Source organism: Aquamicrobium sp. LC103, from assembly GCF_001014615.2.
GTDB lineage: Bacteria > Pseudomonadota > Alphaproteobacteria > Rhizobiales > Rhizobiaceae > LBCQ02.
In genome coordinates this window covers 113,623-194,948 of the sequence record NZ_LBCQ02000015.1, presented here as the reverse complement: position 1 = coordinate 194,948, position 81,326 = coordinate 113,623, and the positions used below count along the sequence as shown (strand labels likewise).

Here is an 81,326-nt window from a genome sequence, read left to right as displayed (position 1 = left end):
TCGTATAGGTGAAGCCGCGCACCAGCGTCGCGCTACCACCCGGCGTCGTCACCACCGCGTCCACCGCGCCGGCTGTACCGGGAGGCGTTGTGGCCGTGATCTGCGTATCGCTGTCGACCGTATAGCTCGTCGCAGGCGTGCCGCCGAAGGTGGCGGACGTAGCGCCAGTCAGGTCCGTACCGGTGATGATGACGGTCGTGCCGCCCGCTTCCGGACCCTGATCCGGCACTACGCTGGTGATCGTCGGTTCGGGAACCGGGGGCGCCACGCCGTCGCAGCGGATGCTGAAATCGAGCGAACTGGGCGGATTCTGCCCAGTATTATCGACGGAGCCATACACGGTCAAAATGACCCCGTCGACGGAATCGTTCAGTTGAAAGGAGCCAGATTCGTTGAACTCCGTTCCGCCGGCATTATCAAAGTAGACCAGTGTGTTGGCATTGGACCCTAGGGTGAAGTAGATGTTTTCGTTTCCCGAATTGCTCGAGCTTGCCGACCAGGTGATCGTTTCGCCTACTTCGAAGTCCTCGGCGTCGCCATATGCCGCTCCGTATCCTTCGTCGCGGGAATCCGCGCTTCCGATGGGCGGGGAGATCGTGATCGTGGCTCCGTTGCCGAAATCGCTGTTGAGCGCCGTACACGCGGCCGATTCGGCCAGCGCCTGCTGAGGAAACGCGAAGACGAGCAGGAGAACGGCTAAAAAGCAGACGAGGACTTGCCCCAGTCGTCCTGCAATATCGGAAGCGATGCTACGAGTGGTTGCAGCGGGGCAGCTTCGCATATGGGCGAGGGGAAGTGCGCGCATCGAGTGTGTTCCCTGCGTGGCCTATGGGCAGGGAATGCCCTCATCCTCGAAGCATTGCGAATGCACCCCCTGAGCGTCCATATCAAAAAAATGGCGACATTGTCGCCTTTTTATGTCTTCTCTGAGCCTTTTAAGGTGCCGTGTTGTTTTTCTACCTCACATCGTGATCTTGATGATTATGATCTTGGTTGTCGCCGCACCTTTCCGCGACCTTCTCTTTTGATCGCCTTTTTGCCGGAACGGGATTCTGTTGTTTTAAATATATATCAAATACGACAGTGACGATTTATCTGTGTATTCCGGGGTTTACTTCATGCAACGAGGAACTATGATTTCCGGCGCGGGAGGGCGGTTAGTTTCAACCCTGAGTTCGACTGTGCCGCTCCGCGGACAGATATCTGGTCAACGGACCGGAGGCAGCCCTGCCTTGCGGCGCTTGTGCGGCGTGGCTGCTTCGACAACCACGAGGAGAGTTTGCGATGAGTGAACCGTTTTTAGGCACGGTGATGATTTGGGCGCCGAACTTCGCGCCACGCGGCTGGGCTTATTGCCAGGGTCAGTTGATGGCGATCAGCACGAATTCGGCATTGTTCTCGCTGCTTGGCGTCACCTATGGCGGCAACGGACAGACGACGTTCGGGCTGCCCAACCTGCAGGGCCGTGTCCCGGTGGGGCAGGGTCAATCGCCCGGCACCACCAACTACGCGCTGGGGCAGGTCAGCGGCACGGAAAACGTCACGCTGACGTCTGCACAGATGCCCTCCCACGTCCACCCGGCCACCTTCACGTCGACGGGGCTTCCCAGCGTGAGCATGTCGCTGAATGCCACGACGGCCGTTGCCAGCAACGATGCGCCGCAGGCCGGCCAGCAGCTGGGCGATGTTTCTCCGAATTCCACGAAAATCTACGCGCCGGCTGGCGGCACCCAGGTTGCTTTGGGCGGTGTCTCCGGCGAATTGAGCGGCCAGGTGCAGGGCACCGTCGCGATCGGTCCGAGCGGCAACTCCCTGCCGTTCAGCGTCGTCCAGCCTTTTCAGGTGCTGAACTACGTCATCGCTCTTGAAGGCGTTTTCCCGTCACGCAATTGACGGTCCGTTGCCGCGTTCAGTTGATGACGACCTGGTACTGTTGGCCCGTCGATGACGGGTCATGCGTCAGAATCGGGATGACATAAAGCTGAAAGGTCGGGCCGCCGGGCAGGTGCAGCACGCGCAGCCCCTCCAGCAGGATCCGTTCCGGCGGGCCGGAGAAGATCATCAGGAACGGCTTCGGGAGATCCCGAGGCCAGGGACGGCCTTTCGTGGAGTCCTCGATTTCCACCAGCTTGAGCTCCACCGCCACGTCGGTGTTCTGGACATTGAAGGTGCGGCCCAGATACGGCTCGAATTCTTCCATGGTCACAGGCAGGACGTTTTCATACACCATCGAACAAAACCCCCGCTCGGATGATTGCTACATTCGTGTTTCGACGTCTCTAGCAGCGGGCGAGCAGGATAGGCAATGATCGGATCGTCCACCTTCTCCCTGCGTCCCGCCGAAGCCCCGGACGCACCGTTCCTCCGCGAAATGTTCGTGGGAGCGCGCGAGCGCGAGCTTGGCGGCCTGTCTCCGGAGATACGCGACGGGATGGCCGAGCAGCAGTACCGCATTCATCAAAAGGGTCTGGGGGCGGCATATCCCGATGCGCGGCATCTCATAGTGCTTGCTGCTTCCGGTGCGTCGGGAGAGCTCGAAAAACCCGTCGGGGTGATTACCTTGGCGAATCGGCCCGGTGAGCTCTGGATCGTCGACATGGCGCTCCATCCGGCACACCGCAACGCGGGGTTGGGTACCGCCTTGCTTGAATCCCTGATGGAGGACTGCCGGCGGGACTGCATGACGATGCGCGGTTCGGTCACCCCTTACAATCCGGCGCGGAGGCTCTACGCGCGCCTCGGTATCAGGGAGATCGGCACGGAAAGCCGCGGCTACATCGCGCTCGAATGGCGGCCGCAATGAGCTTCATCGTCTACCGCGCATCCAGATCCGCATCGCGCCGCCGGTAATGATCGAGCAGGCACGGACAGAGCGTGGCGAGATGATCCTCGAGCCCGTCGGAACGTGTCTTGTCCCGAAATCGTTGGGAAACCTCACCAGACTGGACGTTGCCATAGGAGAATTCGAAGCGTTCGAAAAGCCCCGGATCGGCGTTCCAGAGCGCAGACGCCAGTTCGACATGTGTGCGATGAAACGTGTGGTAAGTTTCCTCCACCGGCCAGCCGAAGCCGGCGATCGTTCCGAGGACGTCGGCTTTTCTTCCGACAAAATCCTCATACTCTATCACCGCGTCGAACCGCTCCCGCTCGGCGAAAACCGCATCCAGCAGCATGAACTTTTCGTCGATCAGGCCAGAATGATTGCGATATGGCTTCCGCTTCAGGCTTTCGTAATTGTCGCGCGGGTCGCGCAGGAACAGGATCGTTCTTTCAGGCCGGAAGCGCTCCTGATGAACCTGCAGGGGATAGGCGGTGGTGACCACGACCTTGGCGACGACATCCCTATCCGTATCGAGCGCCGGCGCGGCATAGTTGTTGAGGATATCCACCAAGCCTAGGCAATCCGGCCGTTGGGCCAGGAACAGGGCGAAAGCCGTCGCGCCGCTTGACTGCATGCCGTAGATGAGCAGTCTCATCAGACCGGCTCCGGCATGTCTTCGGCGCGGCGATCCGCCGTCAGCCAGTCATCCTCGAATTCCGAGGTGATGAACACGTAGCGGCGGATGTGCGGCGTTGTGTGGCGGATACCGACCCCATGCAGCGCATGGATGCTTTGCGGGAATATGACGAGCTGGTTTGCTCTGTACGGAATGGCGGTGACGCGTTCGACCGAATCGGGGGGGAGCTCGTTGACGTCGAGAATTTCGGTAGGCCTGGACTTCCAGCGGAAGAGTTCAAGCTCGCCACCCGTCGAATCATCTCCTTCCTCCCGCAGATAGAACAGCCCGCTATAGAGCCTGTTTGGCGTATCGAGATGCGCACCGCGCGCCGAAGACGCATCGGCGGAGACCGGCGCGTTGATCTCGATCCGGGCGTCGGCGAGTATCCTGCCGCCAGCGTTTGCGTCCCGGTAAAGTAAACCGACGGTCCCGTCTTCGCTGGCAATCTTCAGCCGGCTTGCCACGCGTTCGTCCCAGTGTCCCGCGAACAGTGCGACCACGGTGCGGACGAAATCCGGCGCGGTGTGCCGTTCCAGAAACGTCTTCCATGGCGCGGCGACGTCCTCGCGCAACATCAGCGGCCAGGCCGACATCGAATACCGGCGGTTGCTCGCCAGCTTTGCTGCGGCCTGCCGCCCGGCGATGATTTTGGGAGGCGGGAACGACGCGGACAGCTCCGCATAAAGGTTCGGAGGCAGCGCGTCCTGAATGACCAGATGGGGAAACGGGTTCAGCTGCAGATCCAGGCGAGATGCGCGCGAAAGAACGTCCATCATCGATAATCGGCCCTCCACCACGGTTTATGCTTCTAGAACGTTTCCGGACGAGATGGAATCGCCTTGCCAAGGAGGTACACGCGTCTCGCGCCGAATATTTCGCAGCGTATGGTGGAAGGATTTGCCGAGATTCTGCCCGGCGCCTGACTGACGCTGGGGAGGTGAAGCGCTCGCGCGTGTTCCCGTACCAGCTGCGTAGCGGCAGAATCCAAGCCGATTATGCGTAAGACCAAGAACCGGACCTTCTCAAGGGCCTGTCATCTCTTTGTCGGCGAAGGTAGCCTTGGCAGCCTCCCGCGTCCGACTGATCATTTCCCTGCCGAGCATCTCGGCTCCGGTTATGTCGCCGGCCTTGCACGCATTATACAGGCGCTGCCAGTAGTCGAGGGAATGACGACGCATCTCCGGGGTGGCAAGGCCAAGCCTCCTGTAGCGGCCCACCTGGAAATCCAGCTGGTGGAACATACGCATCATGCGCCGGTTGCTGCAGTTGTCGATGATCATGCTGCTGAGCCCGGCCGAGCGGCGGTTGTACGCCGCCCCCTCATCGTCGATGTCCACGAGCGTTGCCAATTCGCTCAGGAATCCCCCGAACTCCGCAAGCCGCTCGTCGGTCACCTTGGCCGCATACTGACCCGTCGCGGCGCCGAAGAGAATCGCCCGCACCTCAAAGGCGTCGAGCAGATCGTCGTAGCTGAGCTCCGTAACCCGGGCACCGTGCCGGGGTATGATCTGAAGCACGCCGTCGCGCTCCAGGATGCGGAAGGCTTCCCGGACCGGCGCCCGACTGACCTGGAAAAGGTCGGAGACAATCTTCTCGGTGATGCTGTCTCCTGGCTGATATTCGCCGGCGATGATCGCCTCGCCGAGCTGTCGGCTGATCTGTTCTGAAAGGGAGAGTGTTTCCGGGATTTTAGAAAGGCGCATCGAGCGTTCCGTCGCTAGGTGTTGCACTGGAAGCGGGCAGAGTCCTGCAGGAATCGGAAAAGTCAATATTAAAGGGGTAAATTGTCGATAGGATAATTGTCGACAATGATAATGTCGATTTTTATTGACTCCACTGGGCCGCTATGATCCCTTTCGGAAAGACATGGGAGAAGTATCGATGGAAAACCGGCTCGGGATCGACATTGGAGGAACGTTCACGGACTTCGTGATGATTGACTCCTCGACGGGCGACGTCACCGTGGAGAAGTGCCTGACGACGCCCGCCGCGCCCGAGCAGGCGATCTTTACGGGAATCGAGCAGATCGAAACCCGAGGTGGCTCGCCGCTTCGGGCGGAAGTGGTGCACGCGACAACGCTGATCACCAATGCGATCCTCGAGCACAAGGGCGCACAGACGGGGCTAATCACGACACGCGGGTTTCGCGACATTCTCGAAATGGGGAATGAGACCCGCTACTACGTGTATGATCTTTTCCAGAGCTTCCCGAAACCGATCGTGCCGCGGGCGTTGCGGCGCGGCGTTGCCGAAAGGACGCTGACGAACGGAAGCATTGTCGAGTCCATCGACGAGGAAGAGGTCGCGCAGGTGGTGCGCGAACTGGTGGCGGCGGGCGTCGATTCGATCGCGGTTCTCTTCCTGCACTCCTACAACAATCCGACGAACGAGCGCGCCGCAAGGAAGATCATCAACAAGGTCGCGCCGCAGGTCTCTGTTTCGCTTTCACACGAAGTGGTTTCGCGACCCCGCGAATTCGAACGCCTGTCCACCACTGTAGTCGATGCCTACGTCCAGCCGATCGCGGCCGGCTACATGAAGAAGCTGGCAGGCCGGTTGCGCGAATCCGGACGCAGCGATTCCGTCTCGATCATGCTGTCCAACGGCGGCATTGCGCCGATAGAAACCGCCTCGAAGAATCCTGTCCAACTGGTCGAGTCGGGTCCAGCCGCCGGCGTGGAAGCCGCGCAGTATTACGGCCGTCTGCTCGGCATTGACCGTGTCCTCGCCTTCGACATGGGCGGCACCACGGCAAAGCTTTGCCTGATACGGGAGGGAAAGGTTTCCCGAACCCAGGACTTCGAGGTCGGACGGGTGAACCGTTTTCGCAAGGGTAGTGGCTATCGCCTCGCCGTCTCGGTCTACAATCTGCTTGAGATCGGCGCGGGCGGCGGCAGCATCGCGCGCATCAACGCCATGGGATTGCTTGCGGTAGGCCCCGACAGCGCAGGCTCCGAACCAGGGCCGGCATGCTATGGACGCGGCGGTGAACTGCCTACGGTGACAGATGCCGATCTCGTGCTGGGCTTCATCGATCCGGCGTCGTTTCTCGGGGGGGACTTTCCGCTGGATCCCGGGGCGGCGGAGCGGTCCATATTGGCGGCCCTTGCCGAGACCATGTCGCTCAGCGTGCCAGCCGCCGCGTGGGGCATCTTCGACATCGTGACGGAGACCATGGCGTCCGCGGCGCGGCTGCACCTTTCGGAACAGGGCGACGATCCCACCCGCTGCACGCTGATCGCATCCGGCGGTGCAGGGCCAGTGCACGCGGTCGCACTAGCGCGGAGGATGGGCTGCCCTCACGTGGTCATCCCCCCGCTGCCGGGCGTCATGTCAGCGTTTGGACTGCTTGCGGCCCGTCCGGCATTCGAACGCATCCGCGCGGTGCGGTTCTCGCTGGATGACGCCGACGCCCCCGAGGTGGAGCGCGCGTTCAAGAGGCTCGAGGCCGAGACCTTCGCCGAGAGCGGCATCCGCAGCGGCTATATTGTGGAACGTCATGTTGAGATCTGCCATCGCGGGCAGGATTCGGCGGTGGAGGTGGACGGCAGCGGCGACTGGACGATCGCGGCCACCCGCGCCCGCGCCCGTGCCGACTTCGCCGACGAATATCGACGCATGTTCGGACGCGCGGGTGACGGCAAGCCGCTGCAGATAGCAGCCATGCGCGTCGTCGTCGCGAGAGCCAATCCCGACCTGAGACCCCCGCAAACAGCTTCGGACGCTGCGTCCGTGGCCGCTGGAATGAGAAAGGTCTACTTCTCGCCGGCCATGGAAATCGACACGCCCGTCTTTCTGCGCCATTCACTGCGCGCGGGCGCGTCCTTCCACGGCCCGGCGATCATCGAGGAACGCGAATCGACGACGGTCATCTGGCCCGGCGACCGTGTCCGCGTCGATGCCAGCGGCGCAATCATCATCGACGTCGGCGTCGCGACGGCCGAGCATTGAGAGAGCCTGCAATGACCACTGAAAGCATCACGCTCAGCGCCATCTGGAATCGTCTCATCGCCACCGTGGATGAAGCCGCAAACGGGCTTGTCCGGTCTTGCTACTCGCAAGTTGTGCGAGACTATCACGACTACTGCACGGGTATCTTCGACACCAAGGGCTATATGCTCGCCCACTCAACGCGCACGACCTGCGGGTTCATTGGCGTGATCGGCGAGGTGATGAAGCATCTGGTCCGGATCTTCGGCGACAACGTCGAGGAAGGCGACGTCTTAATCACCAACGACCCCTGGCTGTCGAGCGGCCATCTTCTCGACATCACCGTCGCCAAGCCGATCTTCCACAACGGGAACCTCGTCGGCTACGCACTGTGTATCGTCCACCATTCCGATATTGGGGGCCGGCGCGCCGACATCGATTCTCGCGACATCTACGAAGAGGGAATTCAGATACCGCCCCTCAAGCTCTTCAAAGCGGGCGAGGAGGATCCCTCGATCGCTGCGATGATCCGCGCCAACGTGCGTACGCCCGACGAGGTCGACGGTGATTTGCGCGGGCAGTTATCGGCTCTGCACATCTGCGAAAAAGGCGTCCAGCGCCTTCTAGGAGACTATCCCGACTACACGATGGAGCACATTGCCGACCGCATCATCGCTCTGTCGGATTCCAGCATGCGCGCGGCGATCAGGTCGCTGCCGCGCGGCACCTACGTCAACACCGTGACCCTTCCACCGCATGGCAGCCTCACCGAATCCATCCCGATGAAGCTGACGATGCATATCCGTAACGACGCCATCGATCTCGACATGACGGGCACCTCGTCCGAGGTTAAGGCCGCGATCAACAGCCCACTTTACTACTCCAAGGGCTATGCCTTCTACGCGCTCAAGCTGCTGCTCGACCCGCATGTCCCCAACAATGAAGGCTGCATCCGGGCCTTCTCCTTCCTCTGTCCGGAAGGGGCGATCCTGAATTGCCGCCGGCCAGCCCCAACGTGGGGACGCGCCGTGATTTCGCACAGTTTGCCGGAGCTGATATTCGGCGCACTTCGCGACGTCATGCCCGAACGCCTCATCGCCGATTGTGGATCGACGCCGATCAGTGGAATCTACTCGCGGGGAACGCGCTACGACGGATCGCCCTTCCTGGCCCTCCAGTCCGATCGGGGCGGCTACGGCGCCTCCAGGGGAGCGGACGGCAAATCCTGTCTCAGCTTCCCCTACAACACGGCGGCAATCCCCATTGAGGTTACTGAAAACGAAACCGCGCTGGTGTTCCTGCGCAAGGAACTCGCGACGGACACCGGAGGCCCCGGCACCTGGCGGGGCGGCCTGGGACAAACCGTCGAGTTCAAAATTGCCGACGGCCCGATCGAGCCTCCGTCGGAAATCCTGTTGTCAGCCCGCGGCGCGATGCGCCATGAGGACTCCGTCTATCCGGTGCTGGGCTTGTCGGGAGGCGGCAAGGGCCGTGGTGACGCTCTGACTTTGAACGGAGCACCGTGCAAGCAGGGCGCCACCATGCGCCTCAAACCGCAGGACACGATCTGCCTGACGCTTCCCGGCGGCGGCGGATACGGCGATCCGATGCGGAGAGATCCCGAAAGCGTGCGCTTTGATGTCGAGGAGGGACTGGTCTCGCTCAAGAGCGCAAGCGCCGAATACGGGGTCGTTCTGGACGCGACCGCATTGACCATCGACCACGAGGCCACACGTGAGATTCGGTCCGGGGTCTCTACGGCCTGCAGAATAGAAGGAGATCAAGATGGACGACTATATCGGCAGTGCATCCCACAAGGGGCTGTGCATCGCGCTTGATGAAGTTCCCGACGCGGTGCTAGTTCCCGCCAGCCGGGTGACGGGCGGTTCCGTAACGGCAAAGGTCGTCCACGGCAACGACGCCAGCCTGATGATCGCCCGTCGCGAACCCGGCTATCACTCCAAGCCGCACCGTCACGACTGCGAGCAGCTGAACTACGTTCTGGAGGGCGAAATCTGGCTCTACGTGGACGATGGCGGTTTTCTCGCTAGGACGGGCGACGCGTTTCGAATACCGCGCAGAGCCATTCACTGGTCGCGGGTCGGCGATGGAGGCTGCACACTTCTTGAGGTGCACGCGCCCTCGCTGATAGGCGATGAGACCGTGAAGATCGCTGCCAAGGGGCTCTTCACCGCGGCCGAAGGCTCCGGCAAAGCGATCGCCGTCGCTTCCGAATGGCCTGAAACCGGGCGGGAGGACGTCGAGCGCCGAATGCGCGACGAAATCGGCGCGAGATAACGCCGGCTAGATAATAAGAACGACCAGAGCGGAACAGAGGTTTCAACCATGATGATGCTCAGAACATTGCTTTTGCTCGGCCTTCTGACCACGGGTCTGGCAGCTCCGAAGACCGCTGAAGCGGAGGAACTGAAAATAGGCATCGGCGGGGCGTTCACGTCTCTCGACCCTCACTTCTTTGTCGCCACGGCCAACATCATGGTCTCGCGCTACATCTTCGACGCGTTGGTATCGACGGATGAACTGCAGCGCCCGATCCCGGGCCTCGCGACGAGCTGGGAAGCGATCGACGACACGCATTGGGAATTCCGGCTGCGCGATAGCGTCACCTTCTCCAACGGCGACCCGTTCACCGCAGAGGACGTGGCCGCTTCTCTCGCGCGGGCCCCCGATGTCGAGGGCAGCCCGTCGAGCTTCGCGCTCTATACGCGCTCCATCAAGGAAGTGGTCGTCAAGGATCCGCTCACCGTCGTGATCGAAACGGCCTATCCCAATCCGACGCTACCGGTGGAGCTCAGCTACATCTCGATCATCTCGTCCGCCAACGCTGACGCCGCGACGACAGACTACAACAGTCTTGCCGCTGCCGTGGGAACAGGTCCGTTCATCCCGCAGCGCTACGTCCCGAACGAGATGATCGAGCTGACGCGCAATCCCGATTATTGGGGCGAACAGCCGAGTTGGGAGAAGGTGACGGTGCGCCTGATCGCCAACAACGGCGCCCGCTCGGCGGCGCTGTTGGCTGGCGACGTGGACGTCATCGACTCGGTGCCTCCCACGGATATCGAGCGCATCCGGAGCGGAGGATTCAAGATCGTCAGTGCTGCGTCGAATCGCGTCATCTTCATCGGCCTCGACCAAGACCGCGACGAGAGCCCGTTCGCCACAAGCCCCGGCGGCAAGAACCCGCTGAAGGATTTACGCGTGCGCAAGGCGCTGTCCATGGCCATCGACCGCGAAGCGATCGCCGCGCGCATCATGGCCGGACAGGTCATGCCGGCGGGACAGTTCCTGCCCGATGGGTTCTTTGGTGTTTCCGACAGGCTGGGCATTCCTGAATACAACCCCGAGGCTGCCCGCGAGCTGCTTGCCGAAGCGGGGCTATCCGAGGGCATCAGTCTCACGATCACTGGTCCGAGCGACCGTTATCTAAATGCCAGCCAGGTGCTGCAGGCGGTGGCGCAAATGTTCGGCCGCATCGGCGTGGAGACCGAGGTCGAGATGCTGCCGTGGAACAACTACGTGGCAAGGCTGGGCGAACGGCAGATCAGCGCGTTCTTCGGTGGCTGGGGCTCGGTTACCGGGGAAACGGGTGTCAGCATGCTCGTGACGATCGGCACCTTCGATCCCGAGAAGGGAGCCGGTGGTGGCAACCGTGGCCGGTACTCCAATCCCGAGCTCGACGATATCCTGGAAAAGGCGATGCGGACGATGAACGACGAGGAACGCGACGCCATCCTGGCGCAGGCGAGCGAACTGGCGATCGACGACGTCGCGTTGCTACCCCTCTACTTCGAGATTACCAACTGGGCGGTTCGCCCGGGGATCGGGATGACAGGCCGTTCCGATCAGGCAACCCTTGCGACAGACATTAGGGCGGAATGACCGGCAGCCGGTACGCGGCTGACGCTGCGGGCCGGCCCGTCTGCCAGGACATCGGGATTTTGGCTCAGGCGCCGGATTTGACCATGCCATCGGTCGCGCTGTCGCTCATAGTATCGCTCGGCACCGACGCCGCATACGAAGCCGCCTTGCCGCAAAAGGAGTCCGTCGCCAATGCACGCTTATGTCATTCGCCGCCTCGGCCAGTCGGTCTTCGTGCTCATTGCCATAGCGCTGCTGGTGTTCGTAGCAATCTATGCGATCGGCGATCCCGTCTCGACGCTCGCGCCGCAAGATGCCACCACGGCAGAGTTGGAAGGCGTCAGGCAGCGGCTCGGGCTTGACCGCCCGATCTATGTCCAGTTCTTCCTCTTCCTCTCCAATGCCGCGCAAGGCGATCTCGGTCGGTCCTTCGTGTATGGAGAACCGGCTCTCAAGCTTGTGCTCGAGCGTTTTCCTGCGACCCTCGAACTGGCGCTTTTGGCAGCTTTCCTCGCCGTGACGATCGGGGTTCCGTTGGGCGTATATGCCGGCCTCCGGCCGGACTCGCTGGGCGGTCGCGGCATCATGGTCGGCTCCATCTTCGGGTTCAGCCTTCCCAGTTTCTGGCAGGGGCTAATGCTCATCCTGATCTTCGCGATCGTCCTGCGCTGGGTTCCCGCCGGCGGGCGTGGTGATCCCGGCATGTTGCTGGGGCTGCAATCCGCCCTGTTCAGCCTCGACGGGTTGCGGCATCTCCTGCTGCCTGCCGTCAACCTGTCGCTGTTCAAGGTGGCGCTGCTGATCCGGGTGGCGCGGGCGGCAACGCGCGAAGTGGCACTGCAAGACTACATAGTCTTTGCCCGTGCCAAGGGGTTGAGCCGCACCAGGATCGTCTGGGTGCACATCCTCAAGAATATCATGATCCCGGTCATTACGGTGCTCGGCCTAGAGCTCGGCTCGCTGATCGCCTTCGCGATCGTCACCGAAACCGTGTTCGCCTATCCGGGCATGGGCAAGCTGCTGATCGATTCCATCAGCCAGCTGGACCGCCCGGTGATCGTCGCCTACCTGATGGTCACGGTCGTGGTGTTCGTGCTCATCAATCTTCTGGCCGACCTCGCCTACGCGGCGATCGATCCACGGGTCCGCTTGGCAGGAGGGGGGAAGTCGGCATGAGCACCGTCGACCAACTTCCCACGGAGACCGCCGGTGTCGAGGAAGGAGAAAGCATGCTCCGGCGGCAAGTGCGCGAGTATTTCCGCAGCCCGCTGGCCACCGCCGCGACGATCACCGTTGCTACGCTCATCCTGATGGCCTTCTTCGCCCCCCTGTTCGTTCCCCAGAACCCCTATGACCTCTCGCAGCTTGATATAATGGACGGCCTGCTGCCGCCGGGGGAAAGCACATATAGCGGTCGCGTGCTCTGGCTCGGCTCGGACGAGCAGGGTCGCGACATCTACTCCGCAATCCTCTTCGGATTACGCACCTCGCTGACGGTCGGGTTCTTGGCGACGGCGATCGCCTGCATGCTCGGCACGATCATCGGCGTCATCTCGGCCTATGTCGGAGGATGGGTCGACAGTTTCGTCATGCGCGTCGTCGACCTGCAGCTCTCGCTGCCATCGATTCTGGTGGCGCTCGTGCTACTTGCCGCGTTCGGCCGCGGCATCGATAAGGTGATCGCCGCACTCGTCATCGTACAGTGGGCCTACTACGCTCGCACGGTGCGCGCCGCCGCGCTTGTCGAGCGCGGTGCGGAATATGTGGAGGCTGCCCGGTGCCTGATGCTGTCGAACACGCAGATCGTGTTCCGGCACGTCCTGCCCAACTGCATGCCGCCAATCATCGTTGTGGCGACAGCGCAAATCGCGCATGCCATAGCGCTCGAGGCGACGCTTTCGTTCCTGGGAGCAGGCGTGCCCGTCACCCAGCCATCGCTGGGCATGCTGATCGCCTCCGGCTACAATTATCTTCTGTCGGGACAGTATTGGATATCGACCTATCCGGGTGTCGTCCTTGTCATCACCGTGGGGGCCATCAACCTGATGGGCGACCGGCTGCGCGACGTTCTCAATCCACGGCTGGCGAACTGATGACGACTTCCGCTCCCAGCGTTGCTCGCGTCCTGCCCTCCCAGGAAACATCCAGCCATCACACGGCGCCACTCCGAAACGCGGTTCTTAAGGTGCGAGACCTCTCGGTCGCCTTCGCCTCCCGCGGGGGTGCGCTTACAGCGGTGGATGGGGTGAGCTTCAACCTTGCTGCCGGCGAGGTAATGGGGATCGTCGGCGAATCGGGTTCGGGCAAGTCGGTGACCGGCCTTGCGCTTATGGGGTTGATCGGCTGGCCGGGCCGCCTGACTGGAGGGTCCGTCATGCTCGAGGGAGAAGAGCTGATCGGGATGCCGGAGAGCGAGCTGCGCCGCATCAGGGGCCGCCGCATGGCGATGATCCTTCAGGACCCGACAAGCACGCTCAATCCTGTCCTGCGGATCGATACCCAGATGATCGAGGCGATCAGGGCGCACGATACGGTATCCGAGCGTGCGGCCCGCGAGCGTGTATGCGAGATGCTCTCCAGGGTCGGAATCCCATCGCCGCGAGAGCGCATGCTGAATTATCCGCACCAGTTCTCCGGAGGCATGCGTCAGCGCATCGCGATCGCGATCGCCTTGCTGCACCGGCCGGCCGTGCTGATCGCCGACGAGGCGACGACTGCGCTCGACGTTTCCATTCAGGCTCAGATTCTGGCGGAAGTGCAGTCCCTCGCGGAGGAGGCGGGCACTGCCATGATCTGGATCACGCACGACCTGTCTGTCGTTGCCGGCCTCGCGGATCGTATTGCAGTCATGTATGCGGGTCGTCTGGTCGAGACCGGCAGGGTGGATCAGTTGCTGGAGGCGCCCGCGCATCCCTACACGGCAGGGTTGATCGCTTGTGTCCCCAGTCACAACATCCCCGGAACCGAAGTTGCGCAGATACCTGGTTCGACGCCTTCGCTGGCGCGTCTCAAGGCGGGATGCGCCTTCGCGCCGCGCTGCCGGCGATCGACGGCGGTCTGCGGGCAGGTGCCTCCGTTGGTCTCTTGGGGCGAGGCAAGTGAGCGGTCGATCCGGTGCTTCCATCCGGTGATCGATATTGGGGCGAGATCATGAGCGAGCCGGCCGTCGAAGTTCGCAACCTGTCGAAGCGTTTCGTACGCAGCCTCGATTTTGTGGAGCGCGTCGCCAATCTGGTCGGCGCGAACTATCGGGAGGAAGTCGTCAGTGCTGTGGACCGGGTCAGCCTCCGTGTCGACAGGGCCGAGGTCGTGGGACTGGTGGGGGAATCGGGCTGCGGAAAGTCGACGCTTGGCCGGATGCTGGCCGGGATTCTCGAACCCGATGACGGCGAGATACTGATGGGTGGCGAACATCTGAACCGCCTGGACGATCGTCGCCGAAAGGCGGCCCTGCTTTCGACGCAGATGGTCTTTCAGAACCCAATGGCGTCGCTCAATCCGCGCATGCGGGTCGTTGACACGATCGGCCAGGCGCCGGTGAAGCACAGCATCGTTCCGGCGCGCGAAATCGTGCCCTATGTCGATGGCATCATGCGGCAAGTCGGGCTCGATCCGGCAACGCGCAACCACTATCCGCACCAGTTTTCCGGCGGGCAGAGGGCGCGCATCGGCATCGCACGCGCACTCGCGGTGAAGCCGTCGGTGCTGGTATGTGACGAGGCGACCGCGGCGCTCGACGTATCGATCCAGGCACAGGTGCTTAATCTGTTCATGCGGCTGCGCGCCCAGCTCGGCCTCACCTACCTGTTCGTCAGCCACGATCTGGGTGTCGTACGACTGCTTGCCGACCGGGTCGGCGTCATGTATCTCGGCCGCATTGTCGAGATCGCTCCTGCGGGCCGGCTCTTCGCCGATCCGCAACATCCCTACACGCGCGCCCTTCTGGCGGACATGCCGCAGCTGGTGGCCAAAAAGCGGAGATTTGTGGCAATCAAGGGACAGCTTCCGTCCCCGCTCAATCCCCCGATGGGATGCCATTTCCATCCTCGCTGCCCTATGGCGGTCGCTCGCTGTAGAGGGGAGGCGCCGGCCCTTAGGGAGATAGCCGGCAACCACTCCGCGGCATGCCATCTGGTATAGGCCCGTACGGCATCGCTTCGGAGTGCAGAGCGATGATCCTGTTCATACTTCATTCGACCTTGGCGTGCGTTTTTTTAGCAACTCTTGAACTGACTGCACCCGCGCTGATGCTTTTTTAGCAGACGGTTTTCCAGAGTCAGGTTGGCGGTTGGGAAATGGGGCTGGTGATGGCTGCGGATACCTAGCTTTTCCTCGACGAAGACGAGGCCAGCCTCTATCCGTGTGTATCAGGGATCACATTCCGCATCCGATGACGCGCACCGTCAGCATATCGCTTCCGCTAAAGCGGCTATCGGCGACCATACGGGCCGTCATTTTCGAAGTCTTGGAAAAAAAGCACCTGATCAGGGTTTTGGCGATATTCTTCGGAGGGCGGGATCATCAGCGCCGGATGCTGGTAAGGATGCTGACAATCAGCGAGGTTTATGACATCGCTCCGCTTGCCTGTTGAAAGGGAATGGGCGCATTCGAGCCCCGCGTCAGGAAGCCGCCGGATTCATTCATTGCAGCGCGAGCGCGAAGATTTGCCACCCACATCCCGCGCGTCCCAAGGATTAGTTTTGAGTCCCTTGCCCGGTTGAACAACAGGTGCGACCTAGGCGTTTCCAGCCAATCAGATGTTGTTTCAACAGGAAGGATGCGATGGCGGCCATCCATGATGGCAGGCAATGCCAGCGCCTCAAGTGCTTCGTCCGGATGGTGAGACTACGAGGTAGGGCGTCACCACTCCGCCTTTCGCGCGGTCAAGAAAGTCTCGTTGCATTGCCGCCGGACGCTAGGCGCTTAAGCGCGTCTTGCAGATAGGCTTTGCACGATTCTTACTGCTCCCGGCGCAGCAGAACGTTGCGATAGGCGAAGCGGCCCATCGGATAACGGCTGAAAGCGATCTCGAAGATTCTCGCCCGAATACCAGCGGCGGATCACTAGGGCCGGCGTTTCAGGAGTAACCGCGAGTGCCGCCGCTTGGTCGACTGTCAGCAATTCGACGGCGATTTCCTGTTCGATGCGGGCGATCGCGATGCCGTAAAGCTTCTCTATGGTCTCTGCTACCGACACCTTCATCGTGCGGACGTGGTCGCGTATTCCGCTATAGGTCGTGTCGACATAAACCTCGACATGGCCGACGGGGACATCTGCGTCCTCCCTGTCGTAGCGCGCCGGTAATGCGGACGTAGCCCTGCCCCTCGCGTGCGCAAAGCTTCTCCGCGAGCGTGGCATCCGCGACCACGTCCTCCACCATGCCGACGCGGATCGGCGTGCCCTTAGCGAAGCGGGTCAACTCCTCCACGGAAGAATAGGTTTCAGTGTATATTGCGCGGGACAGGACTTTGCGCGGGACAGGACTTTGCGGCGGCAGAGCGTGACCTTGCCCGTAGCTTCGAGCGCGGTCCGGGGTTCGGTCAGGCGGGCGCGGGAGAAGGAATTCGCTGCGCTGACAGACGACGAAATCGCAAAGGTCGAGGCGCTCTACGCTGACCAACGGCACAGTTGAGGCCGCCATCTTACAACGGCGGGCCATCAATCGTGGAATGTCAGCATTCTCCTTGCAGGCACCCTGAAGCTTCCGGCCCGCAAGCTGTCCCTTGCAAGAAACTCGCCTGATAGCTTGTCGCCGAGGGGCGGAGGCTTATGCCCGGTACTCGACCGAGGGATGCGCGAGCGCCGTCAGGATGCCGCGCAGTTCGGCGAGCCCCTTCAGCCGGCCAATCGTGGGATAGCCTGGCTGGCCCCTGCGGCCGATATCGTCGATGATGTCCTGGCCATGGTCAGCGCGCATCGGAATCTGGTCGTCGGCGCGGCCCTCGGCCCTGCGGCGCGCTTCTTCCGTTAGGATTTCGCCGATAAGCGCGACCATGTCCGTGCCACCGCCCAGGTGCTCCGCCTCGTGGAATGAGGCGGGGATGCCGGGTGTCTCCAGCGTTACGTTGCGCAGGTGCAGGAAATGCACGCGCGGGGCGAATTCGCGCATGATCGCCGGCAGGTCGTTGTCGGGGCGTGCGCCGAGCGAGCCGGAGCAGAGCGTCATGCCGCTGGCGGCGCTGTCCACCGCGCGGAGGATGCGGCGGTAATGATCAGCCGTGGACATGATTCGCGGCAGGCCGAGCAGCGGGAAGGGCGGATCGTCCGGATGGCAGCAGAGCCGCATGCCGAGTTTTTCTGCGACCGGCGTCACCTCTTCGAGGAAGGCGATGAAATTGGCGCGCAGCCGCTCCGCGTCGATGGCGTCATATTCGGCGAGATGGCGGCGCACGTCCGCGACCGACATGCTTTCCGTCGAGCCTGGCAGGCCTGCGGTCACATTGGCGGCGAGCTTCTTTTTGCGCTCCTCGCTCATGCCGGCGAATCGCTCCGCGGCGGCCTCGGCTACTTCCTCGCCAAAATCGGCGGCGGCGCCCTCGCGTTCGAGGATGTGGATGTCGAAGGCCGCGAAATCGATCAGGTCGAAGCGCATGCAGGTGCCGCCATGGGATACGCGCCAGGCGAGATCGGTGCGGGTCCAGTCGAGCACGGGCATGAAATTGTAGCAAACCGTCTCGAGCCCGCGCGTCCGCAGGTTTTCAAGGCTCTGCTTGTAATTGGCGATGTGCTCGCACCATGCGCCCTTCTGCTTCTTGATATCCTCGGAGACGGGCAGGCTCTCGACCACTTCCCATTTCAGTTCGGAGGGTGAGCCGTCCTTCATGCGGCGGATCTCTTCCTGGCGCTTCGCGATCTCCGCCTCGCTCCAGACGGCTCCGGTCGGAACGTGGTGCAAGGCGCTTACCACTCCCTCCACTCCAGCCTGCCTCATATCGTCGACGGAAGTGAGATCGTGGGGACCAAACCAGCGCCAAGTCTGCCGCATATTCCTGCCTCTTTTCTCGATGGGCGTGCGTCTGGCGACGCACTACGACCCGTGTTCATCAGCTGCGTCATACACTGGCGTTGACTAGTATGGAAGTATGGAGGATAGTTCGGCCAAGGAGGAGACGCCGTGGCCGACGCTGCAAGCGCAAACAATTTTGATGGCATCGACGCTCGGACCGCGATCGCGCCCCAGCTCTATCGGCTTTTGCGCAGCCGCATCGTCCGCACCGAGCTTTTGCCAGGCGAGATCATCTCGGAGACCGAGATCGCGCGCGGCTATGATGTCTCCCGCCAACCCGTGCGCGAAGCCTTCATCAAGCTTGCTGAAGCCGGCCTTGTGGAGGTCCGTCCGCAGCGCGGGACCATGATCGCGCGTATCTCCACCGAGGCGGTCATGGATGCTCGCTTCGTGCGCGAGGCGATCGAGGCCGATGTGGTGAAGATCGTGGCCGAACGTGCCGACAAGGCGATCGCCGATGAGCTCACCGACCAGATCGCGCGCCAAAAGCGCGTCGCCGACGACGACAATGACGGCTTCGTCAAGCTCGACGAGCTTTTCCACCGCACGCTCGCCGAGATGGCGGGCAAGGCCTATGCCTGGCGCGTGGTCGAGGACGTGAAGGCGCAAATGGACCGCGTCCGCTATCTCAGCGTCGAGAAGCTGCATATCCGCCGCCTGATCGGTCAGCACGAGGACGTGGTGGAGGCTATCGTGAAAAACGACGTCGTGGGAGCCGAGGCCGCCATGCGCGCCCACCTGCGTGAAATTCTCAAATCGCTTCCGGAACTGGCGAAGGCCCGTCCGGAGCTTTTCAACGCCGCTCGATAGCGGGGCAATTCTCAAACAACATCAGGCCAGGGAGGCATGACATGACTTCGAGATTTGATTTCAAGACGCTGCTGGCGGGCATTGCGCTCGCCGCAACCCTTTCCGCGGGAATTTCCACGGCCGCGAGGGCGCAGGAGGTGACGCTCAAGCTCGGCCACCTCGCCAACGAGCAGAACTCGTGGCACAAGGCCTCGCTGAAGTTCGGCGAGGAGCTTTCCGCGCTCACCGACGGGCGGATCGTCGTGCAGGTCTACCCGAACGATTCGCTCGGCCGCGAGATCGACCTCATCAACGGCATGCAGCTCGGCTCCGTCGAGATGACCATCACCGGCGAGAGCCTCCAGAACTGGGCGCCGATGGCCGCGCTTCTGGCGCTGCCCTATGCCTACACCACGCTGGAGCAAATGGACGCCATTGCCAGCGGCGACATCGGCAAGCAGATCGAGGAGCAGGTCATCGAGCGCGCCCAGGTCCGCCCGATCGCCTATTTCGCGCGCGGCCCGCGCAACCTGACCGCCGACCGCGCGATCACCACGCCTGCCGAGCTCAACCGCATGCGCATGCGCGTGCCGAACGTGCCGCTTTTCGTCGACGCCTGGACCGCGCTCGGCGCGCAGCCCACGCCGATGGCCTTCTCCGAGGTCTTCACCTCGCTCCAGAACGGCACCATCGCCGGTCAGGAGAATCCGCTGGCGCTGATCCAGTCGGCCTCTTTCAACGAGGTGCAAAGCCATGTGAACCTGACGGAGCATGTCCGTTCATGGATTTACCTGACCATCGCAGAGCAGGTCTGGGACAGGCTGTCCGAGGAGGACCAGGGCCACGTGATGGAGGCTGCCCGCCGCGCGCAGGAATTCGAGCGCGAGCAGTTCCTCAAGGATGAGGAGGCCATCCGCGCCGATCTCGAGGCCAAGGGCATGACCTTCGTCGAGGTCGATCAGGAAGCCTTCGCCGCGGCTGCCCGCGAGCCGGTCATCAACAGCGTCGACGCGGAAATCCGCCCGGTCGTCGAGCAACTGTTCAATCGCTGATCGCAATTCGGACACGGAAATGACGGCGCGGCCTTCGGCCGCGTCGTCGTCTTAGCGGGAGAAGTTTTATGCATTCATTGGCTTTGTTGACCAGGCTGCTTACCGCCGTAAGCCGGGTGGCGGTGGGCCTCTCGTTCTTCCTTCTGATCGTGGTTGTGACCATCCAGATCGTCACGCGGACCTTCGACCTCTACTCGCCGGTCTGGACCGAGGAGGCTTCCCGCTACCTGCTGCTCTACATGACCGCCTTCGGCGTGGGATTGTCGCTGGTCACCGGGGAACTCGTGAACGTCGATCTTCTTCAGGAAGCGGTGTCGGAGCGTATCGCCTGGTGGATGCGGCTGTTGTCCGCGGCATTGACCGCCGTTATCGGCGCGGCGATGATCTTCCCTGCCTGGAAGTTCACGCAGATCGGCGCTTTCCAGCGTGCGCCCAGCCTCCGCTGGTCGATGGACTATATCCATGCCAGCGTGCTCTTCCTTTCCATTCTTCTCTTTGTATTCGCTCTTGTCCGCGTGATCGGAATGCTCGCCGGCACGGATGACGGACGTCCTCAGCGTCCCGAGGAAATCTAGCACCATGGAACTTTTCCTGCTTCTCGCCACGTTCTTCGGAACGCTCGCCCTTGGCGTGCCGGTCGCTGTCTGCCTTGGCCTCGCCTCGCTTGCCTACATCGTCGCGGCGGGCCTCCCGGTCGTCATCATCCCGCAGCGCATGTATGCGGGTATGGACGTCTTCGTCCTTCTATGCATTCCGGGCTTCATCCTTGCCGGCAATCTCATGAACTATGGCGGTGTCACCGAGCGCATCATCCGCCTCGCCAATGCATTGGTGGGCTGGATGCGTGGCGGCCTCGCCATGGCCAATGTCGCCGATTCCATGATGTTCGGCGGCGTTTCCGGCACGGCCGTCGCGGACGTCGCGGCGACCGGCGGCGTGATGATTCCCGGCATGAAGAAGTCGGGCTATCCGGCAGATTTCTCCGCCGCCATCACCGCCGCGTCATCGACTGTGGGGCCGATGCTTCCGCCGAGCGTTCCGATGATCATCGTCGGCGCGCTTTCCGGCATTTCCGTGGGGCAGCTCTTCCTCGCCGGTGCGGTTCCGGGCATTCTCATGGGCATTGCGATGGGCATCACCTGCTACATCATTGCCGTGCGCCGCAACTACCCTCGCATGGAATGGAAGGGCTTCGGCGAGCTTTTCTCCGCCTTCTTCTCGGCCTTCTGGGCGCTGGCCATGATCGGCCTCATCATCGGCGGCCTGCTGACCGGCATCGCCACGCCGACCGAAACCGCCATCGTCGCGAGCATCTATGCCTTCGTCATCGGCGTCTTCGTCTATCGCGAGCTGCCTGTCTCCCGCATCCCGAAGATCATCATCGACAGCGCGGTCTCGTCGGCTGGTATCCTGGCGCTGGTCGGCTTCGCGAATGTGTTCGGCTCGATCCTCGCATCCGAGCGCATTCCGCAAATGGTCGTCGGCGCCGTGCTCTCGATCACGGACAACAAGATCCTCGTCATTCTCCTCATCAACTGCCTGCTGCTGATCGTCGGCATGTTCATGGAGACGATCGCGGCGCTGATCATCCTGTTCGTGCCGCTGCTCGCGCTGGCGACCAGCGTCGGCATCGATCCGCTGCACTTCGCGACCTTCGCCGTGCTGAACCTGATGATCGGCCTGACGACGCCGCCGGTGGGCGTGTGCCTCTTCGTTGCCTGCAACATCGCACGCATTCCGCTGCTGCCGGTCATCAAGGCGATCATCCCGTTCCTGATCTCCAACATTATCGTGCTGCTGCTGGTGTCCTACTATCCGCCTTTCGCGACCTGGCTGCCGAACACGCTGATGGGTAATTAGGAGACGGATCGATGAAGACGCGCGTCTTGAGACTGCACGGCATGGGCGACATCCGCGTCGAGGAACTCGACGTGGTCGAGCCGGGGCCGGGCGAGGTGCTGGTGGCCATGGGAGCGGGCGGCATATGTGGCTCAGACCTCCATTACTACCAGGATGGCGGCTTCGGTCCCATCCGGGTTTGCGAGCCGATCATCCTCGGGCACGAGGTTGCGGGCACCGTGAAGACGGTGGGCGAGGGGGTCGATGCCCTCTCGCCGGGCGACCGCGTCGCGGTCAATCCGAGCCGGCCATGCAACCACTGCCGCTACTGCCTCGAAGGTTTGCAACAGCATTGCCTGACCATGCGCTTTTTCGGCTCCGCCCTGCGCTTCCCGCACGAGCAGGGTGGCTTCCGCGACCTGATGGTGGTGGACGCCTATCAATGCGTGCCCGTGACGAATGAAGAAGTGAGCCTCGCCGAGGCGGCCTGTGCGGAGCCGCTCGCCGTCTGCCTCCATGCGCTGAACCGTGCAGGCGCCACGGCCGGCAACCTGGCGGGCAAGTCGGTCCTGGTGACGGGCGCGGGGCCGATCGGTGCACTCACCGTCGCTGCCCTACGTAACGCGGGGGCGCGGCGCATCGTCGTCACCGACCTTCAGGATGCGCCGCTCGCCGTCGCTCGCCGGATGGGCGCAGACGAGACGGTGAACGTGCTCTCCGAGCCGGACAGGCTCAAGGCCTACGCGGCCGACAAGGGCACGTTCGATGTCGCCTTTGAATGTTCGGCGGCCGCGCCCGCGATCAGTTCCGCCATCGCCGCAACGCGGCCGCAGGGGACGATCGTGGCGGTCGGCGTCGCCGGCGAGGTGTCCGTGCCGCTCAATTTGGTCGTCGGCAAGGAGGTAACGTTTGCAGGCACCCATCGCTTCGTGAGCGAATATGCGCAAGCCGTCGGGCTCATCGACGCACGGCGCATCGATGTGCGGCCGATCATCTCTGCCACACGTGATCTGAATGACGCGATTGCCGCCTTCGAGCTCGCTGCGGATCGTACGGAGGCCGTCAAGGTGCAGCTTTCCTTCGCTGCCTGACGAGCCCGACCCGCGCCGGCCGCCGCGTAGGTCAGCGCGGGCAGTAGGATTCGCGCCTGCCGGTCGGCAATTGTTCACGCCTTAATTCCTGGTAGGCGAACATATGGGCGCATAAGCGTTCTTATGGCCGTACGTATCTCCACGCGCGTCATGTCGCCTGCAGCAAAGCGGTTCCGTTCATGTGATTGGCCGGGCCTGGAATTCCCAGGTGGCGCCCCATGGTGAACCTGGCCCATAGCGCATCCTTTGATTCGAGTGATGAGGATGCACCATCAAAGACTGGGATCGAATATCTAGCAGTCGGAGGCTCAACCGAAATCGATTCTGAAAACCGAGCCCCTCTCTTTTCCCGGGCGGTAGCCGCTTTCGGCACCCATCGCGGTCGCGAGGCTACGGACGATGTAAAGGCCGAGGCCGGAGCCGCGAGGCCCGTTGAGTGGGCGGGATGCACCGCGGCGGAACTTGCCGAAGAGTTGGTCCCTCTCGTCCAGCGGAACGCCGATCCCTTCGTCGGCGATCTCGATGAATGCGCCATCCGCGATGCCGGTCCTCAGGCGAACCGTGGAACCGGCCGGCGAGAATCGGATCGCGTTGGAAATCAGATTGTCGAGAATCTGATCGAGGGCGTCCGGATCAACCATCGTCTGGACCAATGGCGACTGGCCCTCGACGATCAAGGTGACGCGTCCGCGCTCTGCCGCGGCACGCGCTCGACGAGCGGCGGTCTCGAGCATTTTTTCAAGGTCTCGGCATTGCAGCGTGCGCGGCGATCGGCTTTCGATCTCATGGGCTTCCAGCATTCTTCCGATGAGTCCCAGCATGCCGGCGATGCTGTTGCTCGCCTCCCGCAGCAAGTCCCGTAGGCTTGCGAGGGAGGAAGGGGGGCGGGCCGCGGCGAGGTCCAGCAGGTTTCCCAAGCCGAACAGAGGGCTTCGCAGGTCATGGGCTGCGATGGCCATCAGGCTGTTGAGCTCGGCATTGTGGGTGGCGAGGCGCTGATTGGCCTCGACCAGCGCCTCGTTCTGGGCGGCAATCTGGGCCCTTTGCTGGCGGTCGACCTCCTGCATGCGGTCGAGGCCTCGTCTGCCGAAAATACCCGCGACGACAGCCAGAGCCGTGTTGAAGGCGGCGACCACCTTTTCGAACAGCGAGACATCAAGTGTGGAAACCCAGAGAACGAAAAGGGCGAAGGTGGCGATGCCGATCACCGTGAAGCGGCGTGGCGGGATCAGGAAGAAGACCGCGCAAGCCAGATAGACCATGGCATAGCCACTTGGGATCCGGCCGCTCTGTGCGATGAAGTAGCCCGCGCCCTGCGAGCAGACCAGCGCGTAAATGACGAAGATTTCCGGCAGGTGCGAGACGGCATGGCTGGTTTCCCTTTGACCGCGACGCGACGCGACGATGAAGCCGATCGCGCCGATGCTGGCGACGACGGCAAGCAGGCCGAGGCCGGGGCTATCGCGAAAGAAACTGAATGTGCCTTCAACCGCCGCATTGAAAATCATGGCGATGGAGGCCAGTTCCACCCGTCGCAGATTGAGCCGAAACTTGCGGTCCGGCTCGTCGGCCCTGTCGCCGCCCAGGGGATCGAGCAGCCGCCGGATGCTCCAGGAAGTGACGCTCATCGTGGGTGGCGCCCCAGAACATGATCGCGCGCCAGTTCCTCTAGGTCGCGCAAGCTTTCGAGCTGCAGCTTGACCTTGATACGCTCGCAATATGTACCGACCGTCTTGATCGACAGCTTCAGCGCGTTTGCGATATCGCGGCTCGAGCTTCCTTCGCCGATCATCCTGAGCACCTGCAGCTCGCGATTGGAGAGTTGATCGATGCTTGTCTGCCGCGGATCCACGACGTTCGTCTCGAAAGCATCCACCAGCCGCTGGCGAACCGCTTCGCTGATGAAGGTCTCGCCGGCGGCGATCACATCGAGAGCCCGGCCGACAACCGCAAGGCCCTCGGATTTGGCGACGTAGCCCTTGGCTCCGGCCTGGATGGTGCGTCTTGCGAAGCGCCATTCGTTCTGGCTGGAATAGACGAGGATGCGCGCCGACGGGACGATCGCCGTCAGGTCCTGCAGAAGCTCGATGCCATCGCGGCCGCCAAGCACGAGATCGAGGATCACGAAGTCAGGCTGCAGCATCTCCGCCTGCTCTCGGGCGGATAGGCTGTCGGCGGCCTCGCCACAGATGATGTAGCGTGCATCCTGTTCGAACAGAAAGCGCAACCCGTAGAGCACGACGGGGTGGTCGTCGACGATGAGAACGCGGCCGGGCAGGTCAGTCAACGAAGTAATCCCAGGAAGACGAAGGCTCCTAACGATAGTACGCGAGATGCCGCGTCAGCCTAGCCTTTTCCGTCGCAGAAACAAAAATTTAGCGTTGTAGGTTCGCGCCCGACATACGTGTTTCCGGCACTCTTTTATATGAGGCGTGGGCGAATATTGGGCGGGGGGCCGCCGGTTTGCGTTCGAGATCTCGCGAGCTTCATCTTGCGATGCTCGTCCATCGCAAATGAGGCTGAAGCGCTGCTCAAATGCTGTCGCCGATGGTTAATCCGGAGCGCTTTCTCGTTTCAAGCGCCCGGCATGAGGGGCGCTCGATGCGGCATGGCCGGTTCCTGACGATCAACATGTTCCGGGTTCAGTCCCGAGCATGCACCGATACCGTGTTGCGGGCGGTCAAGGCCGGGCGCCGGTTTCTGCTCGGCCTCTTCTTCTTTGCAATTGCCGGCCTCGGATTCACGCAGGCCACCTGGGCGGCTTCAGCTGGCTGTACGGCCTTCAACAACCACTACGCCACAGGAACAATAATTTGGCTACACGGAGGGACAGAATACGTCGAGTTTCCAGGGTTTGATCCCGGCGACACCGTGTCCTGGCGCATAAGCATGCCCGTAGACGGCTACTTTGGGATAGGCGATCTGGAAGGTTATTACGGCCCCGTCAGTAATTCGAGCGGAAGCCACACGTTTTCGGCGAGTGACGCCGCTGCTGGCCTGACCTTGGAGTTGCAGGGCGTTGGCACAGGCGGCCAATCCGTCTTCATCCACAACTTCAGCTGCAGTCCCGTTGGCGGTTGGCCCCTCCTCACGTTGGCACCGGCGCCCGGCACGGCGCTCACCGCCGGCACGGTCAACCTTGCCTACAGCGACAACGCGATCTCCGCCACTGGCGGGTCCTCGGCGATTACCTATTCCGCCAGCGGTCTGCCGACCGGTCTCTCGATTAATGCTACGACCGGCGTCATCTCCGGCACCCCGACCCTGGCCGGTGACTACACGGTTACGGTGATGGCGACCGCCGGCGCGGACTCGGTTTCGCAAACCTATCCGCTTCACATCGGCGCGCAGCCCGTACTGTCGGTCGTCAGCGTGTCTGTCATGGAGGGCGATTCGGGCAGGACGTCCGCCGTCCTTGGAATAACGCTGACCGAGCCCGCTCCGGCAGGCGGCGTGAGCTTCCATATCGCCACCGCGGACGACACAGCCATCGCCGGTGAGGACTATGAGGCCACCAGTCGCACCGGCGCCATCGGTCCAGGATCGCGCGGCGTGTGGTTCTCCGTCGATATATTCGGGGATACCGTCGTTGAGCCAGACGAGAGGTTCTTCGTCAACGTCACCAACATCACCGGCGCAATCCCAGGCGACACCGTCGGCATTGTCACAATCCTGAACGACGATGTTGCACCCATGCCAAGGATGGGCAGCGTGACGCCGTACAGAGGCCACACCGCGGGCGGCACGACGGTGACCATCACCGGCACAGACTTGACGGACGCAACATCGGTCACCTTCGGTGGCGTAGCTGCCATAAGCTACACCGTCGACAGTTCCACTCGGATCACGGCGATTGCCCCAGCGCACGTTGCCGGCTTCGTCGATGTTTCGGTCATCACGCCGGGCGGGTCGGCAACGCTGGGGAGTGGCTTCGAGTATATCGGCCCACCGGCCATCACCTCGTTCAGCCCGAACACAGGCCCGACTACAGGTGGAACGCGGGTCATCGTCGAGGGCACCAACCTTGTCTATCCGAGCGTGACAGTCGGCGGCGTATCCACGCCACCACTTGCATGGACTTCCAACTCCATCCAGTTCGAAACGCCACCCCATTCCGCGGGAACTTTCGACATAGTCATTACCACGGAAGGCGGCAGCGTCACCGCCGGGGGTGGCTTCACCTATACCGACCCAGTGCCAATCACCCACCCGGTCAGTGCCTCGATGGCCTACGGCAGCGTCGAGAACCCGATCATGCTGCACATCACCGGCGGCACGCCGGACAGCGTGTCGATCGCGACCGCGGCGTCGCATGGTGCAGCGGTCGTCTCAGGGACGAACATCATTAGGTACACGCCCGGACCTGGCTATGCCGGGCCTGACAGCTTCACCTACACCGCCACCAACGGTGCTGGAACATCCGCGCCGGCGATGGTGACCATTAGGGTGAACCCACCCAGATTGAGCATGACCCCACCAACGGGCACCCTGACGCTCGACTACGGCCAGGAGTACAGCGAGACGTTCAGCGCCAGCGGTGGCGCAGAGCCATACAGCTATGCTTTGACAGGCACCCTGCCGGCCGGGCTTGGCTTCGATACAGGGACCGGCACGCTCTCGGGTACGCCGACCCAGATCGGCACCTTTCCATCGGTGACGGTGACCGCAACCGACAGTTCGACCGGCAGCGGCGCGCCGTTTTCAGTGGCCACCAGCTATACGGTGCACGTCAATCCGCCGACCATCACGCTCACCCCGGCCAGCCTGCCCAGCGGCACTGCGGGCACGGTCTACAGTGCAAACCTGACCGCAAGCGGAGGCATCGGGCCCTATACATATTCGGTGGACACGGGAGACCTGCCGCCTGGGCTGAATCTTGCCGATGACGGGACCTTGTCGGGTACGCCAACCGCCGCCGGCACGTTCGTTTTCAGGCTGCAGGCACGGGATGCCCACGGTCGGGTCGGAAGCCGCGCCTACACGATCGGCATCGCCCCGGTGCCGCCGCTCCCTGTCTTCGTCGCGCACCCCACCAACAGCACTATTCTCGTCGAGGGTAGCACGATGTTCTCCGCCACGGCCGTAAACGCGACCGGCTATCGGTGGCAGGTCATGACCGGGGGCGCCTTCACCGACATTTCGGACGGCGGCGTCTATTCGGGCACGACGCTCGGGACGCTGAGCATCACCGGGGCCGACGCCTCGATGAGTGGTTACATATATCGCGTCGTCGCCACCGGACCGGGCGGCAGCACTGCGTCCAACAGCGCCACACTGACGGTTGCCCCGCCGCTTGCCCTGGAGCCTCCCGTTGGCACAATTCTGGACGCAGGACAGGTCGGAACGGCTTATAGCGAAACCGCGATCAGCGCTTCCGGCGGCCTCGGCGCCATCACCTACGACGCCTTCGGGCTTCCGGACGGTCTCTCCATCGATTCCAGCACGGGGGCGATCACCGGCACACCGACGTCGGCCGGCACCCGCACGATTACCGTCACCGCGACCGCCACGACCCTGGGCGGAAGGGTCGGGGCCATCTACATTATCACCATCGCACCCGCGCCGCCTGTGGTTCTGACGCCGCCTGCGGGCACAACCCTAGCACCGGGCGCCGTCAATAGCCCATACAGCAACACATCGATCAGTGCGTCCGGCGGCGACGGCTCCATCACCTACGTCGCTTTCGGGTTTCCGGACGGCCTTGACATCGATGCGGCGTCCGGCGTGATCTCCGGCATCCCGACGGAGCACGGAACCTTCCCCATCACCGTCACCGCAATCGCGGCAGTCAGGGGTTCGGCGTCGGCAGGCTACACGCTGACGATCATCGACATGCCGGTGACCACCAACCCGGTAAGCGCCACCGTAGCCTACGGCAGCACAGCGAATCCGATCTCCTTGGACATCGCCGGCGGCACGCCCACATCGGTCGCCATCGCCGATGAACCCAGCCACGGGACGGCTACAGCCGTCGGCACCTCGATTACCTACATGCCGGAACCGGGCTATGCCGGGACGGACAGCTTCACCTACACCGCCGCCAACGACGCCGGCGCATCCGCGCCGGCAACGGTGACGATCACGGTGAGCCCCCCTGCATTGACCATATCGCCGGCTGCGGGCACGCTGGTGCTGGACTATGGCGTCGCCTATGGCGAGACCTTCAGTGCCGAGGGTGGCGCAGCGCCCTATGGCTATGCTTTGACTGGTGCTCTGCCGGCCGGGCTAAGCCTCAATACCACGACCGGCGTCTTGTCAGGCACGCCGACCCAGGTCGGCGATTTTCCAGTGACGGTCACGGCGACCGACAGTTCGACCGGGAGCGGCGCGCCGTTTTCGGTGGCCATCAGCTATACGGTGCACGTCAATCCGCCGACCATCACGCTCACCCCGGCCAGTCTGCCCGCCGGCACCGCAGGCACAGCCTACAATGAGACCCTGTCCGCCGACGGCGGCATCGGCCCCTACACATTCTCTGTGGAAAGCGGGGATCCGCCGCCCGGGCTGGACCTCGACGATAACGGGACCTTGTCGGGTACGCCGACCGCAAACGGCGCGTTCGTCTTCAGGCTGCAGGCGCAGGACGCCCACGGTCGAAGCGGAAGCCGCGCCTACACTCTGATCGTGAGCGGCGGGACGCTGACACTGGCGCCCTCGACGGTGCCCGACGGCACTGTCGGATCAACCTACCAAGAGAGCTTCAGTACCACCGGCGGGGTCTCGCCCTACAGCTACGCAATAACCGCCGGCGCCTTGCCGCCTGGGCTGGATCTCGACGACGACGGGACGTTGTCGGGCACGCCGACTGCCCCCGGCACGTTCAATTTCGACGTGACTGCCAGCGACGACAACGGCGGCACGCCGTCGATCACGACGGTAAGGTACGCGCTGTTCATTGTCTCGATCGACGCCACTCTGTCGGCTCTGGTGCTGAGTGAGGGGGCGCTGGACCCCGCTTTCGCGCCCGGCAACCCGACCTATACGGCGACGGTTCCCAACGCGACGGGGTCGATCACGGTCACCCCGACGGCGGCCGACGCCAATGCCACCATCATCGTCGACGGCTCGCCCGTCGCTTCGGGCGGGCAGTCCGGCGCGATCTCCCTCAATGTCGGGGCCAACACCATCACCACAATCGTCACCGCGCAGGACGGCACGACGACACGGACCTACACGGTGACGGTCACCCGCGCCGCCTCCGCGGACGCCACCCTGGCAGGTCTCGCTCCGAGTGTGGGGACATTCGATCCCGCTTTCGATCCGGCAACGACCAGCTATGTCGTGGCCGTCAACAATGCGACCAAAGAGATCGCGCTGACGCCGACCGCCGCCGAGCCGAATGCGACCATCACCGTTGCCGGGCAAGCGGTCGCCTCCGGCAGCGCCAGCCAGGCGATCGCGTTCGCCGTCGGCGCGACGGCGATCCCCGTCGTCGTCACCGCGCAGGACGGCACGACGATACGGACCTACACGGTGACGGTCGTCCGTGCCGCTTCCGCGGACGCCACCCTGGCAGGTCTTGCTCCGAGCGTCGGCATCCTCGATCCCACCTTCAATGCAGCAACGACCAGCTATGCGGTGGCCGTCGACAATGCGACCAAGGAGATCGCGCTGACGCCGACCGCCGCCGAGCCGAATGCGACCATCACCGTCGCCGGGCAAGCGGTTACCTCCGGCAGTGCCGGCCAGGCGATCGCGCTTACGGTCGGTGCAACGACGATCCCCATCGTCGTCACCGCCGAGGACGCCACGACGAGCCAGACCTACTTGGTGACAGTCACTCGCACGGCCTCCGCGAATGCCACCCTCGCGAGCTTGCTGCCGAGCGTCGGCGCGCTCGATCCGGCGTTCGATCCGGCAGGAACCGACTATGCCGTCGAGATCGACAACGCGATCGAGAGCGTTGCATTGACGCCGACGGCCGCCGAGCCGAATGCCACGATCACCGTCGCCGGGCAAGCAGTCGCTTCCGGCAGCGCCAGCCAAGCGGTCACGCTCGCCATCGGCGAAACGGCGATCCCCATCGTCGTCACGGCCGAGGACGGCAAGACGATGCGGACCTATACGGTGACAGTGATGCGCGCCGCCCTCGTGCGGCCGGATCCGTCTCTTGATCCGGAAGTCATCGGCCTCATCAACGCACAGACGAACACGGCGACACGCTTTGCCCAGAACCAGATACGCAACTTCCACAGCCGCCTCGAGCAGCTCCACGATGAGGGCGCGCGGCGCGCCTCGAGCATGAACATCCGGATCGGCATCACGCAGCACGATCCAGGTTCTGCCGAGCAGGCAATCGACCAACTGGTCGCCGACAGCCATTCCGCCGTTGCCGCGCCGCATGGGGCAGCGACGCCGGGGATGCTTGCCTATGGTCCGGAAGCCGGACGGATGCCCGACGGAGTAGGGGAGACGGGTCGTACCTCATCCTTCGTCGGTCCCGACCTTGGACCCTTCGCGGTCTGGTCCGGCGGCTTCGTCAACTTCGGTGAGCGCGACACTGGTGGCCTAGATCTCGACCACACCATGGTCGGCGTCTCGGGCGGCGTCGACTATCGCTTCTCCGAGCAATTCGTCGGTGGCGTCGGCATCGGCTATGGCCGGGATCGCACCGATATCGGCGAGAACGGCACGGAAAGCCGCGCCAATGCCTTCAGCGCGGCGCTCTATGGAAGCTATAAGCCCATCGACAACCTGTTCATCGATGGCCTGCTGGGCGGAAGTTGGCTGGACTTCGATTCCACCCGCTACGTCACCTCCAATGGCGCGTTCGCCACCGGCAACAGGAGCGGCAGACAGATCTTCGGCTCGCTTACCGCGGCCTATGAATTCCGCGACGAAACATGGTTGATCTCGCCCTATGGAACGGTCGCGTTCTCGCGCTCCTGGCTCGACGGGTTCACGGAGACCGGCGGGAATATCTACGGGCTCACCTATGGCGGGCAGACGGTCGACACGCTCTCCGGCGTCCTCGGCATCCGCGCCAATTATGCCTTCCGGATGGATTGGGGCCTGCTGACGCCAGGTGTCCGGGCCGAATACACGCGCGATTTCGCGGGGTCGTCACGAGCCAGCCTCGGCTACACCGACCTTGGCGGGCTGCCTCATGCGATCGACGTCGATCCGCAGATGCGAGATTTCGTGACGCTCGGTCTTTCGCTCGACATGCAGATCGAAAACGACTGGAGCCTGGGCTTCGATTATCGCACCAGCTTTGGTGGTTCGGGAAATCAGGACCACACCCTCGGTGCAAGGCTCGGCGCACGCTTCTGATGCTGGAATGGGGTCAAGCGCGGCCGCTCGCTGGCATGATCCGGATCAGGATCACTGCGCTGGCTCACGGCGACACCCGACAAGAGCCGAATGACGGCAGAGCGACGTATGCTTAAATCTTTGACGTTCTTCAATTGGCGGCGGGGCTTGCGCAAGCCGACATGTGGAAGACCGGCTGGGCTGGAATGCGTTTTTCGTTCGTCGCCTATTTGGTTCCCTTCATCTGGATCTATGATCCCGCCCTTCTGATGATCGGCAGCGTGACAGCCATCGTTATCGTAGCCGCATCAACCACAGCGGCGATCATGCTGGTGACCCGCTCCATGTCGATACGCCTCGATGGGGCGCTGAACTGGATCCGCTATCTCAGCTATTGGCTCGCGGCGATCGGGGTGGCATTGTCGCCAATCTTCTTCGGGGCAGAATCATTGATAGCCGGTTGCCTGGCGATTGCAGCGATGGCCTGGTGGGCGACGTGCTCATTTCTCTCGGTGCGGACAGAGCGTGAGTGCTAGCGGAAGGTTTAGGCGATGGCAGGAACTGAACTCGAACGGTCCCGGGTGGTGCCGGGTTCGAAACAGACCGGAGCTCTCTTACCTCGCCCCGGCCGCGCCAGGACACGACAGCCCGCCCAGTACCGACAGCGTCTTAAAGGATCTGCCATTCAACTTACGGAGAAGAATGCGACGGCCACACCAGACGCAGGAAAGGGAGAAACATGCCCTATATATTCAGCCGGCTCGCTGAAACCCGTTGCACGGTTGGAGAGTGCCCCGTCTGGGATGGAGGGCAAAACCGCCTGCTATGGACGGACATTCCTCATGGCCGCATATACGTTCACGACTTCAACAAAGACGAACTCTCTCATTGGGATTTCCCCGAGCGGGTCTGCTCGTTCGGACTGACGGATGATGATCGTCTGGTTGTTGCGCTGACATCGGGTGTCTACCTGTTCGATGTCCATAGTCACGCCCTGACACTTCTGGTGGACCCGGAACCCGAGCAGGGGGAGAAACGCCCTGCAAACCGCCTCAACGATGGGAAGGTCGGTCCGGATGGCGCCTTCTGGGTCGGCAGCATGCATGCTGGCGCCCCAACCGCAGCGCTCCATCGGGTCACGCCCGACGGGCGGTGCGAGCGCAAGGTGGAGGGACTTCATACGTCCAACGGCCTCGCATTTTCGCATGACGGGAGAGTGATGATTCACACGGATTCCCGTGGGGGATGGATCGACCGCTACGCTCTCGATCCTGCCACGGGCGAACTGAGCGGGCGTGCGCGCATCGCGACGCCTGGCGAGGCGGAGGGTCGCCCCGACGGAGGTGCCTTCGACCTCGAGGATTGCTATTGGAGCGCGGGCGTGTCGGCCGGGTGCATCAACCGCTACGACATGAGTGGACGGCTTTTGGAACGCATTCATGTACCGGTCAGGGCGCCTACCATGCCTTGTTTCGGCGGCCCCGATATGAAGACGCTGTTCTTCACGAGCCTGCGCCGCCCCGACGAAGCGGGAGATGAATGCGGGAACGTTTTCATGATGGAGGTCGATGTCGCCGGCGTACCCGTTGGCCGCTTCAAAGCCGGCGCATCGGCATAGCGGCCGACTTACCGCCGTCGAAACTCGGAACCAAGCACGAAAAAATCACACAGCAGCGCCGGCAAGGCGGGTCAACCAGGGCCGCTTGTTTGCAAGATGTCGGCACCAGTCATTCGCCCGCCAATCGTCGGCCAGGGCCCCAAGGCGGAGACATCGACGCCGGCCTTGGCCAGCACCTCCGCAAAGGCCTCGGCATTTTCGCGCGGCCGGTAGCCGATCTCGGTGGCGGCCGGGTCGTCCTTCACCAGCCGCGCATTCGCGGAGACGCCCCATACCATGCGGTATCCGCCGAAAGGCGCTCTGAGGCAGCGATCGAAAAGATGCGCCGCGTCGGCGTGGCTGAACCAAGTCTTCAACTCCCGGGCGTTGCGGGGCTCCTCGCAATAGGTGCAGATGCGAACCGATATGCCGCTCATCTCACCGCCGAGAGTATGGACATAGAGCAGCGCCTCTCCCGCGATCTTCGTCGCGCCATAGATGCCGCTCGGCGCAGGCGGCAGGGACGGGGTGAACCGTATATCGACCGGCATCGCACCTATCGTATGTATGGAACTGGCAAAGACGAAGCGCTTCACGCCCGCTGAAAGAGCGGCCTGCAACATTGATCGGTGCCCGTCGATGTTCAATCGTCGGAGGGTCTCCCAGCCGGGATCCCCGTTGGGGATGCCTGCCAGGTGAATGACGGCATCCATGTCCTGGCAAAGCTCGGCCATTCTTTCCGTATTGAGGCAATCGGCCTTGATGAGGCCGGGCACATCGACGATGTCGCAACCCGTCACGTCATGCCCGAGCAAGCGCAGATCACGGGAAAGCTGCCGACCCACTCGCCCGGCGGCGCCGGTCATCAAAACACGCAAACCCTGTTTGCCCGATGCCCTGGCTTCCCGGTTCATCGCGGCCGACCGTTTTCTGAAGCGCGCCAGCTTTCGGCGAATTCAATCGCCAGTCCTGCCTGGCGAAATGTTTCGCGGAGAGTTTTGGCCAGGGCCGCCGAGGCGCCGATCACGCCCTTCCTGAGCGCCTCCTCACGCCGGCGGCGTGCCCGATCTCCAGGAGCAGTCACGATACAATCTTCGTTTCTGGGAGCGGCCGAGCGAATTTCCCTCATAAAGGCATCGGCCGCGGCTTGGAAGCCGGGCCGCGTGTCGTCAGCGGCGATGTAAATCGAGAACATGCTGTTAGTGTTCAAGGTCGCCACTCCGTGGCGCGGCAAGAGCGACCCGAGGAGTTCGGCGAAGACGGCGATGCCGTAACCCTTGTAGCCGCCAAAGGCGGCGATGGCGCCGTCACCGCGGACAAAGTCGGCAGGATCGTTGCTGCTGCTCCCGTCGCGGCGAATGAGACTTGCGTGCTCCAGACGCCGGCCCTCCTCAAAGGCAAGCCGGACCGAATTCCCGGACAGTTCCGCGACGGAAAAATCCAGGATGACATGTTCCCCGCCGGCGACCGGCGCGCCCATGGCCACCGGACAGGACCGCAAACGGGCCTCGCGCGCGCCATAGGGCACCACATTGGGTTCGCCACCAACGCCATGGGCGAAGTGGATCGAGATCGCGCCGGCATCGGCCGCGATTTCCGGCCATCGTCCATTCCGTCCAAGATGACCGGAATTGGAAAGCGCCACGGCGCAAATTCCGTTCTTGCCCGCGCGTTCCGCGCCGAGACGGGCGCAGAAATCGCCCGCGACCTGTCCGAAAGCGCGGTTGCCCTCGACGAAGACGATACTTCCGCTGTCCTGGATGATCGTGGGGCTGGCAGTGCCCGAGACCTCGCCATTGGCCAGACGCCGCAGATACATGGGAAGAAGGCGAAGGCCGTGAGAGGAATGGCCGGTCATCTCCGCCTCCACGAGATGTTCGGCAACGATCGACGCATGCGCCGGCGAGGTCCCCGCGGCGGTTAGAATGGAGGATGCGAGGTGCCGGGCTTCCTCAAGCGGAATAAGCCATTCCGGCGCGAGCCGATCGTCCGCCATCACGTTGTTCCTCCCTGCGCTATTGTGGCGTCGGCCGCACAGGCGACGATGTGGTAGAGCACGCGCGAAGGCACGCTCCGCGCAAGCGGTTTCCCGTTGCGATCGATCTGATTGTGCCAGAGTGGTCCGCCGCTCATCACGAACGAGCTGAGGATGGTTTCTGCAAGGCGGTTTGCGCGGGCTTCCGCCTCGCGGTCGCCGAGACGGGCCCGTCTGGCATAGTAGCGCACGGCTTCGGTCTGCGGCCACAGCAGCTTGCTTGGCGTGATGAGCTTACCATCGGGCGCGACCTCCTCGAAAAGCGCATGAGGATGCGCCGGGTCGCGTTCTATTCCATTCCGCCAGGCGAAGGATGCCAGACGGTTGGCGAGCGCCGAGCTGCCGCCTTTACCTCTGGCGTAATTGTCGAGCAACCAGGCCCATTCGAACTGATGGCCGGGCTGACGCGTGTCCTTGTCAGGAGGGGGCGTGCTCCAATCCTCCGAGAAATATTCGCCGATCGCGCCGTCCCGTTCGGCAAGCGCTGAAAAGAGATCGACGATATGCGTTGCGCGCTCCCGAGCGTTTCCGGTCCAGCCGGCCTCTTCCAAAGCCAGGAAAGCTTCGAGCAGATGCATATGGGGGTTCTGCCGCCGCAGCAGGTGCCTGGAGGGTTCGCGCGGAGCTTCCTCGAAATATCCGCCATGCCTTGCATCGACAAGCCTGCGGTCGAGCGCCTCCAACGATCTTTCGATCCAGATATCCGCATCCGTCATGCCGAGGCGCCGCAGATGGGCCAGCGCCAAAAGCGGGAATGCCTGATCATAGGCATCGCACCGAACGTCCAGCACGTCGCCGTGGGCTGACGCTGCGTGAATCCAGCCTCCTTCCCGGCGGTTCCAGAGAGTTCGGGCCGTCTTCTCGAAGCCGGAGTGGGCGATCTCGGCGTAGCGCGGCTCGTTGAGCATGTTTGCCGCGTGGGCGAACACATAGACCATTCTTGCCTGGACGCGGGTGTGGATGGCTGCGGCCGGCAGCGGTCGCTGTGTCAGATCGAACTCTTCCACGAAGGCTCCGCTTTCCGCCACCCCCTTCTCCGTGAAGAAGGGGAGGAGTATGCCGAAACTCCAGCGGCGGAGGCGCCGGATGAAGGCGCTAGCGTCCTCCAATGACGGGATGCCAGTCGGGGCGGCGCGGGTCGGTGCGGAACCTTGCATAGTAGTCGCCCTTCTCCTCGAAGTAGCGCTCGTACTTGTCCATTTTCTCGGGATCGAGCTCCACCCCCAGACCGGGGCCGGTGGGCACGGCGATCGCCCCGTCCACATAGCGCAACGGGCCGCCGGCTATGATATCGTCGGTGAGGTAGTGATAGTGCGCGTCGCCGGCATAGATCATCTCGGGAATGGTGGCGGCGGTGTGCAGCATCGCGGCAAGCTCGATGCCGAATTCCGATCCGCTGTGCATGGCAACCCCGATGCCGAAGCTACGGCAGACGGCGCAGAGGTCCTTTACCCCGCGAGGCCCTTCCCAATAATGGAGGTCGGTGAGGATGACGTCGCAGGCGCCCAGCCGAATGCCGGGGCCGAGATCGTCGAAGCGCGCCGGATACATGTTGGTGGCGATGGGCACACGCACCTGCCTGCGGACCGCGGCATTGCCTTCGATACCCCAGGATGGGTCCTCGAAATATTCGATGTCCAGCTCTTCAAGCCTTTTGCCGATGCGCACGGCTGTGCCGATCGACCAGGTGCCGTTGGGATCGATGCGCAGCCCGAACTCGGGCCCCAGGCGGTCGCGGCACAATTCGAGCACGCGCGCCTCCTCGCGCGGTTCCATCACACCGGCCTTGAGCTTCATCGAACGAACGCCGAGCTTTTCGGCAAGCTCCTCGCAATGTTCGGCGACATGCTCCGCCGTGTCGTCGTCACCGCCGCCGGGCTTGTCGTAGCGCCAGAAGAGATACCCGATGAAGGCAACACGGTCGCGGATCCTGCCCCCGAGCAGGTCGTGCATCGGCCGTCCCAGCGCCTTGCCCTGTATGTCGAGGCAGGCGATCTCGATCGCCGCGTAGATGCGCGCGTTGGACTGGAAATAGGTGTTGCGCAGGATCTTCGCCTTGATCAGTTCCGTATTGAAGGGATCGAGACCGAGGAGCCGGCTCTTCAGCTTGGCCAGCGCGCCGCGCTGGTCGCCGCCGCCAACTTCGCCGAGTCCGACCAGCCCCTCGTCGGTGACGAGCTCGATGATGGTGCGCATGAAATAGCCGGGATGGACACCCGTATTGCTGCGCAGCTGCGAATTGAGCGGTATGGCGACACAACGTGACTTCAAGTCGATGATTTTCATGCTCGCAGCATCTCCTTTGCGTTCGCCTTGCGCCCGCCGCGGACCCATTCGGCATGGCGCTCCAGCAGAAGTGGCGTCGGCGGATAGATGTCGTTGATGGATTCACCGGCGCGGACACACAGCGCGATGAACTCCTCGACGTCTTCCTTTTCCACGGCTTCATCCGCGATCTCGGCGGCAAGCGCGCGCGGGATGACGACGACGCCCTCCTGGTCGCCTACGACGATGTCGCCGGGAAAGACCGTCAGTCCGCCACAGGCAATCACGCCTCCTACCTCGATGGGATGATGCCTGACCATGATGGGCGGGGCGGCCGGCGCCTGATGGAATGTGGGAATATCGAGGGCCCCGATGCTCGGGCTGTCGCGAAAGCCGCCATCGGTCACCACGCCTTCCACTCCGCGCACCATCATGCGCAGCATCAGGATCTCGCCGCACGAGGCGGCACCCGCATCGCCGCGCGAGTCGATCACGAGAACATGACCAGGAGGCATGGTTTCCACCGTGACGCGCTGAAGATCGCTCCTGTTGTCGCGGCTGAAGATGTTCCCCAGATCCTCGCGGTAGGGGACGAGCCTGAGCGTGGAGGCTTCGCCGACCATCTGGCGTTTGCCGGGAGCCACCGGGCGCACCCCTTTCATGAAGGTGTTGGTGAGACCGCGCCGCAGAAGCAGCGTCGTCAAGGTCGCGACGCTGACCCGTCTGAGTTTTTCTCGAACCTCTTCGGAAAGCGGGCTTTCTGCTTTTGATGTGATGCTCATTGCAACTCTCTGGGTGGGAGAAGGATGTCTTCGCGAATACAGGCCTTCTGTCGTCCCGCCTCGGCAGTGCGGAGAGGGGGGGCCGTCTCGGCGCAGGCAGGCAGCGCGTAGGGGCATCGGGTACGAAACACGCAACCCGTGGGGGGCTTGATCGGGGACGGGATGTCGCCCTTGAGCAGGATACGGTCCTTGCGCACGCCACGGGGATCGGGAACCGCCGCAAGCAATGCATGCGTATAGGGGTGAAGCGGCCGCTCGAACACGTCCCTCGCAGGCCCGATCTCCATGAGCCGGCCCAGATAAAGAACCGCCACCCGATCCGCGATGTGTCGCACAACGGCGAGGTCGTGCGAGATGAACATGATGGTCAGCCCAAGCTCGTCCTTGAGGTCTTGCAGGAGGTTGACCACCTGGGCCTGAATCGACACATCCAGGGCGGAGACCGGCTCGTCCGCCACGATGAATTCCGGTTCGACGGCGAGTGCCCGCGCGATGCCGATGCGCTGGCGCTGCCCGCCCGAGAATTCATGCGGAAACCGATCCGCGGCTCCGGGCCTCAGGCCGACCTGCTCGAGCAGCGCCCCTACACGAGCACGCCGTTCGGCCGCGTTGGCGCCGATGCGCTGGACGGTCAGGATTTCGAGCAGCGCATCGCCGATACGCATATGCGGGTTCAGCGAGGAGAAAGGATCCTGAAAGACGATCTGCATGCGCCGGCGCATGGCACGCAGCTCGGCCGCACCAAGATGTGTGAGGTCCACGTCTCCAAGCCGGATTTCACCGCTGGTCGCCTCCATCAACCGCAGGATGAGGCGTCCGAGGGTGGATTTTCCCGAGCCGCTCTCGCCCACCACGGCAAGCACTTCGCCGCGTTGTATCGACAAGGAGACATCGTTGACGGCCTTCACATGGGCGGTCACCCGACCGAGAACGCCTCGACGGATGGGAAACCATTTGCGCAGGTTGCGCGCCTCGATCAGCACGTCGGATGTTTCCGACGGCATGGCTGGTGTCTCAGGCGACAACATCGACGGCCTCCTCAATCTCGCGCCAGCGGACGCAGCGCACGGATCGTCCCTGACCGGCATTCTCCAGCGCTGGCTCGCGTGCGTCGCATATGGAGGGTTGGGCATAGCGGCAGCGCGGCGCGAAACGGCAGCCTGGGGGCAGCATGGCAAGATCGGGCACCATTCCGGGAATGGCCTCCAACCTTCGCGCAGCACTTTTCATCGCCGGCACGGACCTGAGCAGGCCGCGTGTATAGGGGTGGGTTGGCCGGGAAAGCACTTCCTCGACACGGCCTGACTCTACGATGCGACCGGCATAGATCACCACCATACGGTCGGCGATTTCCGCCACCACGCCGAGATCATGGGTGATGAAGAGCATGGACATGCCCAATTCCGTCTGCAAGCGGCGCAGAAGATCGAGGATCTGGGCCTGAATGGTGACGTCGAGCGCCGTCGTCGGCTCGTCGGCGATGAGCAGGGCCGGCCGGCCGGCCAGCGCCATGGCTATCATCACCCTCTGTCGCTGGCCGCCCGACATTTCATGTGGCCAGCGGTCGAGCTGGCGGGCCGGCTCGGGCAGCCCCACCAGCTCCAGGATGGATTCGGCCAGCTCCCGTGCCTGTGCACGGGAGACGGAGCGGTGAAGCCGGATGGCCTCGATGATCTGGCGCCCCACGGAATGAAGCGGGTTGAGCGAGGTCATCGGCTCCTGGAAGATCATGGCGATGTCGTTGCCGCGGATGCGCCGCATCGCCCGCTGGGGAAGACCCGCGAGGTCGTGCGCCTTCCCATTGTTGCGCCAGAGAATCTGGCCGCCCACCTGCGCTTGGGGCGGCAGCAACCCCATGATCGCGAGGCTCGTCACCGACTTTCCCGAACCGGATTCTCCGACCATCGCGACGGTTTCGCCCGGTCCGATGCTGAAACTCACCTCATCCACCGGCCGGACGTGGCCGTTTTGCACGGGGAACGTGACAGTCAGGTTCCGCACGTCGATCAGCGGGTTTTCGGGATCGGAACGCGACACGTCAGTCCGTCTCATCGAGCCAGGTGCGCGTGAATATCCACTGCCCGCTGAAGTCGCGCTCCACACCTTTCACCCCGGTGCGGATGATGTCCATGTTGTTCCTGAAGAAGAAGTAGGTCTGATAGTAGTTGTCCAGCAGCATGCCTTGGATATCGCCGTAGATCTTGGCTCGCTCGGCCTGATCGTTGGTCGAGCGTGCGCGGTCGACAGCATCGAAGATCGCTTCGTCGCGGACGCCGGGATAGTTGGATCCCGCGTTGCGGCTGTAGTAGGTGCTGAAGCTCATGTCGGGATCTACACGCGGGGTGTTCGCGCGCTGCAGGGCCATGTCGTAATTGTAGCTCAGCACCTTATCGAGCCAGGCCTGCCGTTCCAGCGTCTCGATCTTCATCGTGATGCCGACCTCGGCCAGCTGGGACTGGATGATCTGGGCAATCCGCGTGTCGGGGTCGCGCTGGATTACGCTGAGTGTCAGCGGGCCACTGTGGCCAGAGGCCTCATAGTGCTTGCGCGCCAGATCGGGGTCGTAGGCGTGCGGCTTCAGGTTGGGGTCGCTGGCCCAGGAGGAGGGCGGTTCGAAGGTTGCGGTCACGATGCCGGTTCCGCCCGTGATGACCCGGGATATCACCTCGCGATTGATGCCGTACGCAACCGCCTTACGCAGGTCGATGTTGTCGAAGGGCGGTCGGGTGAGATTGAACGAGCTGAACTGCGCCGTGCCGACATGGTTCGGGAACGTGTCGACGTTCGGATCGGCCTCGATCTGCGCATAGTCCTTGTCGAGAATCGTGTCGCCGAGATGCACGTTTCCCGAACGGACTTCGACGATCTTCACGGCGGAATTGGAGATGAACCGCGTGACCACTCCGTCGAGATAGGGGAGAGGCTCGCCATCGGGCGCCTTGCCCCAGTAATCCGGAAAGCGTTCCACGGTGATGCGGTCTCCGCCCCTCCAGCTTGCGAAGCGGAACGGCCCGGTGCCTACCGGATTGCGCGCGAAGCCCTCCGGATCCGCCTTCAGCGCCGTCGGCGAGACGATCATCCCCGCCTCATTCGCAAGGCCTGCGAGGACGGCGCCGGAAGGTGCGCTGAAGTTGACGCGCACCGTGTACTCGTCGACGACCTCGCTCGAGCCAAGATCGGCAACGAACTGGCGCGCCCGCGCCTTCACACCGGGGTCGACGATCCGGTCGAAATTGAACTTCACCGCCTCGGCGTTGAAGGGCGTTCCGTCATGGAAAACCACGCCCCGTCGCAACTTGAAGGTGACGGACCGGCCATCTTGCGCGATCTCCCAGCTTTCCGCCAGTTGCGGCGTCAGCGTTCCTTCATGGTTCTGGTAGAAGAGATTTTCGAAGATCTGATTGTAGACCGATCGGTCCTTGCCCGGTGCATTGCCGAACGCGGGGTCGAGCGTCGCCGGCTCGAGATCCATCGCCGCCGATAAAACGCCGCCCCGAACCGGCGCGTCCTGCGCGAGCGCCGCGTCTGCTGCACAAGAGAGCACGGCGGCGACGCCGAGTGCCCTGCCCAGTTTTCCCAGCATCATTTGGTTCTCCTCCCTAGCCAGGTTTCTCCGTTTTGCATAAATAGCGGAAACAGATTTGTCAACTTGACAGTAGATATCTACTGATCGAATATGTTGAAGAGAGGTGCCGAATGTTCGATGTGAAAGTGGAAAATATCGCCCGTCCCAGGCTATCCGACACGGTTGTCCAGCACATGGCGGAATGGATATGCAGCGGCAGCTTGAAGCCGGGCGACGAATTGCCCGCCGAAAGCGAGCTCGCCCGGCGCTTCGCCGTGAGCAAGGCTGTGGTACGGGAGGCTTTGCAGCGTCTGGGAGAAATGGGCGTGGTGGAGATCCGCCACGGAAAGTCGACCACGATTCGTGAGCAGGGTTCGGAGCCGCTCGCGCAGTACTTCCAGATCGCCGTGCGCATGTCAGCGAACGGCTTGCGCGAGGTGGTCGATCTGCGACGTGCGCTCGAGACGCACACGGTATCGCTCGCCGCTCGGCACATCACCGAGCCGGAGTTGGATGCGTTGCGTCGGCAGGTGGAGGTGCTCGGTCAAAACCGCACCAATTCGGAGGTCTGGATCCCCGCCAACGCCGCCTTTCACATGATCCTGGTGAAGGCGAGCCGCAACGTGTTGATGACCAGGCTTTTTGAGGCGCTGAGCGTTCCTATTGAGGAGAGCATGCGCCGCCTCCATGCCCAGCGGCACGTCCGCGACCCCGACGAAACTTTCCGCCGACACGTCGACATCCTGGCGACGGTGGAGGCGCACGATCCCGAGGCGGCCTTCGCCGCCATGCAACGGCATTTCGATGCCACGGAACCGGCAATCGTCGCCGTGCTCTCCAGCGAAACCGACAAGCAGTCATGACGCCGGCTGAAGGATCTTCATCGTGATTGCGTTTCTGGTGCGCCGTCTTCTCCAGCTTGTTCCCGTGCTCCTGGTTATGAGCCTCGTGGTCTTCTCGACCTCCCTTATGCTGCCAGGCGATCCCACCACGACGATACTGGGCGAGGATGCGAACGCGGCCGACCGTGCCGCGCTGCGCGAGGAGCTGGGTCTCGATCAGCCGATAATGGTCCAGTATGGTCGCTGGCTCACGCGTGCCCTGTCCGGCGATCTCGGCCGTTCCCTGCGTACGCGCGAGCCGGTCGCGGAGATGCTGACGGCGCGGATTCCGGTCACCTTCGAGCTCGCGATCCTCGCGGTTATTCTATCGCTGGTAATAGGCGTGCCGCTGGGCATCATCGCGGCCTTGAAGCGCAACAGCTGGATCGACAGCCTGGTCAGCGCGCTTTCGCTTTCCAGCATGGCAATTCCCTATTTTTGGGTCGGCATCCTTCTCATCATGTTGCTGTCGATCCGCCTCAACTGGCTGCCGCCATCAGGCTATGTGCCTTTTCACACCGACCCGCTGACCAACCTCAAGCTGATGATCATGCCGGTCATCACGATTGGAACGGCGCAGGCAGCGCTCGTCATGCGCCAGACCCGTACCGCGATGCTTCAGGTGATGTCGCAGGATTACATCCGCACCGCCCGCGCGAAGGGAGCGGGCGAGGCCCGCGTCATCGTCCTCCACGCCCTCCGTAACGCGCTTATTCCCGTCATCACGGTGGTCGGCCTGCAAATGGGCGCGCTCATCGGCGGAGCCGTCGTCACGGAGACGGTCTTTTCTCTACCCGGCCTCGGCCGCATGATCGTCGACGGCATCTTCGAGCGCGATTTTCCGGTGGTGCAAGGCGCGATCCTGGTCGTGGTGCTGGGAGTGCTGGTCGTCAATCTCCTGACTGACCTCAGCTACACCCTCGTGGACCGTCGCGTGAGGTTGTGAGGCGAACATGACCGTAGAAGCCAATCCCACTATCGCCGCATCCGGTCTTCCGGCCGGGGGCAGCCCCATCTTCGCCATCCTCCGCAAGGTCTGGCGCCATTCCCTTGGACGGATCGGCATCATAGTTCTCGGTGTCTTCGTCGTCGCGGCCCTAACCGCACCGTGGATCAGCCCCCATGGCCCTGCCACCATCGATTACGAGGCCATCCTGCTGCCGCCGAGCGCCCAATACTGGCTGGGAACGGACGAACTCGGCCGCGACATTCTCTCGCGTATCATTTACGGCGCGACGGCTTCGCTCAAGGTGATGGGTATCTCCATCGCCATAGCGCTGGTTTTCGGCGTCGCCATCGGCCTGATCACCGGCTATTACGGCGGCTGGCTCGATGACCTCGTCATGCGCATCATGGACGGGCTGCTCGCCTTTCCGATGTTGGTCCTCGCGCTCGCCATCGTGGCCACGCTCGGGCCGGATCTGATCAACGCAATCATCGCCATCGCCATCGTCAACATTCCCGGCTTCGCGCGCCTTGTGCGCGGCCAGGTACTCTCGCTGCGCGACGTGGAGTTCGTCCAGGCCGCGCGCGCGGCGGGCTTTTCAAACGCGCGCATCATCTGGCGGCACATCTGGCCGAGCGTACGTGGCAACGTGATCGTCTATGCCTCGCTCAAGGCATCCACGGCGCTGATCACCGAAAGCGCTCTCTCCTTCCTCGGCCTGGGGGTTCAGCCGCCCACGCCCACCTGGGGTTCGATGCTGTCGGTCTCCATGCAATATTGGGATGCGTGGTGGATGGGCGTCTTCCCGGGCGCTGCAATATTCCTGACCGTGCTGGCCTTGAACTTCCTGGGCGACGCCCTTCGCGACTCTCTCGACAGCCGGCTGAAGGGATAGTGCGTGAAGATCACCTCCGTTGAAACCGTTCAGGTCCCGCCATTCTACAATCTGTGCTGGGTGCGCCTCCACACCGATGAGGGCCTGACCGGTCTCGGCGAGACTTTCCGTAACGCCGCCGCCGTGGCTGCCTATACTCACGACGTCCTGGCGCCGCTGCTGCTCGGCCGCGATCCGATGGCCATCAACGGGCTGGTCTCGGACATGCGTAACCGGCTCGACAATCGCTTCCAGGGTTTTCCGACGCGTTCGATCGAACTGCAGTCGGTGTCTGCTGTCGACATCGCCCTTTGGGACCTTTTGGGAAAAGCGCTGGGCCAACCACTCTACCAGCTTCTGGGAGGTGCCTGCCGGGATCGAATTCCGGTCTACAACACCTGCGTTCGACCCGGCCGCGACAGCGTGGCACGCCGCCTGATGCATTATGCACCGGGTGCGGAAGGGACGACCAATGTCCAGGGCGGTCGCGGCGGGATAGCAGGCGACAATCTCGAAGAGCCCGGTGAGCTTGCCGAGGAACTGTTGGCGGAGGGGTTTACAGCGATGAAATACTCGCCTTTCGACGCCTATGCCGACAAGACCCGCGGCTACGACATCTCGCTGTCTGACCTCAAGGACGGCATCAAATCGGTCGAAAAGATCCGGAAGGCGGTTGGCGCGCGCATCGACATCTACGTCGATTATCACACGCGTTGGCAGTTGCCGGGAGCGCTCAAGATCGCCGCCGCGCTCAATGACTTTGACGTGGCCTGGCATGAAGATGCCGTCCAGATGCACAATATGGGCGACCTTCAAACCTTCCGAGAGCATGTGCGAGGCCATGTGGTCGGAGCGGAAGCCTACGCGACCGTGGACTGGCTTCGCGAAATGCTGCCGCGCCGGGCGCTTGACATTGTCATGTTCGATACCGGCTGGATCGGCGGCGTCAGCGAAACACGCGACATTGCGGCCCTCTGCCGAAGCTTCGGGCGCCCGTTCTCGCCACATGATGCGACTGGACCGATCGTCCTCCTGGCCGGTATCCATCAGGCAATCGCGTCACCGGCCGCCTTGAAACAGGAGGTGGTTCGCACGTTTCTCAAGGGATACTATCGCGACCTTGTGACTGAATTGCCTCGAATGGAAAACGGCCATATCCAGCCGCCGGAATCAGCAGGACTCGGCACCGAGCTCCAACCGGCTCTCTTCGAGAGACAAGGCGTGCAATGCCGCGTCTCTGCCGTCAATGCCTAGTTGGTGTTCTTTCCCACAGCGCGAGCGCGAAGATTTGTCACCCACATCCCGCGCTTCGTCCAATACCCACGAATTCACGATTGCCGCCAGCTATCATGAGCATCTGGTATGGCGTCGGTTCACTGGATTACAAGCCACTCGCTGCCGAGCCTGTGGGCTTTCAGCGAATCCTGTAACCGGCTTCGTGGATGATGCGGTCGGACGATTCCATCAGGCGTGCGCGCACCGATCGCACCTTGTCCTCGCCATACAGCAGCTTACCGTCACGCTTGCGGAATTCGCCGTCGACCATCACCGCGTCGACATTGCCGGCATGGGCGAATTCGACGACCGAAAAGAGCGCATTGCGTATCGGGAACAGGTTGAGGTCGTTGGCGCGCAAGAGCACGATGTCTGCCTGCTTGCCCGGCGTCAGCGTGCCGATACGGTGGCCGAGACCGAGCGCTTCGGCGCCACCGATCGTCGCCCATTTCAACGCGTCGCGGGCGAAGATCGGCTTGTTCTCCACCGGCTTCTCCGGCTTGACGATATCCTCGCGCACGCGCTCGTTGAGCGCGTAGGCCAGCGCCAGCTGCATCTCGCGGAACATGTCGCCGGGGATCTTCGGCTCGACGTCGACGCCGAGCGAGGGCAGGCCACCGAAATTCACCACGCGGCTCACCGCCGGCGGACGGCCATAGCCGCGGATCTCGGTCTGCACGGTCGAGGTGACAGTGATGCCGGCATCGACCATCAGCTTCAGCTCGTCGTCGGGCAGATAGTTGCCGTGCACGATGTTGTGGTCGGGGCCCAGCAGGCCTTCCCTGGTCAGGCTGGCATAGCCGTCCGGCATCAGCTCCTGGCTCTTGCGCTTCGTCGCATGCGAAGAGGTGCGCAGTCCCAGCTCGCGGGCCAGTGCGAGGTTGGCGCGGATCGACGGCTCCTCGGCCCAGTGCGGACCGGGGATCGCCAGCGACATGGTGACGAGACGCTCTTCATTGGAGAGCCGCTTGCGGATCTGCTCGACGCGGTCGCGCGGATGGATGCGCTGCAGCTCCGCGTCGGTCGGCTTCTGGTCGGGGCGGTAGACGCCGGTGCCAAGGCAGAAGACGGCGCGGATGCCCGCTTCCTCCAATGCGTCCACCGACCGCTCCGCCTGCTCGGTCGAGCGCACGTTGTGGCAGTAGTCGAGCAGGGTGGTCACGCCCGCGTCGAGCCGGCTCAGCGCGCCGGCCAGCGTGGCGATGTGGTTGTCGTCCGGCTCGAACCAGGTGCTCATGCCGGCGAAGACGTCGCGCAGATACTCGCCCTGGCGCCAGTCGCAGCCGATCGCCTTCAGGCCCGTCTCCCATGTGTGCAGATGCGCGTCGACCATGCCGGGAATGGCGATCATGTCACGCGCATCGACGACCTCGTCGGCCTCGCCGAGATTGGTGCCGACGCCAAGGATCTTGTCGTCTCCGATCAGGATGTCCTGCCCGACGACGTCGCCGATCGTGTCGTCCAGCGAAACGATCCAGCCGCAGCGGATGAGTGTCTTCTTCATCGTGGTTCCTCCCGGTCCGCTCAGGCGGCGTTGAGCTTGAAATTGGCTTCGTCCATCGCCCGCAGGGCGGACGCGCGCATCTCGTCCATGCGCGTGGCGAGCAGCGCCTCGTCGAAGAGCAGCTTGCCGGCGCGCTTGCGCACCACGCCGTCGACGATGACGGTATCGACGTTCTTGGCGCCGGCCTGCTCGACGATCGTGTAGATCGGGTCGTGGACGGGGAAGATGTTGAGGTCGCGGGCGCGCAGCATGGTGATGTCGGCCTTCATGCCCGGCGACAGCCTGCCGACCTTCCTGTCGATGCCCATCGCCTGCGCGTTGCCGATCGTCGCCCATTCCAGTGCCTCGCGCGAGCGCACCGGCATGACGGAGAGCGACGGCTTGCCCTCGGCGGCGTTGTCGCGGTGGGCCGACCAGCGGGCGTGCGAGAGTGCGGCCTGCATCTCGCGGAACATGTCGCCGGTAACGATCGGCTCGACGTCGATGCCGATGGAGGGCATCGAGCCTAGCGCGCGCATGCGCATCACCAGCGGGTCGGGCGCGTGGCCGTGCAGCTCGACCAGCACGGTCGCCGTCACCGTCGCGCCGCAACCTGCGATCGCCTTCAGCTCCTCGTCGTCGATATAGTTGCCATGTACGATATTGTGGTCGGGACCCAGAAGCCCGGCCTTGGCGAGCGCCAGATAGCCGCGCGGCGAGATGCACTTGTCGTTCGGCTTGGTGGCATGGGTGGTGGAGAACAGGCCGAACTCGCGGGCGAGCCGCACGTCGGTCTCGAACACTTCCTGCGTGCCGTAATGCGGCCCGAGGATTGCCATGGCCAGCGTGACGCGCTGGTCGTGAGAAGCCATGCGGCCCTTGCGCAGCGCCTCGATGCGGTCGCGCGGATGCGGGACGTGGGTGAACGGCGTCTCGCCGGGTGCCGCGGGCGGCTTGGCGGTGCCGTGCGCGAAGACGGCGCGGATGCCGGATTCGTCCAGCCCGTCGATGGCGGCTTCCGCCATCTCCAGCGATTTCAGATTGTGGCAGAAGTCGATGACCGTGGTGACGCCGCTGTCGATCTGGGTGAGGGCGCCGACGAGATTGCCGAGATAATTGTCGCGCGGGCCGTATTTGGTGGCGATGTTGGCGTGGATGTTGGCGTGGTAGTCCGGCCCCATCCATTCCGAGCCGATGCCGCGCAGGCCGCATTGCCAGACGTGGATATGGCCGTTGATGAGGCCCGGCATGACGATCATGTCGGACGCGTCGATGACCTCGTCATGGGCGGCGTCGAGCGCCTTGCCCGCGGCAAGGACGCGATCGCCCTCGATCAGCAATTCGCCACCGGTGAAATCCCCGATGGCGGGGTCCTGCGTGACCAGCCAGCCACATTTGATCAGCGTCTTCTTCAAGATGTCAGCTCCACCTGTTTTCCGCGCCAGCCGATGCCGCACGGCTCCGGCCGCGACAAGGCCGCGAACCGCCGCCCCTCCTAGCCTTTCGATCGCCAGATCATACATTCATAATCGCAATCGATTGCAGATTAGGCATTGGGTTTTGTGGCGTCAATACCGCCAGAAACACTATAGAAATGGGCCAGATGCAGCGACACATCTTCTGATAAGCAAATTTCCAGTTGACATTATGCAATCGATTGCTGTTAGCCTGTACGCAACCAGAGAGGCGCAATGATGCTCATCCAGGACCAGGGCGATGTCACGGAAGCGGTGCTGAAGGCCGTCGGCCGGGCGCCGGACGCGCGTCATGCCGAGGTCCTGTCGGCGCTGGTGCGCCATCTTCATGCCTTCGTTCGCGAGGTGAGCGTTTCGGAAGAAGAGCTCGAATTCGCCTTCGACTTCGTCAACCGCATCGGCCAGGCGAGCAACGACCGCCACAACGAGGCGGCACTCTTCTCCGACGCGCTCGGCGTCTCGACGCTGGTGTGCCTGATGAACAATGGGGCCGGCGGCGTGACCGAGACCGCCTCGGCGCTGCTCGGCCCGTTCTGGCGGCTCAACGCGCCCGAGCTGGAAAGCGGCGCCAGCCTGCTGCGAAGCGAAACGCAGGGAACGCCGCTGCTGATGCGCGGGTTGGTCCGCGACCACGCGGGCAACCCGATCGCAGGGGCGCGCGTCGACGTCTGGCAGGCGTCTCCCGCCGGGCTCTACGAGAACCAGGACGAGCAGCAGGCCGACATGAACCTGCGCGGCGTCTTCACCGCGGATGCGGATGGCCGCTTCCATTTCACCAGCGTGCGGCCTGCGGGCTACCCGGTGCCGATGGACGGCCCGACGGGCGACATGCTGCGCGCCCAGCGCCGGCAGCCGCTGCGGCCCGCGCACCTGCATTTCCTCGTCCATCGCGAAGGTTACAAGACGCTGATCACCCAGGTCTTCCCGGGCGACGACGCGCATCTCGAGGACGATCCCGTCTTCGGCGTCACACCGGCTTTGATCGGCAGCTACCGGACCGAGAACGAGGGCGCCGCCGATGAGCGCTGCGTGCTCGACTATGAATTCGTCATGCAGCCCGGCGAGGCCCGGCTGCCCGTTCCTCCAATCAAATAGGTGCGCCATGCGTAGCGTTGCGGGCAAGATCGCTCTGGTGGTAGGCGGCAATGGCGGCGTGGGTGCCGCGACGGCAGCGACATTGGCGCAGGCCGGCACGACCGTCGCCGTCACCTTCCGCCGTGGCGAGCGCGATGATCGCGAGGCCGCCGCGCTCAGGGCCGGGCTGGAGGGCAGGGGATATGCCGCCTTCGAGGCCGACGTCACCGATACCGCATCGCTGAAGACGCTGCGCGGCGAGCTGGAGCAGCGCTTCGGCCGCGTCGACATTCTCGTGCACGCCTCGGGCTTCACCAAGGCCGTCCCCCACGCCGATCTCGACGCGCTGGACGACGATTTCATCGACCGCATGTTCGCCGTCAACTGGCGCGGGCAGTTCGCCACCATGCGCGAGCTGATGCCGCTCATGAAGGCCAGCGACGACGCGCTGGCGGTGTTCATCTCCTCGATCGCGGCCAGCAACGGCGCGGGCTCCAACATTGCCTATTGCGCGGCCAAGGCCGGCACCGAGACGCTGGTGAAGTCGCTGGCGCGGGCGCTGGCCCCATCAATCCGCGTCATGGGCGTCTCGCCCGGCGTCGTAAATACCGGCTTCGTGCCCGGCCGCGGTGCCGAGTTCAACCAGAAGATCGGCCAGACGATCCCGCTCAAACGCGTCGCGACGGCGGATGACGTCGCCGACGCGATCCTCGCCTGCGCCACGCATCTGACCTATGCCACCGGCACGACGCTGGTGGTCGACGGCGGGAGGCTGCTGTGAGCGGCGTCGCCATGCACAAGGGCAAGGTGGTCCTCACCTGCGCCATCACCGGCAATCTGACCAAGCCGGACCAGACGCCGCATCTGCCGATAACGCCGGCGCAGATCGTCGATTCCTCGCTGAAAGCCGCCGAGGCGGGCGCCGCCGTGGTCCATATCCACGTGCGCGACCCCGAGACCGGGCGTCCCTCGATGGAGCTCGATCATTACGCGCAGGTCGTGGAGGCACTGCGCAAGGCACGGCCGGACCTGATCCTCAACCTGACGACCGGCCCCGGCGGGCGTTTCGTGCCCTCGGACGAAGACCCGAAGATCGCCGGCCCCGGCACCACGCTGATGGCGCCGGAAAAGCGCGTCGGCCATATCGCGGCGCTGAAGCCCGAGATCGCCACGCTCGACCTCAACACGATGAACTCCGGCGGCGAGGTCGTCATCAACACGCCGCGCAACGTGCGCCGCATGGCGAAGGTGATCCGCGACGCCGGCGCCTTGCCCGAGATCGAGCTGTTCGACAGCGGCGACATCGCCTTCATGAACGACCTGCTGGCAGATGGCACGCTCGCGGGCCCGGCGCTCTGCTCCTTCGTGCTGGGCGTGAAATACGGCTTCCAGCCCGCGCCGGAAACGGTGCTCTACGCCCGCAACATGCTGCCGGCGGGCGCGCGCTTCACGGCCATCGGCATCGGCCGCGCCGCGTTCCCGATGGTGGCGCAGTCCTTCCTTGCCGGCGGTCATGCCCGCGTCGGGCTGGAAGACGGCGTCTATCTCTCGCGCGGCGAGCTGGCGCCGTCCAACGCGGCGCTGGTCACCAAGGCACGGCGTATCATCGAAGACCTCGGCGGCACGCTGACAAGCACCGCAGAGGCGCGCGCCATGCTGTCGCTGCCGCAGGCGGTCGCGTCATGACGCACATCATTCCTTCACTTCATTCGGGAGTCTTGTCTTGAACCTTGCAGCCTCCGCGGCCGTCCCCTTCGAAACGCCGGCCACGCGCGCGCGCCTCCTTGCAAAGGCGACCGATATCCACTCTCTCGCCCCTGCCGTGGAGACTGGGCCGCTGGTCCTGAAAAGCGACGACGAGGCGGTCGTGCGGGTCCATGCCGCAGCCGTCAATCCGTCCGACGTGAAGGCCGCGACGGGGCTCATGCCCTATGCCGTCTTCCCGCGCACGCCGGGCCGGGATTTTGCCGGCACGGTCGTCGCCGGCCCGTCCGGGCTGGTCGGCAAGGAGGTCTTCGGCTCGTCCGGCGACCTCGGCATCCGCCGCGACGGCAGCCACGGCACGCATGTGATCGTGCCGCAGGGCGGGCTGGTCGCTAAGCCGGCCGGTCTGAGCTTCGCGGAAGCCGCAGGCATCGGCGTTCCCTTCGTCACCGCCATAGAGGGTTTCCGCCGCGCGGGGCTGCCGGGCGAGGGCGACGTCGTGGTCATCATGGGCGTCAACGGCAAGGTCGGGCAGGCCGCTGCCCAGATCGCTACCTGGCGCGGCGCGCGGGTGATCGGCGTCGTCCGTCGGCCGGAAGACTATGCCGGCCATTCCGTCGCTCGGGTGGAGATCATCGACGTGAGCAGCGAGGACGTCGCGGAACGCGTCATGGCGCTGACCGGTGGACGCGGCGCGACCATCGTCTTCAACACTGTCGGCGACCCCTATTTCGCCGCCGCCCATAAGAGCCTCGCCAAGCTTGGCCGACAGATCCTGATCGCCGCTATCAACCCGGTGGTCGACTTCAACATCTTCGAGTTCTATCGCGGCCGCCACAGCTATCACGGCATCGACACGCTGGCGCTGTCCTGCGCGGAAACGGGCGACGTGCTTCGCGAGCTTTTGCCGGGTTTCGAAAACGGCGCGCTGAAACCCTTCGCGGTAACGCCGGACGCGCAGTTTCCGCTGGACCGGATAGCCGAAGCCTATGGCGCCGTAATGTCTTCGAGTCGCGACCGCGTCTTCATCATGCCGGAGACGGCCCTATGAACGTGACCCGGATCGAGGCCGCGCCGCAATACCACCCGCCGGAGCATTTCGACATGCGCTGCCTGCGCCTCCAGGGCATGGAGGCGGGGCCGTCGGAAACGTTTTGGATGGGCATGTCCGAGATCGCGCCGGGCGGCCATACGTCGCTCTCGGCCTCGCCATATGAAAAGCTCTATCTGGTGGTCGAAGGCGAGATCGTCGTCGGCACCGGCGACGAGGAAGCCGTGTTGCACAGGCTCGACAGTTGCCGTATCGCGCCGGGCGAGGCGCGCAAGCTGGAAAACCGCGGCCAGGTCCCCGCGTTGATCGTTCTTTGCATGCCTCTGACGGAGAAGAAAGCGTGAGCGATACAGGGCTCGAAAGCGCCGGCCCGCCGGGTGATCCGATACCTCCGCGATAGGCTTGCAATCGTTCGCATGATGACTTACGAATTCGTAAACTAACAATAAGCGCTAACTGCATCTCGGGAACACGAAATCAGCAAATCCTCAATCTTATGGAGGGTTTTTTGCTGCACTTAAGGAGAAAGTGCCAAATGCTAAGGAAAGCAATCGATTGCGCTAAATATACCGCGGTCGCAAGCTGCATCGCCGTCGCTTTCTCCGGCGGCGCCGTCTATGCAGAACCTCATGGAACGCTGCGCTGGGGCATCGGCTTCGAACCCCAGGGTTGGAACCCCCAGCTTCCTCCCAACACCACCTATACACAGCTCGTCTACGAAGGCCTTATGCGGATGGCGCCGGACGGCACCACGATCGAGCCTGCGCTCGCGACCGAGTGGACTGTCACGCCGACCGAGATTACCTTCAAGCTGCGCGAGGACGTGGTCTTCCATGACGGCACGCCTTTCAATGCCGACGCCGTGATCGCCAACATCGAGAATGTGCAGAAGGCCTCCAATCGCTGGCGCGAGGCCATCGGGGGTATCGACAAGGTGGTCAAGGTCGACGACCACACCGTACGCTTCGACCTGCTGAGTCCGAGCCCGTCGCTTCCCTTCACCCTGACGCAGCGCGGCCTGAACATGATCAGCCCGAAGGCGCTGGCAGACGGCATCTGGGAACGCCAACCAGTCGGCACCGGCCCCTACGTCTTCAACCAGTCCGAGACCGTTTCCGGCTCGACCTATGTCTTCGACTATTTCGGGGACTATTATGATCCGGAATCGGTCGGTCCGAAGCGCGTCGAGCTTTCCTACCTGCCCGATGCCGCCTCGCGCTACAACGCGCTGCTGGCCGGCCAGGTCGACGCGGTCGACGGGGATCCGACGCAGATGCCGACCGCCGAGGCGCAGGGCTTCTCCAACCACGTCTGGAGCACGCTGCGCTATCATTTGTTGATGTTCGACCGCGCCGGCGCGCTAGGCGACGTGCGCGTGCGCAAGGCACTGTGCATGGCGATGCCGCTCCAACACATCAATGCCGCGCGCTATGACGGACTGCTCAAGTTCCCGAGCCAGCGTTTCGACGAGGGCGACCCTGCGCATCTTTCTGGCTTGAAGGCCTATGAATACGACATAGAGGGTGCCAAGGCGCTGCTGGCGGAAGCCGGCGTCTCGAACCTGTCGCTGCAGTTCCCTTCCCCCGACTTCATGCGCATCATCTCGGAGCTGACCAAGGAAAGCTTCGGCATGATCGGCGTCGACGCCGAGATCGTCATGATGCCGACGCCGGAATATTTCCAGACCTTCTATTCCGGCCGCTACCCGTTCATCGTCAACACGATGACGCCGGAGAACGGCGGCATGTTCAACTACTACCCGTTCCGCTTCGCAGAGGACGGCCCGGCCAATACGTTCAAGGTCGCACCGCCCCCGCGTCTGGAGGAACTCTACCAGCGGGCCCTCACCGCGACGGCCGAGGAGCAGCCGGCGCTGCTTCAGGAGATGACACAGATCATCCATGACGAGGCGCTCGATTGCGGCTATTTTGATACCGCGGGCGTCGTCCACTACAATGGCGAGACCATCGCGGAAATCGCCACGACCACGTGGGAGCCTTCGGCCCTGCGCTACAAGGACGTGAAGATGGCGAAGTGATACGGGGCGGCGCTAAGCCGCCCCTCGCCCGTTTGCAAAAGGACAGGCGATTATTTTCCATGAAAATAGAACGAGGCCAGGATGTGGAAACTGACATTCGCTAGAACTGTCGCCGCGCTTCCCGTCGTCATCCTCGTCGCGCTGGTCGCGTTCATCCTCTTCCGTTTCGTTCCAGTGCAGGCGCCGGCCGCCATCCTCGGCGACGGCGCCACACCGGAAGCGGTAGCCCGCCTGACCGCGGAGATGGGGCTCGACCGGCCGGCTCCGGTCCTGTTCTTCGAATGGGTCGGCAATGCTTTGCGCGGCGATCTCGGCCGTTCCTACGTCACTGGGCTGGAAGTGTCTGCCGAGATCGCGCATCGTCTGCCGATCACGCTGACGCTGGCGCTCGGAGGCATCTTCATAGCGATTCTGCTCGGCGTGCCGACCGGCGTCATCGCGGCTCTCAACCGCAACTCATTCATCGACCGCGCGCTTACCGGCATCGTCTCGGTGCTGCTCGCCATGCCGGGCTTCTGGTTGGCGCTGCTGCTGGTGCTGTTCTTCGCCGTGCAGTTGCGGCTCCTGCCCGCCGCCGGATACACACCGCCTTCCGCCGGCATCTGGCCCTGGGTCAGGGGCTTCATCCTGCCCTGCCTGGCGCTCGGCCTCGGAGCCACGGCCAACATCGCCCGGCACACACGATCGTCGATGCTCGCGCAGCTCGACTCGCAATATGCCCGCGCATTGACGGCCCGCGGCTGCCCGCGCGGGCGACTGGTGATGCGCTACTGCCTAAAGAACGCGATGATGCCCGTTCTCGCGATCATCGGCATGCTGACGGCACTGATGTTGAGCGGCTCCTTCGTGATCGAGAAGGTGTTCTCGGTGCCCGGCCTCGGCTCGCTGATCCTCGATTCGATCAATCGCGGCGACACGCCGGTTCTCCAGGCCGTGGTGGTTGTGGTCGCCGTCTTCATCATCGTAGTCAACCTGATCGTCGACATCGGCTACGGGCTTCTCGATCCGAAGGTGAGGCCGGAATGATCGCGGTCACTGCATCCATGACAGAGGCGTCCTGACATGAGCGACCAGACAGCGAATTCGCTGGAGGCGCCGCTGGAAACGGCGCTTGCGGAGACGAACGACCGGCGGCCCGGCTTCCTCGCGCGGCTGCTTTCGCAACCCTCGGCGGTGTTCGCGCTGTGCTGGGTCATCATGCTGGTGGTGGTCGCGATCTTCGCCAGCTATCTGGCGCCGCACGATCCCAACGCGTCGAGCGTGATGCGGCGCCTCCAGGGTTTCTCGGCACAGAACTGGCTGGGAACGGACGATCTCGGGCGCGATCTCCTGTCGCGGGCGATGTGGGGCGGGCGCGTCGCCCTGCATGCCGTGGCCATGGCGGTGGGGCCGGCCTTGCTGGTCGGCGTGCCGATCGGCCTTTTCGTCGCCTATCGCGGCGGATGGTGGGACCGCGTCGTCATGCGTCTCGTCGAGGTCGAGCAGGCGATCCCGATGCTGCTCTTCGCTTTCACCTTCATCGCCATCTTCGGGCGTGGCCTGACCAATGCGATGCTCGCCGTCAGCCTGGGCTTCGCGATGTCGTATCTGCGCCTGACCCGTGCCGTCGTTCTTGCCGAGCGTCCCAAGGCCTATGTCCAGGCGGCCGAGATCCAGGGCTATTCGGTGCCGCGCATCCTGTTCCGTCACATCCTGCCCAACGCCATCGGCCCCATCGCCGTGCAGACGTCGATCCTCGCCGGTGTTGCGATCCTGCTGGAAGCCATGTTGAGTTTCCTCGGCCTCGGCGTCGCCACGGGTAGCCCGAGCTGGGGCGCGATGCTGGACGATGCGCGCCGCTTCCAGATCCAGCAGCCGCTTTTGTCGCTGGTGCCCGGCGCGGCGATCACCATCACGGTGCTCGCCTTCAATCTGCTCGGCGACGGCTTTCGCGACGCTTTCAACAGCGACCTCGTCATCACAAGACGCAAGAAGTCCGAGCCGGCGTCTGCCCCGGCTGCGCATGCGGCGCCGGCAGTCGTGGAGAAGCGCAACACCGACAGCGTGCTGCGCCTGTCGAATGTCAGCGTCGAGTTTCCCGGCCATGCGGGAGCGTTCCAGAAGGTAGTCAACGACGTTTCCTTCTCGATCGCGTCGGGCGAGATTTACGGTCTGGTGGGCGAGTCCGGCTCGGGCAAGTCGATGACCACCGCCTCGATCCTCGGTCAGGTGCCGCGACCTGGGCGCGTGGCCGGCGGCTCTATTCTGCTCGGCGGTCGGGAACTGGTCGGGTTGGAGGAGCGCCAGATGCGGGCGATCCGGGGCCGCGACATCGGCGCGGTCTTCCAGGACCCGATGATGGCGCTGTCGCCCGTCCACAAGGTCGGCGATCAGATGATCGAAGGGCTTGTCCGCCACGAGGGCATCTCGCGCAAGCAGGCGCTTGAGAGGGCGGCCGAGCTGCTTGATCTCGTCGGGGTCGTCGACGCGCGTAACCGCCTCAACGATTATCCGCACCAGTTCTCCGGCGGCATGGCGCAGCGCGCGATGATCGCGGCGGCGTTGATGTGCAAGCCGAAGCTGTTGATCGCCGACGAACCGACGACCGCGCTGGACGCGACCGTGCAGAAACAGGTGCTAGACCTGCTGCTGCGGCTCCGCGAGACGTTGGGCATGTCGGTCCTTTTCATCACTCATGATCTCGCCGTCGTTGCCCAGCTCTGCGACCGCGTCGGCGTCATGAAGCTTGGTGAGATGGTCGAGGAGGGAACCACCGCGGAGATTTTCGCCGATCCGCAGCATGCCTATACGCGCCAGCTGCTGCGGGCGCGCGAGATGCTGGACGGTCCCATGGAGACGATGAGATGAGCGCTGTGGCTGACGACGTCATCCTGCGGGTCGAGGACCTCACCATCCGCTACGAAAAGGGCCGCTCCATTTGGGGCACGCCGCGCTATGGCCAAGTGGTGCACGGCGTCTCCTTCTCCGTCAAGAGGGGCGAGACTTTTGGACTGGTGGGCGAATCCGGCTCCGGCAAGAGCACCATCGGCAAGGCGGTGCTGCGGCAGATTCCGGTGCTCTCGGGCAGCATCACCTTCGAGGGGCAGACGATCACCGACTGGCCGGAAGGCAAGACGCCGGTCACCTACCGGCGCGCGGTGCAAGTGGTGTTCCAAAACCCGCGTCTGTCGCTCAACGCCCGCATGCTGGCGCGTGACACGGTGGGCGAGGCGGTCCGGTTCCATCTGGGATTGCAGGGCCGCGAACTTGACGAGCGCGTGGCCCGGCTGTTCGACGATGTCGGCCTGCCTCGCCATCTCGGCGACCGCTATCCCGACGAGCTTTCCGGCGGCCAGCAGCAGCGTGTGGCGATCGCTCGCGCGCTGGCATGCGATCCGCGCCTGGTCATCTGCGACGAGGCCGTCAGCGCGCTGGACGTCTCCACGCAGGCGCAGGTCATAGGGTTGCTGCGTCGCCTGCAGGAAGAGCGCGGCCTGAGCTACGTGTTCATTTCGCATGATTTGGGCGTAGTGCGGAATCTGTGCCATCACGTCGGCGTGCTCCAGCATGGCCGGTTCACCGATCTCGGCAGCGTGGAGAGCGTCTTCGAACGTCCGCGCGACGACTACACTCGCGCGTTGCTCGATGCCATTCCGAAGTTCCCGGGCAAAGTGGCCGCCTAGGAGGCGCCTCCTTCGGACCGATCTTTTCAGACCTTGCGAGTAGAGCTTCGCACCACCAGTTCCGGCGCGAGCACGATGCTGCGCCTAGCGCTGCCATCGTGATTGATCTCACTCATCAAAAGGCGGGCAGCTTCCCGACCGAGTTCGCGGTGGCTGATGCGGATCGTGGTGAGGGGCGGATGCACCATGTCGACCAGCGGCATATCGTTGTGTCCGACCACCGAGATGTCATCGGGAACGCTCAGCCCGACATCGCGCAACGCATCATAAGCGCCGAGCGCAACCAGGTCGTTCGAGGCGACTACCGCTGTCAGGTCTGGCCTGAGTTCGCGCAGGGCATGCATCGCCGCCGCGCCTGCCGGGCGGGTATAGGCACTGCTTTCGACGATGGGGGCGTCCGCGGGGTCTATACCCAAGGTCGCCACCGCCTCCTTGAAGCCGTTGCTGCGCAAGAAGCCGGTGGACAGGTGCTGCGGGCCGGCTAAGTGGCCGATTCGGCGGTGGCCGAGCCCATGAAGATGCTCGATTGCCAGCCGCATCCCATGCACGTCGTCGGAGGTGACGGAGGAGACGCGCATAAGGCTTTCCGCGCGATTGACCAGGACGACCGGCAGCCTTTCGTTCATGCACTGCTGAACGAGATCGTCATTGCGGCTGACCGTGGCAAGCACCAGTCCCTCGACACGCCGCGCTACCAGCTCGAACATCAGTTCGGTCTGACTTCTGGCCTCAGAGCCGACATCCGCGACGATCGTGGCGAAGCCGGCGTCGGACGTCACCTCGGCAATCCCGCTGAGAATCGGTGAAAAGACCGGATTGCTGATATCCGGCAGGAAGACGCCGATCAGTTTCGAACGGCCGGTGCGCAGGCTGGCCGCGGCGGCATTTGGATAGTAGCCAAGCTTCTTAGCGGCGCGTTCGATGCGCTCGCTGGTTTCCTTTCCGATCAGCCCTCGTGTGGTCGGATTCAGCGCGCGCGACACGGTTGACGGATGAACGCCAAGTTCTTCCGCGATCTTCTTTATGGTCGTTCCGCCGGCTCGCTGCACACACCCTCCCATGCCGAATGGCTGCTGCGCGAAAATGCGCTTGATTCAGATATTTAGAGCATTCGGCGGGCGAACGAAACCAAAGAGCCGCCTCAGCCGAGCAAACCGCGCGGTCGCATTACTCGCCTAATGTCCGAGAACCTTTTTCATCGCGTTGGGCCGGTCGTGCATGGCGAACTTGTCTATAATCGCACGGACAGCATCAGCCGTTCGACCAGGAGTTCCAACGGTTCATGGGAACTCCATCGCGTGGGGCGGCTGCTTGAATGCCATAGCAACAGCGAGGATCAGTAAGAATTCACTATCCGACGAACCCTGACCTTGTTGATGTTTCGCTCGGTCATGGACACGACCTCGAATTCGAGATCGCCCGCGTTCACCTTCTCGCCCGCCGTGGGAAGATGGCCGAGCCGCCACAGGATGTAGCCTGCAAGCGTCGAATAGCGATCCGCCTCGTCGACCAGGTCGGTCTCCAGGAGATTGGATGCGCGCCTGACGTCGATCCAGCCGTCGACCAACCAGGAGCCATCTTCCGCCTGTTCCGCGACGAGCGCCTCCTCGTCCTCTTCGGGGAAATCGCCCGCGATGGCCTCCAGAATATCCGTCGGCGTGGCGATGCCTTCCAGCGCGCCGTATTCGTCAACGATCACGGCCATCTGGAGTGGCGACTTCCTGAGTTGCTCGATAACGCGCAGCGCGGTGACGCTTTCGTGGACGACCAGCGGCTGGCGCAGCGAACGAGCAAGGTCGATCCGCCCGTCCTGCAGGAGGTCGCGCAGCAGGTCCTTCGCGAAGGCGACCCCGACGAAGGAATCTAGGCTGCCGCGGGCGAGCAGGAAGCGCGAGTGGCGCAGATCCAGGATTTTCGTCTTGAGCGTCTCCTGGTCCGCATCCAGGTCGAGCCAGTCGATCTCGGTGCGCGGGGTCATGATGGAGATGACGGGGCGGTCAGCAAGCGTCAGCACGCCCTGGATCATCTCCTTCTCCTCGCGCGCGAAGAGCTGCTGTTCCTCGGCATGTTCGGCGATCGCCTCCGCTGTTTCGCCCAGTGGCATGTCGCCGCGCTTACCGCCGAGCAGTCTCAGCACGGCGTCTGCGGTGCGGTCGCGAAGGTCGCCAGCGGTCACCAGCCTCTCCTTGTTGCGGCGGGCCATCTGGTTGAATGCCTCGATCAGTACCGAAAACCCGATGGCCGCATAAAGATAACCCTTCGGGATATGGAAGCCGAAACCCTCCACGACGAGGCTGAAGCCGATCATCATCAGGAAGCCGAGGCACAGGATGACGACTGTCGGGTGTTTCGACACGAAGGCCATGAGGGGCTTCGACGACACCATCATGACGACGATGGCGACGATCACGGCGATCATCATCACCGAAAGGTGCTCGACCATGCCGACGGCGGTAATCACGCTGTCGAGCGAGAAGACCGCGTCGAGCACGACGATCTGGACGATCACCTGCCAGAAGACGGCGTGCTGCAGCTTCTTTTCCTTGTGGCTGACCGAGCCTTCAAGCCGCTCATGCAGTTCCATCGTACCCTTGAAGAGCAGGAACACGCCGCCGAAGATCAGGATCAGGTCGCGGCCGGAGAAGTCGAATCCGGCGACCGAAAAGAGCGTCTGCGTCAGCGTCACGATCCACGCGATCGATGCGAGCAGGCCGAGCCGCATGACGAGCGCGAGCGATAGACCGATCATGCGCGCCTTGTCGCGCTGGTGCGGCGGCAACTTGTCGGCCAGGATTGCGATGAAGACGAGATTGTCGATACCAAGCACGATCTCGAGCACGATCAGCGTCATGAGGCCTGCCCAAGCCGCGGGATCGGCCATCCATTCAAAGAGCATGAGAAATCAGCACGGTGCCGTCAGGCGACCGCCTTTCCTGGGTTCAATTGCGGGAGGATGAAGAACGGCCGCGCCGTTTGCGAGTGGCCAGGCGCCGACACTCCGGCAACGGGAGCGCGGGTGCTTCAAGCACGTACTGTAAGGGTCGTCGTCAGGCATTCGGGTTCCCGAAGCGTGGCCGTTCGGGCCACGCGCGTGGTGTGGCGTTTTCCAAATGCGCCTAGAACTCCATGTCGCCGAAGTCGCCGCCGTCGTCGAAGCCCGCCTCGTCGGCTGCGGGTTCTTCCGCCGCGGGATCGGCTTCGGCCGCTTGCGCTTCGCCCGAGTCCCCCAGCATTCCGGCGATGGCGTTGCCGAGCAGGATGCCACCGGCAACGCCCATCGCGGTCTGCGCGGCACCCGCCAGGAACCCGCTGCCGCCGCGTTGGGCCTGGGAGGCCGCTGGGATCGGCTGGGCGGCAGTCGCGCCACCCGGCCTGCCAATGCGTGGTACCGAGCCGGAACGTTGCGGCTGGCGGTTGTCGCCGAAAAGACCGCCGAACAGGCCGCCCGACCGGCGCGGTGCCGCAGCCTGGACCTCCAACTCCTCTATGCGCGCTTGCGCGGCTTCGAGGGCCTGCTCCTGCACGATGATCGTCTGCGCCATGTAGTAGGGTGCGCCGGGCTGGACCGCGATCTGTTTGCTGATGAATGTCTCCGATTCCGCATCGCGCGGCGGCGACTGGTGCTCGACGGCGGCGAGCTTGCCGAAGAGCTGCTCGATTGCCTGCTGGTCGTTGCGATCCATCCTTGAATCCTTCTTCTGGTTGGGTCTTCGTCGGACTACTCGCGCTCGCCCGTGAAATTGAGGAGCAGCTGGAAGATGTTGATGAAATTCAGGTAGAGCGAGAATGCGCCCCAGACCGCCAGCTTCTGCCTGGATTCGGCATCGAAGTTCTCGGCGTACTGCTCCTTGATCGACTGCGTGTCCCACGCTGTCAGGCCGAGGAAGACGAAGATACCGATTACCGAAATCGCGAACTGCAACGCCGACGATTGGAGGAACAGGTTCACGAGTGCGGCGATGACGACTCCGATCAGGCCCATGATCAGGAAGGACGAGAACCTCGTCAGGTCCGTCTTCGTCGTGTAGCCATAGAGGCTCATCGCGCCGAACATCGTGGCCGCGATGAAGAAGGTGCGGGCGATCGAGGTTCCGGTGAAGACGAGGAAGACCGAGGCGAGAGAAAGACCCATCACGCCGCAGAAGGCCCAGAACATGGCCTGAGCGCCTGACGCCGACATGGTCTGGATTCTGAAGGAAAACAGGAAGACGAAGGCGAGCGGGGCGAGCATCACCACCCACTTCAGTGGGGTCGAAAAGATCGGCACGTAGAGCGCGGGCACCGAGGCCACGGTGAAGGCGACGACGCCCGTCAGCACCAGGCCGAGGGCCATGTAGTTGTAGACACGCAGCATGTGCTGGCGCAGCCCCTCGTCGAAGAGGGCGGCGCTCTGTTGGCCGAAGCCGGCGCGGTATCCGTATTGCGGGCTGCTCATGGGGGGATTCCTCTTTGTGTGGATCAATAAAGCGTGTCGGCGAGCCGTTCGGCCGCGCGGTCGAGTTCGCGGACGTCTCCGGCTGCGACGACAGCGTAAGCGACCTCGCCAATCTGGAAGAAGGCGGCCGATGTACGCCCTGCGGGTACGAGTGTCGGGGAAACGACGTCGAAGGTGCCAGGTCTGACCGCAAACAGCGAGACCGGGCCGAATTCGTCCGTCTCGGCCGAGAGTTCGACGCTGGGGCCGAAACGGGAGGGGAAGACCTGCACGTCTTTCACCCGCCATTCTTCGGGCAGCATCGGCATGACGATGGCGGTCATGGCCCGAATCTCCTCTGGGTCGTAGTCAGGCACCTCCGGCTGGGACGCCATCGCTGCGCGGATCACAGACGTGCGGTGCGCGCGCATCGCATCCTCGACATAGGCGGGCGGGGGAGCGGAGGCGACCGATTCCGTCACCGAAAGCGGTCCGGCGATCTCGTTCGCCGCCCAGCCTGCTCCCAGAAGGATCGCGACGGCGGCGGCCTGCTGCAGGCGCGCGAACACTCGGCCGCGACGAAGGCCGCGTTCGAGACGGCGCGCGGCCTCGCTGGTGGCGGGACGGCCCGATGCGCCGGGCAGCGCAAGCGCCAGGCGCAGTTCGTCGCGCGATCTGAGGTCGGCCATCACGCGGGCGGCTTCGGCGGGACGCGCCGCCAACCAGGCTTCGACCTCAATCCGGCGGCCGGGTTCAAGCTGGTCGTCGACATAGGCATCGAGATCCTGCTCGGTGACAGGGTCAAGGACGTCTGACATCGTGGCCTCCTACGATCCTAAGTGACGGGGCTTCGTCCGGCTCGTCCTCCAGCGCCCTGAGCGCGGCCCGGGCCCTGCCGATGCGCGACATCAGCGTGCCCACCGGAACTGCCTGCATGTCCGCCGCCTGCTGGTAGGAGAGGCCCTCGATCGCCACGAGATGCAACGCAGCCCGCTGCTCCTCGGGAAGGCACATGAAGGCCGCACGCACTTGGGCCAGGCGGACGGCATGGTCCTGAGGCGCGTCGAGCGACTGCGGCGTAACCTCGGCCACGCGCTCGAGCCTTGCGGCTTCTGACCTGCGGCTGCGCGCGCGGTCGATGAAGGCGTTGTGGAGGATAGAGAGCAGCCAGGCACGCATGTTGCCGCCCGCACGGAAGCTCGAGCGGCGTTCATAGGCCCGCACGAGCGCGTCCTGCACGAGGTCTTCGGCGTCCGCCCCGTCACGGGTCAGCGATCGGGCATAGCGCCTGAGCGCACCCAGTTGGCCGATGACGTCGAAGCGCGAGCGCGATGTGTTCATGTGCGATATACGGAGCGGCATGCCGATTTCATCCGCGTGTCGGCAAATTTTTTCCGCCCCTCTGTGGCCTACACGACACCAACCCTAGCGGCGGGCTTCAGCTCCTGGTTCACCCTTGTTGTCTGATCATAACCATATTTTGGTTCACCGAACCGCCAAGCAACTGTTTAAAATCGGGAACGCGGAAAGCGGTCGTACCGATTGAACGAGCAGGCAAGTTCCATTTCTTTGCGATCCCTCACTAGGTGCCGTGCCATGGTGCGTGGGAAGGCAGGCACGTCAGTATGTTGGCTATGTTTTCTTATTCCGCGACAGTCTTTGGGGTTTCAGGTCCTCTGATGATCCGGGTGCGGATTTTGGTTGAGAGCCAGTCGATGATGTACACCATCACGATGATCAGTATGACAATTGACCACGCTTCGTCCCAGCGATAGGCGCGGATGCGGTCGGAAAGCAGGAAGCCTATTCCGCCTGCACCTACGATGCCGAGAATGGTACCCGAGCGTACATTGCTTTCGAAATTGTAGAGCGTGATCGACAGGATCACCGGCAGGGCCTGTGGCATGATGCCGAAATGGATGGACTGGAGCCGCGAACCGCCCGCCGCCATGACGCCTTCGACGGGTTTCTTCGAGGTGTTCTCGATCGCCTCGGCATAGAGCTTACCCAGAACGCCGATCTCGCCGACAGCGATGGCCAGCACGCCCGCGAGCGGTCCAAGGCCGAAGGCGCGGATGAAGATCAGCGCGAGAACGAGCGTCTCGAATGCCCGGATGACGTCGAAGCCACGGCGCACGCCAAAGCGCAGGAAGGGCAGGCGGTTGATGTTCTTTGCGCCCAGAAACGAGAGCGGTAGCGCAATCGCTGCACCCAGCAAGGTGCCGAGAAATGCCATCGCCAATGTCTCGGCCAGACCTTTGAGAACGTCGCTCAGCGGTTGCCACTCGGTCCAGATATGCGGCGGGAACATGAAGGAAAGCACCGAGCCGAGCCGGCTGAGCCCCTCGACGATCCGTGCGGGCGAGAAACCGAAATCGTAAAGACACCAGGCAAAGACGAGAACGAAGCCTGCCCACAGAAGCGCCCGGCGCAGCCGGATGGCGAAGGGCGCGCGGAAGGCGGCCGGCATTTCGGCCTTCAGCCGGGAGATCTCGATCGAGGCGGGAAGCGAAGCGGCCGACATCTCAAATCCTTTCCAGACCGATGACGCGGTGGCGCAGCTTTTCCGACGCCCAGTCGATGACGAAAACGGCCACAAAGATGATGACGAACAGTGCCGAAAGATCGGTGTATTCCTGCAGCGATACGGCGGTGCGCAGTTCCTGTCCCAGCCCGCCTGCGCCGACGAAGCCGATGATGGAGGAGGAGCGTACGTTGATCTCGAAGCGCAGGAGCGTGTAACTCAACGTGTTGGGCAGAACCTGCGGCACGACGCCGTAGCGCATTTGGTCGAACCAGCTGCCGCCTGCCGCGCGCACGCCTTCCACGGATCGCATATCGATATTTTCGTTGGCTTCGGAATAGAGCTTTCCAAGCGAACCCGTGCAGTGGAGGGCAATCGCCAGCACGCCGGCCATTGGTCCTACGCCGAAGCAGAAGACGAAGATCAGTGCCCAGACGAGCTCTGGCACGGTGCGCGCGATCTCCAGATATCGTCGGCTTATCCAGATCATCCAGGGACGCGGTGAAAGATTTTGCGCAGCTGGAAAGCTCAAAAGAAAACCTCCCACCACGCCAAACATCGTGGCCATGAAGGCGATGAGGATCGTTTCCAAGAGCAATTCCATCCAAATCGGCCAGCGCCAGAACCAGTTGACGAGATCCTGGCTGAGCGTGAACCATGCCAGTTCCGGGATGGTGCGGGAGATGTATTCGCCCAGGCGGGGAAGGCCCGCGAGAAGAATCCAGCGTTCTTCGCGGCTGCCATCGGGCATGGTCACCTGCGTGACGGTGAAGAAATTGGCAAACTCGGCAGTGATCAGAAAAATTGCCATCAACGCCAGCGCAACGGTCCAGAAGGAGATGCGTTCACGCGTCCTGTGCCGGCGATAGTCGGCCTCGAAGGTGTCAAGGGCGGAGCATGTCTGCGTCATGGCGGTCCTGTTGCTGCCGCAGTTCGTGCTGCGAGCAACCGGTAAGGATGATGAAAGGGACGGAGTGCGGCAGCCCGAGCGAGCTGCCGCAGGCGTAGGCTTAGCTCCGGCGCTGTGCCTTCAGCCACTCGCGCATGTCGACGATCCACTGATAGCGCTCATGCGTGACTTCGACATAGCCTTGCGTATTGGCGGCCTCGCCACCGCTGATCGCCGTAAAAGCTTCGGGTGCCGCGGTGGGAGCCGCAAGATAGGCGGCCTTGACCGCATCGACCATTTCGTTGGGAAGATTGGTGCGAACCGTGACCGGTCCGTTGGTGATTTCGGGCGACCGCCAGACGAAGCAGATTTCGCCATCGGGTATCATGCCCTTTTCGACCATGCGCTGGGGAATGCCGGTCGCCTCGTTGTTGATGTAAGTGGCGGCGGCGTCGAACTGCTTGTTGACGACACCCTGCACGCCGGCCTCGTGGCTGCCCGAAAACGGGGTGGCCGAGAAATATGTCGAGGGCTCGATGTCCTGCTGGACGAGATTAAAATAAGGCACCGCATAGCCGGAGGTGGAATCCGGATCGGCGAAGGCCACGACCTTGCCCTTCAGATCCGCGATGGATTTGTATCCAGAATCGCATCGCACCGCGATCACGGAGTAGTAGCCCGTCAATCCGTCCTTTTCCTGCGCGGTGAGAATGGGTCGCACCTTGCCTTCGCTCGCGGTCCATGCGGCCGCATATGCGGAAGAGCCGAGAGAAGCCCATTCGATCTGGTCGGCCGCGAGCGCCTGGACGACGCCGTCATAGCTGCCGGCGGTGAAGATCTCCACTTTGACGCCCAGTGTCTTTTCCAGATATTCCCGGAAGGGTTCCCAGCGCGCCATGCGGTCGGCCTCGTTCTCGGCCGAGGTGACGCCGATGCGGACGGTCTTGTAATCTTCTTTCCAGTCTTGCGCGACTGCCGAACTGGCGGCGGCAAGCGTCAGAAGCGCAGCAGTGACAATACGCATATCTGTATCCTTCCGAGTTAGGCCGTGACGAGCTCGCGCACGGCTGTGGATGTGACTTCCTCATCGATCTCCGGCATGTCTTCTGCGCCGTAGAGATCACGAACGATGCGGTTGGTAAGTTGCCTTGCCCGGTCGTCGAACATCACCTGGCCATTGCGCATGGCGATGATGCGGTCGCAATAGGTGCGAGCAGTATCCAGCGTGTGCAGATTGACGATAACCGTGATGCCGTCCTCGCGATTGATGCGGCGGAGCGCTTCCATCACGCGCGTGGCATTACCGGGGTCGAGGCTGGCGATCGGTTCGTCCGCCAGCATGATACGGGGTTTCTGGACCAGAGCGCGGGCGATCGCCACACGCTGTTGCTGCCCGCCTGAGAGATTTCCCGCCCGCTCAAGTGCCTTATGCGCCAGTCCAAGGCGTTCGAGGGCAAGAATTGCTTCCGCGCGTTCCTCATCGCAAAAGCGCTTCAACATCGATGAGACGATGTTGTGGTCCGAAAGCCGGCCCACCAGCACGTTGGTCAAGACATCCAGCCGTTCCACCAGATTGAACTGCTGGAAGATCATCGCGCAGTTGCTTCGCCAGTGTTGCAGCGCCTTGCCTTGAAGCGAGGTTACCTCGGTCGTTCCAAAATGAATCGAACCTTCCGTCGGATCGATCAGGCGGTTCATCAACCGAAGCAGCGTCGACTTGCCGGCGCCCGAGGGGCCGATGACCCCGACGAACTGACCCGATGGAATGTCAAGCGTCACGCGGTCTACGGCGCGGGTGGCGCCAAAGCGGCGGGAAAGTCCGTTAATAGAGAGGCTATCCGTTTTCATGTCGCCATCGTGCCCGCTGTATGTAACGGTGGTTTATCATTCGGATGAATTCGTCATGACATTCGAATGACTTTAGTCGGCATGAACCGGCGCCATTCTCTCGCGGGAGAGAAGCAGGCGGCCGTCGGAAAAGATCGTGCGACCGTTGCGAAGCGTCGCGACGACGTGGCCGATGCCGGTGTCGTCCGCAACAACCAGATCGGCGTGCTTGCCGATCTCGATTGTTCCGCGATCGTCGAGCCCGAGTGCATGTGCCGCATTCGCCGCGGAAAGTCGGGCAGCACCCGTAAGTCCCTCCGGATCAATCTTCGCCAATTCAAGCACAGCCGGCAGGATCGCAGAGGGATGGTAGTCCGCAGCGAGGATATCGAGGAGGCCTTGGCGGTGCGCCTCGCGCGCGGAAAGATTGCCTGAATAGCTTTGTCCTCGCATCGCATTGGGGGCACCCATCGCATTGAACAACCCGTAATCGTGCGCGGCGCGCGCGGCCTCTTCCGTCACTGGAAACTCGCTTATCGTGACGCCAAGCTGCGCCATGATCTCGACCTTGGCGACGGTGTCGTCGTCATGGCTCGCCAGATGCACATTATGGGCGTGACACGTCTTTGAAATTCGGGCGAGCGTTGCGGCGAGTTCTTCGGCCGGCCGTGTGCGCTCCTCGATCTTGCGTGCGACGAGGGCAGCGGCCTCCTCGCGTGTCACACCCTTCTCGGCGGCCATGCGCTGAGCAACCCGCTCGATATCGCGATATTGCCCCTGACCGGGTGTATGATCGGTGAGTGAAATCAGATCCACCGTCCCTTCGCGGATCAGCTCGTCGATCACTTCGAGCGCCTTGGGAAAGGTGATCTCGAAGCGGGCATGGATGCGATGATCGACCAGAAGCCGGTCCTTCATCGCGTAGAGCGCACGGATCACCGCACTGGTGTGTTCGTAGCTGCGTAGATGACCATAGGTGGAGGCGGGGCTGAAGGAGAGCGCGGCATAGGCCGTTGTAATGCCAGACCCGGCGAGCTTGCGGTCGAGATCGCGCAAGCCAAGCTCCATTGGCATGTTTACATTTGGGCGGGGCTCGATTTCGCGCTCGATCATGTCGCCGTGCATGTCGATAAAGCCCGGTAGCAGGATGAGCCCGTTACCGGTGAGTGCCGCGTCGGATATCGGCCGCTCGGCGATATCCCTGATGAAGCCGTCCTCGATGCAGACCGAGCCGCGTTCGATCACGCGGTCGGGCAGAACAATGCGAAAATCACTCAGCCACATGGTGTACCTCTTGCGTGGTCAGATCGAGTTCGCTGTCGACGAGGTCGGCGATGTCGGCGCGGTGGTGAAAAACGCCGACCATGGCGATACCCGCCTCTTTCAGTGCGGACAGACGGCGGATCAGCGCGTGCCGCGCATTCACGTCGAGCGAGGCGGTCGGCTCGTCCAGCATCAGCAGGCGCTGGGGTAGGATGAGCGCGCGGGCGAGGTTCACCTTCTGCTGCTCGCCGCCCGAGAAGGTCGAAGGGTAGGCGGCCCAGAGTTCGCGCTTCACGCCGAACTCGCCGAGCCAGCGCCGCGCCTCGTCAACCGCTTCGCCTTTTTGGCGGCCGGCGAGCCGCAGCGGCTCGGCCACGATGTCTTCGGCCGTCACGCGCGGGCGCGGGTTCAGGAACTGGGTGACGAAGCCGATCTCGCGTCTTCTCAAAAGCGCGATATCGACATCCGCGGCGCGCGCGAGATCGATCCGACCTTCCGCAGTGTCGAGCCAAACATGGCCGCCCTTCGGCCGGTAGCTGCGATAGAGCGTGCGCAGGAGGGTGGATTTTCCCGCACCGTTGCGCCCCGTCACAAGTAGGAACTGGCCGGGGAAGAGACGGAAGGTTACGCCTTCGAAAGCAAACAGGCGTTCGCCTAGATGATGCATCTCGAAGTGCTTGGTAAGGTTTTCCACCTCCAGCACTGCTTGGGTTGCGGATGACTGGGCCACTTTTGTTCGCGGATGCGCGAGCACGGCGATATCGTCGGTCATGTCGCTCTCACAGTTTGGCATGGACAAGGGCCTGGGTGTATTCGTGCTGCGGGTCCTGGAAGATCTGGTCGGCAAGGCCCTCCTCGACGACGCGGCCGCGGCGCATCACCATTACGCGGTCGGCCATGGTGCGGATGACGCCCAGATCGTGGCTGACCAGAACCATGGTGATGGCACGGTCGCGCTGAAGGCGCTTGAGTGTGTCGAGCACGAGCGCCTGCACGGAGACATCGAGCCCTGTGGTTGGCTCGTCCAGAAGAAGAAGCACCGGCTCGAGTGCTATCGCCTTTGCCAGCTGCACTCGCTGCTGCATGCCGCCAGACAGCTCGATAGGCGGCGCATCCATGCGTTCGAGCGGAAATTCCGAGGCTGCAAGCGCGTCGCCAGCACGGGCACGCAGTTCCGAGAAACGCCGTTCGCCGGCAATCAGAAGCCGTTCCGCCACATTGCCGGAGGAGGAGTTGCGCATCAGAAGGCCAAGATGCGGGTTCTGATAAACGATGCCGATATGGCGCGCGCGCAGCATCCGGCGCCCATAGCGGTCGAGGTCGAAGAGGTTGCCGGCAGCGCCCGGAATGTCGAGCCGGTAGTCGCCCTTGTCCGGGCTGTCCTCGAGGTTCATCAGCCGCAGAAGCGTCGACTTGCCGGAGCCGGATTCGCCCATGATACCCAGCACCTCGCCGGGGTAGACCGTTGCGGAGACATCCTCCAGCGCGACGACGTCGCCGAAGCGGCGGCTGACGCTCTCCATCTGCAAGACCGGCGTCGCGGTTAGGAGGCGCGGCGCATCGAGGGGAAGAATTTCGCTTGTGGCGCTCACTGCATCGCTCCGCTGTTGTACCAGGTTTCGCCGATCTTCACCGGTTCGCCGTCGCGCGCCTGGATCGCCTTGATGCCGAGATTGCTGTCGGAGAGCTCAAAGGCGGAGCTTCCGTCATCCTGCGGGATCTCGTTCATGAAATAGCCTTTTACGCCCGAGCGGTGGCAGGTGAGGTCGCCGTGCTCCTCGACCTTGTATGGCACGTCGGAAAACACCAGCGGCTCGACGGAGGTGAAGGGCGGCACTGCGAAGATGCGCTTTTCGCGACCGGCGGAAAGAAAGGTGAGGTGGTGCGCCATGTGCAATTTCGGCACATCCCATCGAGGGATGGGGGAAGGGGTTATGACATGTCTCCCATTGACCAGCGAAGGGTAGGCCGCGCCCTGCATGATGCGGCCAGAGCGCACCATCTGTTCGTAGAGGATGAGCCAGAGCCGTCCGTAATCCGCATCGGCATGCATCTCGCGGGCAACCGACATGTTCGGCTCGACCGGGCGCAGGGGCTCGGGGTTCGGAACCTGAAGCACGAGGATCTGATCTTCGCGCATCAGCTCTTCGGGGATGCGGTGGCGCGATTGCAGGATCGTCGCCTCAAGCGTGTCCCAGGTCTCCCTCGCGCCGGAAACGCGCGCGAGGAATTTGCGGATGGAAACCGCGTTGACGCTGTCGTCAGCACCCTGGTCGATCACCTTGACCACGGAGGCGGGATTGACGAGCGTCAGCGTCACCTGAAGGCCGCCAGTGCCCCAGCCGCGCGCCATCGGCACCTCCCGGCTCGCGTAGACCATCTGGCAACCAGGAACGGCGATGGCCTTGAGCATTTTGCGGCGCATCTCGCGCTTGGCGGAGGCGTCCAGAAAGCCATAGCTCATTGCCGCCCAGGGGCGCGTGAGTTCGGACAGGGCGGTCATTCGGCCGGTTCCTTTTCGAGTTCGCGTGTTTTTGTCTTGGCCGCTGTGGGAGTGGGTTTCGCGGGTACTGCATCCTTCGTCTTCGCGTTGCGGATGGCGTCGAGCGAGGACTGGAAGGTCACGTAATGCGGCAGCTTGAAGTGGATGCAGAAGCCTGACGCTTCCACCGGCTCGGTGTGGTAGAGCACGAACTCCTCCTCGACCGGTGAACCCTTGGCAGCACCCGGCGCGTTGAGATCGAGCGTGGCCGCGGAAATCACCTTGATCTCGTTCCACCCGAGCGTCGCGGCGAAACCAAGCCGAATACCTTCGGCCTCCTTGGCGGCGACCTCGGCCTGGCTGACTTTCACGCGACCGGCAGAAAATACCGTGCCGCGCGGATGCCTGACACAGACTTCCGCCTCCGCCAGCCGCAGCTCGTTCACCGTCGGGTGGGCATTGCCGTAGCCGCGCATCGCCGAATAGCCGAGGGTGAGCACGCCGCCGGTATCGGCACGGGCAAGACTTTGCAGCACATGCGCGCGGGGCGCGGGGAACAACAGTGCCTCCCGCGTGAGATCCGGGATGTCCTTAGGCGCAACTTCTTCCCGGGGCGGGTCGGCCACAAGCCCCTGGGCCTTCTGCCAGGCGGCAAGGCTCGGTTGGCGTGCCGGTGCGGGCTCGTCGGCTGGCGCGACGGGTTCGGGCATGAAGGGATTTCCCTCCAGCACCGAAGTTGCGAGGATGCGGTGGGAATAATCGAGCGTAGGCCCCAGAATCTGACCGCCCGGGATATCCTTGAAGGCCGCGGAGATGCGGCGGTGGGTGAAGAGGTTTTCCTGCAGGACCGGTTCGGCTATGGCCAGACGCGGCTGCGTCGTACGCCATGCGCGCAGCAACAGCACGGTTTCGTAGAGATCGCCGCCAGTTTGCGCCAGCGCCAGCGCGGCGCTCTCCGGTTCGTAGAGAGACGCCTCGCCCATCACCCGGTCCACCAGCCATGGCAGCGCGCTGCCGACTTCCGCCACGCGATCGGCGTCGATGGCGCCAAGACCTGCGCGGTAGAGCCGTTCGGACTGGACGATCGCGCTCTCGCCGCCTCTCGTTGCAACGTAAGCCATCAGAGCACCTCCACTTGAGTGGAGCGCGGCAGCGCGATAACGCGGCGTTCCTCCACGATGATCAGATCCAGTCCCGCCGGATAGGCCGAACGGCGGGCACGCTCGACCCAGAACGCAAGCGGCAGATCCGGGCTCGCCTCGATGGTCGTCATGATGCCGGGTCCGGTGAGCTGCAGCCGGGGGCCGCCGGAGATGGAAGCTGCAATCACGATCGTCGCGCCATTGTCGGGATAGAGCGCGGTGCCCGGGTCCGCTGTCCTGATCGCGGGCATCGGGTCGCCCGCCACGAAGAGATATCCAGCTTCGTCCGCCGCCGCCTTGCAGGCACCGGTCCGCGAGATCGCCTCGGCGAGCGCGGAGTCGTCGCAATAGACTTGCATTTCAATGTCCACGAGTGTCATCGCGACTGACAGCAGGCCGGGTTCCGCTATCTCGTATACTTTGCCAGGCCGGGACATTGCCCACATCAGCGCCTCGAAAGTTTGATTGTCGCGTGTTTCGCCAGCATCCGGCCGGGGCGGGACGATCATCTCCATCAGAAAGTCTCCATTTTGACGCGGGTCGCCTCGACGGCGCGCAAGGTTTCCCGGTCCATCGCTGCCAGATGGGCGGCTTCGCGCTCGACGAATTCCGCGACGGTGGGAGAAAGATCGACCGCTACCGTCAGGTCCACCACGGCCATGGCCATTGCCCGATCGAGATCGCGGCCGACGATCATTCCGTAGCCTTCCTCGCCGGAAGGAGCTCGAATGTGAGCCTCCGCCACGAGCACTTCGCCCAGATGGAAATCCGTGCCCTTCACCGTGTCGCGCATGGGCAGCATCACGAGCCCGGTCCGGCTTTGGAGTACCTCGATCACGCCGAGGTTGGGCAGCAACCGTTCGGCCAGCGCCTTCAGTCCTTCGGGCCTGGCGCGGGCCAATATGCCCAAAAGATGCGCGTGCTCCGTCATGCCCCCGTCTCCGGGAGCCCTCACTCGTTCAGACATTGTCGTCCTCTTTTGCCTGGCGGATCGCCCATGCTGGCGTACCGCCTTTTTCGGTTATGCTTGGTTCGGCGGATCGAATCCGGCGGCCGTGACGGGATCCACATCGAATGTGAAGCGCACTCGGTCGGCCGCCCAGATTCCTTCGGAATAGGCGATGGGCAGGTCTTGAGAGTCCACGTCCGTCTTGCGCACCACCAGCACGGGCTGGTCCGGGTGCTGGGAGAGGAGTTCGGCCTCCTCGGGCTCGGCGCGCCGCGCGAAAACGGTTGTTGATTTGCGGAAATAGTCGCCGATACCGGCGTCGCGATAGATTTCCGTTACATGCCGGCCCGCTTGACGCTGCGCCGCCATGTCTGGAAACCGTGCGACGGAGTGGAAGGAAAGGCCGATGCTGATCGGGACACTATCGGCGAAACCGCGTGTCAGTATCCGCAGCACGGGATCGCCTTCGTTCAGTTGAAGTGCGCGCGCGACGCGCGTGGACGCCGGCATCACCTGTGCGGAAATGACCTCGCCCGCGGGGACCACGCCTTGCGAGCGGAGGTTCTGACGGAAGCGGGCTCGACGGCCGATATGATAGTCGATGAGGGGCGCATCCTCGACGAAGGTGCCACGGCCCTGCTCGACCCGGAGCTTGCCTTCGATCGCGAGCGCTGACACCGCGCGCCGGACGGAATGCCGCCCCGCGCCGAAAAGCTGGCAAAGTTTCGTTTCCGTCGGAAGGCGCGCGCCGGGAGCCAGCTCACCGGCGGCTATATCGTCTGCGATCCGGTCGCGGATCATCTGCCATTGCTGGAGGCCCATAGTGCCCTCGGATTCATTCGAATGACTCATTCAATAACGAGTCTCTGTGACAGGGACATGAAGAAGAATGGACGTATCGAGGCCAGCGCCGTGATCGCGGTGCTCTTCCATTTTTGGGGAGGGGGCGATGCTCTCATGCCACTGAAGCGAGCGCTAGTTCCTAGTGGGCTGGCGATCTCACCGCCTTGACGTGACGCGCCCGATGCATTGCCCGATAAATCTGCTGGTTGTCACAACTCGCGATGGTTGAGCGACGCCGCCTTCAATGCGACGCGCACCGAACCCGCTTCCAGTTCCGGCCGCGCGACGTCATGGAGAACGGGAGACACCGATGCACCGGCGGTCCGGCACGAGCTTGGGCTCAGCGGTATCGATTGGCGGAACCTAGGCAAGCTGTCGAAGAAAGGTGGTGGCCTGATCGACGAACGAATGATGTTGGTGCCATTTACAACGAAGACAGCCCCACAGTGCCCTCTGGACTTGGCCCCGAAGGCATTCGTCGAACAAGCCAGCCGTGTTCGAAAAATTGCCTAGCCCTGGATCATATATAGGGCAGGACTGAATAGCCGAAACTCCTACGCTCGAACCGGGCGAACTTTCAGGGAGAAAGCCAGACATACACGGCAAGGGTCTAAAGCCTTGCCTTGACGCTGCGCGGCGTGGCCAGCAGCAGGCTGGTTTCGGAGTTGGTGATGCCGGGGATCAGCCGGATACGCCGCAACACTTGGTCGAATTCGATCAGGTCGGATGTTCCGAGCTCCACCACCAGATCCCATTTGCCGTTGGTTGTGTGGATGGCGCTTACTTCCGAATATCCGTTAAGCGCCTTGATGACGGCATCGGCGCTGCGGCCGCCAATCTCGATCATCATGATGCCGCGCACCGGCAGGTCAATGGCATCGGAACGCAGGATGACGGTAAAGCCGATGATCTCGCCGCTGTTCTTCAGGCGCTCCAGCCGCGCGCGAACGGTGGCGCGGGTCAGACCGAGTTCTGTCGCCAGATTGGAAAGACTGCTCCGTCCGTCGTGACGCAATATGGTGATGAGGCGCTGGTCGACTGCGTCCATTTTCTGTCCATTTCGGTCAATAAGCCTTTCCATAATGGTAAGTCTTCTGACCAGATTAGGCAATCTGGCTACTTCCAAGTGCCGCGAAAAATGGGTCTTCTTGAATGGATGACAACGAGGGCGGCCATGAACTGCAAGCTGATTTCCGTACCGGTCGAACAGGGACAGCCCGTTCCGGGGTGTGCGCTCGGTCCCGAGGCGCTGAAAGGCGCCGGGCTGGCCGCAGCGCTACGCGAGCTCGGCCATGAAGTCGTCGATCTGGGCGCCGTTCCAGCGCCGCAGCCGCGCGCCATGCCTGTCCATCGCAACCATTTGAGGTTCCTGTCGCAGGTCAGCGCCTGGATCGAGGCGACTGCGGAAATGGCCTATGCGGCAAGCGCCGACGGGTTCCCTATCTTCCTCGGCGGCGACCATAGCATCTCGGCAGGCTCGGTGTCGGGCCTTTCCCGCCGCGCCGCCGAGCAGGACCGGCCACTCTTCGTGCTGTGGATGGATGCCCATTCCGACTTCCACACGCTGGACAGCACCACCAGCGGTAACTTGCATGGCGTGCCGCTGGCCTATCTGTGCGGCCTGCCGGACTTCGAAGGCTATTTCCCGCCGCTGGCCGCTCCGCTGTCACAGGAGCGCGTTTGTATTCTCGGCCTGCGCAGCGTTGACAAGGCCGAGCGCGAGGCGCTGGCCACCTCGCCGGTGCGCGTCCACGACATGAGCGCCATCGATCGCAAGGGCATCGGCCCTTTGCTGGAAACCTTCCTCGATGAGGTGCGCGCGGCGAACGGGTTGCTGCATGTCTCCTTCGATGTCGATTTCCTTGATCCGCAGCTGGCTCCGGGCGTCGGCACACCGGTTCAGGGCGGCGTCACCTTCCGCGAGGCTCATCTGGCAATGGAGATGCTTTACGAAAGCGGGCTGGTCACGAGTCTGGACGTGGTCGAACTCAATCCCACGCTTGATGAACGTGGCCGCACGGCCGGTCTCGCCATAGAACTGGTGGGCAGCCTGCTCGGAAAGACGATAATAGGAAAGAAGAGGGCAGCCTGAATGGACAAGCAACTGAATGTCGTGCCGTTTGTGAGTGTCGACCGCATGATGCGGCTTGTGCATTCGGTGGGCATAGAGCGCTTCCTCACGGAGCTGGCCGGCTATATCGAGGAGGACTTCCGTCGCTGGCAGAGCTTCGACAAGACGCCGCGCATCGCGTCGCATAGTGTCGACGGTGTCATTGAGCTGATGCCGACCAGCGATGGTACGCTTTACGGTTTCAAATATGTCAACGGCCATCCGAAAAACACTCGCGAAGGTCTCCAGACCGTGACTGCCTTCGGCCTGCTATCCCATGTCTCGACCGGCTATCCCGTGCTGCTTTCTGAAATGACCATGCTGACCGCCCTGCGCACGGCCGCCATGTCGGCTGTTGCCGGCAAATATCTTGCGCCGAGGGGCGCAATGACCATGGCGGTCATCGGCAACGGCGCGCAGTCCGAGTTTCAGGCGCTCGCCTTCAAGGCGCTGCTCGGCGTCGACAGGCTGCGTCTCTACGATATTGATCCGGCAGCGTCGCGCAAATGCGCCGGCAACCTCGCCCGTCAGGGGTTCGCCTCGATCGAGATCTGCGATGCCGCGGCCGCGGCCGTCGAGGGAGCAGAGATCATCACCACCGCCACCGCCGACAAGCAATATGCCACGATCCTGACCGACAACATGGTCGGCTCCGGGGTGCACATCAATGCGGTGGGTGGCGATTGCCCCGGCAAGACCGAGATTCACCGCGATATCCTGCTGCGCTCCGATATCTTCGTGGAATTTCCTCCGCAGACGCGTGTCGAGGGCGAAATCCAGCAGCTGCCCGAGGACCATGCCGTAACCGAGCTGTGGGAGGTGATAGAAGGCCACGCCACCGGCCGGCGCGACGAGCGCCAGATCACCCTGTTCGATTCGGTCGGCTTCGCCATCGAGGATTTTTCGGCGCTGCGCTATGTCTATGATCTGACGGTCGGTGGTGATGCGCTCGAATTCCTCGATCTAATCGCCGACCCGGACGATCCGCGCGATTTGTTCGGCATGCTGATGCGCTCTCCAGCAGCGGCAGAAGCTGCGAGTTAATGCTTAAAGGGCCCGGCGCCCGGTACTTGCCTGAAAAGCGATGCCGGGCTGCTTCCTTTCAGGAGTTGGAGCGTTGTCAGCGTGGCTCTGCTGACCGTATCCAGAACCACCAATGGTTCATCTATTATATCATCAACAGGGTACGGACCCGTTCGCGGGGCAGGCACGAAGTCAGCTTGCGGCGATCGCTCCGACAGAGAGGATTTTTCCGTCGTCGTCGACAACGCAACTTGTCGATCGGCCATCGACGTTGAGGTCAACATGGTAGGTGCGAGCATCGAGCTTACGCGAACCGACCGGTAACACCCGGCTTTCGTCGACGCCTCCCGATTGGGCGACCGTGGTGGCGCATAGGAGTTGAAGATCGGCTGGAGCAGTCTCCACTTTGGTGCGCGACATTTGCTCGGGTGTTGGGTCTGGCGTGCTTTGGCATGCACTCAGCCCCAGGACAAACAGCACACTCGATAGAATTGCCGCCTGTCTACCAAACGCGGGGCAGCCCATCCGGTCCGGCCCATCGGTCTTCTTCCTCATTGAAGTTTTACTCCCTGTGGGGTCCCACCTCACACTCCCTTATAGAGTGCTGCGCCCTGCATGAGCACGATGACCTTGGCTCCGACCTGGACGCGGGAATGCAGGTCAATCACGTCATCATTGTTCATTCGAATGCAGCCGGAGGAAACATCAAGGCCCATCGTCCATGGCTCCGGCGTGCCATGGATGCGGTAGATCGTGTCCTGGTTGCCTTCATAGAGATAAAGTGCGCGTGCGCCGAGTGGATTGTCCGGCCCGCCCGGTTGGCCACCGGCCCATTTGGCGGCGTTTGGATCACGCGCGACCATTTCGGCCGGTGGAGTCCAGGTGGGCCACTCCGCTGTGCGGCCAACTCGGACAATGCCTGCCCAGCCGAAGCCATCGCGCCCAACGCCGATGCCGTAGCGAATCGCCTGTTGTCCCGGTTGCACGAGATAAAGGAAGTGCTGATTACCATCGATGATGATCGTGCCGGGCTGTTCGGCCGTGCGGAATCGTACGATTTGCCTGCGGAACGCCTCGGGAACCTGGCCGTGCTTCTTGTAGTAGCGGTAAGCCTCTGTCCTGCCGTAGTCGACCCAGGTCCGTGTTTGTGGGTCGTAGACCTGTGTGTTTGCAGAAGCTGGCGCTACCAACGCGATGGAAACGGCAAGGGCTAAAGAAGCAATTCGCTTGATCGACCCACAGCGGTGTACGGTCAAATTCATGGCTTGGCCCACTCCTTGATCCGCGCCGCGTTTTTTGAAACCCATTGCTTGGCGAAGTCGTAGGGATCCTGGCGTTCCACCTGAAGCGCATAACTCATCTCGGTCGCTTCTTCGGGTGTGAAGGTGACCCGGTCAAGGAATTCCACGACCTCGGGATGCTTGTCGCGAAGCGATGTCGCATAGGCGATGTGATAGCGGGCCGTGTCCCAGGCGCTTGCCGCGGTGGAACTCTGTTCCCATAGCGGATCTTCCGACGGCAGTAGAATGTTCCACTTTGCCGGATCGTAGGACGGCTCTGAAAGACGTACGATATCGTGCAGCTTGAAAACGGCGTGTGGCGCATAGCACGCAAAGACGAGCGGGCTGGCGGTTGCCGCGGCCGCATCCACTGCTGCCATGCCGACGTCCTCCTGCATATCGAGCAGCGTTACGGTCTTGCCGTAGCCATAGCTGTTTGCGCGGATGCGCTCGATAGCTGTCGAAGACCATGCTGGCGCGCCGATCCAGATTTCGCCGCGGCCATCATCATTGGTATCGAGAACAGCCGTTTTTTTCGGGTCGTTCAGGTCGGCAATATCGCTGATCCCGGCATCGGCGGCTGCGCGTGTCGCGCACATGCCTTGCCAAGCCTCGACGCCGACCGGGCTAAGTGCAACCGTCTTGGCATCCGTCACATATTTTTTCACGAGATTGTCGAGGTTCGGAAGCCAGACTTCTGGATGGATGTCCACCGTGCCTGCATCCAGCCCTGCGAAGGCGGTCAGCGTGCCCGCCTCGGCCACCTTCGCCTCGAGGCCAAATTCATTCTTCAAGGCCACTTTCAGAATATTGGCGCTGGCCCTACCTGAAAACCAGTTCGGCATAGCGATGACGAGTTCATTCGCTTGAGAAATGCTACAGGAAAACAGTAGCAAAGCCGTCGCAAGTTTTGCGCTCCATGACATGCCATGCCGACCTCCCATCAGACGCTCCTCTCCATCGATGCAGAAATGTTTAACAAGAAAAACAAGTCTGCTGCAAACCCGCAGCGCCAATTCAAGTCGTAGCCAATCCGCAACATGTGGATTTTAAGTCGAGGACGGCAGTATGTGGGTTCTCGCCGAAGTGCGACGATAAGGGCCTTGGCGACAGGCGGACCTCAGCCGGTGGTTCCCCGGATCACGAACTCGTAGTTGACATCGACCTGGGTACTTGCCGGTTCTTCGCCGGCGAGCCGGGTGAGAATCATGTCCGCGGCTATCGCCCCGATCTCTTCGCGGCGAACACGAATGGTCGTCAGTTGGGGGTTCATCTGGCTTGCGATCTCCTGATCGTTGAAGCCGCAGATCGACATTCGTCCGGGAATGGCGATGCCTCGGCGCTGGCATTCGAAAACTGCTCCCGCCGCCCACAGGTCGGAGGAACAGAATACCGCGTCCATGTCCGGCGAGCGCTCCAGAAGCCGCACGAAGGCGGCGGTCCCGTCGGCTATCGAGAATTCGGCCTCGTCGAGAAGCGACGGATCAAACGGCAGCGACGCCTTCTCCAGGCCCTGGCGATAGCCTTTCATG

At 63.1% G+C, this 81,326-nt stretch carries 76 protein-coding genes (1 of these 76 running past the window's edge); 34 read left to right on the top strand and 42 right to left on the bottom strand.

Translation table 11 applies throughout. The features are described 5' to 3' along the window. Nucleotides 1-805, bottom strand: an 805-nt coding sequence (locus XW59_RS25900; RefSeq protein WP_206077751.1) for an IPT/TIG domain-containing protein, incomplete at its 3' end; no start/stop codon positions are given. A gap of 479 nt (nucleotides 806-1,284) precedes the next feature. Here XW59_RS25900 and XW59_RS25895 point away from each other — a divergent pair. Then, nucleotides 1,285-1,893: a tail fiber protein gene (locus XW59_RS25895; protein WP_047148766.1), complete on the top strand. Its 609-nt coding sequence runs from the start codon at nucleotides 1,285-1,287 to the stop codon at nucleotides 1,891-1,893. Nucleotides 1,894-1,909: 16 nt separating this feature from the next. Here the strand turns inward: XW59_RS25895 and XW59_RS25890 are convergent, their stop codons facing one another. Next, entirely contained in the window at nucleotides 1,910-2,227 is a 318-nt protein-coding gene (locus XW59_RS25890) for a hypothetical protein (protein WP_136068518.1), read from the bottom strand. A gap of 78 nt (nucleotides 2,228-2,305) precedes the next feature. On the opposite strand from XW59_RS25890, the gene XW59_RS25885 reads away from it, so the two are divergent. Beyond that, a complete protein-coding gene (locus XW59_RS25885) occupies nucleotides 2,306-2,803 on the top strand; it encodes a GNAT family N-acetyltransferase (protein ID WP_052958548.1) in 498 nt (165 codons plus the stop codon). A 10-nt stretch (nucleotides 2,804-2,813) separates the two neighbouring features. On the opposite strand, the gene XW59_RS25880 is transcribed toward XW59_RS25885, so the two are convergent. The 3 genes from XW59_RS25880 to XW59_RS25870 all read right to left on the bottom strand — a co-directional run bounded on the left by XW59_RS25880 (nucleotide 2,814) and on the right by XW59_RS25870 (nucleotide 5,203). Further along, nucleotides 2,814-3,476 carry a hypothetical protein gene (locus XW59_RS25880; protein ID WP_047148764.1) on the bottom strand — a complete coding sequence of 221 codons (663 nt, stop codon included), beginning with the start codon at nucleotides 3,474-3,476 and terminating at the stop codon, nucleotides 2,814-2,816. Next, the gene (locus XW59_RS25875; RefSeq protein ID WP_137327103.1) at nucleotides 3,476-4,276 is read right to left on the bottom strand and encodes a 2OG-Fe(II) oxygenase; all 801 of its coding nucleotides are present in this window, start codon (nucleotides 4,274-4,276) and stop codon (nucleotides 3,476-3,478) included. The genes XW59_RS25880 and XW59_RS25875 overlap by 1 nt, the downstream gene beginning before the upstream one ends. A 246-nt stretch (nucleotides 4,277-4,522) precedes the next feature. Continuing rightward, entirely contained in the window at nucleotides 4,523-5,203 is a 681-nt protein-coding gene (locus XW59_RS25870) for a GntR family transcriptional regulator (RefSeq protein WP_052958547.1), read from the bottom strand. Nucleotides 5,204-5,381: 178 nt separating this feature from the next. Here XW59_RS25870 and XW59_RS25865 point away from each other — a divergent pair, with 178 nt between their 5' ends. From XW59_RS25865 to XW59_RS29545, 9 genes are all read left to right on the top strand, one after another. Beyond that, the gene (locus XW59_RS25865; RefSeq protein WP_047148762.1) at nucleotides 5,382-7,451 is read left to right on the top strand and encodes a hydantoinase/oxoprolinase family protein; all 2,070 of its coding nucleotides are present in this window, start codon (nucleotides 5,382-5,384) and stop codon (nucleotides 7,449-7,451) included. 11 nt (nucleotides 7,452-7,462) lie between these two features. Next, entirely contained in the window at nucleotides 7,463-9,268 is a 1,806-nt protein-coding gene (locus tag XW59_RS25860) for a hydantoinase B/oxoprolinase family protein (protein WP_047148761.1), read from the top strand. Continuing rightward, nucleotides 9,216-9,728, top strand: coding sequence for a cupin domain-containing protein (locus XW59_RS25855; RefSeq protein WP_082137845.1), 513 nt, complete (start codon nucleotides 9,216-9,218; stop codon nucleotides 9,726-9,728). Before XW59_RS25860 ends, XW59_RS25855 begins: the two co-directional genes overlap by 53 nt. A 48-nt stretch (nucleotides 9,729-9,776) precedes the next feature. After that, nucleotides 9,777-11,333 carry an ABC transporter substrate-binding protein gene (locus tag XW59_RS25850; RefSeq protein ID WP_052958546.1) on the top strand — a complete coding sequence of 519 codons (1,557 nt, stop codon included), beginning with the start codon at nucleotides 9,777-9,779 and terminating at the stop codon, nucleotides 11,331-11,333. Nucleotides 11,334-11,504: 171 nt separating this feature from the next. Continuing rightward, entirely contained in the window at nucleotides 11,505-12,488 is a 984-nt protein-coding gene (locus XW59_RS25845) for an ABC transporter permease (protein WP_047148759.1), read from the top strand. Further along, on the top strand, nucleotides 12,485-13,405 hold the full coding sequence (locus XW59_RS25840; RefSeq protein ID WP_047148758.1) for an ABC transporter permease: 921 nt from the start codon (nucleotides 12,485-12,487) through the stop codon (nucleotides 13,403-13,405). Before XW59_RS25845 ends, XW59_RS25840 begins: the two co-directional genes overlap by 4 nt. Before the next feature lie 32 nt (nucleotides 13,406-13,437). Beyond that, nucleotides 13,438-14,466 (top strand): ABC transporter ATP-binding protein, encoded by a 1,029-nt coding sequence (locus XW59_RS25835; protein WP_047148813.1) that lies wholly within the window; start codon nucleotides 13,438-13,440, stop codon nucleotides 14,464-14,466. Further along, nucleotides 14,463-15,452 carry an ABC transporter ATP-binding protein gene (locus tag XW59_RS25830; protein ID WP_052958545.1) on the top strand — a complete coding sequence of 330 codons (990 nt, stop codon included), beginning with the start codon at nucleotides 14,463-14,465 and terminating at the stop codon, nucleotides 15,450-15,452. The genes XW59_RS25835 and XW59_RS25830 overlap by 4 nt, the downstream gene beginning before the upstream one ends. A 250-nt stretch (nucleotides 15,453-15,702) precedes the next feature. Further along, nucleotides 15,703-15,903, top strand: coding sequence for a hypothetical protein (locus tag XW59_RS29545; RefSeq protein WP_047148756.1), 201 nt, complete (start codon nucleotides 15,703-15,705; stop codon nucleotides 15,901-15,903). A 332-nt stretch (nucleotides 15,904-16,235) separates the two neighbouring features. On the opposite strand, the gene XW59_RS25825 is transcribed toward XW59_RS29545, so the two are convergent. Both XW59_RS25825 and uxuA read right to left on the bottom strand, forming a co-directional pair. Then, nucleotides 16,236-16,670, bottom strand: coding sequence for a UTRA domain-containing protein (locus XW59_RS25825; RefSeq protein ID WP_082137843.1), 435 nt, complete (start codon nucleotides 16,668-16,670; stop codon nucleotides 16,236-16,238). Between the two features lie 409 nt (nucleotides 16,671-17,079). Beyond that, nucleotides 17,080-18,297 (bottom strand): mannonate dehydratase, encoded by a 1,218-nt coding sequence (uxuA, locus tag XW59_RS25820; RefSeq protein WP_047148754.1) that lies wholly within the window; start codon nucleotides 18,295-18,297, stop codon nucleotides 17,080-17,082. Nucleotides 18,298-18,426: 129 nt separating this feature from the next. Between uxuA and XW59_RS25815 the strand changes: the two genes are divergently transcribed. The 5 genes from XW59_RS25815 to XW59_RS25795 all read left to right on the top strand — a co-directional run bounded on the left by XW59_RS25815 (nucleotide 18,427) and on the right by XW59_RS25795 (nucleotide 23,089). After that, nucleotides 18,427-19,128: a GntR family transcriptional regulator gene (locus XW59_RS25815; RefSeq protein ID WP_246666223.1), complete on the top strand. Its 702-nt coding sequence runs from the start codon at nucleotides 18,427-18,429 to the stop codon at nucleotides 19,126-19,128. Between the two features lie 41 nt (nucleotides 19,129-19,169). Next, the gene (locus XW59_RS25810) at nucleotides 19,170-20,159 is read left to right on the top strand and encodes a TRAP transporter substrate-binding protein (protein WP_047148753.1); all 990 of its coding nucleotides are present in this window, start codon (nucleotides 19,170-19,172) and stop codon (nucleotides 20,157-20,159) included. Nucleotides 20,160-20,227: 68 nt separating this feature from the next. Continuing rightward, nucleotides 20,228-20,734 (top strand): TRAP transporter small permease subunit, encoded by a 507-nt coding sequence (locus tag XW59_RS25805; protein ID WP_047148752.1) that lies wholly within the window; start codon nucleotides 20,228-20,230, stop codon nucleotides 20,732-20,734. A 4-nt stretch (nucleotides 20,735-20,738) separates the two neighbouring features. Next, entirely contained in the window at nucleotides 20,739-22,019 is a 1,281-nt protein-coding gene (locus XW59_RS25800; RefSeq protein WP_047148751.1) for a TRAP transporter large permease, read from the top strand. 11 nt (nucleotides 22,020-22,030) lie between these two features. Then, nucleotides 22,031-23,089 carry an L-idonate 5-dehydrogenase gene (locus XW59_RS25795; protein WP_047148750.1) on the top strand — a complete coding sequence of 353 codons (1,059 nt, stop codon included), beginning with the start codon at nucleotides 22,031-22,033 and terminating at the stop codon, nucleotides 23,087-23,089. Nucleotides 23,090-23,397: 308 nt separating this feature from the next. Here XW59_RS25795 and XW59_RS25790 read toward each other — a convergent pair whose 3' ends face one another. Further along, nucleotides 23,398-24,717, bottom strand: coding sequence for a HAMP domain-containing sensor histidine kinase (locus tag XW59_RS25790; protein WP_047148749.1), 1,320 nt, complete (start codon nucleotides 24,715-24,717; stop codon nucleotides 23,398-23,400). After that, on the bottom strand, nucleotides 24,714-25,376 hold the full coding sequence (locus tag XW59_RS25785; RefSeq protein ID WP_052958544.1) for a response regulator transcription factor: 663 nt from the start codon (nucleotides 25,374-25,376) through the stop codon (nucleotides 24,714-24,716). The genes XW59_RS25790 and XW59_RS25785 overlap by 4 nt, the downstream gene beginning before the upstream one ends. Before the next feature lie 248 nt (nucleotides 25,377-25,624). Here XW59_RS25785 and XW59_RS25780 point away from each other — a divergent pair, with 248 nt between their 5' ends. The 3 genes from XW59_RS25780 to XW59_RS25770 all read left to right on the top strand — a co-directional run bounded on the left by XW59_RS25780 (nucleotide 25,625) and on the right by XW59_RS25770 (nucleotide 33,959). After that, nucleotides 25,625-32,362: a putative Ig domain-containing protein gene (locus XW59_RS25780; RefSeq protein ID WP_137327102.1), complete on the top strand. Its 6,738-nt coding sequence runs from the start codon at nucleotides 25,625-25,627 to the stop codon at nucleotides 32,360-32,362. 161 nt (nucleotides 32,363-32,523) lie between these two features. Beyond that, entirely contained in the window at nucleotides 32,524-32,877 is a 354-nt protein-coding gene (locus XW59_RS25775) for a hypothetical protein (RefSeq protein WP_047148747.1), read from the top strand. 203 nt (nucleotides 32,878-33,080) lie between these two features. Then, a complete protein-coding gene (locus XW59_RS25770) occupies nucleotides 33,081-33,959 on the top strand; it encodes an SMP-30/gluconolactonase/LRE family protein (RefSeq protein ID WP_047148746.1) in 879 nt (292 codons plus the stop codon). A 71-nt stretch (nucleotides 33,960-34,030) separates the two neighbouring features. Here XW59_RS25770 and XW59_RS25765 read toward each other — a convergent pair whose 3' ends face one another. The 8 genes from XW59_RS25765 to XW59_RS25730 form a co-directional block, all read right to left on the bottom strand. Continuing rightward, nucleotides 34,031-34,852: an NAD(P)-dependent oxidoreductase gene (locus XW59_RS25765; RefSeq protein WP_082137841.1), complete on the bottom strand. Its 822-nt coding sequence runs from the start codon at nucleotides 34,850-34,852 to the stop codon at nucleotides 34,031-34,033. Beyond that, nucleotides 34,849-35,934, bottom strand: a complete 1,086-nt coding sequence (locus XW59_RS25760) for an Ldh family oxidoreductase (protein ID WP_052958541.1) — start codon at nucleotides 35,932-35,934, stop codon at nucleotides 34,849-34,851. The genes XW59_RS25765 and XW59_RS25760 overlap by 4 nt, the downstream gene beginning before the upstream one ends. Next, nucleotides 35,934-37,001, bottom strand: coding sequence for an AGE family epimerase/isomerase (locus XW59_RS25755; RefSeq protein ID WP_170990223.1), 1,068 nt, complete (start codon nucleotides 36,999-37,001; stop codon nucleotides 35,934-35,936). The genes XW59_RS25760 and XW59_RS25755 overlap by 1 nt, the downstream gene beginning before the upstream one ends. Before the next feature lie 67 nt (nucleotides 37,002-37,068). Next, a complete protein-coding gene (locus tag XW59_RS25750) occupies nucleotides 37,069-38,259 on the bottom strand; it encodes an enolase C-terminal domain-like protein (RefSeq protein WP_047148744.1) in 1,191 nt (396 codons plus the stop codon). Then, a complete protein-coding gene (locus XW59_RS25745) occupies nucleotides 38,256-39,020 on the bottom strand; it encodes a hypothetical protein (RefSeq protein WP_047148743.1) in 765 nt (254 codons plus the stop codon). The genes XW59_RS25750 and XW59_RS25745 overlap by 4 nt, the downstream gene beginning before the upstream one ends. Then, nucleotides 39,017-40,024 carry an oligopeptide/dipeptide ABC transporter ATP-binding protein gene (locus XW59_RS25740; protein WP_047148742.1) on the bottom strand — a complete coding sequence of 336 codons (1,008 nt, stop codon included), beginning with the start codon at nucleotides 40,022-40,024 and terminating at the stop codon, nucleotides 39,017-39,019. Before XW59_RS25740 ends, XW59_RS25745 begins: the two co-directional genes overlap by 4 nt. A 10-nt stretch (nucleotides 40,025-40,034) precedes the next feature. Beyond that, a complete protein-coding gene (locus XW59_RS25735) occupies nucleotides 40,035-41,057 on the bottom strand; it encodes an ABC transporter ATP-binding protein (RefSeq protein WP_246666222.1) in 1,023 nt (340 codons plus the stop codon). Between the two features lies 1 nt (nucleotide 41,058). After that, nucleotides 41,059-42,606: an ABC transporter substrate-binding protein gene (locus XW59_RS25730; protein ID WP_082137839.1), complete on the bottom strand. Its 1,548-nt coding sequence runs from the start codon at nucleotides 42,604-42,606 to the stop codon at nucleotides 41,059-41,061. Between the two features lie 110 nt (nucleotides 42,607-42,716). Between XW59_RS25730 and XW59_RS25725 the strand changes: the two genes are divergently transcribed. Genes XW59_RS25725 through XW59_RS25710 form a run of 4 tightly spaced genes read left to right on the top strand, consistent with a single transcriptional unit; the run spans nucleotide 42,717 to nucleotide 46,540 of the window. Then, the gene (locus XW59_RS25725; RefSeq protein WP_047148740.1) at nucleotides 42,717-43,448 is read left to right on the top strand and encodes a FadR/GntR family transcriptional regulator; all 732 of its coding nucleotides are present in this window, start codon (nucleotides 42,717-42,719) and stop codon (nucleotides 43,446-43,448) included. A gap of 22 nt (nucleotides 43,449-43,470) precedes the next feature. Beyond that, complete coding sequence (locus tag XW59_RS25720; RefSeq protein WP_047148739.1) at nucleotides 43,471-44,412, top strand: ABC transporter permease; 942 nt, start codon at nucleotides 43,471-43,473, stop codon at nucleotides 44,410-44,412. A 7-nt stretch (nucleotides 44,413-44,419) separates the two neighbouring features. Next, the gene (locus tag XW59_RS25715) at nucleotides 44,420-45,307 is read left to right on the top strand and encodes an ABC transporter permease (RefSeq protein ID WP_082137838.1); all 888 of its coding nucleotides are present in this window, start codon (nucleotides 44,420-44,422) and stop codon (nucleotides 45,305-45,307) included. A 3-nt stretch (nucleotides 45,308-45,310) separates the two neighbouring features. Next, nucleotides 45,311-46,540, top strand: a complete 1,230-nt coding sequence (locus XW59_RS25710; RefSeq protein ID WP_047148738.1) for a mandelate racemase/muconate lactonizing enzyme family protein — start codon at nucleotides 45,311-45,313, stop codon at nucleotides 46,538-46,540. A gap of 160 nt (nucleotides 46,541-46,700) precedes the next feature. On the opposite strand, the gene XW59_RS25705 is transcribed toward XW59_RS25710, so the two are convergent. Both XW59_RS25705 and XW59_RS25700 read right to left on the bottom strand, forming a co-directional pair. Continuing rightward, complete coding sequence (locus XW59_RS25705; RefSeq protein ID WP_047148737.1) at nucleotides 46,701-48,065, bottom strand: amidohydrolase family protein; 1,365 nt, start codon at nucleotides 48,063-48,065, stop codon at nucleotides 46,701-46,703. Between the two features lie 20 nt (nucleotides 48,066-48,085). Then, nucleotides 48,086-49,459: an amidohydrolase family protein gene (locus XW59_RS25700; RefSeq protein ID WP_047148806.1), complete on the bottom strand. Its 1,374-nt coding sequence runs from the start codon at nucleotides 49,457-49,459 to the stop codon at nucleotides 48,086-48,088. Nucleotides 49,460-49,738: 279 nt separating this feature from the next. Here XW59_RS25700 and XW59_RS25695 point away from each other — a divergent pair, with 279 nt between their 5' ends. From XW59_RS25695 to XW59_RS25655, 9 genes are all read left to right on the top strand, one after another. Beyond that, the gene (locus XW59_RS25695; protein WP_047148805.1) at nucleotides 49,739-50,614 is read left to right on the top strand and encodes a dioxygenase; all 876 of its coding nucleotides are present in this window, start codon (nucleotides 49,739-49,741) and stop codon (nucleotides 50,612-50,614) included. A gap of 7 nt (nucleotides 50,615-50,621) precedes the next feature. After that, complete coding sequence (locus tag XW59_RS25690; protein ID WP_047148736.1) at nucleotides 50,622-51,374, top strand: SDR family oxidoreductase; 753 nt, start codon at nucleotides 50,622-50,624, stop codon at nucleotides 51,372-51,374. 11 nt (nucleotides 51,375-51,385) lie between these two features. Then, nucleotides 51,386-52,279 carry a 3-keto-5-aminohexanoate cleavage protein gene (locus XW59_RS25685; RefSeq protein ID WP_047148804.1) on the top strand — a complete coding sequence of 298 codons (894 nt, stop codon included), beginning with the start codon at nucleotides 51,386-51,388 and terminating at the stop codon, nucleotides 52,277-52,279. A gap of 37 nt (nucleotides 52,280-52,316) precedes the next feature. Then, nucleotides 52,317-53,348 carry a zinc-binding alcohol dehydrogenase family protein gene (locus XW59_RS25680; RefSeq protein WP_047148735.1) on the top strand — a complete coding sequence of 344 codons (1,032 nt, stop codon included), beginning with the start codon at nucleotides 52,317-52,319 and terminating at the stop codon, nucleotides 53,346-53,348. After that, nucleotides 53,345-53,692, top strand: coding sequence for a cupin domain-containing protein (locus tag XW59_RS25675; protein ID WP_047148734.1), 348 nt, complete (start codon nucleotides 53,345-53,347; stop codon nucleotides 53,690-53,692). The genes XW59_RS25680 and XW59_RS25675 overlap by 4 nt, the downstream gene beginning before the upstream one ends. A 191-nt stretch (nucleotides 53,693-53,883) precedes the next feature. Beyond that, complete coding sequence (locus tag XW59_RS25670; RefSeq protein WP_047148733.1) at nucleotides 53,884-55,386, top strand: ABC transporter substrate-binding protein; 1,503 nt, start codon at nucleotides 53,884-53,886, stop codon at nucleotides 55,384-55,386. Nucleotides 55,387-55,467: 81 nt separating this feature from the next. Beyond that, entirely contained in the window at nucleotides 55,468-56,412 is a 945-nt protein-coding gene (locus XW59_RS25665) for an ABC transporter permease (protein ID WP_047148732.1), read from the top strand. Nucleotides 56,413-56,448: 36 nt separating this feature from the next. Beyond that, nucleotides 56,449-58,233 carry a dipeptide/oligopeptide/nickel ABC transporter permease/ATP-binding protein gene (locus XW59_RS25660; RefSeq protein ID WP_052958539.1) on the top strand — a complete coding sequence of 595 codons (1,785 nt, stop codon included), beginning with the start codon at nucleotides 56,449-56,451 and terminating at the stop codon, nucleotides 58,231-58,233. After that, the gene (locus tag XW59_RS25655) at nucleotides 58,230-59,048 is read left to right on the top strand and encodes an ATP-binding cassette domain-containing protein (RefSeq protein WP_047148731.1); all 819 of its coding nucleotides are present in this window, start codon (nucleotides 58,230-58,232) and stop codon (nucleotides 59,046-59,048) included. The genes XW59_RS25660 and XW59_RS25655 overlap by 4 nt, the downstream gene beginning before the upstream one ends. A gap of 26 nt (nucleotides 59,049-59,074) precedes the next feature. Here the strand turns inward: XW59_RS25655 and XW59_RS25650 are convergent, their stop codons facing one another. The 19 genes from XW59_RS25650 to XW59_RS25560 form a co-directional block, all read right to left on the bottom strand. Then, nucleotides 59,075-60,031: a LacI family DNA-binding transcriptional regulator gene (locus XW59_RS25650; RefSeq protein ID WP_246666221.1), complete on the bottom strand. Its 957-nt coding sequence runs from the start codon at nucleotides 60,029-60,031 to the stop codon at nucleotides 59,075-59,077. Between the two features lie 353 nt (nucleotides 60,032-60,384). Continuing rightward, nucleotides 60,385-61,944, bottom strand: coding sequence for a TerC family protein (locus XW59_RS25645; protein ID WP_047148730.1), 1,560 nt, complete (start codon nucleotides 61,942-61,944; stop codon nucleotides 60,385-60,387). 220 nt (nucleotides 61,945-62,164) lie between these two features. Beyond that, nucleotides 62,165-62,731 (bottom strand): DUF2076 domain-containing protein, encoded by a 567-nt coding sequence (locus XW59_RS25640; protein WP_047148729.1) that lies wholly within the window; start codon nucleotides 62,729-62,731, stop codon nucleotides 62,165-62,167. Between the two features lie 35 nt (nucleotides 62,732-62,766). Next, nucleotides 62,767-63,483 (bottom strand): Bax inhibitor-1/YccA family protein, encoded by a 717-nt coding sequence (locus XW59_RS25635; RefSeq protein ID WP_047148728.1) that lies wholly within the window; start codon nucleotides 63,481-63,483, stop codon nucleotides 62,767-62,769. 23 nt (nucleotides 63,484-63,506) lie between these two features. Further along, the gene (locus tag XW59_RS25630) at nucleotides 63,507-64,280 is read right to left on the bottom strand and encodes an anti-sigma factor (RefSeq protein WP_047148727.1); all 774 of its coding nucleotides are present in this window, start codon (nucleotides 64,278-64,280) and stop codon (nucleotides 63,507-63,509) included. Then, the gene (locus tag XW59_RS25625) at nucleotides 64,264-64,824 is read right to left on the bottom strand and encodes a sigma-70 family RNA polymerase sigma factor (RefSeq protein ID WP_246666220.1); all 561 of its coding nucleotides are present in this window, start codon (nucleotides 64,822-64,824) and stop codon (nucleotides 64,264-64,266) included. The genes XW59_RS25630 and XW59_RS25625 overlap by 17 nt, the downstream gene beginning before the upstream one ends. A gap of 280 nt (nucleotides 64,825-65,104) precedes the next feature. Then, the gene (gene phnE, locus XW59_RS25620; protein ID WP_047148725.1) at nucleotides 65,105-65,986 is read right to left on the bottom strand and encodes a phosphonate ABC transporter, permease protein PhnE; all 882 of its coding nucleotides are present in this window, start codon (nucleotides 65,984-65,986) and stop codon (nucleotides 65,105-65,107) included. A gap of 1 nt (nucleotide 65,987) precedes the next feature. Then, entirely contained in the window at nucleotides 65,988-66,896 is a 909-nt protein-coding gene (gene phnE, locus XW59_RS25615) for a phosphonate ABC transporter, permease protein PhnE (RefSeq protein ID WP_047148724.1), read from the bottom strand. A gap of 100 nt (nucleotides 66,897-66,996) precedes the next feature. Then, entirely contained in the window at nucleotides 66,997-67,899 is a 903-nt protein-coding gene (gene phnD, locus XW59_RS25610; RefSeq protein ID WP_047148723.1) for a phosphonate ABC transporter substrate-binding protein, read from the bottom strand. 17 nt (nucleotides 67,900-67,916) lie between these two features. After that, a complete protein-coding gene (gene phnC / locus XW59_RS25605; protein WP_047148722.1) occupies nucleotides 67,917-68,723 on the bottom strand; it encodes a phosphonate ABC transporter ATP-binding protein in 807 nt (268 codons plus the stop codon). A gap of 72 nt (nucleotides 68,724-68,795) precedes the next feature. Continuing rightward, nucleotides 68,796-69,986 (bottom strand): alpha-D-ribose 1-methylphosphonate 5-triphosphate diphosphatase, encoded by a 1,191-nt coding sequence (locus XW59_RS25600; protein WP_047148721.1) that lies wholly within the window; start codon nucleotides 69,984-69,986, stop codon nucleotides 68,796-68,798. Beyond that, nucleotides 69,973-70,737: an ATP-binding cassette domain-containing protein gene (locus XW59_RS25595; RefSeq protein ID WP_206077749.1), complete on the bottom strand. Its 765-nt coding sequence runs from the start codon at nucleotides 70,735-70,737 to the stop codon at nucleotides 69,973-69,975. The genes XW59_RS25600 and XW59_RS25595 overlap by 14 nt, the downstream gene beginning before the upstream one ends. Nucleotides 70,738-70,744: 7 nt before the next feature. Continuing rightward, a complete protein-coding gene (locus XW59_RS25590; RefSeq protein ID WP_047148720.1) occupies nucleotides 70,745-71,557 on the bottom strand; it encodes an ABC transporter ATP-binding protein in 813 nt (270 codons plus the stop codon). Continuing rightward, a complete protein-coding gene (locus XW59_RS25585; protein ID WP_047148719.1) occupies nucleotides 71,554-72,468 on the bottom strand; it encodes an alpha-D-ribose 1-methylphosphonate 5-phosphate C-P-lyase PhnJ in 915 nt (304 codons plus the stop codon). The genes XW59_RS25590 and XW59_RS25585 overlap by 4 nt, the downstream gene beginning before the upstream one ends. Continuing rightward, nucleotides 72,465-73,568, bottom strand: a complete 1,104-nt coding sequence (locus XW59_RS25580) for a carbon-phosphorus lyase complex subunit PhnI (RefSeq protein WP_047148718.1) — start codon at nucleotides 73,566-73,568, stop codon at nucleotides 72,465-72,467. Before XW59_RS25580 ends, XW59_RS25585 begins: the two co-directional genes overlap by 4 nt. After that, nucleotides 73,568-74,104, bottom strand: a complete 537-nt coding sequence (phnH, locus tag XW59_RS25575) for a phosphonate C-P lyase system protein PhnH (protein WP_052958538.1) — start codon at nucleotides 74,102-74,104, stop codon at nucleotides 73,568-73,570. The genes XW59_RS25580 and phnH overlap by 1 nt, the downstream gene beginning before the upstream one ends. Beyond that, entirely contained in the window at nucleotides 74,104-74,520 is a 417-nt protein-coding gene (gene phnG, locus XW59_RS25570; RefSeq protein WP_047148717.1) for a phosphonate C-P lyase system protein PhnG, read from the bottom strand. Before phnG ends, phnH begins: the two co-directional genes overlap by 1 nt. A 90-nt stretch (nucleotides 74,521-74,610) precedes the next feature. Beyond that, the gene (gene phnF / locus XW59_RS25565) at nucleotides 74,611-75,360 is read right to left on the bottom strand and encodes a phosphonate metabolism transcriptional regulator PhnF (RefSeq protein WP_052958537.1); all 750 of its coding nucleotides are present in this window, start codon (nucleotides 75,358-75,360) and stop codon (nucleotides 74,611-74,613) included. 631 nt (nucleotides 75,361-75,991) lie between these two features. Beyond that, entirely contained in the window at nucleotides 75,992-76,429 is a 438-nt protein-coding gene (locus tag XW59_RS25560) for an Lrp/AsnC family transcriptional regulator (RefSeq protein WP_047148715.1), read from the bottom strand. 126 nt (nucleotides 76,430-76,555) lie between these two features. Between XW59_RS25560 and rocF the strand changes: the two genes are divergently transcribed. Next, nucleotides 76,556-77,473 carry an arginase gene (rocF, locus tag XW59_RS25555; protein WP_047148799.1) on the top strand — a complete coding sequence of 306 codons (918 nt, stop codon included), beginning with the start codon at nucleotides 76,556-76,558 and terminating at the stop codon, nucleotides 77,471-77,473. Further along, nucleotides 77,474-78,535: an ornithine cyclodeaminase gene (locus tag XW59_RS25550; RefSeq protein WP_047148714.1), complete on the top strand. Its 1,062-nt coding sequence runs from the start codon at nucleotides 77,474-77,476 to the stop codon at nucleotides 78,533-78,535. 171 nt (nucleotides 78,536-78,706) lie between these two features. Here the strand turns inward: XW59_RS25550 and XW59_RS25545 are convergent, their stop codons facing one another. The 4 genes from XW59_RS25545 to XW59_RS25530 form a co-directional block, all read right to left on the bottom strand. After that, nucleotides 78,707-79,069, bottom strand: a complete 363-nt coding sequence (locus tag XW59_RS25545; protein ID WP_246666218.1) for a hypothetical protein — start codon at nucleotides 79,067-79,069, stop codon at nucleotides 78,707-78,709. A gap of 29 nt (nucleotides 79,070-79,098) precedes the next feature. Beyond that, nucleotides 79,099-79,776, bottom strand: a complete 678-nt coding sequence (locus tag XW59_RS25540; RefSeq protein WP_082137854.1) for a L,D-transpeptidase — start codon at nucleotides 79,774-79,776, stop codon at nucleotides 79,099-79,101. Then, entirely contained in the window at nucleotides 79,773-80,720 is a 948-nt protein-coding gene (locus XW59_RS25535) for a glycine betaine ABC transporter substrate-binding protein (protein WP_136068516.1), read from the bottom strand. The genes XW59_RS25540 and XW59_RS25535 overlap by 4 nt, the downstream gene beginning before the upstream one ends. A 194-nt stretch (nucleotides 80,721-80,914) precedes the next feature. Further along, nucleotides 80,915-81,326 carry the 3' portion of a LacI family DNA-binding transcriptional regulator gene (locus tag XW59_RS25530; protein ID WP_082137835.1) on the bottom strand. The gene runs 575 nt beyond the window's last position, so only the last 412 of its 987 coding nucleotides appear in the window; the start codon falls outside the window, past its right edge; it ends in the stop codon at nucleotides 80,915-80,917.

Bases quoted from the DNA above. Each gene is read 5' to 3' on its own strand.
- XW59_RS25870 (WP_052958547.1), bottom strand. From the start codon at position 5,203: ATGCGCCTTTCTAAAATCCCGGAAACACTCTCCCTTTCAGAACAGATC.
- phnG (WP_047148717.1), bottom strand. From the start codon at position 74,520: ATGACGGAGCACGCGCATCTTTTGGGCATATTGGCCCGCGCCAGGCCC.
- phnC (WP_047148722.1), bottom strand. From the start codon at position 68,723: ATGAAAACGGATAGCCTCTCTATTAACGGACTTTCCCGCCGCTTTGGC.
- XW59_RS25840 (WP_047148758.1), top strand. From the start codon at position 12,485: ATGAGCACCGTCGACCAACTTCCCACGGAGACCGCCGGTGTCGAGGAA.
- XW59_RS25730 (WP_082137839.1), bottom strand. From the start codon at position 42,606: ATGATGCTGGGAAAACTGGGCAGGGCACTCGGCGTCGCCGCCGTGCTC.
- phnH (WP_052958538.1), bottom strand. From the start codon at position 74,104: ATGGAGATGATCGTCCCGCCCCGGCCGGATGCTGGCGAAACACGCGAC.
- XW59_RS25790 (WP_047148749.1), bottom strand. From the start codon at position 24,717: ATGAGCGTCACTTCCTGGAGCATCCGGCGGCTGCTCGATCCCCTGGGC.
- XW59_RS25645 (WP_047148730.1), bottom strand. From the start codon at position 61,944: ATGCTCTTTGAATGGATGGCCGATCCCGCGGCTTGGGCAGGCCTCATG.
- XW59_RS25640 (WP_047148729.1), bottom strand. From the start codon at position 62,731: ATGGATCGCAACGACCAGCAGGCAATCGAGCAGCTCTTCGGCAAGCTC.
- XW59_RS25535 (WP_136068516.1), bottom strand. From the start codon at position 80,720: ATGTCATGGAGCGCAAAACTTGCGACGGCTTTGCTACTGTTTTCCTGT.
- XW59_RS25715 (WP_082137838.1), top strand. From the start codon at position 44,420: ATGACCGTAGAAGCCAATCCCACTATCGCCGCATCCGGTCTTCCGGCC.
- XW59_RS25875 (WP_137327103.1), bottom strand. From the start codon at position 4,276: ATGATGGACGTTCTTTCGCGCGCATCTCGCCTGGATCTGCAGCTGAAC.
- XW59_RS25800 (WP_047148751.1), top strand. From the start codon at position 20,739: ATGGAACTTTTCCTGCTTCTCGCCACGTTCTTCGGAACGCTCGCCCTT.
- XW59_RS25695 (WP_047148805.1), top strand. From the start codon at position 49,739: ATGCTCATCCAGGACCAGGGCGATGTCACGGAAGCGGTGCTGAAGGCC.
- XW59_RS25750 (WP_047148744.1), bottom strand. From the start codon at position 38,259: ATGAAAATCATCGACTTGAAGTCACGTTGTGTCGCCATACCGCTCAAT.
- XW59_RS25865 (WP_047148762.1), top strand. From the start codon at position 5,382: ATGGAAAACCGGCTCGGGATCGACATTGGAGGAACGTTCACGGACTTC.
- XW59_RS25560 (WP_047148715.1), bottom strand. From the start codon at position 76,429: ATGGACGCAGTCGACCAGCGCCTCATCACCATATTGCGTCACGACGGA.
- XW59_RS25545 (WP_246666218.1), bottom strand. From the start codon at position 79,069: ATGAGGAAGAAGACCGATGGGCCGGACCGGATGGGCTGCCCCGCGTTT.
- phnF (WP_052958537.1), bottom strand. From the start codon at position 75,360: ATGGGCCTCCAGCAATGGCAGATGATCCGCGACCGGATCGCAGACGAT.
- XW59_RS25795 (WP_047148750.1), top strand. From the start codon at position 22,031: ATGAAGACGCGCGTCTTGAGACTGCACGGCATGGGCGACATCCGCGTC.
- XW59_RS25775 (WP_047148747.1), top strand. From the start codon at position 32,524: ATGTGGAAGACCGGCTGGGCTGGAATGCGTTTTTCGTTCGTCGCCTAT.
- XW59_RS25860 (WP_047148761.1), top strand. From the start codon at position 7,463: ATGACCACTGAAAGCATCACGCTCAGCGCCATCTGGAATCGTCTCATC.
- XW59_RS29545 (WP_047148756.1), top strand. From the start codon at position 15,703: ATGACGCGCACCGTCAGCATATCGCTTCCGCTAAAGCGGCTATCGGCG.
- XW59_RS25805 (WP_047148752.1), top strand. From the start codon at position 20,228: ATGCATTCATTGGCTTTGTTGACCAGGCTGCTTACCGCCGTAAGCCGG.
- XW59_RS25675 (WP_047148734.1), top strand. From the start codon at position 53,345: ATGAACGTGACCCGGATCGAGGCCGCGCCGCAATACCACCCGCCGGAG.
- XW59_RS25740 (WP_047148742.1), bottom strand. From the start codon at position 40,024: ATGCCGTCGGAAACATCCGACGTGCTGATCGAGGCGCGCAACCTGCGC.
- XW59_RS25810 (WP_047148753.1), top strand. From the start codon at position 19,170: ATGACTTCGAGATTTGATTTCAAGACGCTGCTGGCGGGCATTGCGCTC.
- XW59_RS25885 (WP_052958548.1), top strand. From the start codon at position 2,306: ATGATCGGATCGTCCACCTTCTCCCTGCGTCCCGCCGAAGCCCCGGAC.
- XW59_RS25580 (WP_047148718.1), bottom strand. From the start codon at position 73,568: ATGGCTTACGTTGCAACGAGAGGCGGCGAGAGCGCGATCGTCCAGTCC.
- XW59_RS25830 (WP_052958545.1), top strand. From the start codon at position 14,463: ATGAGCGAGCCGGCCGTCGAAGTTCGCAACCTGTCGAAGCGTTTCGTA.
- XW59_RS25850 (WP_052958546.1), top strand. From the start codon at position 9,777: ATGATGATGCTCAGAACATTGCTTTTGCTCGGCCTTCTGACCACGGGT.
- XW59_RS25760 (WP_052958541.1), bottom strand. From the start codon at position 35,934: ATGGCGGACGATCGGCTCGCGCCGGAATGGCTTATTCCGCTTGAGGAA.
- rocF (WP_047148799.1), top strand. From the start codon at position 76,556: ATGAACTGCAAGCTGATTTCCGTACCGGTCGAACAGGGACAGCCCGTT.
- phnE (WP_047148724.1), bottom strand. From the start codon at position 66,896: ATGACGCAGACATGCTCCGCCCTTGACACCTTCGAGGCCGACTATCGC.
- XW59_RS25685 (WP_047148804.1), top strand. From the start codon at position 51,386: ATGCACAAGGGCAAGGTGGTCCTCACCTGCGCCATCACCGGCAATCTG.
- XW59_RS25845 (WP_047148759.1), top strand. From the start codon at position 11,505: ATGCACGCTTATGTCATTCGCCGCCTCGGCCAGTCGGTCTTCGTGCTC.
- XW59_RS25660 (WP_052958539.1), top strand. From the start codon at position 56,449: ATGAGCGACCAGACAGCGAATTCGCTGGAGGCGCCGCTGGAAACGGCG.
- uxuA (WP_047148754.1), bottom strand. From the start codon at position 18,297: ATGCGGCAGACTTGGCGCTGGTTTGGTCCCCACGATCTCACTTCCGTC.
- XW59_RS25665 (WP_047148732.1), top strand. From the start codon at position 55,468: ATGTGGAAACTGACATTCGCTAGAACTGTCGCCGCGCTTCCCGTCGTC.
- XW59_RS25635 (WP_047148728.1), bottom strand. From the start codon at position 63,483: ATGAGCAGCCCGCAATACGGATACCGCGCCGGCTTCGGCCAACAGAGC.
- XW59_RS25655 (WP_047148731.1), top strand. From the start codon at position 58,230: ATGAGCGCTGTGGCTGACGACGTCATCCTGCGGGTCGAGGACCTCACC.
- XW59_RS25705 (WP_047148737.1), bottom strand. From the start codon at position 48,065: ATGAAGAAGACACTCATCCGCTGCGGCTGGATCGTTTCGCTGGACGAC.
- phnE (WP_047148725.1), bottom strand. From the start codon at position 65,986: ATGTCGGCCGCTTCGCTTCCCGCCTCGATCGAGATCTCCCGGCTGAAG.
- XW59_RS25625 (WP_246666220.1), bottom strand. From the start codon at position 64,824: ATGCCGCTCCGTATATCGCACATGAACACATCGCGCTCGCGCTTCGAC.
- XW59_RS25825 (WP_082137843.1), bottom strand. From the start codon at position 16,670: ATGCCACGCTCGCGGAGAAGCTTTGCGCACGCGAGGGGCAGGGCTACG.
- XW59_RS25600 (WP_047148721.1), bottom strand. From the start codon at position 69,986: ATGTGGCTGAGTGATTTTCGCATTGTTCTGCCCGACCGCGTGATCGAA.
- XW59_RS25595 (WP_206077749.1), bottom strand. From the start codon at position 70,737: ATGACCGACGATATCGCCGTGCTCGCGCATCCGCGAACAAAAGTGGCC.
- XW59_RS25670 (WP_047148733.1), top strand. From the start codon at position 53,884: ATGCTAAGGAAAGCAATCGATTGCGCTAAATATACCGCGGTCGCAAGC.
- XW59_RS25585 (WP_047148719.1), bottom strand. From the start codon at position 72,468: ATGACCGCCCTGTCCGAACTCACGCGCCCCTGGGCGGCAATGAGCTAT.
- XW59_RS25550 (WP_047148714.1), top strand. From the start codon at position 77,474: ATGGACAAGCAACTGAATGTCGTGCCGTTTGTGAGTGTCGACCGCATG.
- XW59_RS25745 (WP_047148743.1), bottom strand. From the start codon at position 39,020: ATGAGCATCACATCAAAAGCAGAAAGCCCGCTTTCCGAAGAGGTTCGA.
- XW59_RS25855 (WP_082137845.1), top strand. From the start codon at position 9,216: ATGGACGACTATATCGGCAGTGCATCCCACAAGGGGCTGTGCATCGCG.
- XW59_RS25770 (WP_047148746.1), top strand. From the start codon at position 33,081: ATGCCCTATATATTCAGCCGGCTCGCTGAAACCCGTTGCACGGTTGGA.
- XW59_RS25880 (WP_047148764.1), bottom strand. From the start codon at position 3,476: ATGAGACTGCTCATCTACGGCATGCAGTCAAGCGGCGCGACGGCTTTC.
- XW59_RS25630 (WP_047148727.1), bottom strand. From the start codon at position 64,280: ATGTCAGACGTCCTTGACCCTGTCACCGAGCAGGATCTCGATGCCTAT.
- phnD (WP_047148723.1), bottom strand. From the start codon at position 67,899: ATGCGTATTGTCACTGCTGCGCTTCTGACGCTTGCCGCCGCCAGTTCG.
- XW59_RS25690 (WP_047148736.1), top strand. From the start codon at position 50,622: ATGCGTAGCGTTGCGGGCAAGATCGCTCTGGTGGTAGGCGGCAATGGC.
- XW59_RS25765 (WP_082137841.1), bottom strand. From the start codon at position 34,852: ATGAACCGGGAAGCCAGGGCATCGGGCAAACAGGGTTTGCGTGTTTTG.
- XW59_RS25540 (WP_082137854.1), bottom strand. From the start codon at position 79,776: ATGAATTTGACCGTACACCGCTGTGGGTCGATCAAGCGAATTGCTTCT.
- XW59_RS25895 (WP_047148766.1), top strand. From the start codon at position 1,285: ATGAGTGAACCGTTTTTAGGCACGGTGATGATTTGGGCGCCGAACTTC.
- XW59_RS25725 (WP_047148740.1), top strand. From the start codon at position 42,717: ATGTTCGATGTGAAAGTGGAAAATATCGCCCGTCCCAGGCTATCCGAC.
- XW59_RS25780 (WP_137327102.1), top strand. From the start codon at position 25,625: ATGCTGTCGCCGATGGTTAATCCGGAGCGCTTTCTCGTTTCAAGCGCC.